Raw genomic sequence first — 111823 nt, forward strand, 5'->3', positions numbered from 1 at the left:
GGGACGATCACGGTGACTGGCTTATGGGGCCATGGGTCCTCCGCCGCCTGGACGGACGAGGTGAGACTGCAGGCCGCACCAAAGGCAAAAGCAGCGAAAGCGGTGGTGAATCGCTTGAGGCGATTTCCGAGGGAACAGTGAGTGTGGCGWTYGAATTTCATGGTTCCTCCTGAATGCTTTCCCGGAGTATCGGCTGCAGGCTGGTCGGGGCACGGAATGCGCGCCTGGTCAGGCGCCAAGCACTCTGTCACCCTGTCGCGGCGTCAGCGCGCGGTGATGTGATACCGGTGCGCTAGTAGCCACTGTAGTCAGCCAAGTCGTCTCCATGGTTAAATGTCTGGAAATCAATTGTTAAGCTGAATTGAATGATCCGCATCGAGGACCTGCAACTTGTGGCCGCGCTGGCGCGGGCGCCATCGCTCAGCGCCGCGGCGCGCGCGCTCGACGTCACCCCGCCCGCGCTGTCCATGCGCCTGCGCAAACTTGAGACAACGCTCGGACTTGCACTTGCCACGCGAACCGCGCATCGCCTCAGCCTGACCCCGGAAGGCGAGCGCTTCGCACACGAAGCCGAACTGCTGCTACGGCAGTTGGAGTCGCTGCCCGAGTCCTTCCAGCGCGATGACCGGCAACTGACTGGAATCCTCCGAATCTCCGCCCCCTTTGGCTATGGCCGCCAGCGCATCGCACCGCTGCTCGCGCGCTTCGCGCGACTCCATCCTGGGCTACGGCTGCAACTTGACCTGCGGGAGACGCCATGGCCGGACCGCCACGACGCGGATGCGGTAGTCCACGTCGGCACAGTCAAGGAATCATCCTGGATTGCCCGGACGCTGGCATCCAATGAGCGCTGGCTGTGCGCCAGCCCAGGCTACCTGAGCACGCACGGGGTGCCCCGGGTGCCGCGCGATCTGCTGACGCACGCTTGCATCTGCATCCGCGAAAACGATGAGGACGTGACCCTGTGGCATTTCCGCAAGGCATCGGCCAAGGCCGACCGGGGCCCGAACCCCGGTGAGACGCTTCGCGTCGCACCGGCCTATACCACCAACGATGGAAGCGTCGCACGCCACTGGGCGGAAAAAGGCATGGGATTGGTTCTGCGGTCGGAATGGGATGCCGCTGACGCGATCGCTAGCGGCGCACTGGTGCGCGTGCTGGCGGACTGGCAATTCGACAGTGCGCCCGTCACGCTTCTTGTTCCGACGCGCAAGGGCCGCACCGCCCGCGTGCAGGCCCTGCTGCATTTTTTTGAGCAGGCGGTGGGCCAGCGGACCGGGAGCGCTGCCGACTGAGTATTGATCTTGTCGCTCACCCCAACTTGACCGGCATTGCGCGCGAGGAAGTCGGACTGGCCCAGTCAGGTACGGCAGGCTACGGACGGCCGTGGGGTGGATGTATTGCTGGAGTCAATCGGCGGGGACGTGTTCGAACAGAATTTCGAATGCCTGGCCGACTTCGGACGTTGCGTCGTCTTTGGATCGGCCCGTGGCCCCGGAAAACCTGTCGAACCACGTCGCCTGATGACCAGATGCCAAAGTCTCACTGGCTTCTACCTTCCTGTCCTCTACCCTGATGCCAGGAGAACACACGAAGGCCTTCGTTTCCTGGTCGACCACGTGGCAGCCGGAAACATCAGCATCCGGATCGCCGAACAGATCCCGCTCGTCGAAGCAAGCCGCGCACACCGCATGCTTGAAAGCCGTGGGGTGATCGGCGCCGTCGTCCTCAGGCCATAGATGCAGGCGGGAGCGCGCGAGGCAGGATTAACGCATGGTGCGCTCTACGCTCGCTTCGGCTCCAGGGATGCGTTGGCAGCCTAGTCTCGACGCCTCTGGGTGTCGCTCGGCAGTTCATTGAAGCGTGCCGCGTAGTAGGCTGCGAAGCGACCCAGATGCCCGAACCCATACGCCATCGCGGTCTCCGTGATGCTGGCGCCGGGATCGAGTAGCAGCCGCGTGCGCACGGCGTCCAGGCGCGCGTTGCGCAACAGTTCCATCGGTGCGATGCCGGTGTGGCGATGGCATAGGGTATTCAACGTGCGGCAACTCACTCTGGCAATGCTGGCCAGATCCTCGAGCGAAACCGGCGCGCAGAGGTGGGACTCGATGTATGCCATGACGGCATCCATCTGGCGCGTACCCCGGCTCGCGTGGGCATCGACTGTCTCGCCTGGCAGCCCGGCGTGGTCACGAGAGGCAGTCAACGGGGCAACTTCGGCGGGCTGGTGCAGCAGCAGGAACAACGCCAGGTGCCGCTCGAAGTGGTCTACCCACTTGGCATGGGCGGCTGCGTCGCCGGCGGGCGGGAGCAGGTTCAGCATCGAATGCGCGAGCAGTTCCCAGTGCGCTTCGAGCGCGCGCGGCAGCAGGTAGCCCGGCACCAGGTCAATGCCTTTGTCTTCTTCGCATGCCATGGCCTCGCGCAGCAGGCTGTGCGGAACCCTCACGATCATCTGCTGGTTGCCAGGGCTCCAGCGCAGGCGAATGCGTTCCTTCGGCGCGAGCACGGCAGTGCGTCCTTCCGCAACCCAGAGGCGATGCCCATCGCATTCGATCTCGGCGCCGCCCTGCAGGGAGGTATGGACCAGCGCAAAATTATCGAACGGGCGTGCCGAGACTTCGACTTCGGCGCCATAGCGTAGCGCGTAGGTTTTCAGGCGGTCGAGTTCGCCCTTGAACATCGCGGCATCCGGCGTGCCGGGTTTCCAGCGCAGGACATGGTCGGCGAGCTCGCGGGCGACCTGCTCGTGCGCTTCGACGTGCACATCCGAGCGGAAGAGCGGATTCCTGTACAAGGCCGACAGGGCGGGGGTCCGCGGCGAGAGTGGCATCTTTTGTCCCCATTCTGACTTTACGTCAGTTTCCATGCGCCGCATAAGGCGCTAGCGCCGCAGCGCTGCCTTGTCGCATTCGCTGTAGCGCCGAATAGCGTACACGAGGACCGGAGCGCCTTTCATCCTGGAACCGCTACATCAGACCCGGATTCATTAACCAGGGGTCGGTCGTCCCTCCAATGCGCCCTATCTTGCCACAGCGCCCGCAACAGCAGTAGTGCCCGTGCGAAGCTGCAACGCAGCGCTGCCGGAATGGGATAGGCGCCGGCAGCATCGCTGCCGTTTTCGGATAATCCCGCCGCGAACTGCAAGAAGCGGACTTTCCCGCGCCACAAGTTCACCATTTCCGGATAGTCCGCGGCACGGCGGATTTCTACACTGTCTCCATCCGATCACACACATAACTTCACGGAGACAGCGATGTCAGACTCGCCACAGCTCGCCGCGAGCGCCGCCAGCCGGCAGGTGTTCTTCCCCCAGACGGACGGCTCCTGCGTCCCTTACAGCGTCTTCAGTTCGCAGGAGGTCTACGACCGGGAGCAGGAGCGCATCTATCGCGGGCCGTACTGGAGCTTCGTTGCCCTGGCCTGCGAGATTCCCGCCCTCAATGATTTCAAGAGTACCTTTGTCGGCGATACGCCGGTGGTGGTAACGCGCACCGCCAACGGGTTCGCTTGCTGGGTCAATCGCTGCGCGCATCGCGGCGCCATGGTCTGCCGCGAGAAATATGGGAATGCGCAGTCGCATACCTGCGTCTATCACCAGTGGAACTACTCTTGCGAGGGCGACCTGCAGGGGGTGCCGTTCCGCCGCGGCCAGAAGCAAGGCGAGGTCACGCTCGTCGGCATGGCAAAGGCCTTCGACACCAAGGCACACGGCCTGCAGAAGCTGCGCGTCGAAGAGTACAAGGGCCTGCTTTTTGCCACCTTCAGCGAAGAGACGCCGCCACTGCCCGAATACCTGGGTGCCGAGATGCGTCCCTGGGTGGACCGCGTCTTCCACAAGCCCATCGTGTATCTGGGTTGCACGCGCCAGTATTCAAAGTCGAACTGGAAGCTCTATCTGGAAAACGTAAAGGATCCATATCACGCGAGCCTGCTGCATCTGTTCCACACCACGTTCAACATTTTCCGTGTCGGCATGAGCGCGCGCTCCATTCCGGATGCAACGCACGGCCTGCACAGCCTCATCACGGTGACCAAGCCGAAGGTCGACACCAATACCGCGGCGGCATACAACGACCAGAAGATCCGCTCCATGCAGGACGGCTTCGCGCTCGAGGATCCCTACGTGCTGGGGCAGATCTCCGAGTTCGAAGAGGACTGCACCAACCATATCCAGCCGCTCTTCCCGCAACTGGTCATCCAGCAGATTCACAACACGCTGGTTGCCCGCCAGTTGCTGCCGAAGGGTCCGGGTAACTTCGAGCTGGTGTTTCACTACTTCGGCTACGAGGACGACACCCCGGAGATGCGCGACCTGCGGCTTCTGCAGGCCAACCTCGTCGGGCCGGCGGGCTTTATCTCGATGGAGGATACCGAAGCCACCGAACTGGTGCAGCGTGGCACCGTCCGGGATGGCGACAAGACTTCCTATATGGGCATGGGCCTGGATGCGCCCGAGCAGACCAACAGCAATATCACCGAAAACCTGATTCGCCGCTTCTGGGCGGGATATCAGCGGGCGATGGGGTACTGAGATGGAAAAGAACCTGCAGATCTGGTGGGAGCTGAGCGAGCTGCAAAGCCGCTACGTTCACGCGATCGACAACAACCTGCTCGAGGCCTGGCCGGGCTTCTTCACGGAGGATGGCACGTACACGATCATCTCGCGCGAGAACGCCGACCGCGGCCTGCCGGCGCCGGTGATCCACTGCCGCAACCAGATGATGATGCGCGACCGCATCGTCGCGCTGCGCCACGCAAACATCTTTGAAGCACATGCCTATCGCCACGCGCTCGGCGGCCTGGTGATCGAGTCGATGAGCGACCAGGAAATTCGCACGCAGTCGAGCTATATCGTCGTCAATACCGGCGCGGCCGGCGAGAGCGTCGTGTACCAGGCGGGCTGCTATCGCGACACCGTCGTCAGGCAGGACGGCGCGTGGCGCTACAAGGAAAAGCGGGTCATCTATGACACCTCGCGTGTCCAGACCCTTCTCGCTACACCGATCTAGGAGCAGTTCCCATGAGTACATGGCATGACGTCGGCACGGCCGACGAATTCATCGAGGACGAGCCGCGCGCGGTCATGGCGGCAGGCTTGCCGGTCGCGGTGTTCCGAGTGGGCGAGGAGCTTTTCGCGCTGCACGACCTGTGCACGCACGAGCGCGTGCCATTGTCGGAAGGCTTTGTCGAAGACGGCTGCGTCGAGTGCCCGCTTCATCAGGGCTTGTTCGACCTCCGTACCGGCGAAGCGCGCAAGGCGCCGTGCGTGAAGCCGGTCCAGACCTTTCCCCTGCGCGTGGCGGACGGCCGGGTGCAGATCCAGGTCCTGCCGCAACTCGTAGCGTCCGCCTGAGCGCCTGGAGTGCCATGAATACTAACCTCACCACCATCGTCGTCATCGGTGCCGGCCAGGCTGGAAGCTGGGCGGCGCGCACGCTGCGCGACGAAGGCTTCACGGGCAGGATCGTGCTGATCGGCGACGAGGCGCATCCTCCCTATGAGCGCCCGCCGCTGTCCAAGGCGGTACTTTCGGGCGAGGCAACGCCGGAAAGCGTGCATTTGCTGAGCGCCGAGACGATGGCCACGCTATCGATCGAATGGCTGGGGAGCACGCGCGTCGCCCGGCTGGACCGCGCGGCAAAGCTGATCACACTCTCGGACGGGCGCTCCATTGGCTACAGCAGGCTTGTGCTGTGTACCGGCGGCCGTGCCCGCGCGCTCGACGTTCCCGGTGCGGATCTGCCGGGCGTGCATGCGCTGCGCACGATTGACGATGCCCTGCGCCTGGCGCCCGCGCTGCGCCCCGGCGCCCGCGTTGCCGTTGTCGGCGGTGGCTGGATCGGCCTGGAAGTGGCCGCTACCGCGCGTACGCGCGGCGCGCAAGCGACCGTGATCGAGGCGATGCACCGGCTATGCGAGCGTAGCGTACCGGCCGCGCTGTCGGAGCGGCTGCTTGACCTGCACACGGCACACGGCACCAAGGTGCTGTTGGCGGCCAATGTCGCCAGCTTCGCGCGCATGGCAGACGGCGCCCTCATGGTCATGTTGACCGATGGCCGCGAGATCGTCTGCGACGTCGCGGTGGTGGGCATCGGCCTGGTTCCCAACGACGATCTGGCCCGCGCGGCCGGACTGCAATGCGACGGCGGCGTGTTGGTCGACGCACAGTGCCAGACCAGCGATCCCGATGTGTTCGCCGCCGGAGATCTCGCGGTCGCGCGCAACGGCTGGGCCGCGCGCAACATGCGGCTCGAGTCGTGGCAGAACGCCCAGGAACAGGGGATCGCGGCGGCAAAGTCGGTGCTCGGCCTTGGCGTGCACTACGACCCCTTGCCGTGGTTCTGGTCCGATCAATACGGCGTGAACCTGCAGATCTACGGGGTGCCATCGCCATCCCATCGACTGGTCGTACGCGGCCTGCCGGCGGCGGGGAGCTTCATCTTCTTCTACCTGGAAGGCGAACGGGTGGTGGCCGCACTGGGCGGCAACGCAGCCCGCGACCTGCGCTTTGCACGCCGCCTGATCGAGAGACGCACGCTTGTCAGTGCGGACAGCCTGGCTGATGAAAGCGTGCCACTGGCCAAGCTCTGACAACGATAAAAAGACCGAACGATAGAAAGACAGGACCACAGAACCACAGAGAGGAGACTATGCGACAAATCGATATACAGAAACTGGCCAGCGGCGCCAGGCTCAATACCTTCCATTACGGCGTGCTGATCTGGTGCGCATTGATCATCGTTTTCGACGGCTATGATCTGGCCGTGGTCGGCATTGCCTTGCCGTCGATCATGAAGCAGATGGCGATCGATCCGACGCAGGCCGGCCTGCTGGTCAGCTCGGCGCTGTTCGGCATGATGTTCGGCAACATCTTCCTCGGCACCATCGCCGACAAGATCGGCAGGCGTTGGGCGATCACGATCTGCATCGCGCTGTTCAGCGTCTTCACCGCCGTCGCGGGGCTGTGTACAGACCCGCTCTCGTTCGGCGCGGCGCGCTTCCTGGCCGGCCTTGGCATCGGCGGCGTCATGCCAAACGTGATCGCGCAGATGACTGAGTATGCACCGCAGCGCGTGCGCAGCACGATGGTGACGTTGATGTTCAGCGGCTACTCGATCGGGGGCATGCTCGCGGCCCTGCTAGGCAAGGGTCTGATCGAGACCTATGGATGGCAGTCCGTATTCATCGCCGCCGGACTTCCCGTGCTGCTGATCCCCCTTATCCTCAAGTCGATGCCGGAATCGGTGGCGTTCCTGATACGGCGCAACCGCAGTGACGAGTTGAGGCGGCTGGCCGGGCGGATCGACCCTGACTACGTCCCGCGCACCGACGACCGCTTCGTGGTTACAGGCGCGGACGTAGCCGCAGGGGCACCCATCCGCCAGCTCTTCAGGGAGGGGCGCGGCCTGAGCACACTGATGTTCTGGCTGTCGTGCTTCATGTGCCTTTTCATGGTCTACGCGCTCAGTTCGTGGCTGGCCAAGCTCATGGCGAGCGCGGGCTACAGCCTTGGCTCCGCCTTGACCTTCGTGCTGGTGCTCAACCTCGGCGGCATGATCGGCGCGATTGGCGGCGGATGGCTGGCCGACAAGTTCCACATCAAGTATGTCCTGGCGGGCATGTACCTGCTGGCCGCCGTATCGATCACCATGCTGGGCCACCAGGTACCGACCGGCCTGCTGTATGTACTAGTCGGACTTGCAGGCGCGTCGACCATTGGTACGCAGATCGTCGGCTGCGCCTATGCGGGCCAGTTCTATCCCATTGCCATCCGCGCCACGGGGATTGGCTGGACCCTGGGCGTCGGCCGTGGCGGCGCCATCCTGGCGCCGATCGTGATTGGCATGCTGGTCGGCTTCGGGCTGCCGCTGGAGCAGAACTTCATGTCCATCGCGGTGCCCGGCGTCGTCGCGGCAGCCGCCGTGCTGATGATCAACCACGCACGATCGGCGTCGGCGGCCACGGAGAAAGGCAATGCCGCCGGCACCGACGCGATTCTCAATATTTCTCACCCCCCCGCAAATTCCAAAGTCTAAGGAGACCGTACATCATGGCCGAGTACACCACTTCCCAGCTTCTGGCGCTGGTAAATTCCAGCCAGGTCAGCGCTGGCGACGAGCGCGTCCGCGCTGTCACCGCGCGCATCGTCACCGATCTGTTCCATACCATCGAGGACTTCAAGGTCACCCCCACCGAGTTCTGGTCGGCCATGAAATGGCTGACCCGCCTGGGCGAATCCAATTTGGTCGGGCTAGTCACGGCAGGCCTGGGCTTCGACCGGCTGCTGGATATCCTGGCAGAAGAAGCCGACCAGGCCGAAGCGCGTGAGAATGGCACGCCGCGCGCCATCGAAGGGCCGCTGTACGTGGCCGGCGCGCCGCTGGCCGTGCGCGAAGTCCGCCTGGATGAAGGCCACGAAGGAAAAGGCGAAGTGCTGGTGATGGAAGGCCGCGTGCTGGGCCTCGACGGCAAGCCGGTGCCGCACGCCATTGTCGACGTGTGGCATTGCAACGAACTCGGACGCTACTCGCATTTCGATCCCGACCAGCCCGACTACAACCTGCGCCGCCGGATCGAGACCGACGCCGAGGGCAATTATCGCTTCCGCAGCTTCCTGCCGCCAGGCTACGCGATTCCGCCGGCCAGCCCGGTTTCCGAGTTGTTCGACCTGCTTGGACGGCACGGCAACCGGCCCGCCCACATTCACTTCCTGGTCTCGGGTAGCGGCAAGCGCGCGCTGACCACGCAGGTCAACATCCCCGGAGACACCTTCCTGGATGACGACTTCGCCTTCGCCACCCGCGACGGCCTCGTGGTGTCGCTCGCCAAGGTGGAAAGCTCGACGGAGTTTGCGTCGCTTGGCGTAACAGGCCCGTTCACGCATGTGCGTTTCGACTTTGCGCTACAGGACGCGCTGCGCGAAGACGAAATGATTGCCGCGAGCCGATACGATACGACAGCGCTCTGATCGCTGATCGCGCGAATCGCCGTGGCGGGGCGGCATCGTCATGATGCCGCGGGCGCAGCCCCCTGCGCCCCGCCGCGCATGGCGCAACCTGCTCCTGCTGATGCATGGCGCGCACTCAATAAACCGCAAGGTCACGCGATACCGCGGAAAAGCGCTCCAACAGGAAATCGAGTAGCGCCCGGACGCGCGGCGCCATGTACCGGCTACGGTGATACAGCGCATGCACCGGAACATCCGGGGACCGCCACTCCGGCATCAGAATCTTCAATGTTCCCGCGCGCAGATCAGTGCCGATGTCCCATACGGATTTCATCGCTATGCCGTAACCCGCCACCGCCCACTCGCGGGCGAGCGCACCGTCATTCGTCTCCCGGGAATCTGCAAGGGGCACGGTGTAGGTCTCGACCTTGCCGCCGCGCGTGAACCGCCAATCGTTCGCAAGCCCGGCTGCCGTTCCCAGTACGATGCAGTCGAATCGCGCCAGATCCCGTGGTTGCTCGGGCGCCCCATGCGCCGCCACATACCCAGGCGACGCACAGAGCACGCGCCGATTGGGCGCGAGGCGCCGCGCGATGAGCGAGCTATCCGGGGGCACGCCAAAGCGGATGGCAAGGTCGATATCGTCGAGCAGCAAGTTCGACAACGAATCGGACAACACCAGGGCGAATGTCACATCCGGATATTGCGCGTTGAACTCGTCAAGCCAGTTCTTGAGGACGTGACGACCGAAATCCGATGTCGCCGAGATCCGCACCTTCCCGCGCACGGCGCTCCGGCCGGCCTGTAGCGCTGCATGGCCATCCTCCAGGGCCTGAAGCGCCTGCTGGCAATGGAGCAGATACGTTTGTCCCTCGTCCGTGAGCCGCAACTGGCGCGTCGTGCGCTCGAAGAGCCGCGTATTCAGGGTCGCCTCCAGTTTGACAAGACGTGCGCTCGCCGCCGCAGGAGAAAGTCCCAGCTTGCGTCCCGCGGCCGACAGCCCGCCCAGGCTTGCCGCCTCGACAAAAAGGCGGATGTCACCGAGGTTCTCCACGATATTTCCGTTTCTTTTGAAGATGATTCAAATCATAGGCCAATTATCAAAACGCACCGGAGTTTGCACAATGTGCCACATCAGCAATCGGCGATCGAATCCCTATCGCCAACCAAGCCCGGAGATCCGCCATCATGTCGACAACCGCCTCGCCACTTTTCACGCCGGCCGTCATTGCCGGGCACACCCTTGCTCACCGCGTCGTCATGGCGCCCATGACGCGTGCGCGCAGCACCCAGCCCGGTGACGTACCCAACGCGATGAACGCCCGCTACTACGCCCAGCGTGCCGGCGCCGCGCTGATCGTAACCGAGGCCACCCAGATCTCGCCCCAAGGCAAGGGCTATTCATTCACCCCCGGCATCTACAGCCCCGAGCAGGTCGCCGGATGGCGACTGGTGACAGACGCGGTCCATGCCGCCGGCGGCCGGATCTTCCTGCAGCTCTGGCACGTGGGCCGCATGTCCCACCCGGACTTTCACAACGGCGAGCTGCCGGTGGCGCCCTCCGCAGTCCCGTTCGAAGGCCAGATCTGGAAGGTCGACCCGGCCACGGGCGTCGGCGCCATGGTCGCCAGCCCGACCCCGCGTGCACTGACGCGCGACGAGATCAGCGGCGTGGTGGCGGATTTCCGCCAGGCCGCCCGCAATGCCATGGATGCGGGCTTCGACGGTGTCGAGATCCACGGCGCCAACGGCTACCTTATCGACCAGTTCCTGCGTACGACGTCGAACGTCCGCTCCGACGAGTACGGCGGTACGCGGGAGAACCGCCTGCGCTTTCTCAAGGAAGTCGTCAACGCCGTAGCGGACGAGGCCGGAGCCGATCGCACCGCCATCCGCCTCGCCCCGTTCCTGACCGCGCGTGGCATGGCCTGTCCCGACATCCTGCCGACCATTCTCGAAGCCGCCGAATTTCTGCAGGCACGCGGCATTGCCTATCTGCATCTGGTCGAGGCGGACTGGGACGATGCGCCGCAATTCACCGAGGCATTTCGCCAGGCCATCCGCGCACGGTTCACGCGGCCGATCATCGTGGCCGGCAACTACGACGAGGCGCGCGCCCAATGGGTCCTGTCCAGGGGCTACGCCGACCTGGTTGCCTTCGGCCGCCCGTTTGTGGCCAACCCGGACTTACCGCGCCGCCTTGCCGATGGCCTGCCGCTGGCTACCTTCGACGGCAGCACGCTGTTCGGCGGGGGCGAGCGAGGCTATACCGACCATCCCGCTTCGCCGGGAGGGGTTATTGCCGCCAGGGCCGTGGACGCCGTCAGCCTTTCGTGAGTGCCGCCGGCCGCAACGTGACCAGGCCATCCAGGGTGGGTCGCCAATGCAGGTTCATCTCGACACAAGGAAGAGAAAATGTTTGTTTATCGTGGCTCGACCGCCCTGATTACAGGCGCATCAAAAGGACTAGGGAAGGTCTTCGCGGCGACACTTGCCGCACGAGGCATGAACCTGGTGCTGGTGGCCCGGTCTGGTGACGCCTTGCGTGCCTTGGCGGAAGCACTTACCGACAAATACGGTGTGCAGTGCCTTCCGCTCAACGCCGACCTGGCCGATCCCGACGCCGCCAACCGGATCGGTGAGGAACTCCAGCGCAGCGGCATCCAGGTAGACCTGCTGGTCAACAATGCGGGGCTTGGACTGACCGGCAGCTTCCTCTCGCAGGATTTCGCGAAGGTACAGTCGGAGATCCAGGTGAACGTTCAAGCGCTGGTCGCGCTTACCCACCTGCTTGGCAGCGGAATGACGAAGCGAGGCAGAGGCGGCATCATCAACCTGGCGTCCAACGCAAGCTTTCAACCGCTCCCCTATATGGCCACCTACGCTGCAACCAAGGCGTTTGTCCTTTTCTTCAGCGAGGCGCTGCAGTATGAACTCGCTGGCACGGGCGTTCATGTGACGGCAGCTTGCCCGGGGCCAACGGCAACGAGCTTCTTTGACGGCGTGTCGACCGACGTGTCGCCCAAGGACATGGACAGCTCGGAATCGGTCGTTCAAAAAACACTCAAGGCCTTCGATCGAAGGAAAGCGGTCGCCTACCCGGGGCGGACAAGCGTGCGAGCGGCCACCTGGTTGTCGCGATTGTTTCCGCGAACGCTCGTTGTACGCCTCGCAGCGATGGCCACTGGAAAAATGGGGCTGCAACGCTGAAGGCTGAATGCACTCGGCGATTTGCGCAACCGCGGGCATTCAATCTCAAAGCAACTGGATATGGATATGGATATGGATATGGATATGGATATGAAACATCAGGAAAGAACGCCGACACGTCAAGGAGAAACGCAATGAAGATTCTCGTGACCGGAGCGACCGGCTATATCGGTGGCGCCGCCGCCAAGGCGCTCGTCGAACGCGGACACGAGGTCTTCGGCCTCGCGCGATCGGAAGACTCCGCCGGGCGGCTGCGCCTGGCCGGAATCACCCCTGTTGCCGGCGACTTTACCGACAACGCGAGCCTGATCAGAGCGGCCAGCGGATTCGATACGATCGTCAGTACGGCAAGCATCGGCTCACTGGCCGGCAGCGCTGAAACGTTCGCGCAGGATCGGGATGCGATTCGGGCCATGATTGGCGCTGCCAAGGGATCGGGCAAGACCCTGATCTTCACCAGCGGCTCGGCGGTCCTTGGCATCGTCAATGGCGGCGAGGCGACGCGAGACGTATTCGATGAAGATGTGAGCCTGCCGTTGCCGCCCGCGGTCTTCGCCCCCGCATCGGCAGATGTGCCGCCTGAGCTGACCGAAGTGTTCAGTGCGGCCATGGGCGCACGCGTCGAGACGGAGAAGGAAGTCGCGAACGCCTCGGGTATCCGCGGCATCGTGATGCGTCCGGGCCTCGTCTATGGAAACGGCGGCAGCTACGACTTGCCCGCCCTCATCCGGATGGCCCGCGCTCAAGGCGTTGCTCCCCACCTCGGGTCCGGCGGCACGCTGCAGGGATACGTTCATGTCGATGATCTCGCCGAACTGTATTGTCTCGCGGTCGAACGCGCGCCTGCGGGCGCGGTGCTGCACGGCGTGGCCGGTGAAGTGAGCCAGCGGGATCTCGCCGCGGCCGTCAGCCGCATGATCGGAGGCGGTGATCAAACGGCAAGTTTCCGGCTCGATGAAATGTACGCCGCTGGCGGACCGGTCGGCGTCAGTCTTTCGTTGAACAAGCGCATGTCATCGAAAAAAACACAAAGTCTGCTGGGCTGGTCGCCGACGCGCAGGGACATCCTGCACGACGTCGCGTTCGGCTCGTATGCCGCCTGAGTTCGTTGCGGCCGCGCCAGGACGGAGCGATGCATGGGGCGCATCAGCACGAATTCGGCATGTCTTTTTCGCGAGCCTGGCGCCGCAGGTGCGCTTCGCCGCCGTCCTGCCAACGCCGATCGCGGGTTACGATCGGCGCCGCCGATCCGAGCGCCCGATTCCGGCCGGCTCGACACCCTTGGGGGACTTGGGGGACTTGGGGGACTTGGGGGACTTGGGCGCCAACGCAGGAACGATCATCCCGCGTTTGAGCATTGTCGCCATCGCGAACTCGGTGAAGGCGCTCACTGCACGAGGCACTTGTCTTCGACTGAGGTAGACAAAATACACACCCATATCTTCCACGCCGTGGCCGGGCAATACTTCCTGCAACTGGCCTTGCTGAACATGAGCGGCCGTGGCCAATGCCGGAAGCAGAGCGATGCCCAGCCCTGCGACGGCCGCGCCGAGTTGTGCCTGGATCGTGTTGGCCTGGAAACGGCCGCTGACCGGGAACTCCGCACTTCCATCCGGACCATCGAGCCGCCAGGTGACCGACGCCCCGCCACGGGCCGGCTGTGTGATGCAGACATGCCCGGCAAGCGCTTCCGGCGATCCTGGCGTGCCGTGCGCCGCGAGATACGCCGGGCTCGCTATCATCGTCGATCGGCTCGAGCCGATCTGCCGCGCAACCAGCGTCGGCTCGTCCATCCTGCCTGCCCGGATCGCCACGTCGATGGCGTCGCCGAGCAGATCGGCCCGCGCGTCGTTCAGCTCGAATTCCAGGCGCACTCCCGGATGCTCCGCCAGAAAACTGGCGACCAGGTCGATCGGGAACCAGTTGAAGAAATCTACGGGCGCGGCGACCCGGACCCTGCCCGTGGGCGACTCGCTGGCGTCGACCAGTTGCTGTGCTGACTGCGTCAGCGCGTCGACCTGTTCGGCGCACTGCGCGAAGAACGATTGCCCGGCATCCGTGAGCGCCAGCCGCCGTGTCGAACGTTGCATCAGTCGGACGCCGAGCCTGCGCTCGAGCTGCTGGATTCGTCGACTGCCGGTGCTGGGCGGTATGCCGAGGCGTCGGCCGGCCTCGGCGAAGCTTCCCGCGCGCACGACGTGCACGAAGAGCGCGATGTCATTCAGATCCATCATCGATTACATCCAAATCTGCACGAGTGCATCCCATTCTACCGTCTGGTAATCGAATCCGTCGCTGCTTACTATTCCAGCCATGTTTTCGTCCTGGCGCGGCAAGCCTTGTGACGCATTGACACGCTACCGCCTGAACGAGCCCGATCTGGAACCCTCCTTCGTCAACCAATCAGGAGCACTACATGACCATCATTTCCGTCATCGTCGGAAGTACCCGCGAAGGCCGCTTCTCGGAAAAGCCGGCGCGCTGGATTCTTCGTCACCTCGAGCAGCGTGACGTCAATGCGCGGCTGCTCGACCTGCGCGACTTCCCGATGCCATTCTTCGACCAGCCCGTTCCGCCAGCCATGCCGGGACGTCCTCCTTACGAGAACGAGATCGTCCGGCGCTGGACGGAGGCGATCGCACAGTCGGACGGCTTCGTCTTCGTCACCGCCGAATACAACTTCGGCCCTGCGGCCGTGCTCAAGAACGCGATCGACTGGGTGTACCCGGAGTGGAACCGCAAAGCGGCTGCGTTCGTGAGCTATGGCGGTGCCGGCGGCGTCCGCAGCGTTCAGCAGCTACGCGAGAACGCGATCGAGCTGCAGCTCGCCCCGGTTCGCTCGTCGGTGCACATTCCCGCCGCGACGCTCTGGGCGCACTTCCAGGGTGGCGATGTCGATGCAGGATTGGCCGGGCTTGATGGCCCTGCGGGGGTGCTGATTGACGATCTGTTGTGGTGGACCGAAGCGCTCAGGACGGCGCGCGATCGGTCGTGACATCGGTCAATGGCAGGCGATCTCCGCTAGCCATGTAACGGTCGTCCGGGGCGTGGCGCAACTGGCGCCATGGCTCGGCAACAACCCGGCCCGACCGGTCGCGGCCAGCTAGCGCGGCGACCCGGCGGCCTCCTGCAGGCCTTGCTCCACCATATCCAGCAGCCGCTGCCCGATCGCGTCCGCCTGCCCCGGCACCATCGCCACCATGCGCAGCGGCCCGTCGATGATCAGCATGGACAAGCCATGCACGGCGGACCACGCCAGGTATTCGGCACCGGGCCGACGCGCGGCTGGCAGCACCCCGGCAGCCGTCATCCGGTCAAGTGCCGCGCCCAGCAACTGATACGGGTTCAGGCCGCTTTCGCCTGCTTTGTCGGGCACCGGCACGCCTTCCTGCTCATCCGGCACCGAGAACGCCGTACGGAACAGGCCCGGCTCGGACAGGGCGAAACGCAGATAGCCGGTGCCGACCGCACGCAAGCTGGCGCGCGCAAAGTCCGCGGCCGGGGCGGTGGTGTCCAGCGCGGTGAATTCCGTCTCGATGGCCACGGCCAGCGCCGCCAGCGCGGCGGAGCGCACCGCTTGCAACAGGGCCTGCCGGCTGGCGAAGTGACGGTACGCGGCATTGGGCACGACCCCGGCGCGCCGGGTGGCCTCGCGCAGCACCACCGCATCCGGCCCGCCGTCGCGCGCCAGTTCCATGCCCGCATCCAGCAGCGCGCGCCGCAGATCGCCGTGCCGATAGGTGCTGCGCGCCGGCGGGCCGGCGGACGGCGCGGACGCCTGCGATCCTTCGGTGCCGCCGGCATCACCGCCTTGCGCGGCACTCGCGATGCGCGAAGTGCCCTTTGCGCTAGTCATTTCTTCTCCATGTGGACAGCATCCATTTTCTTTACTATGTTAGTGGACAGTGTACACAAGGATTTGCGGAATCAAAGCCGCGCCCGCGTGGCCGCTTCGGTTCCCCATGTCCAAAGGAGCAAAGATGGTGAATTCCTCTCCACCCATGTCTCACCAGGGCAGCGAAATGGAAGTCCGCGCCCTGGTCGACGCCTGGGTGAACGCCGTGCGCGCAAAAGACGCCGTTGCCATGTTGCGCAACTATGCTGAAGACGCGGTCATCTTCGACGTCGTACCGCCCGTGCAATCCTGCGGCGTGGCGCCGTACCGCCAGCGCTGGCAGCAGTGGTTCGACAGCCTAGAAGGCCCGCCCGGCTTCGAGATGACCGGGATGCACCTGAGCGCGGGCGACGACCTCGCCTTTTGCCATAGCGTCAGCCGGGTCACCAGCACCCCCAAGGGCGGCGCTCCCCTGGAAGCCTGGGTGCGCGCCACCGTCTGTTTTCGCAAGATCGGCGGCCGATGGCTGGTAGTGCATGAGCACGCATCGGTGCCGATGCGTTTCAACCCCTAACGTGAAAGCGTTGAAAGGAGACAAGATGCTAGTCCAACCCTATCTGTTCTTCGAAGGCCGCTGCGAGGAAGCGGCCGAGTTCTACAAGCGCACGCTGGGTGCCGAAGTGCTGATGATGATGCGCTTCAAGGAAGCGCCCCCGCCGGAGTCGGCTCCGCCCGAGGGCGCCTGCGCACCTGCGGCCGGCAGCGAAGAAAAGATCATGCATATGTCCATGCGCATTGGCGAGACCACGGTGATGCTTTCCGATGGCCGCTGCACGGGCAAGCCCGACTTCCAGGGCTTCTCGCTGTCGATCACCGTACCCGATATCCCCACCGCCGACCGCGTGTTCAACGCCCTGGCCGAGGGCGGCCAGGTGCTGATGCCGCTTGCCAAGACGTTCTACTCGCCGCGCTTCGGCATGACGACCGACCGCTTCGGCTTGTCGTGGATGGTCATCGTCATGGAGTCCTGAGCGCCGCGCCGCCCGTTTCAGCAACGGCACGCTTCCCGCCTGACGGCTTTGCCGCCGGGCGGGCTTCCCCTCCCGGCATATCCCTTCTCGCCGACACGCCCGGCGTCGACTCGCGCGCTCACATGTTGCATTTTGTGTTTTTTATTAGCAAACTGAGGCAAACAAACCCAGCGCCTTCCGGGGCGCCTTCTCCTCAGGTGCCCCTATGTCCCCGTCTTCCCGCCGCCCGATCCCGGAGCACGCCCGCGTCGTCATCATCGGCGGCGGCATCATTGGCTGCAGCGTGGCCTATCACCTCACCAGGCTGGGCTGGAAAGACGTGGTGCTCCTTGAACAGGGCCAGCTCTCGTGCGGCACCACCTGGCATGCGGCCGGGCTGGTGGGGCAGTTGCGCGCGCAGGAGAGCATGACCAGGCTGATCCGTTATTCGACGCGCCTGTACAGCGAACTCGAGGCCGAGACCGGCCTGGGCACCGGCTGGAAGCAGTGCGGCTCGCTGTCGGTGGCACGCACCGCCGAGCGCATGACCCAGCTCAAGCGCACGGCGGCGGTGGCACGCGCCTATGGCGTGGATTGCGAGGTGATCTCGCCACGCCAGGCCGGCGAACTGTGGCCGGTGATGCGCACCGACGACCTGCACGGCGCGGTGTGGCTGCCGGGTGACGGCAAGGCCAATCCCACCGATCTCACCCAGGCGCTGGCGCGCGGCGCCCGCAGCCGCGGTGCGCTCATCGTGCAGGACACCAAGGTCACGGCGATCCATACGCAGGACGGCCGCGCCAGCGGCGTGAGCTGGCAGGACAAGGCAGGCGCGGCCGGCACCATCGGCGCGGAGATCGTGGTGAATTGCGCGGGTCAGTGGGCCAGGCAGGTGGGCCGCTTGTGCGGCGTGACCGTGCCACTGCATTCGGCCGAGCATTACTACATCGTTACCGACCGCATTGCCGGCGTGCACCCCGACCTGCCGGTGATGCGCGACCCGGACGGCTTTATCTACTTCAAGGAAGAAGTGGGCGGACTGGTGATGGGCGGCTTCGAGCCCAACGCCAAGCCATGGGGCATGCAAGGCATTCCCGAGCCCTTCGAGTTCCAGCTCCTGCCCGACGACTGGGACCAGTTCGAGATCCTGATGCAGAACGCGCTGCAGCGCGTGCCGGCGCTGGAAACGGCCCAGGTCAAGCAGTTCTACAACGGCCCCGAGTCGTTCACGCCGGACAACAACTTCATGCTGGGCGAAGCGCCCGGGCTGCGCAACTTCTACGTCGGCGCGGGCTTCAATTCCATGGGCATCGCCTCGGCCGGCGGCGCCGGCATGGCGCTGGCCGAATGGATCGTGGCGGGCGAGCCCACCATGGACCTGTGGCCGGTCGACATCCGCCGCTTTGCGGGCTTCAACGGCAACGACAGCTGGCTGCACGACCGCGTCAAGGAGACCCTGGGCCTGCACTATGCCATGCCCTGGCCGAATCGCGAACTCGATACCGCCCGGCCCTTCCGCCGCTCGCCGCTGTACGCCCACCTGCGCGAGGCCCGCGCCAACTTCGGCAGCAAGATGGGCTGGGAGCGGCCGAACTTCTTCGCGCCCGCCGGGGAGAAGCCCGAAATCCAGTATTCGTTCGGCCAGCAGAACTGGCTGCCATGGAGCGGCGCCGAGCATCGCGCCTGCCGCGAGGGCGTGGCGCTGTTCGACATGAGCTCCTTTTCCAAGTACATCGTCAAGGGCGCCGATGCCGAAGCCGTGCTGCAGCAGTTGATGAGCAACGACGTGGCCGTGCCGTCGGGGCAGACGGTCTACACGGCGATGCTCAACGAACGCGGCACCTATGAATCGGATCTCACCGTGACGCGGCTGGCACACGACCAGTACCTGCTGGTGACTGGCTCGGCCCAGACCACGCGCGATTTCAACTACATCGAACGGTTGATTCCCGCCGCCCGGCGCTGCGCCATTGTCGACGTCACCGGGCAGTACGCGGTGCTGGCGGTAATGGGCCCGCGCTCGCGCGAGCTGCTGCGCAGCGTGTCGCGCGCGGACTTCTCCAACGAGGCCTTCCCCTTCGGCAGCTCGCGCGAGATCGACCTGGGCTATGCCACCGCGCGCGCGACGCGGCTGACGTATGTGGGCGAACTGGGCTGGGAGCTGTATGTGCCGGTGGAATTCGCCGTGGGCGTCTACGAGACCTTGCACGCGGCGGGCAAACCCTTCGGCCTGGCCAACGCCGGCTACTACGCCATCGAATCGCTGCGCCTCGAAAAAGGCTACCGCGCCTGGAGCCGCGAGCTGACCACCGATATCAACCCGTTCGAGGCCGGGCTGTCCTTCACCTGCAAGCTGGACAAGCCTATCCCGTTCCGTGGCCGCGAAGCGCTGCTGAAGCTGCGCGCGGCGGGCGGCGCGGGCCAGGTAAAGCGCCGCGTGGCCGTGGTGACGCTGGACGGTGCCAGCCACGCCATGCTGTGGGGCGGCGAGGCGGTGCTGCGCACGGATCCGGACGGCACGGTGCGCCCGGCCGGATTCATCGCCTCGGCAGCCTTCGGCCATACGCTGGGTTGCCCGGTGGGCATGGCGCTGCTGCAGCGCGAAGATGGCGAGGCCAATGCGGATTGGATCACCGCCGGCATGTACCACGTCGACCTGGCCGGCGAACTGCTGCCTGCCAGCGTGCATTTGCGCGCGCCCTACGACCCGTCCAGCGCCAAGGTCAAGGCGTGAGGCATGGCAAACGCGCTCCCCGGTGAACCGCTGGCGATGCCGGCACCCGGGGCAATACTCAGCTTGCCTTGCCGTCGGCGGCGGGAGCAGCCGCCGCTTGATTGGACTGCAGCGCGCAGGCGATCTGCGCTTGTTGCTTCGCTTGCGCCTGCTTCTGGGCGCGCGCGCGCTCGATGACGGTCCAGTCCGGACCGGCGAAGGCCGGCAGCGAGCAAGCGAGGGCGGTGACGCTAAGCAGCGCCAGCATGATGGGTTTCATGATTTGTGTTGAGATAGGAAAAATGCAATGGGAGGATCTTGGTATTTGCCGGTCCGCGCCCGGGCGAGGGAACCCGGGGACGGACCGGCCAGCGCTTTATCAGGCGCTGGCCTGGCTGTCGGCTGCCGCGTTGCGCGCCGGCGAAGCCGAGACACCGGTCAGGTCGCGGCCTGCGAGTTCCAGCGTGGCGGATGCCCCGCCATGCGCGCCGTCGGTGAACGCGTCGCGGCGGTCGATGGCGCGCGCACCGTCGATGAACGGGTCGCGGCGGTCGTTGACGCGTGCGCCGTCGGTGAACGGGTCGCGCTTGCCGTTGTGCAGTACGTAGCCGTGCTTGTCGCTGGCGCTGGTGTTATCGTTCGGACCCGCCGCGCTGGCTTGCGTCGATGCCAGTATGCAGAAGCCAAGGGCTGCTGCGGAAACGAGGTTCGTGAAGAGCTTCTTGTTCATGATGCTGCCTGATTCCAGGATTTGGCGGCACTTTCCACCTGTGGTGGAGCGGGATAGGCGGATCTGCGTCCCGCATGTCGTCTGTTTCGCCTTTTTTGATCTGCACCGGCGCGATCAACAGCGCGGTACAGACCACAGTGTAGCCACGGCGAATCATTCCTGTGATGAATTAAATTTCTAGTTTCCAGTCGGAAATTTCACACGAAGCCTGCCCCTCAAGGCGAATCTCCGGCCCGGCGTCAGTCCTCGCGATCCCAGGCCTGCAACTGTTCGGCAGTCGCACCGGCGCCCCCGCAAACGACGACCAGGACATCCGTGGCCGCCATCAACGCGGCCGGCCTTTGCTCCAGGGCGGCCAGGGCAGCGCCGCAGCCCGCTCCACCACGATCCGGTGCTCCGCAAGGAAGCGCAGGCATGCGCTGGCCGCGGCCTTGTCCGCGACCACCTGGCTGATGATGGGATGCCGCCTGGGCCACGCGACCGCCTGGTCGCAAGGGCGCTTTGCACCCAGCGAGGTCGCGATGCTGGAGATCGCGGGCAGGTCCACCGGCGCGCCATGGGATGCTCCCTGGTACCCGCCAGTTCACAGCTGCATGCGCCTGCGACGGTCGCGTTCATCGCGCTGGCCGACCTGCCCGAGCGCGTCGACATCGAATTTGTGTACTCGGCGGCGCGCAGGTCGCCACGCGTCCAGCGTTTTATCGAGTCGGTCAGGCACGTCAGCGGCAAGAAGCCAAAGGCGGCGCGCGCCCGATAATCCGTGCGGCGCCTCAATGCTCTGCGTTTATCTTTTGTTCCGCCACCTTCGGGCTGTTCTGCCAGCCGCCGCCCAGCGCCAGGAAGAGATTGACCTGATCAAGGGCAACCCGGCCATCCGATTCAGCCAGCGCGGCTTCGGCGCCGGCCAGCGTGCGGTCGGCATCCAGGCTGGACAAGTACGGCACGCGGCCCGCCTGGTACAGCATCCGGTGCTGCCGCGCGGCTTCATTGGCATCGTCGCGCGCCACGCGCAATGACTGGTTGCGTTCCAGTTCACGCGTATAGGCGCTGAGCGCGCTCTGGGTTTCCTGCAATGCCTTGAGCACCACCCCGTCGAAGCGAGCCAGCGCGGCGTCCGCGCCGGCTTCCATGCCGTGGATGCGCGGACGCACGCCATTGGTGGGCAGGTTCCAGGTCACCAGCGGCCCCATGCTCCAGCGGGCGGTCGGGCCCGTTCCCAGATCGCCGAGCAGGCCGCTCAGGCCGGCCGACGCGCCGATACGGATCGATGGGTAGAGATCGGCCGTGGCCACGCCGATCCTGGCCGTGGCGGACGCCAGTTCGCGCTCGGCCTGCCGCACATCGGGCCGGCGCTTGAGCAGTGCGGCGCCGTCTCCCACCGGAAGCGCCTGGCGCAGCCGCGGCTCCTCCTTGCACTCGGACTCCGCCTCGGGCAGCGCGGCCGGGGGCTTGCCCAACATGACTGCAAGCCGGTATGCCGCGCTTTCCTTTTCCGCCTTGAAACCCGGCAATGCCGCGCGCAGGGTCTCGGCTTGCGAGCGCGCGCGCAGCAGGTCGGTGGGCTGGCTGCGGCCGGCGGCCACCATCTTGCCGGCGATCTCCACGCCGCGCGATTGCAAGTCAAGCTGGTGCGCCGCCACTTCCAGCTCATGCGTGGCCGCGCAGCCCTGTACGTAAGCCCGCACGGTTTGCGCCACCACGCTGACGCGCGCCGCGTCCAGCGCGGCCTGGCTCGCCTGCGCACTGGCCAGCGCGGCCTCGTCGGCACGGGCCAGCTTGCCGAAGAAGTCCACCAGGTAGGACACCGAGAAGCCGAAGTCGCCCAGATTGAAGACCGGTATCTTCTCCTTGATCAGGAAGCTCTCGCCGGCGATCTGCGCGCGCTCGGTCTTGGCGGACAACGCTGCCTGCGGCAGGTTCTCCGCCTCGACCTCGTGGTAGATCGCAATGGCGCGCCGCAGGTTGGCGGCAGCCACGCGCAGATCGGTATTGGCGCTCAGCGCCTGCCGGACCAGCTGGTCGAGCCTGGGGTCGTCATACAGGCGCCACCAGTCGTCGGGCACCGGCGCGACGGAGACGGCCGGGTCCGCGGTGCCGAGCAAGGGGCCATTGGCCTCTGGCGCGCGCACCGCGGCTTGCTCCGGCACGTGGTAGTCGGGGCCCACCGTGGTGCATGCAAACAGCAATGGCGCCAGGGCGGGCAGCAAGGCCAGGTGGAGCTTGCTCATTGCGCACCCTCCTCGTCACGCAAGACGGGAATGCCCTTGCGCGAATCCGCCACGGACACCGTCGCCGTGCGGCCCGACACGAGCCGCACGCCGGCCGGTACGTCATCGAGCACGACGCGCACCGGCACGCGCTGCGCCAGCCGTACCCAGTTGAAGGTGGGGTTCACGTTCGGCAGCAGGTTGGAGCCGTTGCTGCGGTCGCGGTCCTCGATGCCGGCAGCGATGCTTTGCACATGGCCGTGCAGGATGGTGGGCTCGCCCATGATGTGCACCGTGACGGGATTGCCGACGCGGATGCCGTGCAGCTTGGTTTCCTCGAAATAGCCTTCGACATGGAATGAGTCCACATCGACCATGGACAGCACCGGCTTGCCCGTGGCGACGTAATCGCCCAGCCGCGGCAGGCGGTCGTTGAGAAAGCCATCCACCGGACTGACCACGCTGGTGCGGGCAAGGTTGAGCCGCGCAAGCGCGACCGCCGCCTCGGCTTGCGCAAGCGCCGCCTCGCCCTGCTGCACCCTGGCCTGCCCCTCTTCCACGACTTCCGTGGCGACCAATTCGGACAGGTTGCGATTGCGGGCGGCTTCCCGGCGCGCCTGCGCCAGCGTCGCGCGCTGCGCGGCGGCCGTCGCCATGGCTTGCTGCAGCGCCAGCTGATAGCGGTCCTGGTCGATCACGAACAGCACCTGCCCGCGCCGCACGCGCTGGTTGTCCTTGACCAGGATGCGGGTCACCAGGCCGGAGACATCGGGGGCGACCTGCACCACGTCGGCGCGCACGTGGCCGTCACGCGTCCATGGCGCGATGGTGTAGTAGTCCCATAGATGCCTGGCGGCGAACAGGGCGGCAACCGTGGCGAGCAAGGTCAGCGCAACGGGGCCCGACATACGAAGTTTGCGTGTCATGATTGCAGCAGGCGCGCCATGGCGACCACGCCACCCAGCACCAGGACGTAAAGGGCGAGATTGAACAGCGACCGGTGCCAGACCAGGCGGTAGAAGCCCACGCGCGCGAGCACCGCGCGCATGCAGGCGGTGATGGCAAAGGTCAGCAGCATCAGCGCCAGCAGGCTGGGCACGAACACGCCGTACAGGTCGATTTCAGCGTTCAGCATTCGTGTCCCGCCGGCAAGGGAGGCGGCAAGTCCGGCAAGGGGCCGGCGGGCCGCGCCACGGCCTGCGCCACCTGCTCCGCCGGATAGAGGGTGACCCGCAGGGCGATCAGCGCGCAGAGCGCATTGCGGGCGCCCCTCCCCAGGGTTCCCGCGCGGTCGGACTGCATGGCGAGCGCCTGGATGGCCTTGTCGATCCGCTCCGACAGCGCATCCGGCGGTGCCATCGCATGCCCGGCTTTCAACCGCGCGCGGAAATGCAGCGCGACCGCATTCAGCACCCGGGTCACGCCCCGGCGCGCGGCCGGGCCCAAGGCTGGCAGGTTGCGCTGCAGGACCAGCGCGCCAAACCCGACCTGCAGCTCGGCAAAACCATCCGACGACATCTTGTCGTCGCTTGCCGCGAGCCGGGGCACGAGCTGGCTGAGCCGGTCAAGCATGCGGCTGCCCAGTTTGGCCTGCTCGCCGGCCTCGCGCCGGGTCGCGGCCTGCGCCAGGTCCTTCCAGCTGGCGCGGATCAGCCGGTGCGCGGCCACGCGGGCACCGAACGGCCGCGTGGCCATCGCCCACAGCGGCGCGAACAGCATGCCGCCGATGCTGGCAAGACTGGTATTGAAGGTGCCAAGGAAGTTGGCGTCGAAGACGCTCTGCACGTCGACAAAGGATGCGGTATTGACCGACAGCAGCATGGCGATCAGGTTGAAGCCCGGCCGCGAGATCAGCATGCCGATGCCCAGGTAGGGCAATGCCAGCATGCCCACCAGGGTTTCGAAATTGTGCGCGTACGGCACCACCAGGAAGAGGTAGAAGCAAGAGACGGCGAAACAGAAACAGCTCCAGCGCAAAAAGGAATGCGCCACCGGCCGGGGCTCCTCGATGGTGGCAAAGAAGCAGCATGTGATCGACGCCACCGCGACCGATCCCGCCCCGTCTTCCCATCCCGAGACGATCCACAGCAGTCCCGCGCAGAACACGGCGAGGCTGGTCGAGCAGGCATAGAACAGCAGCATGGCGTGATCGTGGTGATGCGCCCTGTCCGCGGGCTCGGCCCGATTGGCCCGATTGGCCCGATTGGCCCGATTGGCCCGATTGGCCCGATTGGCATGAAGGCTGCGGTGGTCCGCAACCGCAGCCGCGCCCTCGGCCCGGTCGCCTATGCCCCGCTGCAGGGCATGGCATTCTTCGCACAGCGCAGCCAGCGTGCGCAGGTGATCGTTGGCGGTGGCCACCAGGCCGGCGTGCCAGCCCGGTGCCTTCCCGTAGCCGGCCCAGGGGCCTGCCGCCGGCTCCAGCGCGGGCGGCAATCCATCGAAACCAGCGCGCATCCAGCCGGACATGTCAGCCATATGGCGCGCCAGGTGTTCGGGGATGCCGGCTGCGTGGCGCCGCAGGGCTTGCAGGACGCCAGCCAGCGAAGACAGCACCGGCAGCAGCATGGTCATCCGCTCGCGCAAGGCACATGCACGGCGCAGCGTGTCCGTGCTTTCCGCGTCGTATGACAGCTGGGCGATCAACTGGTCCAGCGCGAGGATATCGGTGGCCAGCCGGTGACGGCTGCCATGCCGCGTGGCATTGGCGTCCGGGTCGGCGGACAACATGTCGGTAGCCCAGAGCGCCGCGTCCGCCAGCCAGGTGGCAGACGCGGCGCGCAGCGCCGGCGCCACCTTGGCCGGGAAGACGATGGCGCCCACCATGGCGGCGCAGACGATGCCGATGACGATCTCCTCGATACGCGCAATGGCAATATCGAAGACCTGCGAGGGATCGCTGACCGAGGGCAGCGCCACGATCGGCAGCGTGTAGGCCGCCAGCATGAACACATAGCTGCGAGGCGTGCGCTGGAGCAGCGAGAGATAGAGCAAGGCCCCGGTCCAGAGTGCGATCGCACCCATCAGCATCACGGGCTCGTTGACCAGCAGGGGCACCGTGGCCACCGCGGCGGTCGCGCCGAGCAGCGTGCCCAGCACGCGATAAGCCGCCTTGGAACGGGTGGCGCCCGTCAGCGGATGCGAGACCAGATAGACGGTTGCCATGGCCCAGTATGGGCGGGGCAAGCCCAGTGTCAGCGCGATATAGAGCGCCAGCATCGAAGCGGCAAATGCTTTCAGCGAAAAGAGCCACTGCCGTGCGCTCGGCCAGCTAGGCATGAAGCGAACCTGTTGTATTTTTGGGGAGGGCGCTCGATGTATTCACGCCGGCGTGGCACGCCGGTGGACAGGGGCGATGAACCGGGACAAGCGGAAGGGGTTGCTAGGTGTTCCGCCCGCAAAGGCGTGCATCCAGACGCAGGCGCATCGCCCGGGGGGCGGCAATGGCATTGGGGCGCGTGTGCGCACGGGCATTCATTTGGTCTTCCTTGACTTCCAGATCCGGCGCCGGCGTCATGCAACGACAGCCCGGAGCCGTGTGGAAAGGAAGTGTAGCCAACTGGCGTCCATTCTGAACATGATTTAAAATTGCACATCCTATTCGCTTTTTTCATGGCAAAGGAAGTGCCCCATGCCCATCGATATCCGTGCCCTGCGCTACTTTGTGGAAACCGTGCGCCTGAAGAGCTTTACCCAGGCGGCAAACTCCCTGTTTGTCACGCAGTCCACCATCAGCAAGATGGTGCGGCAACTGGAAGACGAGATCGGGCAGCCGCTGCTGATCCGCGAAGGCAAGCACGTACAACTGACCGACGTGGGGCGCGTGGTCTACGAACGCGGGCAGGAAGCGCTGGGCGTGGTGCACCGGCTTACGCTGGAAGTGGCCGACCTCTCCTCGCTGGGCCGCGGCCAGCTCACGGTGGGGATCCCGCCCATGGCCAACCTGTTCTTCTCGCCCGCGGTGAGCGCCTTCCGCCAGCGCTATCCCAACCTGGAACTGACCCTGGCCGAGCATGGCGGGCATCTGGTGGAACAGCAGGTGGCGAATGGGGAACTTGAGGTTGGCGCCACGATACTGCCGCGCGACAGCGACCTGGAGTTGGCGACGCGCGAGTTTGCCAAGTATCCGATCTGGGTGGCGGGCCCGCGCAAGGCGAGTTGGGCCAAGGGCAAGACGGTCACGCTGGCGGCGCTGCGCGACGAGCCGCTGCTGCTGCTGACGGAGGACTTCTCCCTGACCCGGAAACTGCGGCTAGCCTTCCACGACGCGCGCATCGAGCCGCGCGTGGTGGCGCAAAGCGGGCACTGGGATTTCCTCGCCGCGATGGCGGCGGCCGGGCTGGGCACCACCTTCCTGCCGCAGCCGCTGCTGGCCAGGGTCCAACTCGAAGACAAGCTCGCGGTGGCGCGGCTGACGGAGCCTGCGATGGAATGGGCGCTGGCGCATATCTGGGCCCAGGGGCGGTATCTTTCGCATGCTGCGCGGGCCTGGTTGACGGTATGCGAGGAGGTGTTGGGGGCGTGAAGCCTCGGCCGAGGCATGGGTTTGGATCGCATCTACTTCGAAAACTCCTCAAACACCAGTTGCCGCAACCATTGGTTAGCCGGTTCCCGATTATTCCTGGCATGCCAAAGCACATTGATCACGATATCGGGAATCTTCACCGGACACGCCGCCGTCTCCAGCCCGAAGGGCTTCAGCGTTCGCTCGGCATACGCCTGCGGCACCACCGCGATCATGTCCGTCGTCTGCAGGATATGGCCCACCGCCACGAAGTGCGGCACCCGCAGCCGCACCTGACGCGGCACCCCCGCCCGCTGAATCACCTCATCCACCATGCTGTGCCCGGTTCCGGCGGCGACAATCGCCACATGCTCGGCGCCGCTGAACGATTCGATCGTCATCCCCTGGCGCGCCAGCGGATGGCCTTTCCTGAAGATGCAGACGTAGCGCTGCCGGAACAGCCGCCGCTGGAAAAAGCCGGCCTTGAGATCCGGCATGAAGCCGATCGCCAGGTCGACGCGCCCGCTTTCCATTTCCTCGCGCAGGTTCACCGTATGGTTGCGCACCGTGCTGATGGCCACGCCGGGCGCCACCTTCGATAGCCGCTTCATCAAGTCTGGCAGGAAATAGATCTCGCCGATGTCCGTCATCGCGATGGTGAAGCTGCGCGTGCTCGCCGCCGGCTCGAAGGCCGATTGCGCATTGAGCGTGTTGTGGATGGCGCCAAGCGCGTAGCCGATCGGCTCCGCGAGATTCTCCGCGAACGGCGTGGGCACCATGCCCTTGGAGGTCCGCAGGAACAGTTCGTCGCCAAGCAGCTTGCGCAGGCGGTTGAGCGCGTTGCTGATGGCGGGCTGGGATATGCCTAGCGCCGCCGCCACCGCGGAAACGCGGCGCAGGCGCAGCAACTCGTTGAACACCACCAGCAGGTTCAGGTCGATTTCCCGCAGTTCCATCTCGCCCCTTTATCACTCTGAGTGATATGTCGTATCACCTTCCTTCTATTTATTAATTCTACCCGCAGCGCCAATATGCGGACAACGAGAGCAAGCATCGCTGGAGACAAACGCCATGGAAGTATCCATTCAGCCGCTCGGGCGCACGCTCCACGTGCAAGCCGGCGACAATCTGCTGGACGTGCTGCGGGCCGGCCAGGTTCCCATTTCATACAGCTGCATGGCAGGACGATGCGGCACCTGCCGCTGCAAGCTGGTGGGCGGCCGCGCAATGGTTGCCGGCCCCGAGGATTCGCGCGCGCCGATGGCCGCGGGGGAAACCGTCCTGGCGTGCCAGACCACGCTGGTCGAAAGCTGCGCGATCGAGATTCCCGCACTCGACGAAGTCGTGGTCCACCCGGCCAGGATCCTCAAGGGCACGGTGACCAGCCTGGAGGGCCTCACGCATGACATCAAGCGCGTGCGCGTGGCGATCCCCAAACCGCTCGATTTCTCGCCGGGCCAGTATGCGACGCTGCAGTTCACGCCGCGCCATATCCGCCCTTACTCGATGGCGGTCGCGCATGGCGCCGATGAACTCGAGTTTCACATCCGGCTGGTGCCCGACGGGCGCGTCACGTCCTATGTCGCCTCGGAACTCAAGGTCGGCGATGCCATCCGCGTCAGCGGCCCGCTGGGCACGGCCTACCTGCGGCGCAAATGCGATGGCCCGGTGGTCTGCATCGCGGGCGGCACCGGCCTCGCGCCGATCCTGTCGATCCTGCGCGGCATGCTCGATGCCGGCATGCGCAACCCCGTGCACCTCTATTTTGGCGTGCGCACCCGTGCCGACCTGTATGGCCTGGAATGGCTGCGCGAACTACAGGCGCGCCATGCCGGGCTGCACGTGCATGTGGTGGTGGCGGCAGCCAGCGACGCCGACGGCTACCGGGGCGGCGTGGTGACCAAGGCGGTCGCCGACGACTGGGCGCACCTGCGCGGCTGGCGCGCCTATCTCGCCGGCGCCCCGGTCATGGTCGACGCCGCTTCCATGCTGCTCAGGCAGAAAGGCATCGATCCCGCGCGCATCCACGCCGACGCATTCCATGCCAGCGGCGTTTGACGCCCCGATCCAATAACCACACGGAGACAACCATGCACGAACAGGCTGTTGCATTCAGCAAGAAGGAATGGAAGGACGAAGGCTCGAGCCGGATTCCGTTCTGGGCCTATACCGACGACGACATCTACCGCAAGGAGCTGGAGCGCTTCTTCTACTCGGGCCACTGGTGCTATATCGGCCTGGAAGCGGAAATCCCGAACCCGGGCGACTTCAAGCGCACGGTGGTGGGCGAGCGCTCGGTGATCGCCAGCCGTGCGGCGGACGGCGAGATCCATGTGGTGGAAAACGTCTGCGCGCACCGCGGCGTGCAGTTCTGCCGAGAGCGCTCGGGCAACCGCAAGGACTTCACCTGCCCCTACCACCAGTGGAACTACGATCTCAAGGGCAACCTGGTCGGCGTGCCGTTCCGGCGCGGCGTCAAGCTCGACGGCAAGGTCAATGGCGGCATGCCTGCCGATTTCGACCCGAAGGCGCACGGGCTGACCAAGCTGAAGGTAGCGCGGCGCAACGGCGTGATCTTCGCCTCCTTCGACCATGCGGTGCCCGAACTGGAGGACTATCTCGGCCCGACCATCCTGGCTTACTTCGACCGGGTATTCGACGGCCGCAAGCTGACCATCCTCGGCTACAGCCGCCAGCGGATTCCCGGCAACTGGAAGCTGATGCAGGAGAACATCAAGGACCCTTACCACCCCGGGCTGCTGCACACCTGGTTCGTGACGTTCGGCCTCTGGCGCGCCGACAACAAGTCGGAGCTCAAGATGGACGAGCACTTCCGGCATGCGGCCATGATCTCCACGCGCGGCCAGGGCGGCAAGGGCGAAGTCACCAGCGGGGTGTCCAGCTTCAAGGAGCAGATGAGCCTGCACGACGACCGCTTCCTCGACGTGGTGCAGGAAGACTGGTGGGGCGCGCCCACGGCGGTGATGATGACGCTGTTCCCCAGCGTCATCATCCAGCAGCAGGTGAACTCGGTGTCGACACGGCATATCCAGCCGGCCGGCCACGGCACGTTCCACTTCGTGTGGACGCACTTCGGCTTCGAGGACGACGATGCCGCGATGACCCGGCGCCGCCTGCGCCAGGCCAACCTGTTCGGGCCGGCCGGCTTTGTCTCGGCCGACGACGGCGAGGTGATCGAGTTTTCCCAGCAGGGCTTCGAGCAGAAGCCATTCCACCGGACGCTGGCGGAACTGGGCGGGCGCGAGATCGGCGATACGGACCACATGGTGACCGAGACGCTGATCCGCGGCATGTACGACTACTGGCGCCGCGTGATGGAGGCTTGAGACATGCTCGACTTTGAAACCTACTCGCGAGTGCTGGCGCTTTACGCGGACTACGCCGCCGCGCTCGACAACAACGAATGGGAGAAGTGGCCGGACTTCTTTACCGAGGCGTGCACCTACAAGCTGCAGCCACGCGAGAACCACGAAGGCGGCTTCCCGCTTGCCACGCTCTCCTTCGAGAGCCGCGGCATGCTCAAGGACCGCATCTACGGCGCGACCGAAACCATCTTCCACGACCCGTACTATCAGCGGCACGTGGTCGGCATCCCGCGCATCCTGAAGGCCGATCCGGAGCGCATCGACGCCGAGGCCAGCTACGCCGTCTTTCGCACCAAGCCGGATGGCCAGTCCACGGTGTACAACGTCGGCCGCTATATCGACGTGATCCGGCGCACCGGCGACGGCTTGAAGTTCGAGTCCAGGCTTTGCGTATTCGACAGCGAAATGATCGCCAATTCCATCATTTACCCGATTTGAGGTGTGCCATGTCAAAGCAATGGACCCAGGTGATACAACTGGTCGCCATCCCGAAGGACGATGTCGTGGCGGTCAACGCAGGCGGGCGGGAGATCGCGCTCTATAGCGTGGGCGATGAGATCTACGCCACGGACAACGCTTGCAGCCACGGCAACGCGCGCTTGTGCGACGGCTTTCTCGACGGACACGAGATCGAATGCCCGCTGCACCAGGGCAAGTTCGATGTGCGCACCGGACGAGCGATGTGCGAGCCGCTGACCAGCGATATCCAGGCGTATGGCGTGAAAGTCGAGGACGGGGCGGTGTTCGTCGAGGTGTAGGAACGATTGGAACGATTGGAACGATTGCACTTTGCGCTCGCGGCGATGCCGGGAACGCTGGTGCAATCGCAGCCTTGCATCCTCATTCCACGGCAATCGACGCGCTCTTGATCAGCGCCTGGCTCCTGCCCAGTTCGTCGCGAATGATACGGGCCGTTTCTTCGCCATTGCCGCCCTTGACCACAAAACCCTGCGCGGCAAAGAGGTCCCGCGCCTTGGGCGCGGCCAGCGCCTTGCCCATCGCCTGCTGCAGGCGCGCAGTGACATCCTTCGGCAGACCACTTGGCCCGATCAGTGCGATCCAGGCATCGTAGGCGTAATCCCTGACACCGGATTCAGCCAGGGTCGGCACCGTCGGCAAGCTGTCGAGGCGCGCCGCCGTACTGACCGCCAGCGCCCGCAGCTTGCCGGCCTTGATCTGCGGCAAGGCGGACGGCGTGGCCAGGAAGGCGGCGTTGATCTGTCCGCCGAGGACATCCGTCATCAGCGTGTTCACGCCCTTGTAGGGTACGTGCAGCATATCGATGCCGGCCTTCGATTTGAGCAGTTCGCCCGCCAGATGAAGCACGCTGCCTTTGCCGGAGGAGCCGTAGGTCAGGCTGCCCGGATGCGCTCGCGCCGCCGCGATCAGCGCCTGCGCTGTCATGTACGGCGAGCCCGCGCCCACCACCAGCACCAGCGGCGTGGTGCCGATCAGCCCCACGGCCGTGATGTCCTTCACGCTGTCGTAGGGGATATTGCGGTACAAGCCGGGATTGATGGCATGGTTGGACGACACCACGGCCAACGTGTAGCCATCGGCGGCGGCGGATACCAGTTGCCGCGTGCCGGGGATGCCAGCCGCCCCTGGCATGTTCTCCACGTAGAACGGCTGGCCGAGGTCCTGGCCCAGGCCCTCGGCCAGCACGCGCGCGACCGCGTCGGCGGTGGAGCCCGGCGAGTTCGGCACGATCAGGCGCACCGTCCTGGCTGGATAGTTGCCGGCGGCGTGTGCCGCGCAGGCGCCGATAGCGGGCAATGCCACTGCCGTCAACGTCGTGGCGGCGACGGCAAGAAGCCGCCCCGCCGCGCGCAGGGCGCGCGAAGTGATGGGGTACATGTCTGTCTCCTGTGGATGGCGGCGGGATCTGTCGCCCGGCTTTCGGTGCCGCGATGCCCCCGGTGCTGCGGGGGATTGGGTGGTGAACGACTAAGAGACGGGCGCGAGAGCGCCAGCCTGCAATTGCCCGAAGGTGCTGATCTGCCCGGCCAGCGCGCTCGCGGCCACCGTGTAGGGGCTGGCCAGCCAGACCTGGCCCGGCCCCGAGCGGCCGGGGAAATTGCGGTTGATGGCGCTGATGGTGACCTGCTCGCTGGCGGTGGAGGCGCCCGGCCCGCAGTTGGCGCAAGCGCCGCAGCCCGGCATGACCATCGTGGCGCCGGCCTCGTCGAAGGTGTCCAGGTAGCCGCGCGCTTCGCAGTAGTCCTTTACCCCGAGGGTGCCGAACTGCAGGAAAAGCCGGGTGCGCGGCGACACCTTCAAGCCATGCTCCAGGCCCCAGCGCAGTACCTCGTGGTAATAGTCGAAATCCTCCCGCTTGCCGGCCGTGCAGGATCCGCCGTAGGCGATGTCCACCGGCACCGGCTGGTCCAGCGTGTCCGCCGCGATGCCATTGCCGGGATCGCCCGGGCGCGCAACCATGGGCGCGATGGCGGCAGCGTCGATACGGATGACGTCGCGGTAGGTTGCGCCGGCATCGCTGTGCATCCAGTCCTCGACGGCGAACTCGACACCACGCCGCGCCGTCAGGAAGGCCACGGTCTTGTCGTCGGGCTCGACGATGCCGGTGAAGCCGCCCAGTTCCGCGACCATATTGGTCAGCGTGGCGCGCTCGTCGATGGACAAGGCGCGCACCGTGCTGCCGGCATATTCGAACACCACGCCAATGGCGCCGCCGGCGCGGATCGCATCCATCTGCAGCAGGTAGAGCACGATGTCCTTGGCGGTGACGCCCGCGGCCAGTTCGCCCTCGACCTCCACGCGCAGCGTCTCCGGCACCTTGCAACGCACGTAGCCTGTGACCCAGCTATTGGCAAGATCGGTGGCGCCGGCCCCGAAGGCCAGGCAGCCGAGCGCGCCCGCATGCGGCGTGTGCGAATCGGTGCCCACCACTACCTGCCCCGGCAGCGCGTATTGCTCGGCCATCAGCGCATGGCAGATACCCTCCGAACCCGGTACCGCGCCCGCAAGCGCATTGTGCGAGCGCACCGGATAATCGTGCGCAAAACTGCCATGGCCCTGCATCAGGTTGGCCACGCCGGGCAGCAGGCCGTCGCGGACATGCGGATAGCTCTGGGCCGCCAGAACCAGGTGATCCTGGAAGGCAATGATGTGGTCAGGCTGGTGCAACGCCACGGGCTTGCCGAAGGCGCGATGCATCAGGTGCGCGCACATGCCGGTGAAATAGTCGTGCGAGAAGCGCCAATCGGCCACAACGAACACGCCCTGGCCTCGTTCGGCGCTTGCCGTGCCCGGCAGCAGATGGCGGGCGATGATCTTTTCCACCAGGGTGCGCGGTGCGGTATTCCCGCTCGCCTCGGCTCCCTGCGCGCCCTCGCTCGCTGCCGGCCAGTTCGCAGCGCGGCTATAAGCCAGCAGGCCACCGGCGCGGATTACCTGCTGCGTCAGCGCGTCGCGCCCGTTCAAGAACGCCTCGATGGGAATTGCCTCTCCCGCCAGCACCCGGTCGAGCACAGTGAAATCGGTGGTGGTAAGGATGCCGATGTTGTCGCAGTTCTGCTGGTAGATGCGCTCGAAGCTCTCCGCCACGATCAGGCGGATGCCCGCTGACAGTTCGGCCAGCGGACTGGACTCGCGCGAGGAACCCTTGCCGTAGCGCTTGCCCGCCACCGTGACCGCAAAGCCGCCGCTGCGGATCGCATCGCGGCCGATCGGCTGCTCGCCGCCGGCCTGGAAGCCCACGTACGGATACTGGCCCAGGCGCTCGTCATAGGCCAACATGATGGTGACGGGCGTGATCTCATCGGTGGAGATGTTGTCGCGCAGCGGCCCCGCTCCGGCCAGGGTCATGGGCTTGCCTTCCAGTTGGGCGCGCACGCAGGCAGGGTCTTGCGACAGGTACAGCACGCGGCCGCTGAAGCGAATGGTGTCTTCCATGGTGGGGTTCTCGTTCGGGTCGTCCCACTATAAGTTCTGGCGCCGGCCGGGCAAAGTGCGGAGTCGGCATGGCAGCCCTCTCGATTCGAGACGGCCGGCCAGGCGCCTCGCTATTGCTATTGCCGGCAAAGAAATCCCACCAAGGCCGCGGCGCTGGCCGAAAGGTGCTCGCGCGAATGGAACACCACCAGTAGTTGCCGCGTGGCCCACGCGTCCGCCAGGGGCCGCGCGGCCACGTCAAGCGTGTTCAGGTAAAGCTCACCCACCTGGCGCGGCACGATGGCAATGCCCAGCCCGACATGCACCATACGGCACAGCGCATCCAGGCTGGCCACCCGGATCTTGATCCTCAACGCCGTGTTCAGGCGCGCGGCCTGGTCCGACAACAACCGGCTCAGGGCGCTTTCATCCCGCAGCGCAACAAAGGTCTCGCCCACCAGTTCGGCAAATCGGACCGTGTGCGCCGACGCCAGTGGATGGCCGCCCGGCACCAGTACGCATAGCTGGTCTTCACGGTAAGGCAGCGAGACGAACTGCTCCACACCCTGGATCGCGTTGCAGATGCCGAAATCCGCACTGCGCTCGCCCACCATGCGCAGCACCTCGGGACTGTGCTGCTCCTCCAGTTCGATGCTCACATCGGGATACACGCGCCCAAAGGCGGCCAGGTCCTCCGGCAGGAACTGCACGATGGCGCCAAGGTTGCACACCAGCCGCACGTTGCCGCGCGCGCCGGATGTGAAGCGCGACAGGTCCGCACCGAGCGCCTCGATGTTGCCGATGATGGCCTGCGCATGGCGCAGCACCGTTTCGCCTACCGGCGTCACGGTGATGCCGCGCGGATGACGCCCGATCACCGGCAGGCCGATCAGCGCCTCGATCTCGGCAATGCGGCGGCTGACAGCGGACGGCGCAATGAATTCGCGCTCGGCCGCGCGGGCGATGTTCTGTTCCTGGCAAACGGCAACGAACAGCCGCAGGGAGGTCAGGTCGAGTTTTCTGAGCAGGTTGTCCATGGGGGAATGCTACAACGATGGGCTGGGTTGCAGCCATGGCAAGCGGCTTCCTCACGTGTTTGTGCCTTGCACCATCGCTGCGACAACGTCCCCCGACAAGCGTGGAATCCGCGCCCCGGCGTGCACTTCCGCGCCTAGAATAAACCCAGCCGTTGCCCCACCGTTCATCAGCCCAGTCTTGCGTAGTAATCCGCGCCGGTGCCGCACATCGTGCCCGCGCCCCCATGCACGGAGACCTTGATTGCCGCTGCCCCTCGCCTTCCGGTTCTCCCTGTCTCTTCCGCCCGGCTGCCCTGGCCGGACGCGTCTGGCCGTGTATCGCACCGGAGCGCCACTGCGGCATCAACGCATTCCCAAGGAAACGCCATGGCCAACTTCAGCCCAACGCGCCGCACTTTCCTGAAAGCCAGCGTCGTGGCCGGGGTGTCGGTGTATATCGCACCGATCGGCGGCAAGGCCTTCGCGGCCTTGTTCGAAGAGAAATTCCTGACCCCGGTCCAGTGGGACCCCAGGACCGGCGCCCCCAGATTCCGCATCGACGGCATCGCCAAGGTCACCGGCGACAAGGTCTTCGCGCGGGATATCCGCTCGCGCGACATGCCGCACTGGCCCAAGGAACAGTCGCACGCCTTTATCCTGCGCACCACCAGGGCGGACCGCAGCTATGCGGGCTTCGACCTGGCGCTGCTGGGCGACGACCTCAAGCCCGATCGCGTGGTGACCGCCGCCGACCTGGCCCGCGACGGCCTGGCCTTTCCCGCCTTCTACGGCGAGGATATGCTGCTGCCGGAAGGCAAGACGCCGGCCTATCTCGGCCACGCCGTGGCAATCCTGATCTATCACGACTTCGCCCGTTTCCGCTTTGCCAAGGACAAGCTCAAGTTCCGCGACGAGATCATCCGCTACGGCGCCGAAACCGGCCCGCTGGAACGCGATCCCTGGGGGACCTTCCGCTTCGTGCGGGTGGGCGGCGACACGCCGTTCGACGACGATGTGTTCTCCAGCCTGAAAAACGCGCCGCTGTTCCCCAGCATGATGCGCAAGCACGAACCGGTCTGGCCCGATGGCACGGATCACGGCCAGCTTGGCGAGCAGGGCATGTTCCACGCCGGCCAGATCCGCCAGCAACTGGACCAGCCGCCGGCGGACTGGCTGGTGCTGGAGCGCGAGTACAACACGCAGTCCATCGACACCGCCGCGCTGGAACCGGATAACGCCAACTGCTGGTACGACGCCGAGGCCCAGGCGCTGCATATGGTGGTGCCGACCCAGTCGCCCGTCGAAGTCGGCGAAAGCACGGCGGAGATGCTGGCCAAGGCCAAGGGCGTGTTCCCGGTGGAGCAGGTGTTCGTCCACCCTTGCTACACCGTGGGCTACGGCTCCAAGGATCATTACAACTTCCCCTTCTACGGTCTGGTGACGGCGCTGTACGCCGACGGCAAGCCGGTGCGCCTGGCCAACGACCGCTACGAGCAGTTCCAGACTGCGATCAAGCGGCACGCCTTCAAGATGCGCTACCGCATCGCGGTGGACAAGACCACCGGCCTGTTCCAGTCCTTCCAGGGCGATTTCGAGGCCAACGGCGGCGGCCGCGCCAACTTCTCGCCCTCGGTGGCGATGGTGGGCGCCACCGCCGCGCAGTCGATCTATTACTTCCCGAAGAACGACCTGACCGCCGTGGCCATCGCCTCGCGCGCCATCGACGCGGGCTCGGCGCGCGGCTATGGCACGCTGCAGAGCATGGCGGCGACCGAGATGATGGTCGATGAGTTCGCCGAGCAGCTCAAGCTGGACCCGATCGCGTTCCGCCTGAAGAACGCGCTGCGCTCGGGCATGAAGAACACGCAGGGCGCGATTCCCGCCGGCGCCATCCGCGTGGATGAGGTGCTGGAGGCGGCCAGGGTGCATCCGCTGTGGATCGATCGCGCGAAGAAGAAGGCCGACTTCGAGGCGAGCAATCCCGGCCGGCGCTACGGCGTGGGCTTCGCCTGCGTGCAGAAGGATTTCGGCACCGGCGCGGAAGCCTCGTTCGCCAAGGTGGAGATGCGCGCGGACGGCACTATCGCCCTGCACCACTGCGGCGCCGAGATCGGCACCGGCATGTCGACCTCGCAGGCGGTGGCCGTGAAGCGCTGGCTGGGCAAGCCGGCCACCGAGGTGCGCGTGGCGATCACCGACTGGCCCGACCTTCCCGTCACTGCCACCGGCAATCCGTACCTGATGAGCCAGGCCGAGCAGGACAACCTGTCGGCAAACCCGCGCTGGTCGCCCTCCTACGCCTCGCCATCGAGCGCGACCAACTCGGCCTACTACTTCACCCACAGCACGCGCGAGGCCGCGCGCGTGATCTTCATGCATGGGCTGTGGCCGGCTGCCATCGCGATCTGGAGCCAGGGCCTCGGCGGCGGCCAGGCGGCCTCGCTGGTAGTGCGGGTGGAGGATGCGCGCTGGGTGGAGGGCAAGCTCACCGCCGGCGGCCTGCAAGCCCTGCCCTATGAGCAACTGGCGAAGAAGGCGCACGAGCTCGGCCTGGTCACGGGCGCGACGGTGCACGTGTTCAATCGCTGGCAATGGACCGAGGCCGACTTCGAAGTGGATGGCAGCGCTGCCCGGCTGCCCATCGACGGGCTCTCGGTGCGCTATGGCGACGGCGCCGATGCCGCGCGCAAGGCCCGCATGACCACCAACGGCGGCTACCAGGTGCTGGACCGCAAGAAGGTCTATATCGCGCCAACCCAGCGCAACAACGCCACCGTGACCTACTACAGCGCGGTGGGCACGCTGGTGGAATTGTCGGTGCACGAAGCCAGCGGCAAGGTCGAGATCCTCAGCCACCACTCCATCATGGAATGCGGCTCGCAGCTGTCTCCGGAACTGGTTTCCGGGCAACTCCAGGGCGGCATCGCCATGGGCATCGGCCACGCGCTGCACGAGTTCCTGCCGCTCTACGAGGATGGCCCCGGCAACGGCACGTGGAACTTCAACCGCTACCAGCTGCCGCGCGCCAGCGATGTGGCGGTGTGGTCGCAGACCGGGATCGTGTTGCCGCCCGTATCCGAAACCGATCCGCCCAAGGGCATCGCCGAAGTGGTGATGATTCCGGTGGTGGGCGCCATCGTCAACGCCATCGCGCATGCCATCGGCCATCGCTTTACCACCCTGCCGGTCAGCGCCGAAAAGATTCAGGAGATCCTGGCATGAGCATCGCCACCCAACCGCTTTCCCTGAACGTCAACGGCAAGGACGTTGGCCCCATCGAGGTGCCGGAAGGCCTGATGATGATCGACTTCCTGCACGAATATCTCGCGCTCACCGGCTCGCGCCTGGGCTGCGGCCAGGGTATCTGCCACGCCTGCGTGGTGATCCACGACAAGGCCGACGGTACCAGCGAGGAAGTCCGCGCCTGCATCACCGGCGCGCACTACTTCCAGGGCAAGAAGGTGCGCACGGTGGAAGGCCACGCCAGGCGCAACGACAAGGGCGAGGTAGTGGAGCTCTCGCCCGTGCAGCAGAAGTTCCTGGAGCACTTCAGCTTCCAGTGCGGCTACTGTACGCCGGGCTTTGTCAACGGCGCGACCATCCTGGTGGAGCGCCTGAAGCGCCAGCCGGTGCCCCGGGGCAAGGTGGACGAAACCATCATCGCGGCACTCGACGACCATATCTGCCGCTGCACAGGCTATGTGCGCTACTTCGAAGCCGTCAAGGACGTGGTGGTCAACACCCCGGGCCTGGTAAAGGAAGACAAGTGATGACCACCAGGTCCACCAGGTCCACTACGTCCTTGCGCCAGGCCGGACGCCTCCGACACGCGCGCGCCACGCTGGCGGTCCTGGCCGCCCTGGGCGCCGCCCTGCCGGCCGGCTGCGGCGACCGCGCCGCCCCGATCGACACCGCCGCCGACCAGCAGCCCGCGAGCAAGCTGTCGCCCGCCGAACAGGTCGCGCGCGGGCGCTACCTGGTGCGCGCCGCGGATTGCGCCGCCTGCCACACCAGCGCCCAGGGCGCGCCGTTTGCCGGCGGGGTCGAACTGGCCTCGCCGTTCGGCACCTTCTACGGCACCAATATCACGCCGGACAAGGAGCACGGCATCGGCCAGTGGAGCGCCGACGATTTCTACAAGGCGCTGCATGACGGGATTGCGCCGGACAAGCATCTCTATCCGGCCATGCCTTACACCTCGTATCGCGGCCTGTCGCGCGGCGATGCCGACGCGATGTATGCCTACCTGATGCAGATCAGGCCGGCCGCGGTGGCCAACCGGCCGCACGACCTCAGCTTCCCGTACAACATGCGCGCCGCGCTGGTCGGCTGGAACCTGCTGTTCCTGAAAGACCGGTTGCCCGATGCATCCACCGGGCAGACGCCCGCCTGGCAGCGCGGGCGCTACCTGTCGAACGCCTTGGGCCATTGTGCCGAGTGCCATACGCCGCGCGCCATGTTCGGCCGGCTGGATTCGGCCCGGCCCCTGGCCGGCGCCGCGCTGGGCCGCGTCGGCGCGCCGGATATCACGCCGGGCGGCATGGCCGCGCGCGGCTGGACGGGCGCCGGCCTGCAGACCTTCTTCGCCACCGGCATGGCGCCGCAGGGCTCGGCTTACGGCGAGATGTTCCCGGTGGTCCATCTGAGCAGCCAGTACCTGAACAAGGCCGACCTCGCCGCGATGTCGGCCTACCTGCTGGGCGACCAGCCGCCGCAGCCCCAACCGCTGAAGGCCGTCAGCGCGGATGTGGCCCGGCTCAAACCCGGCCGCCAGCACTACCTGGCCGTTTGCGCCGGCTGCCATGGCCGCGAGGGCGAGGGCAAGCCGCATGTGGCGGTGGCGATGCTGGGCAACTCCACCGTGCGCAACGTCGATCCGCATAACCTGATCGTGTCGATGCTGGACGGCATCGAGGCGCAGAAATTCCCGGGGCTGGAGAGCATGCAGGATATGCCGGGCTTTGCCTCGCGCATGAGCGATGCGGAACTGGCCGACCTGGCGAACTACTTGCGGGCCAGCTATGGCGGGCAGCGGGCGGATGTGAGCGCGGACAGGGTGAAGGCGCTGCGGGCGGAGGCGGGCAAGGGGCCTTGAGGGGCGGCGGGCCGTTCTGCCCGCGTTCGTCTGCCCTTATACTTCGGCATGGCCTACGATCTCACCGACAAACTCGTCATCGGCATCTCGTCGCGAGCGCTATTCGACCTTGAACACGAGAACGGCATCTATCAATCCGATGGCGTAGCCGCCTATTGCGCTTACCAGCGCGCGCATGAGGACGAGCCCCTGCTGCCGGGCACGGCCTTCCCGCTGGTGCAGGCGCTGCTTGGCCTCAATCACCTGATTCCCGGCCGCAGGCTGGTGGAAGTGGTGGTGATCTCGCGCAATTCGCCGGACACCGGACTGCGCGCATTCAACGCCATCGAGAGCCACCGGCTGGACATTACCCGCGCGGCCTTCACGGGCGGCGAGCCGATCGCGCCCTACCTGAAGGCCTTCAAGGTCGACCTGTTCCTCTCGCGCGACGCCTCCGACGTGCAGGCTGCCATCGACGGCGGCGTGGCCGCCGCCCAGCTTTATGCCGCGCCCGCCGACTTCCATGCGCCTGCCGGCCAGATCCGCATCGCCTTCGACGGCGACGCCGTGCTGTTCTCGCCCGAGTCCGAGCGGATCTTCAAGCAAAAAGGGCTGGAAGCCTTCACCCGGCATGAGCAGAAGCACCGCCACAAGGCCATGGCCGAAGGGCCGTTCGCCAAGCTGCTGCTGCGGCTGGCCGAGATCCAGTCGCATTTCCAGCCTGGGCCGTGTCCGGTGCGCATCGCCATCGTGACTGCGCGCAACAGCCCGGCGCACACGCGGGTGGTGCATACCCTGCGCGCGTGGAGTGTCAGTATCGACGAGGCCTTCTTCCTGGGCGGGCTGCCCAAGGACCAGGTGCTGCAGGCCTTTGGCGCGCACATGTTCTTCGATGACCAGGAGGGGCATGTGGAGCTGGCTTCGGCGGTGGTGCCGTCGGGGCGTGTGCCCTACAAGGGCGGTGAGCTGGGCGGGGGCAAGGGACGGACGGCTGCGCGCAAGCGGGGCGGGAAGGCGGCGGCGCGCACGGATGCCGTTGCCGGCCCGTCCGGCGCATCCCCTGCTGACTCCGCTTGCGCAACCGCCGAATGAAGACGATCGCGCTCTACCTCATTACCGCCTGCGCGGAAATCCTGGGCTGCTACCTGCCTTACCTGTGGCTGCGCCAGGGTGCCGGCGCCTGGGTGCTGATCCCCGGCGCGCTGGCGCTGGCGATGTTTGCCTGGCTGCTGTCGCTGCATCCGGATGCGTCCGGGCGGGTCTACGCGGCTTACGGCGGGATCTATATTGCGGTGGCGATCGCGTGGCTGTGGCTGGTGGATGGGGTGCGGCCCAGCCATTGGGATCTGGCCGGGGTGGCGGTGGCGATCACGGGCATGGCGGTGATCGTGTTCCAGCCGCGATGAGAGCGCGCAGGAACACGCAGGCATGAACAGTGGCGGGGCTGCTGGCGGCGCCTCGCTATAATGTGGCACGAAACGCTGAAGCGGCGCGTTTGCGTGCCGAATACGGCACCACGCTGCGTGTCCGCCCCCAATTCAGAGGCCCCTCACCATCGCTCCCGGCGGAGTCCGTATTGCTCTGCCGGGCTCACTTTCGCCCCATCCACATGATGAACTTGATTCAAGCGTTCGTTCACGTCGAGCATCTGCCCGCCAGGGAACGCCTGTTAGTCGGCCGCCCCGACGAGATGCGCACCCGCTGGTCCTCCGGTCACATTGACGATATGGACCTGGTGCAAGACCTTGAATCTGGTGTTGTTCAGGCCGTCGAGGAATTCCGCGCCGGCAATGGCAATCTGAGAGTGCTCATCCAGAGGAATGGAGAGGCCATCGAACATATAGTGGGCATGGGCGTCGACGCCATCGACGCCATCGCGGACGCGCTTGCGATTGCCGCTCAAGACCGGGCGCGCCGCGCCCCGCGTTAAGCGGCGCGGCGCGGCGCATCCGGGCCGGCGCTCACCATTGCTGCCGCGCGCCAGCCCATCGGACACTCCCTCCGGGATCTCTCAGGCAGCCACCCGAGCGGCCTCACCGCGATACTGCGCCAGCAGTGCAGCGCGCCGCGCCGCCGCCTTCTCCATATTCGCTTCCTTGACATGCCCGAAGCCGCGGATGTCGTCGGGCAGGCTGGCCAGCGCCACCGCCGTATCCAGGCGATCCGCGCTCAGCGTGGCGCTGAACTCCTGCACCATGGCGATGTAATCCTCGATCAGCCTGCGTTCCGCGCGCCGCTCGGCGGTCTTGCCGAACACGTCGAAGGCGGTGCCGCGCAGGCCCTTGGCCCGCGCCAGCAAGCGGAAGGCCGTCAGCATGGCCGGGCCGAATCGCCGCTTGACCAGATGGCCATGCGAGTCCCGCTTTGCCAGCAACGGCGGCGCCAGGTGGAAGCTGAGCTGGTAGTCGCGGCCGGGTTCGCCTTCGAACTGCGCGCGCAGCTTGTCGAGGAAGGCGGGGTCGGCATACAGGCGGGCGACCTCGTACTCGTCCTTGTAGGCCATCAGCCTGGCCAGGTTGCGCGCCACGGCTTCGGCCAGCGGCAGGCGGGCGTCGGCGCCCACGCGCTTCTCGGCAGCGCGCATGCTGTCGACCACGGCGCGGTACCTGGCGGCGTATGCCGGGTTCTGGTAGGCCGTGAGCAGGGCTTCGCGCTGGCGGATCACGCCATCGAGCGTTTCCGGCATGGCCACCACCTGGGCGCGCGGTGCCGGTTGCAATTGCGCGCGCAGTGCTGCCTCGCCATGGTGCGCCAGATAGCGGCCCCAGTCGAAGGCCAGCAGGTTCTTCTCGACCGACACGCCGTTCAGTTCGATGGCCCGCACCAGGCTGTCGCGCTGCAGCGGCACCCAGCCCTTTTGCCAGGCGAAGCCCAGCAGCAGCGGGTTGGAGTAGATCGAATCGGCCAGCAGCTTGACTGCCCACGCATTGGCGTCGATGAAGGCGCAGGCCTCGCCTACGCTGGCGCGCAGGTCCTGCTCGGCCGAAGCGCCCGGGAATTTCCAGTTCGGGTTCTTGATGAAGTCGGCGGTCGGCGTGCTGGCGCTGTTGATGGCAGCCGCCGTCACATCGATGCGGGTCTTGGACAGGACCTCCGGCGAGGCGGATACGATCGCATCGCAGCCGATCACCAGCCGCGCTTCGCCGGTCGCGATGCGCGTGGCATGCAGGGCTGCGGGAGTCGGCGCGATCTGCACATGGCTGATCACCGCACCGCCCTTTTGCGCCAGGCCGGCCATGTCGAGCACGGTCACGCCCTTTTGCTCCAGGTGCGCGGCCATGCCGAGCAAGCCGCCAATGGTGACCACGCCAGTGCCGCCGACGCCCGTTACCAGTACGCCATAGGGCCGATCCAGCGCGGGTAGCACCGGTTGCGGCAGCGCGCCGAAATCGGCGCCCGCGCCCTTGCCGCCGGCCGCGGCGGGCTTGCGCACCTGCGCGCCTTGCGCCGTGACAAAGCTCGGGCAAAAGCCGTTGACGCAGGAGAAGTCCTTGTTGCACGAGGATTGGTTGATCTTGCGCTTGGTGCCCAGCGGGGTTTCCAGCGGCTCCACCGACAGGCAGTTGGACTTGACCGAGCAGTCGCCGCAACCTTCGCAGACCGCGTCGTTGATAAAGGCGCGCCTGGCCGGATCGGCCATGGTGCCGCGCTTGCGGCGGCGGCGTTTCTCGGTGGCGCAGGTCTGGTCGTAGATCAGGATGGTGACGCCGGCGGTATCGCGCAACTGGACCTGGATGTCGTCAAGCTGGTCGCGGTGATGCACCGTGACGCCGCCGGGCAGCATGCCGCCATCGCCGTACTTCTCCGGCTCGTCGGTCACCACCACGATCTTGCTGGCGCCTTCGGCCAGCACCTGGTGCGCAATCTGCGGCACGGTCAGCACGCCGTCCACGGGCTGGCCGCCGGTCATCGCCACGGCGTCGTTGAACAGGATCTTGTAGGTGATGCAGGCCTTGGACGCGATGGCCGCACGGATCGCCAGCAGCCCCGAGTGGAAGTACGTGCCATCGCCAAGGTTGACGAACACATGCTTCTCGCCGGTGAAATGCATCTGTCCGGTCCACGCCACGCCCTCGCCGCCCATCTGGCTGAAGGTGTCGGTATTGCGGTCCATCCACATCGCCATATAGTGGCAGCCGATGCCGGCCAGCGCGCGCGAGCCTGCGGGCACGCGCGTCGAGGTGTTATGCGGGCAGCCCGAGCAGAACCAGGGCTTGCGCTCCACCGAGATGCGCGGGCGCGCGGCTTCGCGCTCCTTGGCCTCGATCAGCGCGACGCGCGCGGCGATGCGCTCGCGCACGTCGGATGGCAGGTCGCTCTTTTCCAGCCGGGTGGCGATGGCCTTGGCGATCAGCGCCGGCGACAGCTCGTAGTGCGCGGGCAGCAGCCAGTTGCCGCGCGGCAGCGACCATTCGCCGCCGTGGTTGCCGCGTTCGTCGAACTTGCCGTAGACCTTGGGGCGCACGTCGTCACGCCAGTTGTAGAGCTCTTCCTTGAGCGCGTATTCGAGGATCTGGCGCTTTTCTTCCACCACCAGGATCTCTTCCAGGCCGGTGGCGAAGTCGCGCGCGTCGTGCGCGTCCAGCGGCCATACGCAGCCCACCTTGAATACGCGGATGCCGATGCGGCGGCAGGTGTCATCGTCCAGGCCGAGGTCCGACAGCGCCTGGCGCACATCGAGATAGGCCTTGCCGGCGGTCATGATGCCGAAGCGCGCGTTGGGCGAGTCCAGCACCACGCGGTTGAGCTTGTTGGCGCGGACATAGGCCAGCGCCGCATACCATTTGTGGTCGAGCAGGCGAGCTTCCTGCGCCAGCGGCGGGTCGGGCCAGCGGATATTGAGGCCACCGTCGGGCATGGCGAAGTCCTCCGGCAGCACGATCCTGACGCGTTCGGGATCGACCTCGACCGAGGCGGTGGATTCCACCACGTCGGTCACGCATTTCATCGACACCCACAGGCCGGAGTAGCGGCTCATGGCCCAGCCATGCAGGCCGTAGTCGAGATATTCCTGCACATTGGACGGATACAGCACCGGGATGCCGGAGGCCAGCAGCACGTGCTCGGACTGGTGCGCCACCGAGGACGACTTGGCGGCATGATCGTCGCCGGCCAGCACCAGCACGCCGCCATGCTTCGACGAGCCGGCCGAGTTCGCATGCTTGAGCACGTCGATGGAGCGGTCCACCCCCGGGCCCTTGCCGTACCACATCGAGAACACGCCGTCGCGGGTGGCATCCGGGAACAGGTTGACCTGCTGGGTACCCCACACGGCGGTGGCCGCCAGGTCCTCGTTGACCCCGGGCTGGAACACCACGTCGCTGGCGGCCAGGTGCTTCTTGGCCTTCCATAGCGCCTGGTCCACCCCGCCCAGCGGGGAGCCGCGATAGCCGGAGATGAAGCCTGCGGTATTCAGCCCGGCGGCACGGTCGCGCGCCTTTTGCAGCATCGGCAGGCGCACCAGCGCCTGGGTGCCGCTCAGGTAGACGCGGCCTTTCTCAAGGGTGTACTTGTCGTCCAGGGAAACCGACGCTAGCGCATCTTGCTGGGCTTGGGATAGGGGGGCATTCATCGATGCTGTCTCCGTACGCTCTTCTGGCTGTGGTGGGCTGTGGCTGTGCTGAGTGTAGGAAGTCGCGTCGATATCGTAAAATCATGAATTCAGAGATCAGGTATCTGGAAAACGCATATCTGGAGCGCCCATGGCGAAAGAGCGGCACGGAAAGGAAGACGGCGGGCAGCGCATTGCCAAGGAAATCACCCTGCGGCAATTCCGCTACTTCGCCGCGGCGGCGGAAACCGGCCAGTTCTCGATGGCGGCCACGGCCGAGCATGTGTCGCAATCGGCTATTACCAATGCCGTGCTGATGCTGGAGCAGCAACTCGGCGTACGCCTCTTCGACCGCCTGCCGCATGGCGTGGCGTTGACGGCCGAGGGCCACCGGCTGCACCAGCGCGCCCGCCAGATCCTGGAGGCCGTGCAGGACACGTTGCGCGAACCGCGCTTCCAGGCACACAACCTGCGTGGCAAGGTCAGCCTGGCGGCCTCCTACACCGTGCTGGGCTACCTGCTGCCAGGGCTGCTGGCGCGCTTTCGCACCAACTATCCGGATGTGGACTTCGACCTGCACGATATGGACCGCCCAGGCATCGAGCAGGCCGTGCTGTCGGGCGAGATCGAGCTTGGCATCGGCCTGCTGTCCAATATCGAGAAGCTGCAGCGCTTTGCCCACCACACGCTGATCCGCTCGCGGCGGCAGCTCTGGGCATCGCCATCGCACCCCTTGCTGGCGCTGCCGCGGCTGACGCTGAAAGACATCGCGGCGCATCCCTACATCCTGCTCACGGTGGACGAAGGCGAGCGCTCCACGCTGCGCTACTGGCGCAGCAAGCGGCTGGCTCCGTCGATTGCGTTTCGCACCAGCGCGATGGAGGCGCTGCGCGGGCTGGTGGCGCACGGTTTCGGCGTGACCGTGCTGTCCGACATGGTGTACCGCCCGTGGTCGCTGGAAGGCAAGCAGATCGAGGCACGGGCGATTGCCGACGGCGTGCCGGACATGGAGGTCGGGCTGTTATGGCAGCCCGGACGCAAGCTGGAGAAGGCGGCGGACGCCATGCGCGAGTTCCTGATCCATGCCAGCGGCAGCTAGACTGAAGCTAGAGGGGCAGTGCGCAGCGCAACCGATGCGCCGCTGCGCCAAATCGCCACGCAATTACCGAGCCGCCTCCCACTCCACGTCCACCGGCTCTGTTGGGTTGTCATAGCGGACAACCGTCCCCCGCAACACGTCCAACGGATTCCGGTCAGTGCCACGGAAGCGCCGCACCTCAAGTGCCGGCCTGCCGTGATCTGTCACGATCACGCTCTCACCCGACGCCTCGACCTGCCGGAAGAACTCAAGCGCCTTCGCCTTGACTCGGTTTTCGATATTTGATTTCGCTGCACGATAGCCCCTGGTCATCAGACATAGTGATCATGCCACTGCAAATGACTATCCAAGCAAGTCATTTTCGCGAGAGTCGCAAGCGCGAGCTGCTCAAAGTTGAGGATGGACGGCTGCTTCGAGCCATCCCGGTCATTGGCACACCACTCAACGAACGACTGAAGTTCCGCCACTTCCGCCATTGGGCCGATTCTTGCGCCAGTTTCATGGCAGCACTCATTGAGGTTGCGACGCCCGAGAACGGCTGCTGAGGGGATCCACCTGCGCACGGATCGTGCCCCACGAGGCGCCTGGCTCAAGTTCGAGAGCAAGGTGGCGGCTCCAAAAAGACTGCACGAAGCCACCACCAACTGCAGGAGGAAACAAGGCGTGTTGTTATCGTTGGCTTGATGGGGCTCTCGTCAAGGACGAAATCGCCCGTAGACTGGACAAAAGCCCACGCTCAAGCCATGCCGGATAAGAACGGTCCGCTGGAATGGACGCCATATTGCACCGTTACGGTACTCCGTGCGTGCTGCCGGGTCCACGGCCAACTCTTCATAAATAGCCTCGATCACTACTCGCGCCCTCGACCTCGGTCGCATGTGACCAATGGGCGAAGGACAGCCACTGTGCAAGCAGATGCGGCTTCAAGTCGGCAGCGAATGCATCAAGCGCTTTCGATCAAGCGCAGTACCGCTTCGGCAAGGACGCCATTGCCGTCACCAAGCAGGTCGACAGCGTCGAAATGGTGGCCTCGCCTCTGTTCGACCACCTGCACGTCGAAGCCATTTGCTTCCAGTAGCGTCTGGTATTCGCGCTGGAGCCGGTGGTATTCTGGCGACTCATCGCCGCCCACAGTGAGAATCATCGGCAGCCTCACCTTCGGCAGATGAGAGACGGGGCTGTAGGCGGCGACGTCCGTCTCGGTCAGTTGCACCACCTTGTTGAGATAGCAAAGCCGGATCGGTTCGAGGTCGTACAGCCCACTGATCGCGCAACCGCCCTTGAGCAGATCAGCCGGAACGCCGAAGTTCACCCAGTTGGTGCCCGCCAGGATTGCTGTGAGATGTCCGCCAGCGGAGTGCCCCGAGACATAGATCCTGTTGGCATCGAAGCCGCCGAGTTCCCCAGCGTTGCGATAGAGCCATATCACCGCGTCGCGATTGTCGCGGACAATCTCCGACATCCCCACTTCCGGCGCCAGCCGGTAGTTGACCACCGCAACATTGATGTCGCGCTTCAGGTAAGGCGAGGCAATGTAGCTGAAGTCGGATTTGTCCAGAGACTGCCAGTATCCCCCGTGAATGAAGACCAGCAGCGGACGGCCCTTGTTGGCGGCCGGGAAAAAATCGAGCGTCTGCTTGGCGTCGGGCCCGTACGCACGACTCTCCATGACGCGGTGGGTCAGGCGGAAGTTCTCGCTGACCTTCGCCCAAGTCTGAAAGATATCCTGGAAGCCGGGAATACCCGCCCTAACGTTGTACTGCTTGTCCAGCTCTTCCTGCTTGAAGTTTCGATACACTGACATTACTTTGGCTCCAGACTGTTGGAATCGATCGGCCGATTCCTTTTGCAAGTTGCGACGCTCGTTGGCGTCCGACCAAAGATACTTGCCTGCGCCAGATCCTCGCGCGCCAGCAGATGACAGTGACTATCGCGGAGAGGCCATGTTTGGAAAGAGCGAGAACCGGGACGACTATCAGGCCATAGGCCGGCCGATCGGCGGGATGGCGCGGACCCTTGCGGACGGCTTCTATATCGACACGCACTCACATCCGCGCGGCCAACTCATCTACGCTTACGTCGGCGCCATCTCGGTATCGACCGACTATGGCTCATGGGTCGTGCCTCCCCAGCGCGCCGTCTGGGTGCCGTGCAATGTCCGGCACGCCATGCAGGCTTGCGGCGACGTCGAGATGCGCACCGTCTACATTCGCGAGGACGCCATCCCGGCGGAATTGCAGACTTGCTGCGTCGTTGCGGTGCCGCCGCTGCTCCGAGAACTGATTTCCGCCGTCGTGCGCATGCCGGTCGAGTACGAGCAGGACGGACGCGACGGCGTAGTAGTCCAGCTTCTGCTGCATGAGCTGCGGCCCCTTTCCGTGGTCCCCCTTCACTTGCCCATGCCCAAGGACAACCGGCTAAGCAAGATCTGCGCAAGGATCCTCGACGATCCTTCCGACGAAACGTCGGTACAGGAGTGGAGCCAGTTCGTCGGCGCCAGCGAGCGCACCATCATCCGTCTCTTTCCCGAAGAAACCGGACTGACCTATAGCCGGTGGAAACAGCAGGCGCGACTGATGGCTGCCGTTCGCCTCCTGGCCGAAGGATGCCACGTGACCGACATCGCACTGCAGCTCGGATACGAGAGTCCCAGCGCCTTCAGCGCCATGTTTCGCCGGGCGCTCGGGATGACGCCCACCGAGTATTTCCGGGATGCCGCAGGTGGCTAACGCCGCCCCGCAGGATGGATTGGCATCTGCGCGACAGTAACTGGCGTCGGGACGCCGGTCACTATCTCGGCCGTGCGGCACAGTCAAGCGGCCGACGGTTGCGGCAGCGTGCTTTCTCCGTCGGTACTTGTCCAAATCGAGGAGTCAGCATGTCAGTCATCGAGCGTATCGAGGCGGCCGGGATCGTCCTGCCCGCCACCGAAATTCCCAGGGCTCTGTACGCACCATACACAGTACACAACGGCCTCCTGACGGTGTCAGGGCAGTTGCCGCTGAAAGGCGGCAAGCCCGAATTCGTCGGCAAGGTACCTGGAGAAGTCACCGTGGAAGATGCCCGCGCGGCGGCGCGGCTTTGCTTGGCCAATCTGCTCGGCTGGGCCGCAGCCGCAACGGACGGTAATCTCGAGCGGATCCGGGGCATCGTTCGAGTGGGTGGCTACGTGGCGGCGCAGCCGGGGTTTCATGACGCGCCTGCGGTGATCAACGCCGCTTCAGAGCTTCTCAACGAGATTTTTGGCGAGAGAGGGCGTCATGCCCGCGTGGCCATGGGGGTCGCGAGCCTGCCCTTCGACGCGCCAGTCGAGATCGAAGCCACGTTTGTCCTGGATGCCTGAGCAATGGAAACACAGACAAAAACCGGGTACGCCGACGTCCTGGTCGGCTTGCAATATGGCGACGAAGGAAAGGCGCGGGTGGTGGATCATCTCGCCGACGCCTACGACGTGATCGCGCGCTTCAACGGCGGTGCCAATGCGGGTCATACGATTGTCACTGCCAGCGGGGAATTGCGCTTGCGGCAGATCCCGTCCGGGGTATTGCATAGGCGGGTCGCACTCTATATCGGATCTGGCTGCGTCATCGGCTTGCAGCAACTGGCGAGCGAGCTCGAGATGCTCGCCGCATACGGGATCGATCTCGCCGGTCGACTGACGATCAGCGACCGATGCGCACTTGTCCAGCCGGTCCACGTGCTGCGCGATCGCAATGAAGGCGGACAAATCGGCACGACGGGAAACGGCATTGGGCCCTGCTACGCGGACCTCGCAGTCCGGATGCACGACGGCGAGAGATCCTCCTTCCAACTTCGGGACCTGTTGCGGGACGCCGACGAGGTATTCGAAAAGCTGAATCGGGCTGCCGCAATGCGCAAGGAAGGCGAACTCGCCAATGCCGTGAACCGGATGCGCGAAGCGTGGGACGTCGTGCGGCCGTTCGTGACGGACGATCCACTCTGGCTGCCGCGTCGGGTGGAACAGGGGGAAAGGGTTCTCTTCGAAGGCGCGCAGTCCGTGATGCTCGACGTCGTACATGGCGAACAGCCGTGGGTCACTTCCAGCCATACCTTGCCCTCGTATGCCTACGTGGGTGGCGATTTGCCGTGCAAGTACCACCGCAAGACGATCGGCGTGGCCAAGGCGATCGTCTCGCGCGTCGGCAGTGGACCTTTGCCGACCGAACTTGGAGGAGAACGATCCGAGCGCTATTGTGCCGACGCCGCGCGCTCGGGACGCGGCAAGGCCGACGAAGCCGCTGGGGCCAACGCCCTCGCGCTGCTCGCTGGGGACGACGATTTCGGCATCGGCATGGCACTCCGCATGCTGTCGAACGAGTACGGGACCGGAACCGGCAGGCCGCGCCGCGTCGGAGTGTTAGATCTCGCGCAACTCCGGCTCGCCGTGCACCAGTTCGGCATCGACGAGGTCTTCCTGAACAAATGCGACAGTCTGGCGGCATTCGCCCGCTGCGCGGACCAAGGCATTCCGGTCATGGTCGGTCAAGGCTATGCCGGTGGTCGCCATACCATCCGCTTCCCCGCCTTCGGTGAAGCGGCGATTCCGCTGGATCCCGCCGCTCCGCTCCCTCCGCAGTTGGTGGCTCTGCTCGCGCGCGCCGAAGAGGTCATCGGCCGGCCTCTGCGGGAGATCGGACTGGGCCCCGGGCGAGAGCAGATGCGCATGTTTGAAGAACAGCAGGAGGATATGAAATGACCGCTACAACACCATCCTATCTCGACAGCGCCATGCGTCGGACTGACCTCGCATGGACCGACTGGGAAGCGATTGAAGCGTTTCTGAAGGACGAACTGATCTGCAGGGTCGCCGTCCACGATGCGCCGTACCCCTACGTCACGGCGCAGAGCTTCACCTTTACCGGCGACGCGTTCCTGATACACAGTTCGCGCTTCGGCAAGCTCGCCGCCGCGATCCGCGCCAATCCGCTGGTCACGATCGAAATCGACCGGCCCGTCGCGCTGCTTAAGGCACCCAAGGGCCAGAATACGAGCCTGGAGTACTACAGCGTCATCGCCCGCTGCATGGTCGTACTGCGCGATAGTACGGACGAGGTGCGCGCGCACCAGTATCAGGCACTCGACAAGTTCCGCCCTGAGAAGGATTACTCGCCGATCGAGGATGGCGCGGCCAATCAGATCGTGGCGTATCGATGCGAGATTCGCGAGATGACTGCAAAGAAACGCATCCTCGCCGACGGACAGTACTCTCCGCCCGGACAGCTGAAGGCGCCGTATCTTCGCTATCCCTTCCAGGCGGGCGCCACACTATCCGGATTGGCACCGGAGGCGTTCGACCCTCACAGGTTCGCCCGGGAAGGAAGATAGCTATCGCTCCAAGTTTCGCTTTGCAAATCGCATGACAGGAGGGGTGCTCAGGCACCTCTTTTTTTTATCTTCAAGCCATTCTGCTTCGGCAATATTCCATGGCATCTGCGAGCTAGAGCTTGGCGTTCCGGCACGCGCTTCGGAAACGCATCCACGCGACAGTAGCAAGCGATATCGCGGCATCGCGCTATCGCTTTCGGCCGGCACTCCCGGTGCCGGCACAAGAACTACTGGAGACAATATGAAGCTCACCCATCTCGAGTTGATGCGCGTGCGCACCGGAGACCGTTTGGAACGGTTGCCGGTGTGTGGGTATCACCGATCGCTCTTCGCCATCATTGCGCTGGCGTTCTTCTTCGATAATCTCGACCTGGCTATGATGACGTATCTGCTGGGGTCTATTCGCACCGAGTTCGGGTTGACGTCCGCGCAGGCCGGCATGCTCGGGAGCGCCAGTTTCGTAGGGATGGGAATCGGTGCGCTAAGTTCCGGCGTGCTGGCGGACACGTTCGGCCGCAAACCGGTGTTCCAGGTCAGCATGATCATCTGGGGCGTAGGCAGCTATCTCTGCTCGACCGCCGACAGCCCGCAAGTGCTAGCCGCGTATCGATTGCTTCTCGGGCTCGGTATGGGCATGGAGCTGCCGTTGGCGCAGACCCTGATGTCGGAGTTCATCCCGGCGCGCCAGCGCGGCAAGTATCTGGCATTGATGGACGGCAACTGGCCGATCGCCTTTATCTGTGCGGGCCTGATGTCCTATTACGTGCTCAGTGCCTATACATGGCGAACGATGTTCCTGTTGGGGGCAATTCCCGCCCTCTTTCTGTTCGTCGTACGGCGCTATGTCCCCGAATCGCCGCGCTGGCTCGAATCGAAAGGCCGTCACGAGGAGGCCTCCGGCATCGTGGATCGTATCGAGAAAGTGGTCATGCGGAAATTGAAGCTGTCGTCGCTGCCGGAGATCATGCCTGCGCTGTCGGCTGCCGAGCCGGAGACCTCCGGTCTGCGCGTGCTCTGGTCGCGCGAGTACAGGAGCCGGACATTAACGGTCTGGGGACTGTGGTTCTTCGCACTGTTGGGCTTCTACGGGCTGAACACGTGGATCGGCGCATTGCTGCAGCAGTCGGGGCTCGGCGTGAGCCAATCTGTGCTCTACACGATCTACATTTCCATCGGCGGCATTCCGGGCTTCCTCTGGGCGGCGTTCGCCGTCGAGCGTTGGGGACGCAAGCCTGCATGCGTGACCACGCTCGTGGGCGGAGCTTGCATGGTATTCCTCTACGGAAAGGTCGCGGGCTCCAATCCGGACGCCATGACGCTCTTGATTTCAGGCGGCATGATGCAGTTTTTCATGTTCGGCATGTGGGCGGTGCTCTATACCTATACGCCCGAGCTCTATCCGACGCGGGCGCGGGCGTCCGGCTGCGGTATGGCGTCGACCGTCGGGCGGATCGGCTCGTTGCTCGGGCCGACGCTGGTCGGGCTGGTATTGCCGATCGCCGGTCAGGCTGGCGTGTTCTGTCTCGGTGCGATGTGCTTCCTTGCCGCGGCAATGATCGTCTACAGGTTCGGCATTGAAACGCGAGGGAAAGCGCTGGAGACCATTGCCGAATGACGAGGCCGGCGGCGCGCTGTCTGTTGGACACCACCTCAGGTGGCGGCTGCTAGTGCCCGAGATCGTGCTATCGACTGTAGTGTCGTTGCAACGAGCATCCAATTCGCCAGGTTCCCACCTCGCTGACCTGCAAGAGCTACTACGAGGCATGGGGCATATCCGAGGCCGCGTTCGCTCGACTTCAAAATGTGGTCGGCAAGGATCTGCACCTGGCGATGAACCTGGCGGAATCGGCTGGCATCACTCTATGGTTGCTGGATCGGGTGGTCCAGTATCTCGCTGCCACCGACAGCCACGCGATGCAACGATGGGGGCGGCACGGCAGCGTGGTGGCTTGAAGCCGGTCATCCGAGGTTGTCGGGACAGGGCATGCGACATGGCGAGTGTCGGCTTCGGCCTGCGGATTCGACCGGTCGATACGCCGGCTGTACGAATCCATCAATCCGTTGCATCGACCGGTTGAATCCGCAGCCCCATTGCTGCTTGCAGCATAGGCCTGCCAACGGCCGAATTGGGTTGTGAACCGCCCTCCGGCCTTCCGAGCCTGGAGGCCGCTTTTCGGCCGTTGCGGATGTTCGGCAGTTCCGGATGAAAGCAGCGCTGTACCGTCATGCAAACGTGTGCTTGCGGCCCGCAGGCGATGAATGTGGGCACTACTGTAGCTGACTTAAGCTAGCCCTCCCGCTGCTGCCTCTGCCATCAGGTTGACCAGCCCCTCCCGAATCAACATCACGCTGGGCGAATCCGCCATATCCCCTCGCGTGATAAACACAGTGCGGCCCGCCGGGAACGAGATAGCGTGGCGTACCGTACGCACCATGCCTAGCTGCGCGTAGTGCCGTACCGCGCTTTCCGGGGCCACGGTAAGCAGCCTGCTTTTCGCCACCACACACAGATTGGTGTGGAAGGAGAACGATTCGACCGTGGGACGTGGTGGCACGATGCCGATCGACAGGAAAGGCTCCTCAAACACCTGGCGCGTGTGCGCGCCGCGTGGCGTCACTACCCAGTCCAGCTCGCGTAGTTCAGCCAATCCGACCATACGCTTGCGCCCCACCGGGTGGTCCAGTGCGCAGGCTATGGCAAGACGCTCTTCCCACAGCGGCGTCACCAACAACTCGCTCGCCGCAGGCTCTTCCAGATCGGACCCTACGCGGCCGACCACGCAGTCGAGGTCACCGCTGCGGAGCATCCCGAGCAGCCCGGCCACGGTGGACTCGTGCACGACAAGCCTTGGGCAGTTGGGCCGCGCGGCGATAGCCGCCAGCAGCCTCGGCAGGGCAACCACGCCGACGAGCGGCAGCACGCCCAGCCGTACCACCGGTATCGGCGGCGCTTCTTCCATCGATTGTGCCGCTGCCGCAAGCGCACTGAGTGCGATGCGCAGGCGGTCCAGCACCAACAGACCCGCGGGGGCCAGCGCCGCGCCACGCGTGGTGCGTGCTACCAGTTCCGCACCGAAGGCGGCCTCCAGTTCATGCAGCATCTTGGTGGCTGCCGGCTGGCTGAGTGCCAGTTGTTCGGCCGCCGCCGACAGCGACCCGTGCTCCGCCACCAGTTCGAGGAAGCGCAAATGCCGGATGCGCAAGCGATCCAGCCGGGGCGCGCGCGCAGCATTCCGCTGGGCCAGGTTGCTGGCGTGAGGCGATATCTTGCTCATAACTAAACGTGATGACTGGATTATGAACTAATAATTTACAGGAAATTATCCAGCTCCGACAATGTTGGCACAAGAATCCATTCCGGATTGAGGAGACAAGCAATGCGCCTGATAGGCAAACTTCTGGCATGCCTGCCCGGCTTGGGCATGGCGATCGCCGCAGCAGGTACCGTGAGCCCTGCAGCGGCCGCCGCTGAAGCCAGTTTTCCCAACCGGCCGCTACATCTGATCGTGCCTTACGCTGCCGGCGGCGGGCCTGATATCCAGGCACGCAAGCTGGCTGAAGCCGCCTCGCGCGAACTGGGGCAGCCGGTGGTCGTGGAGAACAAGGTCGGCGCTGGCGGCATCCTCGCCGCCGAACTTATGGCCCAGCAACCGGCTGACGGCTATACCCTGATGCTAGGCGCCTCCACGCATGTGACGCAGAAGCTGCTGCAGCCCTCGGTCAGATTCGACCCCGTCGCTAGCTTCACTCACATCATCCGTTCCGGCTACAGTCCCTGCTCGTGAAGACCACCTCGCCCTACCGCACGGTGGCGGAACTGGTGGCGGCGGCGCGCAAGGCACCGGGCACGCTCAACTATGCATCTGGCGGCATTGGCAGTGCCGCCCATTTATCGGGCGCCGCCCTCGCCAACGCCGCCGCGATTGACTTGGTCCATGTGCCCTACAAGGGTTCGGTCGAGATCGTGCCTGCGCTGATCAGAGGCGATGCGGCACTCGGCTTCCCGGTAGCCTCGACCGCCGTGCCGCAGATCGAGAACGGCAAGGTACGCGCACTGGCGGTCACCTCCGCGCATCGCTTGCCCGGCCTGCAGCAAGTGCCAACCTTGAACGAGGCGCTGGGCCGAACCGATCTCGCACTCGATTCGTGGAGCGGAATCTGGGCGCCCGCCGGGCTCCCAAAGCCTGTGGTCGCGCGCCTGCATGCTGCCTTTCTCAAAGCGCTGAATGACCCGGCCACGCGCGACTTCTACCAGAAAGCGGGTTCGGTGATTGACCCCACGCCGAGCCCGGAAGCCTTTGATCGCTTCGTCGCCGATGAAATGACCAAGTATCGTCAAATCGTCGAGCGGAACCACATTTCGCTTCAGTGAGCTACACATGACCGCCACAGATATCTCGTTCTCTCCCCTCGCCGGCGTGCGCGTGCTGGATTTTTCGCATGTCATTGCAGGCCCCCTGGCAACGTTCTATCTGTCGCAGCTCGGCGCCGAGGTGCTGAAGATGGAAAACGCCAATGGCGGCGATGTGATGCGCCGGACTGAGAAAGGCCGACAGGGCTTTCTCGCTCTCAACGCTGGCAAGGACTGTCGTGACATCGACCTGGGCAGTGCATCGGGCCGGGCCGACGCACTGGCTCTCGCCGCCACCTGCGACGTGGTCGTCGACAACCTTCGCCCCGGCGTGCTCGAGCGCTTTGGCCTCGGCGTCGAGGCGGTCCGCGCGGTGAATCCGCGCGTGGTGTATTGCTCCATCTCGGGCTATGGCCGCGCAGGCGCCGACTGGTCCGGCCGGCCGGCTTACGACCACGTGATCCAGGCAGCCACCGGCATGGCCTTCCTGGCTGGCAATGAAAACGATCCGCCGATCAAGACCGGCTTCCCGGTGGTCGACGCAGCCACTGGCATGCAGGCCGCGCTGGCGATCCTGGCCGGTCTGCGCGAACGCGATCGCAGCGGCTGCGCCATCCAGCTCGATGTCTCCATGACTGGCGCGGCCATGCAGTTGATGTACTCCTTTGCCTGCGAAGCGCTGACCAATGGCACCTCGCCCGCGCGGGTGGGCAACCAGGGCTATTCGGGCAGCCCGACGGCAGACTTCTTTGCTACCAGCGACGGCTGGATCTCGCTCGGTGCCAATACGCCGCGCCAGTTGCTGCGGCTTCTCGAAGTACTCGAACTGTCCCACCTGGCCACCGACCCGGCCTATTTCGCCGAACCGCTAAATGCGGAATCGCCTGTCGCCTTCGTGCGCTCCCGCGATCCGGCTGCGCTCAAGACGGCCCTCGCGCAGCGCTTGCAGACGCTTCGCGCCGATGAACTCGAGGAGCGCCTGGCTACATGCGGGGTGCCTGCGGCGAAGGTGCGCAAGCTGGGCGAGTTCGCGGAGCAGGCGCTCCGCCATGGCCGCTTGTCCACCGTAGCGCTGCACGGTGACGATGCCGCGGTGGTTTCGCCTGGCCTGGGCTTCGGCGCTCGGCGACATCCGGGACAGTCTGGCTAATCCACGCAAAAGCGCGGCTCGACTCCCAAGCCGCCACCACAATCACAGCAAGGAGACTCAGATGCTAGCGGCAGCACCGACACGCTGGGCTGGATCCTGCGCCGGGTTAGCGGCAAGAGCGTGGCGCAATTGGTGGCCGAGCACTTCTGGGAGCCTCTCGGCGCCGAGCAAGATGCCGAGATGATGCTGGACGCGAGCAAGACCGAATGGGCGGCGGGTGGCCTCAATACCAACCTGCGTGACCTCGCTCGCTTTGGTGAAATGATGCGGCTGAACGGGCGCTTCAATGGCCGCACCATCGTGCCGGCGGAGGTGGTGACGAGCATACGCAAGGGCGGAGACCGCGCCGCCTTTACGGTCAAGAGTCTCCCTGGCGGCTCCTACCATGACCAGTGGTGGTTCGCCCACGACGAATACGATTCGTACAACTGCAGAGGGCAGTTTGGCCAGCGGGTCTGGATCGCACCGCGAGGTGAAACCGTCATCGTGCAGTTGTCGACAGACCCGGATACCAGCGGCTCGCTCGAACCGTTGCGCCTGCGCACCTATCGCGCCATTGTGAAGGCACTGCAGGCGCGCCAACAAGGCTAGCTAGCTGGAGCGAGGAAGCCGGCGCCGTTGGCGCCGCTTCAGTCTCCCGCTCAGCGCTTGCCGTCGAGCAGGTCGTTGAGGACCTCGTCGAATGCTGCTTGCGCATCTTCCAGCGCCTGCAGCGCAGCGTCGAAGGTCTGCAGCGCCATGTTCGACGGCTTGCCGCTGCCCTGCGGCGCGAACTGTCCCTGCAGCGCGGTAAAGGCCACCTGGACCTGGCGCGTTGCGTTGACCACGCGGTCCATCGCCTGCGTTTCTTCCGCGCGTTTTTGTTCGTCGTTCTGCTGGTTCTGGTCGGTCATGCCCTTGGCTCCGTACGCGGCCGCACTGGCCGCCGTTGATGTGGAGCGTATCGTACAAGAACTTGCAGGTGGCAAGCGCGGTCGAATGCGGTAATCCTGGAAAATGCTCCGGGAACCACAAACACCCCGCATAGCGCCGTAGCAAAGCAGAACAACCGTCAGAACCCAGCATGCAATCCCACACACGCAAGGCGCTCGCCGCCGCACTGCTGACCGCAGGCGGCTTTACCTGTTACTGGACCTATCTCACGCTGAACCAGGGCCGGCTGCTGTTCGACGCACGCCGCCGTCCCCCGCGGGCGCTGCCGGATGGCATTACCGCCTATTCGCACGAGGTGCCGGGCGGCCTACTGCGCGGCTACGTCTATGGCACGCAGGGCGTGCTGGACGAACAAAGCGGGGAAACCGTGCGCAGCGCGCGGACCGCGCGCGACCTGCTGTTCTACCTCCCCGGCCGTGGCGAAGACGTGCTGGACACCATGCGGCACCTGGAATGGCTGCCGCCTAGCGTGGGCTTTGCCACCATGGACTACCGCGGCCTGGGCCATTCGGACGGCCAGCCGTCCGAAGCGGCCGCCGTGGCGGACGCCAGCCAGTTCCTGCTGCACCTGCGCCGCAGGTTCCCGGGCACGCGCGTGCACGTGGTCGGCCGCAGCCTGGGCACGGGCGTGGCCATCCAGTTGGCGGACCTGCAGGATTTCGAGAGCCTGCAGCTGATCACGCCTTACGACTCCCTGCTGGAGATCGTGCGCAAGCGTTTCCCGCTGGTGCCGCTGCGGCAATTGATGCGCCATCACTTCGACTCGATTTCGCACTGCAAGAAGGTGGTCCAGAGCACCAAGGTGCTGCTTGCCGAGACCGACGAGGTCGTGCCCCACGAATGCTCGGAGCGCCTGATCGCGGCATGGCCCGGCCAAGTGGCACGGCAGGTGATACCGGGCACCGACCATTCCAACATCATCGAACACCGCGAGACCTGGCAGGCACTGGCTGAATTCGCGCTGCAGGTCGGCAAACCCGGCGCCCGGCCGATCGCGCCGGAGGCACCGCACGAAGAGTCGGGCGGTTTGACCGCGCCGGAAGCCCCGGAAGCCCCGGATGGCGTGAACGGTTTCCCGGTGTTTGCCCCAAGGTAGAATGCACGGATGAAAAGAGTCGCTGCAAAGGCAGCCAGCGCCGCTTTGGCGCTGGCTGCGGCCACCATATTGCTAGTTGGGTTCGCCGCCGTGGTGAGCCTTCGTCAACTTCCCGACGTCGATGCGCTGCGGGATTACCATCCCGACGTCCCGCTGCGCATCTTCACCAGCGACAACGTGCTGATTGGCGAGTTCGGCAACGAGCACCGCGAGTTCATCCCGCTGGAGCGCATGCCGAAGCAGATGTCGAACGCCCTGCTGGCCGCGGAAGACGATCAGTTCTACCAGCACGCCGGCGTCGATATCCCGGGCATCTTCCGGGCCGCGCTCGCCAACATCGGCGAGGGCTACGCCCAGGGTGCCTCCACGATCACCATGCAGGTGGCGCGCAACTTCTACCTGTCGCGCGAGAAGACGCTGTCGCGCAAATGGTATGAAATCCTGCTGGCATGGAAGATCGACCGTTCCCTGTCCAAGGACCGCATCCTCGAGCTGTATATGAACCAGGTCTACCTGGGCGAGCATGCCTACGGCTTCGGCAGCGCGGCCCAGGCGTACTTCGGCAAGCCGCTGGACGCGCTCTCGCTGGCGGAAACGGCGATGCTGGCCGGCCTGCCCAAGGCGCCGTCGACGATGAATCCGGTGGTCAACTTCCCCCGCGCCAAGCTGCGCCAGCAATATGTGCTGGGGCGAATGCAGGCGCTGGGCATGATCTCGCACGATCAGTACCAGGCGGCCCGCGCCGAACGGCTGCGGGTGGCGGGATCCGCCAACGGCCGTGTCGGCGGCCACGCCGAGTACGTGGCGGAGCTGGCCCGCCAGCTCGCCTACGACCGCTTTGGCGATGCGGCCTATACCCGCGGCATCAATGTGTACACCACGGTGTCCTCGGCCAGGCAAGGCCTGGCCTATGAGGCCGTGCAGGCGGGCCTGGACCAGTATGGCAAGCGCCATGGCAATGCCCCGGCGCCCGAGGCCGCGCTGGTCTCGCTGGATAGCAAGTCGGGCGCCATCGAGGCGCTGATCGGCGGCGCCGACTTTGCCACCAGCCGCTTCAACCATGCCACGCAGGCGCTGCGCCAGCCGGGCTCGACCTTCAAGCCTTTCATCTATTCCGCCGCGCTGGAACGCGGCGTGTCCGCCACCACGATGATCAACGACGCGCCGCTGGATGCCTCGTCGCGGTGGCAGCCCGGCAATGACGATGGCCGCTTCCTGGGTGCCGTCAGCGTGCGCCAGGCGCTGGCCGAGTCGCGCAACCTGCCGGCCATCCGCACCCTGCAGGCGATCGGCATTCCCTACGCGGTGGATTACGCCGGCAAGTTCGGTTTCTCGGAGCAGCGCCTGCCGCGCTACCTGCCGATGGCGCTGGGCACCGGCACCACCACGCCGCTGCGGCTCGCCGCCGCCTATGGCGTCTTCGCCAGCAAGGGCTACCGTAGCGAGCCTTACCTGATCGATCGCATCACCGACGGCACCGGCAATGTCCTGTTCACGGCGGACAGCGAGCCCCAGCCGCACCGCGTGATTCCCGAGCGCAACGCCTATGTGATGAACAGCCTGCTGCACAGCGTGGTAACCAGCGGCACCGGCGCGGGCCTGCAACGCTACCTGCGCCGCGCGGATGTGGCCGGCAAGACCGGCACCACCAACGACTCGGTCGATGGCTGGTTTGCCGGCTATGCCTCGGGCATCGTCACGGTGGCGTGGATGGGATTCGACGACAACCGCAGCCTGGGCCGGCGCGAATTCGGCGCCACCACGGCCCTGCCGATCTGGGCCAACTATATGGAAGGCCGGCTGGCCGGCCAGCCCGAGGAGGAATTCGCGGCGCCTGCGAACCTGGTGCGCAGCGGCGACGACTGGATCTATCCCGAGTACGCCGACGGCAGCCACGGCATCGCGGCACTTGGCTTCCCGCCGCCGGCGCAACCCGATCCGGCGGCCGACCCGGCCCAGGGTGGCACCGGCGAGCCTGTCGGCATGGCCGCTCCGCCAGCCGCGGACGGACCCGCGGCACCCGTCAGGGCATCCGTGCTCCCGCCGCCGCCGCTGGCCACGCCCCGTCCATCGCAGCCCAGTACCTGACCAGCGTGGAACGGCAGCGGATTTCCCTGCCTGAATGTGCGTGACGGATCGCATGCATCGGCCGCGAGCCTGGCGGCACAAAACCCTTTGCTATCGGGAATTCCACACGATAGCGGATCGGTGTAATCCCGCACGCCACGCGGACCGGATGCCGCTTTTCGGTACGAAACCGAAGGTGGAAACGTCCTGTACGCGAATCTACTTAAGAACTATCCCTAGGCACCGTGAAGGCTGTCAGAACTTAAGATACAGGGAACAGCCCGAAGGGCAGGAGGGCATCATGCGCCCGCACTATGCAAACGAAAATGACAGCAAGGATGTACAGGATCTGCTAGCGGCTTGTGGCTTGGCGGTTGACGGCGTGACCGAGCAGATCGGCAATTTCCTGGTTGTACGCGACAACGGTGGCCTGCTCGGCTGCGCCGGGGTGGAGAACTATGGACAAGTGGCCGTGCTGCGCTCGGTTGCGGTCGCCGAACGCGGGCGCTCGGCAGGCCTTGGCGAGTTTCTGGTAGCGGCCATGCTGGCCGAGGCACGCACGCGCGGCGTGCAATCGGTGGTGCTGCAAACCACCACGGCGGCCGATTATTTTGCGCGGCTGGGTTTCGAGCGCGTGGAGCGCGCCTGCGTGCCACCGGAATTGTTGAAGACGGCATTGTCCCGCGAGACCTGCCCGGTAACCGCCACGGTGATGCAGGCCGCGCTGTAGCGGTCCCGACGCTTCATCTTGCCGCCCTCCTCCCGCGTATCCATTGCGCTGTTGCGTGCAATGCACCCAGGTTGGCCGGCGCTGGCGTAGGATGCGGTTGTAGAATAAGTGCGAGTGTCTGGCGCAGGCCTGCAGGCCTCGCAAGGCCAATCGCCCATAATAATCAACGATCCCTTACAAAAGCCACGAAGCGCACGATATGGAATCCGACCACCACGCACCCCACCCGGACAAGGCGGCGGGTAGTGTGTCGTCCCGCATACGATCGCGTTTGCAGGACGCGCACGAGCGCTTTCACGCCAACGACAACATCTCCGCCTACGTCGAGCCCGGCGAGATCGACGAATTGCTCCAGGAAGTGCAGTCGCGCATGGAAGAAGTGCTGCGCAGCCTGGTCATCGATATCGACCGCGACCACAACACCCGCGAGACCGCGCGCCGCGTCGCCAAGATGTACCTGAAGGAAATCTTCGCGGGCCGCTACATCAAGCCGCCCAACGTGACGGAATTCCCGAACGCGGAGCGCATCAATGAACTGATGATCGTGGGCCCGCTGCGTGTGCGCAGTGCCTGCTCGCATCACCTGTGCCCGATCATCGGCAAGCTCTGGGTGGGCGTGATGCCCAACCAGCATTCCAACCTGATCGGCTTGTCCAAGTACGCGCGACTGGCCGAATGGATCATGTGCCGCCCGCAGATCCAGGAAGAAGCCGTGACCCAGGTGGCCGACCTGCTGCAGGAGAAGATGAGCCCGGACGGGCTGGCCATCGTCATGGAAGCCGAGCATTTCTGCATGCACTGGCGCGGCGTGCGCGATACCGATGCCAAGATGACCAACAGCGTGATGCGCGGCTCCTTCCTCAAGGACGGCAGCCTGCGCCGCGAGTTCCTGACCTTGCTGAACCGGCACCGCGACTAAGCCGCTGCGCGCGCCGCATGCAAACCCAGCCTTTCTCGTGGAGACAACATGCTAGTACGCCTGCTCTATGCCAGCCGCGCATGCCAGCCGGCCGATGCCGGGCTGGTAGACGCGATCGTCGCGACCAGCATTGCGAACAACCCCAAGCACGGCATCACCGGTGTGCTGTGCTACGGCAACGGCGTCTTCATGCAGGCGCTGGAAGGCGGCCGCAATGAAGTCTCGCACCTGTACCGGCAAATCGTCCGGGACGAGCGCCACGAAGACGTCGTGCTGCTGCACTACGAGGAAATCCTGGAGCGCGAATTCGCCGGCTGGGCGATGGGCCTGGTCAATACCTGCAAGGTCAATATGGCCACCATCCTGAAGTATTCCGCCCACGGCGAGCTCGATCCGTACCGCACCAGCGGCCTGGCCTCGCAGGCACTGCTCAAGGAACTGATCGCGGGCGCATCGATCATGGCGCGCACCTCGGAGCGCCATCGCTTCTGAGAGATGCCCTGCGCCGGGTTAAGCTATCGGCCTCGCGGCTAGATCGCACCCATGACCGAAATCCAGGAGAACTTGTGAGCGCAACCTTCAACCCCGGCGCCGCGGCAACGCTGCTGACGGATGCCTTGCGCAGCGGCGTGCCATTCCGCGACCTGCCTGCCGATGCCAAGCCAGCCACGCTGGCCAACGGCTATGACGTGCAGGACCGCTTCATGGCGGCCCTGGGCGATCCGGTGGTGGGCTGGAAGCTCGGGGTCGGCAGCGCCAATGCCATGCGGCGTGCGCAGCTGGCGCGCCCGCTGGTGGGCCAGGTGGGCGCATCGCGCTGCTTTGCCTCTGGCGATACGGTGACGGTGCCGCCGGGCGCGATGGTCACCATCGAATTCGAGATCGCGGTGCGGCTGGCGCGCGATGTGGCGCCCCTGCAAGCCGAGCTGGCACCGGCGGACGTGGCCGGACTCGTGCAAAGCGCGCAGGTCGCCGTCGAAGTGGTTCTGTCCCGGTATGAAGACCGGGCCGCGGTCGGCATGCCAGCATTTGCCGGCGACAACGTCGGCTTCCACGCGCTGGTGCTGGGCGCGCGGATCGATCCCGCCAGCATGGAAGACGTCCGCGACAGCGCCAGGGTAGCGCTCGATGGCGAGATACGCGCGCTGCCGCTCGCCGGCGACGACGCCATTTATCCGCTGGAAGCGCTGCAAGCCTTGCTGGCGCACGCTGCTGAACGCGGCGTTACCTTGCGCAAGGGCACCGTGGTCACCACTGGCACCTTGACCCGCCCGTTCGATGTCCCTGTCGTGGCGGGCCCCCATACCGTGCGCGCCACCTTTGGCGGCGGCGAACTCGTGCTGCAACTCGCACCGCAGCCGGCCTCCTGAGGCAGGTTGCCGGGCAGGTGACGGCGCGAGAGAAGGAGTCCAGAATGCGAAGACGCGCAGCCGTTCTGTCGATCCTGCTGCTGCTCATGCCGCAAGCCGGGCTCCATGCGGCCCGCAAGGAGAGCGCCATGCCCCTCACGCTGACATCCGAAGCCTTCCCTCACGGCAGTGAAATCCCCGCCAGCCATACCTGCGAGGGCGCGGATACTTCGCCGCCGCTCGCCTGGACCGGTTTGCCCGCTGGCGCCAAAAGCCTGGCCCTGATTGTGGACGACCCGGATGCGCCCCAGATGACATGGGTGCACTGGGTGCTCTACAACATCCCGCCCGCCACCACCGGCCTCGCCGGCGGCGTATCCCCGGCCGCTTTGCCCGCGGGCACCCGCCAGGGCGCGAATGACTGGCACAAGACGGGCTACGGCGGCCCCTGCCCGCCAGTCGGGCGTCATCGCTATCTCTTCAAGCTCTATGCGCTGGACGTGGTGTTGCCCGATCTGGGCAAGGCCTCCAAGGCCACGCTGGAGAAGGCAATGCATGGCCACGTGCTGGCGCAGGCGGAGTTGGCAGGCACGTACAAGAAGCGTTCCTGACGCCGGCGGGGAGCGCCGCCAGCGGCAATGCCCGGCCGACTTCCACGGCGTGATAATTGCACCACATGGAGATGCCACGCAGGCGACACTCGCCGTGCGCGTGAGGGCTTGGCATTTCCTGTCAATGGGCTAGAACTATCACAAGGGCCTGATTTTCGGGCCGCTTGCCAGAAGGAGCCTCTCATGGAACTCCATTTGCATATGCAGCCGCACCATTTCGCGCGCCGTGCGCCGGACTGGCGCGCGGCCGCGATTGCGGGCCTGGTCGCCGGTACCCTGTACGTGGTGCTGGAACTGCTGACGGCGCGCTTCGTGCTGTACCAGGGGGCATGGGGTACGGTGAAGATGGTGGCGGCCATCATGCTTGGCAGAGAAGCGCTGGCCTCCGCAGATGCGTTCAGCTGGACCATCGTGCTGGCCGCGGGCGTGGTGCACTTCGCGTTGTCGGTATTGCTGGCCACGATCCTGGCCATGATCATCGCGTCGTTCCGCTTCGATTCCAGCATCGGCATGGCGACCCTGGCCGGCGCGGTGTTCGGGCTGCTGGTCTACCTGGTGAATTTCTACGTCCTGGGCCGGTACTTCAACTGGTTCGACGAGGCGCGCGGGTGGGAAAGCGTGTTCGCGCATGTCCTGTTCGGACTGATTGCGGCCGATGCCTATATGAACCTGGAGCGGCGAGCGCCAGATTCACCGGATAGCGTCCAGGCCACCTGACAGGGCTCGCGAGCCGGCGCGGCACTCTGCGCCGGCCATGCCGTCGCGCGCATCGGCGATCAGGCGCTGCACAGCCTGCGCATCGCCGATGCTGTCGATTGCCAGCATGGCAAAGCGGGCCAGGAACAAGGGCGAGTTGGCCTCGCCCAGTTCCGTCATGGTATTGCACAGCTGCGTATAGACGCTATCGAGTTGAGTTTCGGTCATGATGTTCTCCTTGTCTGCGTGGCTGGTCGGTTGATGCTTACCGCTTAAGGGTGCAGGGCGCGGTCGATGGCAGCCGCGATCTGCGCGGCGCTTGCCGCGCGCCAGCGACCCAGCACATGCCCATCCGGGCGGACCAGGTACACGGTGCCGGGCCCGGCGCCATACATGGCGAAGAGCCGGCCGGTGTGATCCCAGCCGTGGACGTGCGGCAGGTCCGGATTCAGGTGCGTGGTCAGGGCGACGAGCCTGAACGGCATATCCCTGTCTGCCATCGCCCGCTCCAGCGTGGCAAGTTCAGCCGGGAAGGCGCCTTGGTCACTGAAGTAGAAGGCGGAGAACCGCGGCCCTACCAGATCGGTCAGATAGGCTTCCCTGGAGTTGCCGCGCTCGACGATAGTCAACGGGCACTCGGGCAGGACCGTGCCGGGCGCGGGCCCGGCCTCGAACGCGCCGGGCGAGCCCGGCGCGTGATCCGCGACATTCAGCGGCGATTCGGCATAGGCGATGGCTGAAGTCTGGCGCGGATTGATCAGGGAACGCACGCTCGCATGCTTGACCGCCAGGCTCAGCACGGCCTTACGCATCAGTTCGAAGGCGAAGGACGGCGGCGCCATGAACTCGGTGCTCTTGGTGCCGTAGCTCAGGTTCTCGTGCGCGGCAAAGACGCGCTCGCTGGAGTAGCTGTCAAGCAAGGACGCCGATGCCCTGCCCTTGACCACGTAGCCCAGCTTCCAGGCGAGGTTGTCCGCGTCATCGATGCCCGAGTTCGCGCCGCGCACGCCAAAGATGGGAACCAGGTGGGCCGCGTCGCCGGCAAACAGCACGCGCCCGTGCCGGTAGCGCTCCAGCGTGAGGGCATTGGCCTTGTAGATGGTGATCCAGACCGGCGACCAGTCGCCTTTCTCCCCCATCATCTCCAGCAGGCTGCGCACGCGCGGGATCACGTTTTCCGGCATGACTGCCTGTTCCGGGTCTTCATCGTCGCGCAATTGATAATCGATGCGCCAGATGTTATCCGGCTGCTTGTGAACCAGTACCGTGGAGCCAGGGTTGGACGAGGGATCGAAGAAGGCCAGGCGCTCGGTCGGCCGCTCGCTCTTGAGTTCGATATCGACGATCACATAGCGGCCCTCGTAGCTCGTGCCCTGCAGTTGCAGGCCCAGCGCCTCGCGGATCGTGCTGCGGCCACCGTCGCAGGCGACGACCCAGTCTGTGTCGAGCGCGTAGCTGCCGTCCGGCGTGGCCAGCTTGAGGGTGGCGCCGTCCGCGCGGGCGTCGACGGCGGTCACCTTGGTCTGCCAGCGGATGTCGATCAGGTCCGATCGCTTCTGGGCGGCGTCGAGCAGGAACTGCTCGATATGGTATTGCGCCAGGTTCACCATCGGCGGCAGCTTCTGGTTTTCGTCCTGGGGCATGGTGAAGTGCAAGACTTCGGCATCCCGGTAGTAGCTGCGCCCACCAGTCCAGGGCAAGCCGGTTTGCAAGAAGCCGTCCACCGCGCCCAGCCGTTCGATAATCTCCAGGCTGCGCCGCGAAATGCAGATGGCGCGGCTGCCCTGGCACACCGAGTCATCGGCCTCGATCAGCACCGAGGGCACGCCTTGGTTGGCCAGCCCGAGCGCCACGGCGAGGCCCACCGGACCGCCGCCGACGATGGCAACCGCGTGGTGCCGGGCTTGCCTGCCGCTGGCCAGTGCCGGCAGCCTTGCCGCATAGTGTTTCGCCGTGAACGGATACGGCTTGAATTCGATACCCATTGTTTGCTCCTGTAAGGCCACGCGCGGCCTTCTCATGGCCTGCGTGGCTTCTTTACCTTCCGTGGTTTCTAGGATTGCCGCGATGTCCGTGCTTCAGCTCCGTTTCTCCCGTACCGCCTGGATCGGCAGCATCGCCACCACGGCGGCGCCGGCCACCAGCAGGACGGCGGCATACAACAAGCCTGCCGAGAAGCTATGCGTGACGTCCTTCAGCCAGCCCACCACGACCGGGTTCAAGGCCGAGCCGATATTGCCGGTGGCATTGATCACCGCAATGCCGACCGCCCTGGCCTGGAAGCTGAGCGCGTGGTCCGGCGTGGTCCAGAAGATGGACATGGCTGTGTACGATCCTGCCGAGGCAAGGCAGATACCCAGCATCTGCACGACGGGATTGGCCGACCACGCCGTGCACAGCCAGCCGGCCGCGGAGCACAACATGGGCAGCAGCAAATGCCATTTGCGCTCACGCTTGCGATCGGAACGGCGCCCCCACCAGATCATGGCGGCAATGGTGCAGATCTGCGGAATCGCCGCGAGCAAGCCGATGGTCCGGTTGCTCGCATCGGCGCTGAAGCTCTTCACGATCAGCGGGGTCCAGACCGCCACCATGGCCAGGGTGTTGACCAGGCAGAAATAGGCCACCGCGAACTTCACCACGGTTGGCGAAGTCAGCTCGCCAAGCAGGCTGGGCCGGGTGCCGGCGGGCGCGGGATCGTCGCGATGCTCCGCGGCCAGCGTGCGCGCCAGGGTGGCTTTGTCATCGGCTGTCAGCCAGCGGGCCTTCTGCGGCGTGTCGTCCAGGTAGAAGTAGACCGCCAGCCCCAGCACCGCCGAAGGCAGCCCCTCCAGCAGGAACAGCCATTGCCAGCCTTTCAGCCCGAAGGTGCCGTCCAGGCCCAGGATATAGCCGGAGAGCGCGGAGCCGACGGCGGCGGTCACGGGCATGGCGATCATGAACAAGGCGTTGGCGCGGGCGCGATACGCGGCGGGGAACCAGTAGGTCAGGTAGAGCAGCATGCCCGGCAGGAAGCCGGCCTCGGTGATGCCGACTACGATGCGCAGCAGGTACAGCGTGCCCGGGCTGGTCGCGAACATTGTCGCGGTCGACGCCAGGCCCCAGGCGATCATGATGGCGCAGATCCACCGCCGCGCGCCGATGCGCGCCAGCGCCACATTGCTCGGAATGCCGAACGCGATATAGGCGATATAGAACAGCGTCGTGGCAAAGCCGAACTGTGTGCCGCTCAGCCCCAGGTCCTTCATCATGGTCAGCCCGGCAAAGCCGATATTGATGCGGTCCAGGAAGGAAAAGAAGAACAACAGGAAGAGAAACCACAGAAGGTGTCGCGAGACCTTGCCGATCACTTGCTGCTCGGTGGCGGCCGGCGCCAGGATGGGGGCGTCAGGCTCGCCGGCGGCTTGGCCCTGGCGAGCCGATGGGGTCGGGTGCATCTTGCATTGTCTCCATGATTGACTCTATGCCGGCCCCGGTGGCGGGTCTCGGTGCAATCGCATCCTCGCGCTCCGGCAAGGGACGCAGGGCGATGGAGGCAGTATGGCGTGCAGGGAGTCGCCCGCTGTCCCCAATTTGGGTACAGGAGGCACGGGGGATCGGGCGCGCTACAGCGGCTCAGGCCGCTGCTGGAGACAGGCAGAGCGCGAACAACTGGCGCTGGCTGGAGATGCCAAGCCGGCGGTACGCGCGCTTTTGGTAAGTCACGACACTGGCGGGCTTCACACCCATCAACTCCGCGATGTCATGCGCGGTCCGGCCCTCCAGCACGCCGCGGAGCACGTCCATTTCGCGCTTGGAGAAGTCCGGGCACAGGCCCCGGAGGCGGGCCAGCATCATCTGCGGAATGCCCATCTGGCTCTGTCCGCAGAGCGCGTAGTGGTGCCGCGCTGCATGGCCGATCAAGGGCGCGATGGCCTCGACCAGTTCGATTTCCCCGGGCCGGAAGCTCCCCCGGCCGCGATCCCGGTAGAGATTGACCGACAACCAGATATCTTCGGCCGGCTGCAACAGCAGCGCGAGCCGGTCGGACACGTTCGGATGCTGGTAGCAGGCTGCCCGGTAGCCCTCGTGCTCGATGTCTTCGCTGGTCTGCAGGTGCAGCAGGAGGCTGGAACCAGGCTTCCCGGGACGCGGCGCGGAAACGATCTTCTGGTTCCCATCGAGGACGTAGTAGTGCCTGGCATACGTATCCGCCACATCGCGCAAGTACCGTCCGCCGCGGTGATCCGCCACCGATACCGTGCGCGGCCGATTGCCGAATTCGTAGGCGAAGACGGTGCACTGCGAGATGGAAGCGACGTCGCCCAGCGTTTTCAGCACTTCCGAGGCAAGCGCGTTCGCATCGTCATGCCCGATGGCCGCAACCAGGCCCGTTACCTTGGAAAGGTCAAGCTGGCCGGCCAGCGGGGGACGATCGAGACGCCAGTAGCGCATGATGGCTTGATTCGGAAATCCTTGGAAGGCACCTGATTCTAGACCCGCGCTGCTTGCAAAGCGCCGGATTTTTGGCACGTTCGTTCACGCTGGCCAGCGCCCACCGCCGTGAACGGATCGGCATCGATGAATTGCTGCACCGCATCAAGGCTGTCGACATCCTCGATATAGAAACCGCAGCCAACGTCGCTGCGCGCTTCCAAGCCCCGGAAAAGCTGGAATTCAGGCTTGACAAAAGACCCGGATTTTGTGCGCCACCGTCTCCTGCCGCACAGTGTTATCCACACTTTGTGTGGATAACACTGTCGACAAGCTCCGCAAATGGCTCTGGCATGCGGACCCCATCGGACTGCCCACAAAACGGGCAACTATGCGGCGCCGGCGCGCCGGGCGATTTGCCGGCGCGGGCTACATCGGAATTACGCCGCAGTCAACGGAGAAATTAGAGGGAGTTGTCCAGCACTTCGCGGGCAGCCAGCTTGGCCGCGGCGTCGCGCAGTGCGGTGCGCAGGCCTTCTTCCACCACCGGGTGGTAGTACGGCATGGCCAGCATCTGGTCGATGGTGAGCGATTGCTGGTAAGCCCAGGCCAGCAAGTGCGCGATGTTCTCGGCGCGCGGGCCGGTCCATTCCGCGCCGAGGAAGCGTCCGCTTTCCTTGTCGGCATAGACGTGCATCAGGCCCCGGTTCTTGAGCATCACGCGGCTGCGGCCCTGGTCCTCGAAGCTGACCTCGCCCGTGACAAAGCGTTCCGGAGCCAGGTCGGCATGGCGCTGGCCCACCATGGCGATCTGCGGATCGCTGAACACCACGCCAATCGGCGCGCGGCGCGCCAGCGGCCGCACTTCCGGGTAGGCCGCCGCGTTCTCGCCGGCCGACTTGCCTTCGTCTGCCGCCTCGTGCAGCAACGGCAGGATGTCGTTGGCGTCGCCGGCGATAAAGACCGGCGCCGAGCCGCATTGCAGGGTGGCCGGATCGAATACCGGCACGCCGCGCTGATCCAGTTCCAGCCCGGCATGCTCCAGGCCCAGGCCGCGCACATTGGGCTGGCGGCCGGTGGCGGCAAGCACGTAGTCGAAGCGCTCGGTGACGATGCTCCCCGAGAGATCGGTAAAGCTGATCACCGCCTCGTCGCCTTCGCGGCGCATCTCGCCAAGGTTCGCGTCCGGATCCAGGTAGAACTCCTCGCGGAAGTTCGCCACGGCATTGGCCTTGATGGCCGGATCGGTGAGCGGCCCCACGCCACCGCGCAGGCCGAACACGCGCACCTGCACACCCAGGCGGGACAGCGCCTGGCCAAGCTCCAGCCCGATCACGCCGGGCCCGAACACGGCCACGCGGCGCGGCAGGTCGTCCCAGGCGAAGACATCGTCGTTGACCACGAGGCGGTCGCCGAACACCTTGAACGGCGGCGGCACCATGGGGCTGGAGCCGGTCGCGATCACTACGCGGCTGGCGCGCACGGTGGTGTGCTCGCCAACCTGCAGCAGGGTGTTGTCGATGAAACGGGCATAGCCGCTCACCTTGTCCTCGGCGGGAATGCCATCCACGCCACGCACCACGAAACCGACAAAGCGGTCGCGCTCGCGCTTGACCCGCGCCATGACTTCTCGCCCGTCAACGCGGATTTCGCCGTCCACGTGCACGCCGAATGATGCCGTGTGGCGCAGTTCGTGAGCGGCATCGGCCGCGGCGATCAGCAGCTTGGAAGGCATGCAGCCGACGCGGGCGCAGGTGGTGCCATAGGGGCCGCCCTCGATGATGACGGCGCGCTTGCCGGCGGCGCGGGCCGCGCGGTACGCGGCCAGGCCAGCCGTGCCGGCGCCGATCACGGCAACGTCGGTTTGAATGGTTTGAATGGTCTGCACGGTCTGCGCGGTTTGCGCGGTTTGCGCGGTTTGCGCGGTTTGCGCGGTTTGCCTGGAGCTCATGTCAGTGTCCCTGGTGAAGCGTGTCAATCAACGGACCCGATGGCACCGGGCGGCACTGCCATCGGGTCCGCCGACTGGGGCGCGGCTGCCGCTCCTGGCGGCGCCGCGCCTTGCGGCGGTATTGCGTGTTGCGTATTGCCTGTTGCGTGTTGCGTGACTGGCGCAGGCTTAGCGAGCGAGGTACGTCCCAAGCGCCTCGGCTCCGCCAATCAGCTTGCCGTTGATAAAGATCTGCGGCGCGGTCATGTCGCCCGACAAGGCGCCCAGCACCTTGCCGCGGATCTTGTGCTCCAGCGGTACGTCGATGTACTCGAAGCCGTTATCCGACAGCATCTGCTTGGCCTTGGCGCAGAACGAACAGCCCACCTTGGAGAACACGACCACCTGGTCGGGCCTGTTGGCGTTGGGGGCGATGTAATTGAGCATGGTGTCCGCGTCCGACACCTTGAACGGGTCGCCCGGCTCTTCCGGCTCGATGAACATCTTTTCGACCACGCCGTCCTTGACCAGCATCGAATAGCGCCAGCTGCGCTTGCCGAAGCCCAGGTCGGCCTTGTCGACCAGCATGCCCATGCCTTCGGTGAATTCGCCGTTGCCGTCGGGAATCATCACGATGTTTTCCGATTCCTGGTCCTTGGCCCATTCGTTCATCACGAAGGTGTCGTTGACCGAGACGCACAGGATCGCGTCCACGCCGTGCCTGGCGAACACCGGTGCCAGCTCGTTGTAGCGCGGCAGGTGGGTGGATGAGCAGGTCGGGGTGAACGCACCGGGCAGCGAGAACAGCGCGATGGTCTTGCCTTCGAACAGGTCGGCGGTGGTCACGGTCTTCCACTCATCGTTCTCGCGGACGCGGAACGTGACATTGGGGACGCGTTGACCTTCACGGGATTGCAGCATGGGTAAGCTCCTGGATGCGTTGGACTTGGGGGGATGGCCGCGGGATGCAGCGAAGACCCGATTTTCCGCGTCGCAACACGATTTGTATAATTCATCGTTACAAACACAATCATTGTTTTTTGCTATCAAAAGATGATAGTTTCCCCCTATGCGGGTGCAGGCACCGCCCTATATGAGCCTGATAGGGCACTCTGCTGTGCCGGCTCCGCCCGAGACGGGACGCGACGCGGGCACCTCCACCAAGGTCGGAAATTCCTGCAGGGCTATTCGGATATTTCCCAAATCTGCCCGCGGTCACGACGCTTACATTTGGGCCAGGTCATCCCGCATGCGCGCCAGTTGTGGCGCGTGCCGGCTCTCAAAGCAGCGAAATCGCGCGTGGGCAGATACGGCTCGCGGCAGCGCGCGCCCTCCATGAAAAGCCCCTTATGTGCATCTGCACTTTCCCGCATCCGGCGGACGGCTCGGCTACCCCGAGCCGGAGCCTGCCGGGCAACTGGTGGCACCGCCAGGTGCTTTTATTCCTGCTGGCGCTTTGCCACGGCATGCCGGCGCTGGCTGCGCCGCCGGCCGAGCCGCTGCGCACGCTGCAACTGACCTCCCAGTTGCATCGGACTTCGTCCGATGGGCTCCCCAGGGGCGAACCCATCGGGCAGGCCAGTGCATGGCATGGCGACGACGAGGAATTGGACGCATGGCGCCGCACCCGCAAGGTCTTGCGGGTCGCCGTGGTTGGCAACTACCTGCCGCCATTCGACCTGGTCGACCTGAAGGGGGACTACCGCGGGATCTCCGCCGACTACCTCGCCGTGGTGGTCGCCCGGCTTGGCGTGCCGGCGCAGATCCTCCGGTACCGCTCGCACGAACAGGCGCACAGCCAGCTGGCCAACGGCTCCGTCGACCTGATCACCACGTCGCTGGACAACCCTGCCGCCGGCCTGCGTACCGCTCCCTACCATGACCATCGCCTGGTCGAGGTGGTGTCTCGCCGGGACACTGCGCGTAACCAGACCAACCGCACCATTGGCTACCTGGCGGGCGAAGTCTCGCCGACCGCGCTGCAGCGGGCCTATCCGGGCGCGCCGCTGCAACCCTTCGGCAATCTGCTGGGCGCGCTCGACCAGCTCTCCCGCGATGCCGACTTCGTCGTGGTCACCAACGCCATCGCGGCGGGCTACCTCGTCGAGCAATACCGATACCACGAACTGACCGCGCGCAACTTCGTGCCCCTGGCGCAAGACGGCGTTGCCTTCGCCGTGGCGGATCCCGCCCTGGGCAGGATCATCGACCGGACGCTCGCGGCCATGCCCGCCGCGCTCAAGCGCGAGATCGTAACCGCCTGGATCCCCARCTCGCACGAGTTCGGCAGCACCGGCAAGCTCAATCTCTCCCTCGACGAACGCGCCTGGATCGCCGCCCATCCGGAGGTGCGCTACCTGGTGTCGCGCGACTTCGTCCCATTCCAGTTCGTCGACACCAGGCAGCGCCTGGGCGGACTCACCGAACAGGTGCTGCAACTGATCGCGCAGCGCACCGGGTTGCGCTTCGTGCCTTATTGGCCCGCCAGCGGCGCGGACGTCAACGCCGCCATCGGGAACGGTACCGTGGATATCGTGCCGATCCTGCCGCTGCACCATGTGGGCCTCGGCACCGTCCACCTCTCGGTGAGCGCACCCTATTTCTCGGGCAACTGGGTGGTCGTCACGCGCGCCGGCAACGACAGCATCAAGAGCCTGCCCGACCTCGCCGACAAGGTCATCGCCGGGCCGCCGTTCAATGGCATCTACGACCTCGTGCGCGCCAACTATGCGGTGAACCAGCGCGAGACGGACTCCCACGAGGAAGCGTTCCGCCTGGTCGCCACCGGACGCGCCGATGCCACGATCGCCAGCGCCTTCATGGCCGACCACATGCTCAAGCGGACCTATGCGGGCCGCCTCAAGGTGGCGGCTCCCACGGGGGGCGTGCCGCTGGAGGTCGGCCTGGGCGTCAGCAACAACCATCCTGAATTGCTTGGCATCATCAACAAGGCCATCCTGAGCATTTCACGCGACGATCTCGGCGCCATGCGCGCGCACTGGACGGATGTCAGGCCGCCAACCTTCACCTGGCGCCAGATCCCGTCCTGGCTGATGGCCGCCGCGGCCGCCCTGCTGCTGGCAAGCCTGCTGTTTCTCGCGTGGGTGACTGCGCTGCGGCGCCAGGTGACGCAGCGCACGGCAGCCGAACACGCCTTGCAGGACCAGGTCGCATTCCAGACCGCTGTGCTCGACGGCATCCCGCAGCCGATCTACCTGCGCGACAAGCAGCTCCGCATGATTACCTGCAATACCGCCTACGAGGCGGCGGTGGGCACGACGCGGCGCGCGCTGGCCGGCACGGATCCGGCGCTCGCAACCGCCGCCTTCTGTCCCGATATCAGCCACGATGAACTCATGGCCATCTACCGGCGCGTACTGCAGACCGGTCTGCCGTTCAGCGCCGACCGGCGCCTGGCCATCGGCAACGAGCAGCGCAGCGTGATCGGCTGGGTAGTGCCGCTGCGCCGCGCCAATGGCGGCACGGCTGGCATCGTCGGGGGCTGGATCGACGTGACGGAACGCCAGCAGATGCTGGCCGAACTGGCTGCGGCCAAGAACCGCGCCGAAGCGGCGAATCGCGCCAAGTCCACCTTCCTCGCCTCGATCAGCCACGAGATACGCACCCCGATGAACGCCATCCTCGGCATGCTGGAGCTGGTGCTGACGCGCCAGCACGACGCGCACCTGGATCGCGAGCAACTGGACGCCGCGCACGGCGCGGCCACGTCGCTGCTATCGCTGCTGGACGATATCCTGGACCTCTCCAAGATGGAAGCCGGCAAGTTCACGCTGCAGCCGCGCGCCGCCAGCCTGCGCCAGGCCCTGCACGAAGTCGCCCGGATGTTCGGGCCAGTGGCCTCGCAGAAAGGCCTGGCCCTGAACCTCAGCGTGGGCGAGTCCGTGGCGCAGGCGCACAGCGTGGATATCCTGCGCTTCAAACAGGTCATCAGCAACTTCGTCTCCAACAGCATCCGCTTCACCGAGCGGGGCAGCGTGGATATCCGGCTGGACGGATCGACCATTCGAGAGTCCCGGCAAGCCCTGCACCTCGCCATCGAGGACACCGGCATCGGTATTCCCCCGGAGGCGGTCGGCAAACTGTTTCGTCCCTTCTCGCAGGTGGAGTCGGCCGAACGCGCGAGTACCGGCGGCACCGGGCTGGGCCTTTCGATCGCGCAAAACCTGGTGCGCAAGATGGGGGGCGAGATCGCGCTCGAGAGCGAGCCGGGCCGTGGCACGCAAGTGGTGGTGCGCCTGAACCTGGAGGTTTCGGCCTCGCTGCCCCAGGACAGCGCCCCGATTGCCGGCACTGCCGGCGTTGCCCGGTTTCCCGCGGGCAGCCAGGTGTTGATCGTGGACGACCACGCACCCAACCGGCTGCTGCTGGAGCGTCAGCTGGAACGGCTGGGCATTGCGGTGGATACGGCGGAGAGCGGCGCCCTCGCCCTGGAGGCGCTGTCGCGCCGCCCGCCGCACCTGATCATCTGCGACTGCATGATGCCGGTGATGGACGGCTTCAGCCTGGCCCAGGCCATTCGCGCGCGCAAGGACGCCCTGGCCGGAATCCCGATCATCGGCTGTACCGCCAGTGCCCAGAGCGAGGATCACCAGCGCGCGCTCGCGGCGGGAATGAATGAGGTGCTGGTCAAGCCGATGGGACTGGCGGCACTGGAACGCGCCCTGCGACGGCATCTGCGCGCAAGCCATGGCGCGGCGCAGGGAGCCGCCGCGCCGGCCTGATGGGGGGGCGATGCGCGGAATGGCTTTCTGCGGCACGACGGCATCGTGAGCAAGTAGAAGCAGTGGCGCCGGATCATGGCGCGGTGTGGCCGTATTCAAGCCTTTGAGATTGCAGTCAGGCCCCCCCTCATGCCGTCCGAAGCGGCGGCCGCAACGCCATCAGCGAAGCCTCCAGATGCGCCACCGTAGTCGCAAGAATCGGCAGCAACGCCTGCGCCGTAGCCAGGTCGCCAAACTGCGCAACCGATTCCAGCCGCCCACACAGCGCCACCAGTGCCGCGCACTCCAGCATCCTCGCCGACCCCTTGATCCGGTGAGCCCCACTGCCAAACCGCTGCCAGGCGCCATCCGCCAGCGCGGCATGCATCATGTCGAGATCGATGCGGTTGATATCAACCAGGCTATCCACCAGGTCCCTGACGATATCCGCGTCACCGCCGACCAGGGTATTCAGCAAGGTGCCGAGCGCCGCGCATTCGTCCGTCGACACCGCAACAAACCCGTTTCCGGCCAGCGCGCGTGCCAGCGAACTGGCATCGACCGGCGCTGTCAGCGTGGCATCGAAGGTCCCGGCAAGGGCCGCATCGACTACGCTCACGCCGGCGCCAGCCGGCACCACCGCAAACAACAGGCTATCCGTCGGCAGGCCGAAGTCAGCGCGGGCCGGCTTGCCGGCATGGTCATGCGCGAGCCAGACAAGTGCCAGCCGGGGACGCTCGCCTGGCGCCGGACCAACGCCCGGACTAACGCCCGGACTCGCCGGATCCCTGAGTTCGACGGAAAAACCCAGGCCAGCGAGCACGTTCGCCAGCCCGCTGATTTGCAGCGCTTGCGCACCACTATCAGTCGTGCTGAATAATAGTGCGCGGATCATGAATTTACCTTTGAAAACATTCGCATCGTGTTGAACCACTACCGGTGACTCGCCACAGCGGCGTCATTGCGCCGGTGTGAGGCGGCATCGCCGGGCAAAATCCACCATATCCACCAGCGAGTTGACCTGCAGCTTGCCCATGATGCGGGTCTTGTGGCTGCTCACCGTCTTGTTGCTGATAAATAACAGTTCGCCTATCGCTTTATTCGACAATCCCCTCACCAGCAATTGCAGCACGACGATCTCCTTGTCCGACAGCAGCGCGAGCCGCTCATCGTCCGCCCGCAGGGTAACCTGCGGCAGTTCTCGCTCGTAGCGCATCTCGGGAAACACCGTGTAGCCGGCCATGACCGCTTCGACGCAGCGCACGATCCGCTTCATATCCTGCACCTTGCTGACGAAACCCTGGGCACCCGCCTGCCTCACCCGATGCGCGAACGTGGCCTGGTCCTGCCCGGAGATCACCAGGATGCGAATCGGCGCATAGATCAGCTTCAGGCGCGGGATCACGTCAAGGCCGCTGATGCGTGGAATATCCAGATCCAGGATGGCGAGATCCGGCTCGAACTGCCTCGCGGCTTCGATTGCAGCCTGGCCATTGTCAGCCTCCACAATATTGCTGACGCCCAGCACTTGCGACAACTGGGTCTTGATCACCAGGCGCAGTGCGGGGTGATCGTCGACGATCAGGATAGTTGCCACTCGCGTACCTCCCTAATTTGCCAACAACGAACTCACCCGTCCCGGAACACGCCGGCAATCAAAAGGTGAAGCGCGGATTATGTGGCGAAATTACGCTACGGCTGGAGAGAAATTTCCGAACGAACCATCAGAAATTTCCCAAAAAATGGCACGTTCCCCCTCGGAATTACGCCTTGACAGTCGGGATGTAAAATAAAATGTCCTCGCTTAAATATTTTGAAATATCACATTCATCGAATGCAGATCGAATGTAGATCATTGGCCAATCGCAGCACAAGTCAAGCTGCCATAGGATATCCAAAAGATGCGGTCGAAAAACAATGGTTTCGTGAGGACAAAAGGGAGAGACGTCAGAGCAGACCTGCGGCAGGCTGGCACAAGGGATGCGGCGATAGCTATGTCAAGGGTACGTGCATCCGCTCGAACGCCGACAGCTTTTCCCGGTATTGCGAGATGAAGGCGCCTAGCATAGCGGCCTGGTCGCTATCGAACGGCGTCAGGAAATCATATTGCGCGCCATCGTGCAGGCGCCGCAGGCTGCCAAGCAGTTCCGCCAGCATCCGGGCCTCGACGGAGCGATGCCGGCGCAGCCGCCAGACCAGGGATTCGTGCCGGTTCATCAGATGATTCGACGACGCCGGCGACATCAGGTCCAGCACACGATGTGTCTCCTGGTAGGCACCGATATAAGCGCACGAGGCGGCCAGGCGCCAGTCGATCTCGTTGCCGCCATGCATCAGCCGGACCGCCTCGCGCGTCAGCCCCTCGGCGACCTCGCCGTAGCCCTGCTGCGGCCGGCCGAGCGAAAAGGAGGACAGGGGTTTCAGTGCGAGCGTCAGGGCGGGGGGCAACACGCTGGCATTGTGCAGGGCCAGTTCCTCATGGATATGCACGGCGAGGCGGGTGCAGTCATCCAGGCTGGCATCGACAAAGAGATCGAGAAAAATTCCCTCCTCGGTTCCCGCATAAGCCGCAGCCTTGATGACAGGCAGGTTGCGCCGGTCAAGGACCGCGATGCCGAGCCGCAGGCGGCGCAAGGCATCGGCATCCGGGCCGCAGATCTCATCGAATACGTCCGTGCTCAATCCTTCTTCAAAATATCTTCTGCTTACCTTGGTCACGTTCCCTCTCTTCTACGGGCTCCGGGGGCCGGGTCAACCGGCTGGGTCCGGAGCCTGCTTGTTCCCGCCAGTCGGCACAGCCGCTCGGCAGTGGTCTTCGTAGTGTGCCGTACAGGATCTTTCCCGTAGCAGCGAAGACTCTGAATCGAAGTGCCGAAGATTCTGCATGGGACACACTTTGCATGCGAAGGCATGTCGGGGCCGGGGCGAAACGATGGCAGCCTATCGAAGCGCGGTGGACCCAAGGAGAGCCTGCGCTGGCTCGAGGGTTACGAGCGCATTGCGGAGATGACGGCACCGATGCGCTCATGCATCTCGTCGACTGCCGCATCAGTCTCGTCGTAGCTTATAGCTTCTCCAATCAGTCCAGAATCGTTTGCAGACGGGCCAGCGCGTCGTCTACCACTTCGGCGGGCGCACGCTCAATCTTCCTTGCACCACGCGCTTCAAGATCCAGCGTGCGAACCATGTTCACCAGTGCGACCTCCTGGGTCTCGGTACCAGAACCGGGCAGCGGCACGGCGAAGCCAGCGAAACGGGCGAAGTCACCACCCTGCGTGATCGGCGCAACCAGCGCAACGCCGAGCGCGTTGAATGCGGCGGGTGACAGCACAAGGGCAGGCCGGAAATCGCCCTGCTGTTCGCGGCCCGCAGTCGGGTTCAGGTTCACCCGCACAATGTCGCCCCGATCAAACTTGCCGCGCCTCACCATGCTTCACGTCCGACCGGCACGAAGTTGTGCCACGAGGCCAGATCTGCGGGCATCGGCGCGTTGGGATCGCACTTCGCGACTAGCTCTTCGAGCGCATATTTGTGCCGCGCAGGCTTGAGCATGATGCCCTCTGGGCGCACGTCGACGGCGAGCTTGTCGCCCAGTGCAACCTTGAGTTGTTCGAGCAACGCAGTGGGCAAACGCACAGCCGCACTGTTGCCCCACTTCTGAATCGACAGTTCCATAACAAGCTCCATTAACGGATATCCATTGTAGATACGCTAGCCGCGGCTAGTCAAATTTTGTATCTACATCGTAGACACGGCGCACGCCCTTTGGAGATAGTTTGGCTATCGGCTGGGCGCTCGACTTCCACAGGGTAGAGAGTCTTATGCATCACCCAATCTGTCGCCAAGGGCAGTCATCGTGCCCGGCCCATGATCTCATTGAGAGCCTGGTCGCAGCGGCGCTGCTGGCCGGCACGGGGTAAGCGCCGGATGTCGCCGAAGGTTCGAAAGCCAAGACCGAGACCATCGTCATGGCGAGATGGCGGGACTGCCAATTGAGGAAATTTCGCAACCCGGCATCGTACGGCGGGCGATAAAGTCTTCGATCACAAAGCCGTACTTTTCACCGGCGCGCCGCGCCGCCATTTTCCATCGTTGGCCGCAATGCCGCTAGCGCAGCGCGGCCTGGACGCGAGAGCAAGGAAATATGCAGGCCGTCCCGCCCCTGAAATCCCGCATCGTCATCGCCGACGACCATCCCGTCATGCTGATCGGCCTGCGCGGCTTGCTGGCGCAGTTCAAGCGCGTTGAAGTCACCGGCATCGCGAAGAACTCGACCGAGATCCTCGCGCTGCTCAGCAGTCAGCCCTGCGAGATACTGCTGACCGACTACGCGATGCCCGGCGGCACCCATGGCGACGGCCTGCGCATGATCGGCTTCGTGCGCCGCCACTACCCAAGGCTGTCGATCCTGGTGGTCACCATGCTGGACAACCCCTCCCAGATCAGCAAGCTGGTCAGGTTCGATCGCTTGTCCGTGGTCAGCAAGCTTGACGATGCCTCTCACATCGGGAACGCCCTGGCGCAGGTGCTCGATGGCGCGCGCTACCTGTCGCCGACGATACAGCAGTTGCTGGACAGCCTCGGCCCGCCCGTGGAAGTGCGGGCCCGGCTCGGGCCGCTCAGCCCGCGCGAGGCCGATGTGATCCGGCTCTACCTCTCGGGCATGTCCGTCAGCCAGATCGCGGTCAAGCTCGGGCGCAGCGTCAAGACCATCAGCACGCAAAAAATGTCGGCGATGCGCAAGCTTGGGCTTCGCGGCAACCTGGCTCTCTACAGCTACGCCTCCTCCGCAGGCTTGCTCGGGGAGCACCGCGCCCGTGCCGGAAAGGCGCATCCGAAGAAAAAAGGCGCGCAATAGCGGCATGCGCGCACTGCCGGCCCACCATCGGCGGCGGGCTACCCCGCCGGAACGCGCACTGCCGCGCCGCCGTCAGGACGGCGGCTGCGGTCCACCTGCTCTTTGTGCGCCTGCGCGGCAACCGGCACGTGCATCTCGCACCTCGTTTTGGGCGGTGGCACCGTGATTGTGCCCAGCAAGGACAGCGGACACCACCAAAGCGCTTTCAAGAGATTCACTGGACTGGACGGTAAGTGGGCACGATTCACCTCTTAACGGCTGGAATCGGCGACCGTTGAGCCTTGCCACAATCTTTTCTTCAAGCGAGGCACCTGCGGTGCGTCGGGAGAAAGGGAACGCAAAGGGAGCATCACCGCAAGCGCGCCGGCTCCCGTCAGCGACAATAGGTCTTGGTGTTCTCGTGCACATCCTCACGGCCTAGCAGCTCGGCCGGGGCCATCCAGCAATACGCGCTGTGCTGGCCGGGCTGACCCGGCGACTTCTCCCCCGGCTCGTTGTCCGCCATGGTCCATGCATAGGCCAGCACCACATAGTGGGTGGTAACGCCCGGCTTTCCGGCGAAGTTATCCGGGTAGTGATGTTCGAACACGCCGCGCGGGGTGGCATCGCCACGCTCGACCCCGGTGACGCCCAACTCGTCCGCCACGATGCGGCGGAATGCGGCATCCAGGCTTTCGTCCTTGTGAATGCGCCCGCCCGGCACGAACCACGAACCTCGCGCCGGCCGGTTGCGGCGGCGGCCAAGCAACACGCGGCCTTGCGCATCGGCGACAAGCAGATCGATCGCGACCAACGGTGCATGGCGTACCACGAAGAAGAAGTCCTTTTCGACAAGCATTGCCAGTGGCTCCGAAATCGATCGGCAACATCCTGCCCCGCGCTGCCTTGGCTGGCGGGCGCGCCCCCTGAAAAGACAGCGCCGGCATGGGTGCCGCCCAGGGCAGCGTGACTTGCTGATCCGCCGCGGGACAGCAGCGAAAGCCGTCGGCACAACCCTGCCGGCGCAGAAAGACGCCTCGCCCACCGGGGGATAGGCGAGGCGCAAAACACGGGCAAGTGGGTCAGACCTGCCCGAGCCGTATGGAGCCTACGCGCGGCTGCGTGATTTGAACGTGTGCTAGCGCACCAGGTGTTGCCGGCGGGCGCAGCCATGGAGAATGACGGCAGACGCAAATTCGTTGCCACGAAACAACGCCTGGTTTGTGGTCGCGCCGCATGGCTTCGCGCAGCGCCTATGGAAAAGCATAGGCAAAGCAGGCTCGGAGAGGCACAGCCGATGGCCTAAAATTTTGCGCGCCATTGCCGTTATGTGCTTAGCGGCATGCTCTGCCATGCCGCATGTTGGCGCTGCGCGCGCCCGACAGCGCCATTGCGCCCACGGAAGCTCCGAATATCCCTATGCAATACAACCTCCTGCAGCTTGCCGCACCATGCGGCGCCCTTGCCGCCGTACTTTGCGCGGCACTCGCGATCCGGCGTGCCCGGAAGCAAACCCGCGTCGATCACCGCATCACCGAGCTGGAACGGCAACTCCGCGAGCATCTGCTAAACCGCCAGGACGCAGCGGCCCCGACAAGGCGCTTCAGCCAGGGCCGGTTGACAATCAGCAGATCCAGATGAATGCGGAGGCGAGCGCAACGAACGATGAGAAACGTTCGGAGAGCTTGTCGTAGCGCGTGGCAACGCGGCGGAATTGCCTGATGCAGCAGAAGAAGCGTTCGACCAAGTTTCGTGAGGCATGCAGATGCTCGTCAGGGCGCGTTGTTCAGGATGGTTGGCACGACTGGCGATGACCGCTTGAATACCCGCGGACTGCAGGTGTTGCAGGATCGCGTTCGAATCATAGGCAGGCGATAGCGCGCGACCCGGATCCCGCCGGGCGTGGCCAAGTTCGTCACCACCAACCCGCCGCACGGGTCCGGCCCGTCAATCCCTGCTGCTTGTAGGACGTACTCCCATGGCGACGCCTTCGTTCCTGACCTAAAACCGAGGCATCAGCATGGCGTCCATCGTGCAACCAGGCGTAGCGCTCACGCGCAGCATAAAGGAAGAGTTAGAAGACCTGGACGAAACGGACAGGGCCATCGAGCGCTCAGGGAAACGCATGGAGGCGCAGGAACAGCGCATTGCGCACTTGAAGAGGGACCGTCGCAGAGATCCCTGAGCTGGGAGGTACAAGATGCAACTCGGCGTGGTTGGATTAGGGCGCATGGGCGCCAGCATGGTGCGTCGCTTGGCGCAGCACGGCCACGAATGCGTGGTCTATGATTTGCGGGCGGAGGCCGTTGCCGCCGCGCTGCAGCCCGGTGTCACCGGAGTATCTTCCCTGAAAGACTTGGCAGTAGCGCTGCGCAAGCCGCGTGCGATCTGGCTGATGGTACCTGCAGCCGTTGTTGACGAAGATCTGACGGACCTGATGCCGCTGCTCGACGCCGATGACACCATCATTGATGGAGGCAACTCCTATTATCGCGACGACATCCGGCGCGGTGCCGCGATGGGTTCACGCCGGATTCATTACGTGGACGTCGGCACCAGCGGCGGCGTTGCCGGGTTGGAGCGTGGCTATTGCCTGATGATTGGCGGCGAAGAGACCGTTGTCCGGCACCTCGCCCCGATCTTTGCTGCGCTCGCCCCAGGCAGGGATGCGGCGCCGCCCACCCCCGGGCGGCAAAAACCTGACAGCACCGCCGAGCAGGGCTATCTGTACTGCGGCCCGCACGGGGCGGGACACTTCGTCAAAATGGTTCACAACGGCATCGAGTACGGCATCATGGGAGCGTATGCGGAAGGCTTGAACATTCTGCGCAACGCCAGCATCGGAAAGCGGAAACGCGATACGGATGCGGAAACGACCCCATTGCGAGATCCTGAATACTATCAATACGAGCTGGATCTCCCGGAGATCGCGGAGCTGTGGCGTCGCGGCAGCGTGATTGGCTCGTGGTTACTCGATCTCACCGCCAGCGCCTTCCTGAAGGAGCCAAACCTGGAGAGCTTCACCGGCCGCGTGTCGGATTCCGGAGAAGGCCGGTGGACGATGATCGCCGCCATCGACGAAGCCATCCCGGCTCCCATCCTGAGTGCCGCGCTCTTTGAACGCTTCAGTTCGCGCGGCGACGCCGAATTTGCCAACAAGGTATTGTCGGCCATGCGCCACGGATTCGGCGGCCACGTGGAAAAAACTACCGAGGCACCGAGGAAATGACGATGATGGCGTCCCATTCCGACGCCTTGGTCTTCTTCGGCGCCACCGGCGATCTGGCCTATAAGCAGATATTTCCGGCGCTGCAGGCGATGATCAGGCGTGGCCACCTCGATCTGCCGATTATCGGTGTGGCGAAATCCGGCAGGTCTCTCGCTGTATTCCGGGACCGCGCGCGCGATAGCCTGGAGAAACATGGCGGCCTGGATACCGCGGCGTTTGCCCGGCTCGCGGCCAGTCTTCAGTACATCGGCGGCGACTACCGTGACAGCGCGACCTATGCACAACTACGTCGGGCACTGGGCAACGCGGTGCGGCCGCTGCATTATCTTGCCATTCCGCCCAGCATGTTCGAGCCCGTCATCGAAGGTCTGGCAAGGTCTGGCTGTGCCCGAAACGCCCGGGTGATCGTCGAGAAACCGTTTGGCCGCAGTCTTGCTTCGGCGCAGGCACTCAACCGGACATTGCACACCTGCTTTCCCGAGGCGGCGATTTTCCGTATCGACCATTATCTCGGCAAGGAAGCCGTAGAGAACCTGCTGTATTTTCGCTTCTCCAATACATTCCTGCCGCCGATCTGGCACCGCGGCTATGTGGCAAGTGTGCAGATAACCATGGCCGAGCAATTCGGCGTGCAGGGGCGTGGCGCCTTCTACGAGGAAGTCGGGGCGATACGTGACGTGGTGCAAAATCACCTGCTGCAGGTGCTGGCGCTGCTCACGATGGACGTGCCCTTGGATGGCGGTCCCGATGCGATACGTGACGAAAAGCTGCGCGTTCTGAACGCGATGCGTCCGTGTTCCGCGAACGAGGTGGTCCGTGGCCAGTTCCGCGGATATCGCGACGCGACAGGCGTTCTGCCCGACTCGCAAGTCGAAACGTTCGCGGCGCTTCGGCTGGATATCGACAATATGCGATGGGCGGGCGTGCCCTTCTATGTCCGGGCCGGCAAGCGATTGCCGGTCACTTGCACCGAAGTCACGATCAATCTCAAGCCGCCGTCGCCCGCCATATTTGACACCAGCGTCCCGGGCCAGGCGAACTATTTCCGCTTCAGGCTCAGCCCGGATGTGGTGACCACCATTGGCGCGCGGACCAAGGTGCCGGGCGAACCCATGGTTGGCGCGGCAACGGAACTGCTCGCGCGACACGCGCCTCGCGACGAAATGACACCGTACGAACGCCTGCTGGGAGACGCTCTGCGAGGGGATGCTGCGTTGTTCACCCGCGGCGACATGGTCGAAGCGGCCTGGCGTGTAGTAGACCCGATCCTCGGCAACGCCGTGCCAGTTTTCGACTACGAGCCGGATACGTGGGGGCCACCAGCGGCCAGCCGGATCCTGATTGGCGACGACCGATGGCACAACCCCGCCCCGGAGCACAGTTCGCCATGACTTCGCGGTGCCTTATCGTCCACTGCTTGCGACGGGCTGTTTCACTGGAGGTTGGTTGGCTATGTGGTTGGCTATGCGCAGAGGAGGCGAGCCAGACCAAAGCAGCTTATGGGGCTTATGGGTTAAGTACCGCATTCTGAGACAACGGCTATGGCCGGAGCAGGTCATTTGCGCGCTTGCAAACGTTCTCGACGGTAAAGCCATATTCGCGCATCACGACCTCGCCCGCAGCCGATGCGCCAAAGCGGTCCACTGCCAGCACGTCGCCGCGATCGCCGACATACCGATACCAGCCTTGCGAGACACCTGCCTCGACGGCCAATCGTGCGCCGACCGCAGGGGGAAAGACTTCCTCACGGTACGCCTGCGGCTGGGCCTCGAACAGTTCCCAGCTTGGCATCGAGACGATACGAGCCTGGACGTTCTGCTGCGCTAACCTGCTTTGTGCAGCGACGATCAGCGGGACTTCCGAGCCGCTGGCTACCAGGATCAAATCCGGGTTCCCGCCCGGGGCCTCGGCCAAGATGTAGGCGCCTCGCCGCAATCCGTCGGCGGCGGCGACTTGGGCACGGTCCAAAGTCGGAAGGTTCTGCCGTGTCAGCACCAGCGCGACTGGCCGGTCGCCAGTTTCCAGCGCGACGCGCCAGGCAATAGCGGTTTCGTTGGCATCCGCTGGACGAATCACGACCAGGGGTGGAATCGCACGCAGGCTGGCGAGTTGCTCGACCGGCTGATGCGTCGGACCGTCCTCGCCCAGCGCAATGCTGTCATGGGTAAACACATAGATAACATGCAGGCCCATCAGCGCGGCAAGGCGAATCGCCGGTCGCATATAGTCGGAAAAAATCAGGAATGTCGCGCCGAACGGCACCACGGCGCCATGCGCCGCCATCCCGTTCATGATCGCGCCCATGGCATGCTCACGGACGCCAAAATGCAGATTGCGTCCGGCGCGGCTCCAGCCGCCGCCATGGGAACCCTGTCTGTCACGCGCATGGAGGTTGGTCGGCTCGAAGTCTCCCAATTCTTTGAGCGCGGTATAAGTCGATGGGTCCAGGTCCGCCGAGCCGCCGATCAGCGCAGGAAACAGCGGCGCAATGGCATTCATGACCTTCCCCGAGGCGGAGCGCGTGGCCATGCCTTTGGCGTCCGCTGGAAACTGCGGGATGGCCGCCTGCCATCCGGCAACGTTGCCAGCGATTCCGTCACGCGTGGGTTGCCCGAGTTCCTGCGCAAGTTCCGGGAATTTTCTCTGATAGGCGGAGAATTTCTCGCACCATTCTTTCTCGGCCTGCGCTCCCCGGGTACCGGCCTCGAGAAAATGCGAGCGCGCCGGTTCTGGTATGTGGAACGGCGGATCTTCCGGCCAGCCCAGGTTCCGCTTGGTCAGACGGACTTCATCCACGCCGAGTGGCGAGCCGTGCGCTTCGAACGTATCCTGCTTATTGGGAGACCCGTATCCGAGATGCGTACGCACCAGGATGAGCGACGGTCGACTGGTGTCGCCGCGGGCGATATCGAGCGCCTGTTCAATGGATGGCAGGCTATTGCCGTCCTCCACCCAATGGGTATGCCAGCCATAGGCCTCGAAGCGCTGCGCCGTATCCTCGGTAAAGGTCATACCTGTGCTTGCGGAGAGCGTGACGCCATTGGCATCGTACAGGTAGATCAGCTTGCCCAAATGCAAGTGGCCAGCCAGGGAAGCGGCTTCAGACGCTACGCCTTCCATCAGGTCGCCGTCGCTCACGATGCCGTAGGTAAAGTGATTGATAATTTCGAAGCCGTCGCGGTTGTAACGCGCGGCCAGATTTGCTTCTGCCATCGCCATGCCCACGCCATTGCCAAAGCCTTGGCCGAGCGGTCCGGTTGTCACTTCGACGCCCGGCGTCAGGCCGCGCTCCGGGTGGCCTGGCGTCATGCTGCCCCACTGCCGGAATCGTCGAAGCTGTTCGAGCGTCAGATCATATCCAACGAGATGAAGAAGGCTGTATAGCAGTGCCGAGCCGTGGCCTGCGGACAGCACGAAACGATCCCGGTCGAACCAATCAGGATTGGCCGGATGATGCTTGAGAAAGCGGGTCCACAGCACATAGGCCATCGGCGCCGCACCCAACGGCATGCCCGGATGACCGCTGTTGGCGTTCTGCACTGTGTCAATCGACAGGCATCGCAGCGTGTTGACACAAAGGTCATCCAATGCGGCCGTCACGCGTTCGGAGGAAAGCATTGCATTCAAAGGCTAGCCGGTAACGCAGATACACCCAGGTCAAAGCGGCTGCTGAACAGCATATTCTGCCGCTTGCACAAGACTAGTACGTCTGGCGCGCCATTCCAAGAACGGCCCATTTTGCCGTCTCCGTTCGGATTGCGAATTCCGAAAGTGGCGCCTCCGCGGCAAATATCGGGACTATTCTCCGGGGCCGCGCTCAGGCGGCAGGCCGGACGCCGTCGAACGCATCCTGCAGCAACTGCCGGATCGCCTTTTCTTCCAGCGGGCGCGGGTTCGGGTACTGGTTCTGCATGGCCAGCCCGCAAGCGCGGTCGAGATCCGCGGCCTGCATGCCGATGTCCCGCAGCGCGACCGGCGCGCCGTTGTCGCGGGCCAGATCGAACAGCGCCTGCGGCGCACTGCCCGCGCCCAGGGCCGACGCCACCGCGGCGAGCGCTTGGGGCGCGGCGAGCGCGTTGTAGGCCAGCGCATGCGGCAACACGATGGTGTGCACTTCGGCATGAGGCAGATTGAAGCTGCCGCCCAGCGTGTGGCACAACTTGTGATGCAGCGACATGCCGACGTTCGCCAGCACGCTGCCGCACAGCCACGCGCCGTACAGCGCATCGCCACGGGCTTGCAGCATGTCCGCCGCGCTGCCGCTGGCATGCGCCTGGCGGATCGCCGGCAGCGCCCGGCCCAGCGCCGCTATGCCTTCGCGCGCCATCAGGCTGGTGACAGGATTGGCATCGCTGGCGTAGAGCCCTTCCGCGGCGTGGGCGATGGCATTGATGCCGCTGGTGATGCTGAGCATCAGCGGCAGGCCCAGCGTCAGTTGCGGGTCGTACAGCACGGTGCGCGGCAGGACGCGCGCGTCCTTGCCGGTGCGCTTGATGCCACCTTCGGTCAGGCCGTAGATCGGCGTCATCTCGGAGCCGGAATACGTGGTGGGCACCGCCACGATCGGCAAAGCCGACTCCAGTGCGATGGCCTTGCCCAGGCCGATCGTGGATCCGCCGCCGAGCGCCACGGCGCAATCCGCGCCCAGGCGCGTGGCCAGCTCGCGGGCGGCGCGCGCGGACTCGATCGGCACATGCATCACCGCGCCGTCGAAGACGCCGGCGGCGCGGCTGCCGAGCAGGCCGGCCACTTGCTCTGCCTGGGCGCGCTGGCCGGGTGTGGACAGCACCAGCACCTTGCGCACGCCCAGCGCTTCGATCTCCGCGCCAAGCTGGTCGAGCGCGCCGGCGCCGAACACCACGCGTTGCGGATGGCTCTGATAGACGAAGGATTGCATGACAGGTCCGTGGGCAAGGGTTCAGTCGGCGGCGATATTGCGGGTCTTGATCACACGCGCCCAGCGCTGGGACTCGCTTTTGACAAGCGCATTCATCTGCTGCCTGCCGCCGGCCACCACTTCGAAGCCGCCGTCGGCAAGGCGCTGCGCAACCTTGGGATCCTTCAGGGTGGCGCTCATGTCCGCCGCCAGCCGGTTCAGGATCGCCTCTGGCGTCTTGGCCGGCGCGATCATGCCTACCCAGGAATAGACTTCAAAGCCCTTGTAGGACTCCGCAATCGCAGGCACCGCAGGCAGATGGGCGTCGCGCCGGGGCGAGGTCACCGCCAGCGCGCGCAACTTGCCGGCCTGGATATGCGGAAGCACCAGCGGCAGGCTGGCGATCATCGAATCGACATGGCCGCCAAGCAGGTCCGAGATGGCCGGGCCACCGCCCTTATACGGCGTATGGATGCCGCTCGTGCCCGCGGTCTCGTGGAACAGCTCGGCAGCCAGCTGGTTGGAGCTGCCAGCGCCTACCGACGCATAGGAAACGGTAGCGGGCTTCCTGGCCGCAGCCACATAGTCCTGCAGTGTCTTGAACGGCGAACTGGCCGGCACCACCAGCACCATGGGCGAACGCACCATGTACGACACGCCGGTCAGGTCGCGTTCCGCCACATAGGGCAGCTTCGGATACATCGAGGCTTCCGTGGCGAAGGAGTCGAAGATCATGCCGACGGTATAGCCGTCCGGCGTGCTCCGGGCGATTGCGCCGGTGCCGATGGTGCCGCCCGCGCCGGCGCGGTTCTCGATGACCACCGTCTGGCCCAGGCGGCTGCGGAAGTCCTCCTGGATCATGCGGCCCACCTTGTCGACCGTGCCACCGGCGGCGAACGGGATGATCAGCGTCACCGGCTTGGCCGGATAGCCTTGCGCGCTCGCAGCGCTGGCGAAACCCAGCCCCAGCGCCGCGATGGCAGCCGCGCGCCGCAGCAGTGCCTTGCCGCGTGCGGCGTGGCGTTGATCGGACATGTTTGCCTCCAGTCTTGTAGTAGTCATATGCTGTCCTGCTCCGATGATCGCGCCGGAGGCCGCGGAGTCAGGAGCACGATGATGTGCTTTTGCCAAATTCGCCAAAATACCCGCAGCCGGAAGCGTGCATTCGATGCTAACCTTTCACACCTGCCGGGACAATCGGGTCCGGCCGCGAAATGCCTTTGCACAGGACGCACAAATGGAATCGGCAAAATTTGCGGAGAACCTTTCGATTTTTGTCGAGGTGGCACAGGCGCGGAGCTTCTCCGCGGTGGCGCGCCGCAAGGGCATGGTAGCGTCATCGGTGGCCCGCCAGATCGATGCGCTGGAAAACGAGTTGCAGGTGGCGCTGTTTACCCGCTCCACCCGCGCGCTGGTCAGGACCGACGCCGGCAACCTGCTGTTCGAGCGGGCGGTCAAGATCCTGCACGACATGACCGACGCCCGCAGCGAGGTCACCTCGCTGGAACAAGGTGTCAGCGGCTTGCTGCGCGTAAGCTGCCTGCCCGCCTTCGGCCGGCGGCACGTGGTGCCGCACCTGGCGGCCTTTTACGAGAAGTACCCGCGCCTGGCCATCGAACTGGACCTGACCGAGCGCGTGGTCGACCCGGTGGTGGAACGGATCGACCTGGTGATCCGCGTGGGACAGCAGGCGGACAGCAGCCTGATCGCCCAGCGCATGGCCAGCCAGCGCTACGTGATCTGCGCCTCGCCGGCCTACCTGGCGTGCCACGGCCGGCCGCGCCACGCCAGCGAACTGGACGGCCACCGACTGATCGACCGCCGCCACAGCACCAGCATGCGAGGCTGGCGCGAGCTGCTGGGCAATGAGATGGCGCAGCAAGCGCTGTTCGCCTTCGAATGCGACGACTGCGACGCGCGGCGGCTTGCGGTGCTTCAGGGACTTGGCGTCGCGCTGATGCCGGACTGGTCGATCGGCGTGGATATCGGCGAAGGCCGGCTGGTCGAGCTGAACCTGGACGGACTGGCGCCGCAAGCGGATACCGGCATCTACCTGCTGCGCCCGCTGCCGCGGGCGAGCGCAAAGGTGCGCGCTTTTTGCGAGCATCTGAGCGCCAGCGTCGGCAGCCCGCCGCAGTGGCAGGTAGCCATGACGCCGATTGGGGAGTAGCGCCGGGAAACCAGCCCGGCAGCAGGGCTTCCAGCCGTTCCTGGCGTTCCCGCAAGCGCCGATGGCTTGGGGCCTGGGGTCTTCCCGACGCGCACTGCCACGTGTCCTATAGTTCAAAGCCAGTGGTATCCGGCAAGATGCACGGCTAACAATGTGGAGGCGCATCATGGCAACCTGGAAGCCCGACCCCAGCTTCTACCCATCGCCCCGCCTCGCTGCAAAGGCGCCGCCCGAGGCACTCGCCTATGTGGCGATGTTCGATCCCACGCGCACCCAGCCCGATGGCATCGCGGTGGTCGACGTCGACCCCGCATCCAGGACCTACGCCACCATCGTCGGGCAGCTGGCCATGCCGAATACGGGCGACGAGCTGCATCACTTCGGCTGGAACGCCTGCTCGTCCTGTCTCTGCCCGAACGCCCCGCACCCGCATATGGAGCGGCGCTACCTGGTGGTGCCGGGCTTGCGCTCGTCGCGCATCCATATCATCGACACCCAGCCCGATCCGCGGCGCCCGGCCATGGCCAAGATCATCGAGCCGGCCGTGCTGGCCGAGTGCACCGGCTACACGCGCCCGCATACCGTGCATTGCGGCCCCGCCGGCATCTACGTGACGGCGCTGGGCAATGCCGAGGGCAAAGGGCCGGGCGGCATCATGCTGCTCGACCAGCAAAGCTTCGAGCCGCTCGGGCAGTGGGAGGTGGAGCGCGGCCCGCAGCATCTTGCCTACGACGGCTGGTGGCACCTTGGCTACGACACGATGGTGACGAGCGAATGGGGCACGCCCGACATGGTCGAGGACGGCCTGGTGCCCGAGATCCTGCTCGGCTCGCGCTATGGGCGCCGCCTGCATTTCTGGGATCTCACCAAGCGCAAGCATCTGCAGGAGATCGACTTCGGCGAAGAGCATCAACTGGTGTTCGAGCTGCGCCCCGCGCACGATCCCACCAAGGCGTACGGCTTCGTCAATTGCGTGATCAGCCTGAAGGACTTGTCGTCGTCGATCTGGACCTGGTATCGGGACGGCGACAAGTGGGCGGTGCGCAAGGTGATCGACATCCCCGCCGAGCCGGCGGACCCGGACCTGCTGCCGCCCATCCTCAAGGGCTTCAAGGCGGTGCCGCCGCTGGTCAGCGATATCGACCTGTCGATGGACGACCGCTTCCTTTATATCTCGTGTTGGGGCACGGGCGACTTCCTGCAGTACGACGTCTCAGACCCGTTCGCACCGAAGCAGACCGGCCGCGTGCGCATTGGCGGCATCGTCTCGCGCGCCACGCATCCCGCGGCCGGCGGCGCCGCGCTCAACGGCGGCCCGCAAATGGTGGAAGTCAGCCGCGACGGGCGGCGCGTCTACTTCACCAACTCGCTCTACGGCGCGGTCGACGCGCAGTTCTACCCGGAGGGGATCGACGGCTGGATGGTCAAGCTGGACGCCGCCCCCGAAGGCGGCATGGCCTTCGACCCGCGCTTCTTCCTGCGCTGGCCGGCTGGCCATCGTCCGCACCAGGTCAGGCTGCAAGGCGGCGACTGCTCGTCGGATTCGTACTGCTACCCGTAGCGGCCCCGCCTGCCATGCCTGTCACCTCCGGCGTGCCGCTGGGCACGCACATCGACACGCTGTGGCCGCTCTGGTGGCCGTGGCTGGCCATCGCCGCGCTGGGCCTGTTCCACGGCATCAATCCAGCGATGGGATGGCTATTCGCGGTGGCGCTCGGGCTGCATCGCGGCCGGCGCAAGGTAGTGCTGCTGGCACTGCTGCCGATTGCACTCGGCCACGCCCTGGCGGTGGCCCTGGTACTGGCCGCCACGCTCGCGCTCGGCAGCCTGCTGGACCCCCAATGGCTGGCACGCGCCGGCGGCGCGGTGCTGATCGGATGGGCCGCCTGGCACGCCGTGCGCGGCCACCGCCAGCATCCGCGCGTGGGCATGCAGGCCGGCATGGCCGGGCTGGCGCTGTGGTCATTCCTGATGGCGGGCACGCACGGTGCGGGATTGATGCTGGTGCCGGCGCTGCTGCCGCTGTGCAGTGCGGTGGCCGGCGGGCCGGGCGCCAGCGGCCTGCTGATGCCGGCGCTGCTGGCGCTGGGAGTGCACACGCTGGCCATGCTGCTTGCCATCGGCACCGTAGCGCTGCTGGTGTATGACCACATCGGCGTGGCCTTCCTGCGCACGGGGTGGATCAACCTCGACCGGATCTGGACGGTGGCGCTGACGGGCTGCGGCGCGGTGTTGCTGTTGGGGTAGGCAGGGCGTTTGCGCCAAGACTGGCTGTCCAGGGCTTGATCCCGGGACCGCTTTGTTCGCGCAGCAACGCCGTCATCCGCTGCGCGAGCGGCGAAAGGTAAGCCCCGGCCCGCGAGATCACACCCACGCGCCGGCGCAGATCCAGTTCTTCCAACCCCAGGTTCAGCGCACGCAGGCCCATCTGCATGCTCTGTGCATCGCCGCCCGACACGCTGAGCATCTGCGTGCCCCGCACCAGGTGGAACAGCGAGGCGCTGCCAAAGTCCGTTTCGACCCGCAAATTCGGCTCTGCCAGCCCCTGCCTGCGAAAGGCCGCGTCGACTTGCTGCCGCAGGACGATATGGTGCGCGGGCAGCAACCATTCCTGTCCCACCAGATCCGCCAGGCTGACCTTGCGCCGGCGCTGCAGTGGGTGCGATTCATCCGCCACGACGACAAGACGGTCGTCGAACAATTCCTCCACCGCGAACTCGCTCGCGCGCTGCTTTTGCCTCGGCGCGACCGCAAGGTCCAGTTCGCCAGCCAGCAGAAGATCGATCAGTTCCCGCGCCATCCGCCTGCGCAGGCGAAGCCTGGCGACCGGCCGCTCTTTCAGGAGCTGGCGGCAGGCGCCCATGACAAGCGCGTTGGGTATGGAGGGCGAATAGCCCAGGCGCAAGACGCCCTGCTCACCGGTCCGGATGCCCTGCATCTCCTTGAGCGCATCCTCATACTCCAGCCGGATTCGCCGGGCTCGTTCGATAAACTGCGCGCCGGCTTGCGTTGGGGTCATCCCATGGACCGAGCGCTCGAACAAGGGCAGGCCGATCTGCCCTTCCACCCGCTGCACCGCCTTGGTCAGGGCCGGCTGGCTGATGCCCAGCGACTCCGCGGCGCGGCCTATGCCGCCGTGGGCAGCCACGGCCAGCACGTATTCCAGATCCCTTGTCTCCATCGCAACATTCCCGTTAGTTATGCCTTTATAGCCAGTGCAGCATTGTGGTGATGTCACGCATCTTACAGACTACGGCAAAGAACCACCACGGAGACATCAAATGGGTTTCGCTTTCTTCCTGCGCCGCGCCGCGCGCTACTGGGGGGATCACGCCGCGGTTCTCTATCAGGACCAGGTGCTGACCTACCGCCAGCTGGACGAGCGCTCGAACCGCCTGGCCAACGCGCTGCTGGGCCTCGGCCTGGCCAAAGGCGACCGCGTGGCGATTCAGTCCCGCAATCGTACGGAACTGGTCGAGATCGAGTGTGCCCTGTACAAGGCCGGCCTCGTCAAGGCCGCGCTGAATCCGCGCTTCACTGCGGCGGAAGCCTCGGATGTCGCGCAGAACTGCACGCCCCGCGTCATGATCTCGGGTCCGGGCTATACCGGCTATTCCCCGGCAACCGCCGGCTTCGCGTCGGTGGAGACCTTCATTGCCATCGGCAAAGCTGCGGCAGGTTATGCCGACTACGAGACCTTGCTGGCAAGCGCGAGCGATGCGCCCGTCGATGCCGCCGCCCCGCTCCCCGGCGACCTCGCGGTACTGCATTTCTCATCGGGCTCCACCGGCAAGATCAAGGCGGCCATGCAGAGCTACGGCAACCGCCTGGCAGCGCTGCGCAAGATGCTGCTCAACATGGACAAGCCCGCCCGGCCCGGTGATCGCCTGGCGTTGATCGGGCCGGTCACCCATGCCTCCGGCATGCTGATGCAGCCCTATCTGTACACCGGCGCGACCCTGGTCCTGTTCGACAAGTTCGAGCCCGCGCATTTCCTGGCGGAGGTGGCCAGGCTGCGCATCACCCATGTGTTCATGGTGCCGGCCATGATCAATATGCTGCTGGCGGAACCCGCCCTGGCCAGCGCGGACCTGAGCAGCCTCAAAACGCTGGCCTACGGCGCCGCGCCGATGGCACCGGCCCGTATCCGCGAGGCGTGGGAGCGCATCGGCCCCATCCTGTCGCAAGGCTATGGGGCGAGCGAGTCCACCTCCGGCGTGACCCGCCTGTCCACCGCCGACCATGCCGAGGCCATGGCGCACCGGCCAGAGCGGCTGGCGTCCTGCGGCCGGGCCCTCGGGGAAACGCAGGTGTGCGTGGTGGACGAGCAGGGGCGTGAAGTGAGCGGCGACGACATCGGCGAACTGGTGATCCGCGGCGAGGATGTGTTTCAGGGTTACTGGGGTGAGCCCGCGCTGACGCGCGAGGCGCTTGTCGATGGCTGGCTGCGCACGGGCGACCTGGCCCGTGTCGATGAGCAAGGCTATATCTACCTGGTCGACCGCAAGAGGGACATGATCATTTCCGGCGGCTTCAATGTGTATCCGACCGAGGTCGAAGCCACCCTGTACCTGCACCCCGATGTGATGGAAGCCTGCGTGATCAGCGTGCCGGACGACACCTGGGGCGAAAGCGTCAAGGCGGTGGTCGCGCTCAGGCCCGGCCGGCAAGCCAGCGCCGAGGACCTCATCGCGCATTGCCGCGCCCGGATCGCCGACTACAAGTCGCCGCGATCGGTCGATTTCGTTGCCGACCTGCCCAAGAACGCCAGCGGGAAACTCGCCCGCAAACTGGTGCGCGAGCCCTATTGGCAGGGTGTATCCCGCCGCGTGAATTAAGGAAAAGCACCATGTTCGAAGATCTGACCAACCCCGTGCTCATCGAGACCCGCGCCGCGATCCGCCGCTATATCGACGAGGAACTGCTGCCGCTGGAGCGGGAGCTCGGCCTCGGCTCGGAAGACGCCTGGCCCAGGGACGTGCTGCGCGGCGTCTGGCGCCGCTCCAGCGAACTGGGACTCTATGCCGCCTGCCTGCCTGTCGAACTCGGCGGCAAGGGCCTGAATATCGCCGAGCAATGCGCGCTGAAAGCGGACCTCGCCGGCAGCGGCGCCGTGCTGGCGCCGCACGTGCTGGGCGACCTGGGCGGGCCGCCGCGCGTGGGCAATATGCTCAAGTACGCGACCCCCGAGCAGCTTGCGCGCTATTTCCAGCCGGTGATCCAGGGCGAGAAGTCGACCTGCTTTGCCCTCACCGAGCCGCATTCCGGCTCGGATGCCCAAAGCATCTCGACCACGGCCGTGGTGGACGGCGACGATCTGGTCGTCAATGGCCGCAAGCACTACATCAGCGGCGCGCCGTTTGCCGATTTCGCCATCGTCATGTGCGTGACCGACGCAGCCGCCTCGCCGCCGGCCATCACTGCGGTGCTGATCGACCTGGACCTGCCGGGCGTCAAGGTCAGTACCGAGTATGTGCCGATGTCGGGCCAGCATATCGATGCGGATGTCGAGTTCACCAATGTGCGGGTGCCGCGCGCCAATATCTTTGGCGGAGAAGGCAACGGCTTCAAGCTCGGCATGTCGCGCATCAACGTCAACCGGCTGCTGCACTGCCCCACCATGCTCGGGCTGGCCACTACGGCCTATCGAGCCTCGCTGGAGTACGCGGGCAAGCGGCGCCAGTTCGGCGGCCCCATTGCACGCTTCCAGGCCATCCAGCACATGCTCGCGGACATGGCCGCGGCGCTGTGGGCCTGCGAGTGCATGATCGCGCAGACCGCCGCGCTGGCCGATAGCGGTGCTGACCTGCGCATGAAGGCCGCGGCGTGCAAGCTCTTTATCTCGGAGCGCTGCTTCGAAGTGGCCGACAAGGCGGTACAGATCCACGGCAATGTCGGCGTCACCCGAGGCCACCCGGTAGAGCAGGCGTTCCGCAAGCTGCGCATGTTCCGGATCTTCACCGGCACCAGCGAGATCCAACGCAATACCATCGCCCGGGCCATTCTCGAACCCATGCAGGCGAAGGCTTGAACCGCTGCGCCTTTAGCAGACCGCGCCGCCAGGCTGCGCGGCTCGACAAACAGGAGACATCCCGATGAACCGCCGAACCTGGCTTGCCACGGCAAGCGCGGCTGCCTTGAGCAGCATGCTGGCCCCGGCGCGCGCCGCCGCGACCTATCCCAATCGCCCCATCCGCCTGATCGTCCCATTCCTGGCGGGCAGCGCCCCGGACAATCTGGCGCGGACCCTGTCGGCCGAGCTAGGCCGGCAGCTGGGCCAGCCGCTGGTTGTCGAGAACATGCCGGGCGCCGGCGGCATCATCGGCGCGAGCGCCCTGAAGCGCGCCGCGGCGGACGGCTATACCCTCGGCATTCTCGCGAATACGCATGTCATCAACGTGCATATGTATCGCAACATGCCCTACGATCCCGCGCACGATTTCACGTCCATCGCGGCGATCTCCGGCGGGCCGACCGCGCTTGTCGTCCCCGTGGATGCACCGTACAAAACCGCGGCCGACCTCATCGCGGCAATGAAACGCGCCCCCGGCAAGCTCAACTACGGCTCGGGCGGCAAAGGCAGCATCGCGCATCTGGCCGTCGAAGCGTTGCTGCACCAGACCGGCACCGACGCCGTCCATATCCCATACAAGGGCGCAACCGAGATCATCACCTCGATGCTGAGCGGCCAGACCCAGTTCGGCATGCCCGTGCTGAGCACGGCCACGCAATACCTGCGCAACGGCCAGGTCCGGGCGCTGGCGGTGTCGTCGGCCGCGCGCTCCGTCTATTTCCCGGACGTACCGACGTTTGCCGAGGCCATGCCGCCCGGCTTCGTCCTCGATAACTGGACCGGCCTGTTTGCCCCCGCGCGCTTTCCCTCCGAGCTCACCCAGCGGCTCTTTGCCGCCGTCACCGGGCTGCAGGCCGGCGGGCGCCTCGACGCCCAGATCAAGGCCAACGCGGGCGAGTTGCGCCGCAGCGCCTCCCCGGCCCAGTTCAACGCCGCGGTAGCCGCCGACAGCGCCCGCTACGGCACGCTGATCCGCTCCATCGGCATGAACGGCGACGTCAGCTGAATCGCTGTATCCAACCCATCCGGGACGCATCATGAAACCAGCGTGGTCCTGCCTCAAAGACGTCAAGATCATCGATCTCAGCCAGTTGCTGCCTGGCCCCCATGCGACCACCCTGCTGCTGCAACTCGGCGCGGACGTCGTCAAGGTGGAGCAGCCGGGTACGGGGGACACCTCCCGCCAGCTCGGCCCCGCGGTGTTCGCCCAGTTCAACCGTGGCAAGCGCTCCATCGCGCTCGACCTGAAATCCCCGCAAGGACGTACCGCATTTCTTGGCCTGGTGCGGGATGCGGACGCCGTTGTCGAAGGGTTCCGGCCCGGCGTGATGCAGCGCCTCGGTCTGGGCTATGTCACGCTCGCGGAGGTGAACCCGGCCATCGTGCTGTGCTCCATCTCCGGCTTCGGTCAAACCGGACCCTATGCCGACCACGCTGGCCACGATCTGAACTATCTCGCGCTGGCAGGCTACTGGGCCGTGCCAGTGCAGGTGGAGGACAAGGTCTCCCGGCCGCGTGCCCGCGTCTCCGACTACGCGGCCTCCGGCTACGCGGCGCTCTCGCTGGCCGTGGCCATCATGAGCGCGCGCCAGAACGGCCGTGGCCAGCATCTCGATGTGTCGATCCATGACGCCATCCTGTCCTGGACCGCCCATGGCGCTTGGGCCGCGCGCGGGTACGAAGATCGCCCGCACGAATCGCCGACCGTGATGCCGGACAACGACATCTTCGAAACGAGCGATGGCAGATACCTCGCCATGGGCATTCTCGAGAACAAGTTCTGGCTGAACCTGTGCGATGCGCTTGGCAAGGCGTTTCCCGCGCTTCTCGATGCCCGTTTCACTGCGCGGGCCGGCCGCCAGCAGCACAAGCCGGAGGTGAACGGGTTGCTCGCCGGCATCTTCCTGACGCGCACCCTGGCGGAGTGGGCTGATGCCTTCGCAGCACTGGATCTTCCGTTCTCCCCTTCGCTGAGCGCGCAGGAGTTGTTTGCCGACCCGCATGTGAAGGCGCGGGACATGATCCGCGAGGTGCCTGGGGAGCAAACCATAGCGCTCGGCTTTCCCGTCAAGTTCTCCCTTGGCTTGCCGCGGAGCGACGATCACGTTCCGGGTTTAGGCGAGCATGGAGAGTCGTAAGGTCGTAAGCCGGATGGGTTCATGGCTGCGCCCGCCATACGGAGGGTGCCATCGTCTCCTCCTGCCGCCGGCCGCGCGGAAGGCCTGCGGACTGCCAACGATAGCGCGGCGCCGTGGCCGCTCGCCGTAATCCCTGTAAACTCTTCCTCCTCAGGCAATGTACGAGAGCAACTAATGAGCAGCGAACTACAGATTGAAGACATTCAACCCGGCGACGGCAAAGCGGTGGTCAAGGGCGCCTTGATCACCACCCAGTACACCGGCTACCTGGAGGACGGCACCAGGTTCGACTCCTCCCATGATCGCGGCAAGCCCTTCCAGTGCGTCATCGGGACCGGGCGCGTCTTGACATCCTCCCCACCCTAATGGACGAGGACTCCTACTGCACCCAAGCCGCGATGGCTTGGACTGCTTCGGCGGGTTCCTGCTTCATTGAGCGGCCCGACTGCACCGGCTCTCCACAGGCTAACAAGCGCTGTCCGCGCTCTAAAACATTGATCGCACCGACGTGATCGGCGTTGGCCGTATGGGCACAGCGTACGCAGGCGAACAGCGCTTGCGTACGGCGATTATCGGCAGAGATATGGCCGCAGCACGGGCAGGTGCGGCTCGTGTTCTGCGCTGGAACGGCGACGAAGAAGCCGCCACGCCAATCCGTCTTGTACGCAAGCTGGCGACGGAATTCGAACCATCCCTGATCCAGAATGGCCTTGTTGAGGCCGCTTTTTGCGCGGACGTTGCGCCCCGGCGCATCGGCGGTGCCGCTCGCCGATTTGCTCATGTTGCGCACCTGTAAGTCCTCGACAGCGATCATTGCGTGGTTTTTGCTGATCGTAGTGGAGGCTTTGTGCAGGAAGTCGTTGCGGGCATTCGCGATGCGCGCGTGGATACGCTGCACGCGGGACTTCGCCCTCTTCCAGTTCGAGCTACCTTTCTGCTTGCGGGCCATGCGGCGCTGATACTGCGAAAGCCGCTGCTCGTGCTTTTTGAAGGCCGCGAGCGGCGCGACAAACGTGCCGTCGCTCAGGGTGGCGAAGCGAGCGATTCCCATGTCGATGCCGACAGCAGGACCGCTCGGAACCGGCACAGCGACTTCTCGCCGGGTCTGGATACTAACGAACCACTTGCCAGCGCGCAGCGATACCGTGACGTTGCGCAGCTCACCAAGCGCATCCCGGCTGTTTCGGTAGCGCAGCCAGCCCAGCTTGGGCAGGAATATGCGGCAGTTGGCCTGATCGAGTCTGATCTGTTTGGGATCTGGGTAGCGGAAGCTATCGCGCTGCCCCTTCTTCTTGAAGCGCGGGAAGTCAGCTTGCCCGGCGAAGAAATTCTTGTAAGCCTTCTCCAAATCCTTCAGCGCATGCTGCAAGGGGTGAACCGGCGCACCTTTCAGCCACGCCGTCTCTGCGCTATTTCGCCAAGCCGTCAGCTGCTTCGCCATCGCCACATAGCCGATGAATTTGCCGCCCGTCTCGTGGTTGGCTTTTTGCAATGCCAGAGCCTGATTAAATACGAACCGGCACGATCTGGGGTTACCCCGCCTCATCGGACAGTTCTGCATTTGAATGTTAGATCGATCTGTTGTCTCCTTGTGATGGGGCGGTGTAATCCTGGTGTGGCGTCAGATCTTTGTCATGGGCGGTCAACCTTTCAAACTCAGCCGGGGATCGGTAGCCCAAGGCGCTGTGAAGACGGCGCGGGTTGTACCAGCCCTCGATCCAGGTGAACAGGGCACGCCGCGCCTCATCGTGTGTGACGAAGTGGGTGCGCATCAGCAGCTCGCATTCGAGCGTGGCGAAGAAGCTTTCGCACATGGCGTTGTCGTACGCGTCGCCCACCGATCCCATCGAAGGTTGGACACGGGCGTCGCGACAGCGCTGGCCAAACGCCACAGACGTGTATTGGCAGCCTTGGTCCGAATGATGAATTACCGCGTCCGGACGGCGCTGTGCCAAGGCCATATCCAGGGCCTGCACCATCAGCGCGGTGCGTAAATGACTGTCCATGGCCCAGCCCACGATACGCCGGCTGTACACGTCGAGCACCACCGCCAGGTAGTAAAAGCCGCTGGCAGTAGGCACGAAGGTAGCATCGGCCACCCACAGCTGATTGGGTGCATCGGCACAGAAGTGTCGCTGCACCAGATCGGGCGCAGGCCTCGCCCGCAGGTCGCGGTGGGTGGTGCAAATGAAGCGTGGCCGGCAAACGCCACGCAGGCCTGCCTCCCGCATCAGACGTGCCACGCGTTTGCGTCCGACATGAATGCCCTGGCGCAGTAGGCACGCATGGACCCGCGGCATTCCGTAGGTGCCGTGGGATTGGGTGTGAATCGTGCGGATTTGTGCTGTCAACAATTTATCGCACACCGCATGGGCGCTCGGCCCCCGTTCGTTCCACGCATGGAAGCCGCTGCGCGAGACCTTGAGCAGCCGCGCCATGGTGCAAAGTGGATATTGGGCCTGGTTTGCCTTCATGAACTCGAACCCTTGTCTGGCAGCGAGCCGGTCTCCCGGGCAAACCAGGCCGCGGCTTTTGCCAGTATCTCTTTCTCCATTTTGAGCTGGCGGTTCTCGCGGCGTAAGCGCGTGAGCTCCAGGCGTTCGACGGTAGTCAGGCCGTCCTGACGCGTACCGGCGTCACGCTCAGCCTGAGCGACCCAGTTATAGATCGTCTGCGCCGTCGGTTCGAACTCCTTGGCCAGTTCTTCAGGGCGTCGACCCGCATGGACCAGGTCGATCATTTGCTGCCGGAAGACAGCGGTGTAAGGTGGGCGCGTTTTCGGCATGGTGGCACCTCCTGTTTCTCAAGATAGGTGCTGTCCGAAAAAGCGGGTCACCTCCAATCCGGCGAAGCGACGCATGTCGCGCGTCTGCTCGCCGTTCGGCATGAGTTCGAATTTAAAGGCTTGGAGTCGTTCCATAGAGCAAATTATAATTTGGTCTCGGCATTGGTGAACAGCCTGAAGGGCGTTTCGAGCCGGATGATCCGCACAAAGAACGATCCGAACATCCGGCGTAAGCTGTGGGGCGGTGCGCTTTGGTCGCCGAGCTACTTCGCCGGAAGCTGCGGCGGCGCACCGATCATCGTGATCCGCCAGTGCATCGAGCAGCAGCGAACGCCGCACTAAGGGCTCAAAGAACGGCTACGCCGTCCGCGCTATCCTTCCTCGCCCTGAACGGCGAGGTTTGCCGCGCAAACCGATCAAAGGCTGGGATATCGGCCTGATTGGCATGAAAGTGGGCGGCAAGCGCAAGCTCCATGTGCCGGCCCATCTCGCTTATGGCGAAAGACAGGTCGGGGCTCACATCAAGCCGAACTCGAACCTGGTCGTCGAGATCGAGTTGCTGGAAGTGTTGACCAGGGACGATTGATCGTGGTGGACCCCATGAAAAGAGCCGCACTATTGACACTGGCCCTGGCCGTCCATGCATCGGCGCATGCTGCCGGCGACGTAACGGCCGGCAGAGCGCTATTCGCCACACGATGCGCGTCCTGCCACCGCATCGGACCATCGGCACGCGGTGCGTTTGGCCCCCAGCTCAATGCCATCTATGGCCGGCCCGCCGGGGGAACCAATGACTACGCATACTCTGCGGCCATGAAGAAATCGGGCATTGTGTGGTCTGAGAAGACACTGAAAGCGTTTATCGCATCGCCGGGCAAGGTCGTGCCGGGAACCAGGATGCGTTTTTCGGGCCTCGGCAATGAGCAGCAGATCGAGGACTTGCTGGCTTACCTGCATACTTACCAGTCACCGTAGGTTGGGGACTGCCTGGATTTCAGAAGGAGCGCAGATGCAAGACAATGCACATGCTACCGACGCGACCCTTGTGTCGGTGCGCCCGGATCGGGAAATTGCCACCGGCCAGCGCCTGCCTTACTTCGTGGGCATTTCCGCCATCACCGCCGGCGCGAAGGGCTTATCGATGTACCTCGTCGTCGTCCCGCCGGGCGGACACGCCGAACCACACGTGCACCGCGGCCATGAGACTGCCATCTACGTGCTGGAGGGGCGTGTCGAGACGCGCTACGGACCCGGACTGCGACAGTCGGTCATCACCGAAGCAGGCGACTTCCTGTTCATCCCTCCCGGCGTGCCACATCAGCCATTCAACCTGAGTGCATCGATACCCGCGAGAGCGATCGTCGCGCGCAACCAGCCGGACGAACAAGAGCAGGTAATACCGTACGATCCGTCCGGCGAAGAATAGCGCTGCGGGTACAAGCTGAGCTTGTCAGGCCGGATACAGGCAGCCGGGCCGGCTCGCCAGCGAACGTGCGCTAAAATACCCGCCGACGCCGTATGGCGTGTACGCAGACCTGATCCGGAACCGGCATGGAACCCCTCTCATTCGAATTTGTCACCATCGAGGAAGCAAAGCAGATCCTGGATGGCACAGCCCTCGCGCAAGGCGAGCCCGACTGGGCCGGCATGCGCACCCCCGACTCGCCGGATGCGCAGTCCCTCTCGGTTGCCGCGCTCAAATGGCTGGCTTCGCTGCCCCCGGAGGCACGACCGCTGGAAGTGTGCCGCGCCTATCCGCGCATCGGCAACCAGTTGGCCGCACTCGGAGGCAACCCGGCCGCCCTTTCGGCCTACCTGGGCGACTTGCTGATCGACACGCGCGGCGGGCGCCAGGGTTTTCCCGGCGGCATTGCGCTTGAACTGTCGCAACTGCAGGAACACCTCTTGCGCACGATGCCGTAGCCACGGCCGGCGATCAAGGCCGTGGCTACGGCCCTGATCGCCAGCGAATCGCGGAGCCGCGATTCAGTTCAACGCGCCTTTCCCGGTACGCAGTCTTCCACCATGCCGCTTATCCGGCTCGTGCTCAACCAGGGATGCCATTCTCCCGAACTCCGGATCTCGACATCCGAACCTTCCTGCGCACGACGCAAACTGATCAGGTGAAAGTACCGGTAATCGGAATCCTGGGCGCGCCCGACGCGGATATCGACTCTTCCCGGCTCCGCATACGCGATCACGCTGGCGTCGTCCCCCAGCCGGCCTTTCAGGCACAACACCAGGTCGCTGACGCTGGCATTGGAATGCACGCGCTTCGGCTCCGACGCCTCGATAACGTTCGTGCTGACGCCACCACCCATACAGCCTGAAAGCAAAAGCAATTGCGCCGTCATCGCGGCAGCCAGCAACACCAGACCCTTGGACATCCCCCCTCCTTTGTCAGATTGGGAAGACATGTTACATCAGGTGCATTTGGATGCCGCTTCGCGTACGGTTACGTGCATGCCCGGCGCCACGGCTGAGCCATGCGGCTTGAGACCGCAGTGGCTCCCGCCGCGAATCGCCTGCGGGAATCGATCGGTATCGCAACGCACTGAGGAAAATGAGCATGCTGCACAATGCCGCCGAGTCTGTTCTGGTGCTGGTGGATTTCCAGGCACGCCTGATGCCGGCGATACACGAAGGCGATCGCGTCGTCAAAGAAGCCGTGCGACTCGCCAACATCGCGCGCGTACTTGGGGTGCCCGTGATCGGCACCGAACAAAGCCCCGGAAGCCTGGGCGGGAATATCGAGGAGATCAAGCGCCTGTGCGATCAAACCCTGGCCAAGGATGACTTCGATGGCTGCCGGGACGGTTTGCTCGACTTGCTTCCCGATGCCCGGAAGAACGTGGTGGTAGCCGGCTGCGAAGCCCACGTCTGCGTGCTCCAGACCGTCGCCGGACTACTTGGCAACGGTTTTAACGTGACCGTCGTGCTGGATGCCATCGGCTCGCGGAAAGCCGCCAGCCGGGGGGCGGCGGTGGACAGGATGCGCAGCGGCGGGGCAACCGCGGCCACGGTCGAGATGGTTGCGTTTGAGTGGCTGCGCACAAGCCGGCATGAACGATTCCGTGAGGTACTTGGTTTTGTGAAGTAGCGCCTGGCAGGGGCCGTGTCGCCCCGATCCATATTCAAAAAAACTGAATAATATAACCGGATTCATCCCGCCTTGGGTCTCGATGCCTCCCCTATAGTTCGTTACATGGACGGCGCAATGCAAACAAAGCAACGTTCTGGCAGATGCAGCGAACAATCAACGAAATTCAACGAATTTTATGAAACTGGAGAACATCATGACCAAGACCTTCGCCCTCAAGCTCGCTTCCACCCTCGTGCTGTCGTTCGCCGCCATCGGCGCCGCCCACGCCGCCTCCGCCAAGGATCTGCTCCCGGGTGACAAGTACGGTTATGAATTCCGCACCTACGACGCCTTCACCGACGGCGCGCGCAGCGGCAAGCTGGATACCTTCACGGAAGGCACCCGCAGCGGCAAGCTCGATACCTTCACGGAAGGCGCCCGTATCGCCGGCCTGGATCGGTCGGGTGTGTCGGCCTCGCCGGCTCGCAGCTTCGACAGCTACACCGATGGCGCACGTACCGGCAAGGTCGACGTGTTCACCGAAGGCGCCAACGCCTGATGCAGTACCCGCGGTTGGCATCCCGCCGCGACGCCGTCTGAACACGGTGCCGCGGCATCGCGATGCCACCGCGCACGAACAGCGCCTGGCGTCCCTCCCCGTCCCTCCCCCTCCCCGCCTCACACCTGCGCGCCAGCACGTCAGCGATTCTCGCGAGCCTCGGCTTCCCTCCGCGCCCTCTCATCCGCAATCACCATGATTCCATTTTCTGGAATTATGAAATCCCGAAGCCGCCATTCCGTGAACCGGCCACCGGGATCACAATGCGCCTTGCGCAACGCTGCCGCGGCAGCATGATGCCCGGCCAGCGGCCCAGCCCCAGCATCGCACGGACCGCTACCCGGCTTCCCGCACAAGCGGCAGCGCAGCACCGCGCTGGCACCTGGCTCGTCCGCCAGCCCCTTTCCCCGTTGGACCATCCCACAGAAACATGAGAACAATCACGATCAACGGTAAGCCGCAAAGGATCGACCTGCCCGACGATGCCCCCTTGCTGTGGGCCGTGCGCGATCACATCGGCCTGACCGGCACCAAGTTCGGCTGCGGCATGGCGCTGTGCGGCGCCTGCACCATGCATATGGATGGACAGCCGATCCGCTCCTGCGTGACGCCGATCTCGGCGGTCGCCGGCAAGAAGATCACCACCATCGAAGGCTTGTCCGCCGACAAGACCGGGCAAGCCTTGCAGGCGGCCTGGGAGGAATTCGGCGTGCCGCAGTGCGGCTACTGCCAGGCGGGGCAGTTGATGTCGGCCACGGCGCTGCTGCATGCAAACCCGCATCCGACCGAGGAAGACATCGACGGCGCCATGAGCGGCAACATCTGCCGCTGCGGCACCTATACGCGCATACGCGCTGCCATCCAGCACGTGGCCAAATCGAATGTGGCCGGGAAGCCGGCTGCGCCTTCGACTGGCAAGAGGAGTGCCAAATGAGCGCGCGACACGGTCTCACCACGCCCCGGGCGCAACCGGACAACGCCGGCAATCCGCCATCCGCCGGGCGCCGCCGCTGGCTCCAGAGCATGGGCGCCCTTGCCGGACTGACGCTGACGGTCGGCCTGGACGGCATTGTGCTGGCCGCCGGGGAGCCCGGGAAATACGGCCGCGACGGCATGCCCGGCGGCGCCGTGGACAGCCCGCTGGTCTTTGTCTCCATCGATGAACACGGCAAGGTAAGCATCGTCTGCCACCGCTCCGAGATGGGACAGGGCGTGCGCACCAGCCTGCCGATGGTTGTCGCCGATGAACTCGAAGCCGACTGGGCGCAGGTGCTGGTGGTGCAGGCTCCCGGCGACGAGATCCGCTACGGCAACCAGAACACCGACGGCTCGCGCAGCGTGCGGCATTTCTTCGATCCCATGCGGCGCGTCGGCGCCAGCGCGCGGATGATGCTGGAAGCCGCCGCCGCCGCGCGCTGGAGCGTGCCGGTGAGCGAGGTACAGGCCCACAACCATGCCGTGGTCCACGTGCCGAGCGGCAAGCGCCTCGGCTACGGGGCGCTGGCGAAGGACGCCGCGCGCCTGCCGGTGCCGGCGCCCGCCAGCCTCAAGCTGAAGGATCCCTCGCAGTTCCGCTATATCGGCAAGGACAGCACGCGCAATATCGATGGCCACAATATCGTCACCGGCCGCGCGCAATACGGCATCGACGTGCGGCTGGACGGCATGCTGTACGCGGTGATCGCGCGCCCGCCGGTGTTTGGCGGCAAGCTTGCCGGCGTCGATTCCACGCAGGCGTTGAAGGTGCCCGGCGTGATCAAGGTGGTCGAGCTGGCTGGCAGCCCCGCGCCCGCCATGTTCCACCCGCTGGGGGGCGTGGCGGTGATTGCCACCAATACCTGGTCGGCCATCAAGGGCCGCGAGGCGCTGAAGCTGCGCTGGGACGATGGTCCCAACGCCAGCTACGAGTCCGGCGCGTTCCGGGCCACCATGGAGAAAGCCGCGAGCCAGCCCGGCAAGGTGGCAAGGAACCAGGGCGACGCCATGGCCGCGCTGGCCGGTCCCGGCAAGCGGGTCACCGCGCAGTATTACCTGCCGCATCTCGCGCACGCCACGATGGAGCCGCCGGTTGCCACCGCGCGCATCGCCGGTGGCAAGTGCGAGGTCTGGACATCGGTACAGGCGCCCCAGGCCACGCGTGAAACGGTGGCCGGGCATCTTGGCCTGAAGCCCGAGGACGTGACGGTGCACGTGACGCTGCTGGGCGGCGGCTTTGGCCGCAAGTCCAAGCCGGACTTCGCCGCCGAGGCCGCGCTGCTGTCCAAGGCCATGGACGGCAAGCCGGTCAAGGTGACCTGGACGCGCGACGATGACCTGCATAACGACTATTTCCATACCGTGTCCGTGGAGCATATGGAAGCGATGCTGTCGCCCGATGGCAGGGCGCAAGCGTGGCTGCACCGCACGGCGGCCTCCACCATCACGTCGATCTTCGTGGCTGGCGCGAACAACGAAGCCGCCTTCGAGCTGGGCATGTCCGCGGTGAATATGCCGTTCGACATCCCCAACGTACGCGTGGAAAACCCGGAGGTGGAAGCGCACACCCGCATCGGCTGGTTCCGCTCGGTGTCCAATATCCCCCACGCCTTTGCGGTCCAGTCGTTCGCGGCCGAGCTGGCCGCGGCTGCCGGGCGCGACCAGCGCGACTACCTGCTCGCGCTGCTGGGCCCGGACCGCCGCATCGACCCGGCCAGCTTGGCCGACTCCTGGAACTACGGCGAATCACCGCAGCAGTATCCGCTTGACACCGGCCGCCTGCGCGGCGTGATCGAGCTGGCTACGCGCGAGGCCGGCTGGGGCAGGAAGCTGCCGAAGGGCCGCGGGCTTGGACTGGCGGTCTGCTACAGCTTCGTGACCTATGTGGCGGCGGTGATCGAAGTGGCGGTGGGCGACGATGGCAGCATCCGCATCCCGCGCATCGACATGGCGGTGGACTGCGGCGCGCAGGTCAACCCGGACCGCATCCGCTCGCAGGTGGAAGGCGCCTGCATCATGGGCATCAGCCTGGCCACCACGGGTGAGATCACCTTCAAGGACGGGCGCGCCCAGCAGGACAACTTCCACCAGTACGAGGTGATGCGCGCAACGTCGGCGCCGCGCCAGATCCACGTGCACCTCGTGCCCGGCAAGTTCGACGCGCCGTTGGGCGGCGTCGGCGAGCCGGCAGTGCCGGCCATCGCACCTGCGCTGTGCAATGCGATCTTCGCGGCTACCGGCAAGCGGATTCGCGCGCTGCCGATCCGGGAGCAGTTGAAGAAGGCCTGACCGGGCCTGATGCATGAGCGCCGAGGGGCATTGCTCTTCGCTCTTCGCTCTCCGCGCTTCGTGCTTGGTCGCGGGCGGCTCCCCGCCGCCCGGCCGTTCACTTCGGCTGCCGATCCTTCCCCCTTCCCGCCCGGCACCGCTCGATCAGCCGCAGCACCGTGGGCGCGCGCTCGTTATTCCGGTGTATCACTGCCAGTTGCGACATCACCTCATTGCGCGCCAGCGGCCTGAATATCACGTCCGGCGGCGCGAACGCGCGCATCGACGCCGGAATCAACGCCACGCCGAAGCCGGCCGCCACCATGCTGATGATGGTGGCCATCTGGCTCGACAAGGCCTCCACGCGCGGCTGGAAGCCGGCGTTGCCGCAGATGGCGAGGGTGATGGCATAGAAGCCGGTGCCGTGCTCCGTATGCGTGCAGATAAAAGTCTCGTCGCGCAGCATGGCCACGTCGATGCGCGCACGGCCGGCCAGCGCATGCGTGGCGTGCAACGCCACCACGACCGCTTCCGACGCGATATCGAACAGGGCGATCCCTTCGGGCAAGGCTTGCAGCGGGGGCCGGATAAAGCCGATATCGAGCGCACCGCGCGCAACCGCATCCAGCTGCGCGGGCATGTCCATCTCGCGCATGGCGAGCCGCACCGCCGGATGATCCCGGCGAAAATGATAAATCAGCCTGGGCAGCAAACCCGAAAGCGCTGCGGAGGCCACGTAGCCGATGGAGGCGCTGCCGAGATCGCCCCGGCTCGCGCTGGCCGTGGCCAGCTCGGCGTGCTGTACCTGGCGGAGGATGCCCAGCGCTTCGTCGTAAAAGACCGCGCCGACCTCCGTCAGCGCAAGCTGGCGCTTGCTGCGCGACAGCAGCGCAGCGCCGGCCTCCTGTTCGATCCATCTGAACTGCTGGCTCAGCGCCGGTTGCGAAATACCCAGGCGCTCCGCCGCGCGGCCAAAGTGCAGTTCCTCGGCCAGCGCCGCGAAGTATCGGTAGTGTCGGAGTTCCAGGTTCATTGGGATGGCCAGCCTTGGAGATAAGTACAGCTTATCAAGATTTAAGCTCTTGATACTTGAACCTATTAAACAAGACAGCGCATGATACGAAAATTGGCGGCGGCGGCGCTGCGCGCATCGGGAGAGGGTCGGGCATGGAATTGGTCAACAAGCGGGTGGCAAGCTGCGGCGAAGCCATCGCCGGCCTGCGCGACGGCGCCATCGTGATGGTAGGCGGCTTCGGCAGCGCCGGCCTGCCCGGCGGCCTGGTCGCCGCGGTGCTGGCGCAGGGCGCCAGGGATCTCACGGTGATCTCCAACAACGCCGG

Annotated in this window: 105 protein-coding genes and 6 pseudogenes (1 of these 111 cut by a window edge); 68 read left to right on the forward strand and 43 right to left on the reverse strand. The window is 65.2% G+C overall.

Going from position 1 to position 111823, the window contains the following annotated elements; all coding sequences use genetic code 11:
- The first annotated feature begins 365 nt into the window (after positions 1-365).
- Genes AC1DQ3_RS18505 through AC1DQ3_RS18515 form a run of 3 tightly spaced genes read left to right on the forward strand, consistent with a single transcriptional unit; the run spans position 366 to position 1823 of the window.
- A complete protein-coding gene (locus AC1DQ3_RS18505) occupies positions 366-1295 on the forward strand; it encodes a LysR family transcriptional regulator (RefSeq protein ID WP_477121611.1) in 930 nt (309 codons plus the stop codon).
- Positions 1296-1331: 36 nt separating this feature from the next.
- Positions 1332-1739 carry a zinc-binding dehydrogenase gene (locus AC1DQ3_RS18510; protein WP_477121612.1) on the forward strand — a complete coding sequence of 136 codons (408 nt, stop codon included), beginning with the start codon at positions 1332-1334 and terminating at the stop codon, positions 1737-1739.
- Complete coding sequence (locus AC1DQ3_RS18515; RefSeq protein WP_477121722.1) at positions 1740-1823, forward strand: TetR family transcriptional regulator; 84 nt, start codon at positions 1740-1742, stop codon at positions 1821-1823.
- Here AC1DQ3_RS18515 and AC1DQ3_RS18520 read toward each other — a convergent pair.
- On the reverse strand, positions 1820-2833 hold the full coding sequence (locus tag AC1DQ3_RS18520; protein WP_477121613.1) for an AraC family transcriptional regulator: 1014 nt from the start codon (positions 2831-2833) through the stop codon (positions 1820-1822). The two genes, AC1DQ3_RS18515 and AC1DQ3_RS18520, sit on opposite strands and share 4 nt — an antisense overlap.
- A 423-nt stretch (positions 2834-3256) precedes the next feature.
- Here AC1DQ3_RS18520 and andAc point away from each other — a divergent pair, with 423 nt between their 5' ends.
- Genes andAc through AC1DQ3_RS18550 form a run of 6 tightly spaced genes read left to right on the forward strand, consistent with a single transcriptional unit; the run spans position 3257 to position 8971 of the window.
- Entirely contained in the window at positions 3257-4534 is a 1278-nt protein-coding gene (gene andAc, locus AC1DQ3_RS18525) for an anthranilate 1,2-dioxygenase large subunit AndAc (RefSeq protein WP_477121614.1), read from the forward strand.
- Between the two features lies 1 nt (position 4535).
- Positions 4536-5012, forward strand: coding sequence for an anthranilate 1,2-dioxygenase small subunit AndAd (andAd, locus tag AC1DQ3_RS18530; RefSeq protein ID WP_477121615.1), 477 nt, complete (start codon positions 4536-4538; stop codon positions 5010-5012).
- Between the two features lie 11 nt (positions 5013-5023).
- Positions 5024-5356: an anthranilate 1,2-dioxygenase ferredoxin subunit AndAb gene (gene andAb, locus AC1DQ3_RS18535; RefSeq protein ID WP_477121616.1), complete on the forward strand. Its 333-nt coding sequence runs from the start codon at positions 5024-5026 to the stop codon at positions 5354-5356.
- Positions 5357-5370: 14 nt separating this feature from the next.
- Positions 5371-6594: an NAD(P)/FAD-dependent oxidoreductase gene (locus AC1DQ3_RS18540; RefSeq protein ID WP_477121617.1), complete on the forward strand. Its 1224-nt coding sequence runs from the start codon at positions 5371-5373 to the stop codon at positions 6592-6594.
- 59 nt (positions 6595-6653) lie between these two features.
- Positions 6654-8039, forward strand: a complete 1386-nt coding sequence (locus AC1DQ3_RS18545) for an MFS transporter (protein WP_477121618.1) — start codon at positions 6654-6656, stop codon at positions 8037-8039.
- A gap of 14 nt (positions 8040-8053) precedes the next feature.
- The gene (locus tag AC1DQ3_RS18550) at positions 8054-8971 is read left to right on the forward strand and encodes a dioxygenase family protein (protein WP_477121619.1); all 918 of its coding nucleotides are present in this window, start codon (positions 8054-8056) and stop codon (positions 8969-8971) included.
- Between the two features lie 115 nt (positions 8972-9086).
- Here AC1DQ3_RS18550 and AC1DQ3_RS18555 read toward each other — a convergent pair whose 3' ends face one another.
- Positions 9087-10004, reverse strand: coding sequence for a LysR family transcriptional regulator (locus AC1DQ3_RS18555; RefSeq protein WP_477121620.1), 918 nt, complete (start codon positions 10002-10004; stop codon positions 9087-9089).
- A 134-nt stretch (positions 10005-10138) separates the two neighbouring features.
- On the opposite strand from AC1DQ3_RS18555, the gene AC1DQ3_RS18560 reads away from it, so the two are divergent.
- The 3 genes from AC1DQ3_RS18560 (at position 10139) to AC1DQ3_RS18570 (ending at position 13263) form a co-directional block, all read left to right on the forward strand.
- On the forward strand, positions 10139-11287 hold the full coding sequence (locus AC1DQ3_RS18560; protein ID WP_477121621.1) for an alkene reductase: 1149 nt from the start codon (positions 10139-10141) through the stop codon (positions 11285-11287).
- A gap of 78 nt (positions 11288-11365) precedes the next feature.
- Complete coding sequence (locus AC1DQ3_RS18565; protein ID WP_477121622.1) at positions 11366-12160, forward strand: SDR family NAD(P)-dependent oxidoreductase; 795 nt, start codon at positions 11366-11368, stop codon at positions 12158-12160.
- Positions 12161-12294: 134 nt separating this feature from the next.
- Complete coding sequence (locus AC1DQ3_RS18570; protein ID WP_477121623.1) at positions 12295-13263, forward strand: NAD-dependent epimerase/dehydratase family protein; 969 nt, start codon at positions 12295-12297, stop codon at positions 13261-13263.
- Positions 13264-13389: 126 nt separating this feature from the next.
- Here the strand turns inward: AC1DQ3_RS18570 and AC1DQ3_RS18575 are convergent, their stop codons facing one another.
- Positions 13390-14394, reverse strand: a complete 1005-nt coding sequence (locus tag AC1DQ3_RS18575; protein ID WP_477121624.1) for a LysR family transcriptional regulator — start codon at positions 14392-14394, stop codon at positions 13390-13392.
- A 182-nt stretch (positions 14395-14576) separates the two neighbouring features.
- Between AC1DQ3_RS18575 and AC1DQ3_RS18580 the strand changes: the two genes are divergently transcribed.
- Positions 14577-15155, forward strand: coding sequence for an NADPH-dependent FMN reductase (locus AC1DQ3_RS18580; protein ID WP_477121625.1), 579 nt, complete (start codon positions 14577-14579; stop codon positions 15153-15155).
- A 108-nt stretch (positions 15156-15263) separates the two neighbouring features.
- Here the strand turns inward: AC1DQ3_RS18580 and AC1DQ3_RS18585 are convergent, their stop codons facing one another.
- Positions 15264-16016, reverse strand: coding sequence for a TetR/AcrR family transcriptional regulator (locus AC1DQ3_RS18585; protein ID WP_477121626.1), 753 nt, complete (start codon positions 16014-16016; stop codon positions 15264-15266).
- Between the two features lie 124 nt (positions 16017-16140).
- Here AC1DQ3_RS18585 and AC1DQ3_RS18590 point away from each other — a divergent pair, with 124 nt between their 5' ends.
- The 3 genes from AC1DQ3_RS18590 to AC1DQ3_RS18600 all read left to right on the forward strand — a co-directional run bounded on the left by AC1DQ3_RS18590 (position 16141) and on the right by AC1DQ3_RS18600 (position 19739).
- Positions 16141-16569, forward strand: coding sequence for a YybH family protein (locus AC1DQ3_RS18590; RefSeq protein WP_477121627.1), 429 nt, complete (start codon positions 16141-16143; stop codon positions 16567-16569).
- A 25-nt stretch (positions 16570-16594) separates the two neighbouring features.
- A complete protein-coding gene (locus tag AC1DQ3_RS18595; protein WP_477121628.1) occupies positions 16595-17026 on the forward strand; it encodes a VOC family protein in 432 nt (143 codons plus the stop codon).
- Positions 17027-17231: 205 nt separating this feature from the next.
- A complete protein-coding gene (locus AC1DQ3_RS18600; protein WP_477121629.1) occupies positions 17232-19739 on the forward strand; it encodes a GcvT family protein in 2508 nt (835 codons plus the stop codon).
- 58 nt (positions 19740-19797) lie between these two features.
- Here the strand turns inward: AC1DQ3_RS18600 and AC1DQ3_RS18605 are convergent, their stop codons facing one another.
- From AC1DQ3_RS18605 to AC1DQ3_RS18615, 3 genes and pseudogenes are all read right to left on the reverse strand, one after another.
- The gene (locus tag AC1DQ3_RS18605; protein ID WP_477121630.1) at positions 19798-19998 is read right to left on the reverse strand and encodes a hypothetical protein; all 201 of its coding nucleotides are present in this window, start codon (positions 19996-19998) and stop codon (positions 19798-19800) included.
- A gap of 99 nt (positions 19999-20097) precedes the next feature.
- Positions 20098-20448 carry a hypothetical protein gene (locus tag AC1DQ3_RS18610; RefSeq protein ID WP_477121631.1) on the reverse strand — a complete coding sequence of 117 codons (351 nt, stop codon included), beginning with the start codon at positions 20446-20448 and terminating at the stop codon, positions 20098-20100.
- A 239-nt stretch (positions 20449-20687) separates the two neighbouring features.
- Positions 20688-21019, reverse strand: a pseudogene (locus tag AC1DQ3_RS18615) (pyridoxal-phosphate dependent enzyme); the annotation flags it as partial.
- Between AC1DQ3_RS18615 and AC1DQ3_RS18620 the strand changes: the two are divergent.
- Positions 21005-21205 carry a hypothetical protein gene (locus AC1DQ3_RS18620; RefSeq protein WP_477121632.1) on the forward strand — a complete coding sequence of 67 codons (201 nt, stop codon included), beginning with the start codon at positions 21005-21007 and terminating at the stop codon, positions 21203-21205. The pseudogene AC1DQ3_RS18615 and the gene AC1DQ3_RS18620 overlap by 15 nt on opposite strands.
- Before the next feature lie 13 nt (positions 21206-21218).
- Here AC1DQ3_RS18620 and AC1DQ3_RS18625 read toward each other — a convergent pair whose 3' ends face one another.
- Genes AC1DQ3_RS18625 through AC1DQ3_RS18640 form a run of 4 tightly spaced genes read right to left on the reverse strand, consistent with a single transcriptional unit; the run spans position 21219 to position 25934 of the window.
- On the reverse strand, positions 21219-22676 hold the full coding sequence (locus tag AC1DQ3_RS18625) for an efflux transporter outer membrane subunit (RefSeq protein WP_477121633.1): 1458 nt from the start codon (positions 22674-22676) through the stop codon (positions 21219-21221).
- Positions 22673-23581, reverse strand: a complete 909-nt coding sequence (locus tag AC1DQ3_RS18630; protein ID WP_477121634.1) for an efflux RND transporter periplasmic adaptor subunit — start codon at positions 23579-23581, stop codon at positions 22673-22675. The genes AC1DQ3_RS18625 and AC1DQ3_RS18630 overlap by 4 nt, the downstream gene beginning before the upstream one ends.
- Positions 23578-23790: a DUF1656 domain-containing protein gene (locus AC1DQ3_RS18635; RefSeq protein ID WP_477121635.1), complete on the reverse strand. Its 213-nt coding sequence runs from the start codon at positions 23788-23790 to the stop codon at positions 23578-23580. Before AC1DQ3_RS18635 ends, AC1DQ3_RS18630 begins: the two co-directional genes overlap by 4 nt.
- Positions 23784-25934 (reverse strand): FUSC family protein, encoded by a 2151-nt coding sequence (locus AC1DQ3_RS18640; RefSeq protein ID WP_477121636.1) that lies wholly within the window; start codon positions 25932-25934, stop codon positions 23784-23786. The genes AC1DQ3_RS18635 and AC1DQ3_RS18640 overlap by 7 nt, the downstream gene beginning before the upstream one ends.
- 352 nt (positions 25935-26286) lie before the next feature.
- Between AC1DQ3_RS18640 and AC1DQ3_RS18645 the strand changes: the two genes are divergently transcribed.
- Positions 26287-27180 carry a LysR substrate-binding domain-containing protein gene (locus tag AC1DQ3_RS18645; RefSeq protein ID WP_477121637.1) on the forward strand — a complete coding sequence of 298 codons (894 nt, stop codon included), beginning with the start codon at positions 26287-26289 and terminating at the stop codon, positions 27178-27180.
- Between the two features lie 32 nt (positions 27181-27212).
- Here the strand turns inward: AC1DQ3_RS18645 and AC1DQ3_RS18650 are convergent, their stop codons facing one another.
- Positions 27213-28115: a LysR family transcriptional regulator gene (locus tag AC1DQ3_RS18650; protein ID WP_477121638.1), complete on the reverse strand. Its 903-nt coding sequence runs from the start codon at positions 28113-28115 to the stop codon at positions 27213-27215.
- Between the two features lie 115 nt (positions 28116-28230).
- Here AC1DQ3_RS18650 and AC1DQ3_RS18655 point away from each other — a divergent pair, with 115 nt between their 5' ends.
- From AC1DQ3_RS18655 to AC1DQ3_RS18670, 4 genes are read left to right on the forward strand one after another with little or no spacing between them, the layout of a single operon-like run.
- The gene (locus tag AC1DQ3_RS18655; RefSeq protein ID WP_477121639.1) at positions 28231-29217 is read left to right on the forward strand and encodes a 2Fe-2S iron-sulfur cluster-binding protein; all 987 of its coding nucleotides are present in this window, start codon (positions 28231-28233) and stop codon (positions 29215-29217) included.
- Between the two features lie 32 nt (positions 29218-29249).
- A complete protein-coding gene (locus AC1DQ3_RS18660) occupies positions 29250-30506 on the forward strand; it encodes an aromatic ring-hydroxylating dioxygenase subunit alpha (protein WP_477121640.1) in 1257 nt (418 codons plus the stop codon).
- 3 nt (positions 30507-30509) lie between these two features.
- Positions 30510-30983, forward strand: coding sequence for an aromatic-ring-hydroxylating dioxygenase subunit beta (locus AC1DQ3_RS18665; protein WP_477121641.1), 474 nt, complete (start codon positions 30510-30512; stop codon positions 30981-30983).
- An 8-nt stretch (positions 30984-30991) separates the two neighbouring features.
- Entirely contained in the window at positions 30992-31303 is a 312-nt protein-coding gene (locus AC1DQ3_RS18670) for a non-heme iron oxygenase ferredoxin subunit (RefSeq protein ID WP_477121642.1), read from the forward strand.
- An 82-nt stretch (positions 31304-31385) separates the two neighbouring features.
- Here the strand turns inward: AC1DQ3_RS18670 and AC1DQ3_RS18675 are convergent, their stop codons facing one another.
- The 3 genes from AC1DQ3_RS18675 to AC1DQ3_RS18685 all read right to left on the reverse strand — a co-directional run bounded on the left by AC1DQ3_RS18675 (position 31386) and on the right by AC1DQ3_RS18685 (position 35476).
- Positions 31386-32402, reverse strand: a complete 1017-nt coding sequence (locus AC1DQ3_RS18675; RefSeq protein ID WP_477121643.1) for a Bug family tripartite tricarboxylate transporter substrate binding protein — start codon at positions 32400-32402, stop codon at positions 31386-31388.
- 90 nt (positions 32403-32492) lie between these two features.
- Positions 32493-34460: an aconitase family protein gene (locus tag AC1DQ3_RS18680; protein ID WP_477121644.1), complete on the reverse strand. Its 1968-nt coding sequence runs from the start codon at positions 34458-34460 to the stop codon at positions 32493-32495.
- Positions 34461-34576: 116 nt separating this feature from the next.
- Positions 34577-35476 (reverse strand): LysR family transcriptional regulator, encoded by a 900-nt coding sequence (locus tag AC1DQ3_RS18685; RefSeq protein ID WP_477121645.1) that lies wholly within the window; start codon positions 35474-35476, stop codon positions 34577-34579.
- A 366-nt stretch (positions 35477-35842) separates the two neighbouring features.
- Between AC1DQ3_RS18685 and AC1DQ3_RS18690 the strand changes: the two genes are divergently transcribed.
- The 6 genes from AC1DQ3_RS18690 to AC1DQ3_RS18715 all read left to right on the forward strand — a co-directional run bounded on the left by AC1DQ3_RS18690 (position 35843) and on the right by AC1DQ3_RS18715 (position 42459).
- Positions 35843-38677 carry a xanthine dehydrogenase family protein molybdopterin-binding subunit gene (locus AC1DQ3_RS18690; RefSeq protein WP_477121646.1) on the forward strand — a complete coding sequence of 945 codons (2835 nt, stop codon included), beginning with the start codon at positions 35843-35845 and terminating at the stop codon, positions 38675-38677.
- Positions 38674-39225, forward strand: a complete 552-nt coding sequence (locus AC1DQ3_RS18695; RefSeq protein WP_477121647.1) for a (2Fe-2S)-binding protein — start codon at positions 38674-38676, stop codon at positions 39223-39225. Before AC1DQ3_RS18690 ends, AC1DQ3_RS18695 begins: the two co-directional genes overlap by 4 nt.
- Positions 39225-40550 carry a c-type cytochrome gene (locus AC1DQ3_RS18700; RefSeq protein ID WP_477121648.1) on the forward strand — a complete coding sequence of 442 codons (1326 nt, stop codon included), beginning with the start codon at positions 39225-39227 and terminating at the stop codon, positions 40548-40550. The genes AC1DQ3_RS18695 and AC1DQ3_RS18700 overlap by 1 nt, the downstream gene beginning before the upstream one ends.
- A 48-nt stretch (positions 40551-40598) precedes the next feature.
- Positions 40599-41621 (forward strand): 5'-nucleotidase, encoded by a 1023-nt coding sequence (locus tag AC1DQ3_RS18705; RefSeq protein WP_477121649.1) that lies wholly within the window; start codon positions 40599-40601, stop codon positions 41619-41621.
- Entirely contained in the window at positions 41618-41935 is a 318-nt protein-coding gene (locus AC1DQ3_RS18710; protein ID WP_477121650.1) for a YnfA family protein, read from the forward strand. Before AC1DQ3_RS18705 ends, AC1DQ3_RS18710 begins: the two co-directional genes overlap by 4 nt.
- Positions 41936-42138: 203 nt before the next feature.
- Positions 42139-42459, forward strand: coding sequence for a hypothetical protein (locus tag AC1DQ3_RS18715; protein ID WP_477121651.1), 321 nt, complete (start codon positions 42139-42141; stop codon positions 42457-42459).
- An 81-nt stretch (positions 42460-42540) separates the two neighbouring features.
- Here AC1DQ3_RS18715 and AC1DQ3_RS18720 read toward each other — a convergent pair whose 3' ends face one another.
- On the reverse strand, positions 42541-46101 hold the full coding sequence (locus AC1DQ3_RS18720) for an indolepyruvate ferredoxin oxidoreductase family protein (protein WP_477121652.1): 3561 nt from the start codon (positions 46099-46101) through the stop codon (positions 42541-42543).
- Positions 46102-46231: 130 nt separating this feature from the next.
- Here AC1DQ3_RS18720 and AC1DQ3_RS18725 point away from each other — a divergent pair, with 130 nt between their 5' ends.
- Positions 46232-47179 (forward strand): LysR family transcriptional regulator, encoded by a 948-nt coding sequence (locus tag AC1DQ3_RS18725; RefSeq protein ID WP_477121653.1) that lies wholly within the window; start codon positions 46232-46234, stop codon positions 47177-47179.
- Positions 47180-47242: 63 nt separating this feature from the next.
- Here AC1DQ3_RS18725 and AC1DQ3_RS18730 read toward each other — a convergent pair whose 3' ends face one another.
- Positions 47243-47491: a type II toxin-antitoxin system Phd/YefM family antitoxin gene (locus tag AC1DQ3_RS18730; protein ID WP_477121654.1), complete on the reverse strand. Its 249-nt coding sequence runs from the start codon at positions 47489-47491 to the stop codon at positions 47243-47245.
- Positions 47492-47517: 26 nt separating this feature from the next.
- Between AC1DQ3_RS18730 and AC1DQ3_RS18735 the strand changes: the two genes are divergently transcribed.
- Complete coding sequence (locus tag AC1DQ3_RS18735; RefSeq protein WP_477121655.1) at positions 47518-47724, forward strand: hypothetical protein; 207 nt, start codon at positions 47518-47520, stop codon at positions 47722-47724.
- A 398-nt stretch (positions 47725-48122) separates the two neighbouring features.
- Here AC1DQ3_RS18735 and AC1DQ3_RS18740 read toward each other — a convergent pair whose 3' ends face one another.
- A complete protein-coding gene (locus AC1DQ3_RS18740) occupies positions 48123-48983 on the reverse strand; it encodes an alpha/beta hydrolase (protein ID WP_477121723.1) in 861 nt (286 codons plus the stop codon).
- Between the two features lie 139 nt (positions 48984-49122).
- Between AC1DQ3_RS18740 and AC1DQ3_RS18745 the strand changes: the two genes are divergently transcribed.
- The 5 genes from AC1DQ3_RS18745 to AC1DQ3_RS18765 all read left to right on the forward strand — a co-directional run bounded on the left by AC1DQ3_RS18745 (position 49123) and on the right by AC1DQ3_RS18765 (position 54140).
- Positions 49123-49908 carry an AraC family transcriptional regulator gene (locus AC1DQ3_RS18745; protein ID WP_477121656.1) on the forward strand — a complete coding sequence of 262 codons (786 nt, stop codon included), beginning with the start codon at positions 49123-49125 and terminating at the stop codon, positions 49906-49908.
- Between the two features lie 149 nt (positions 49909-50057).
- Positions 50058-50522, forward strand: coding sequence for a RidA family protein (locus AC1DQ3_RS18750; RefSeq protein WP_477121657.1), 465 nt, complete (start codon positions 50058-50060; stop codon positions 50520-50522).
- A gap of 3 nt (positions 50523-50525) precedes the next feature.
- A complete protein-coding gene (locus AC1DQ3_RS18755) occupies positions 50526-51896 on the forward strand; it encodes an adenylosuccinate synthetase (protein WP_477121658.1) in 1371 nt (456 codons plus the stop codon).
- Entirely contained in the window at positions 51893-52525 is a 633-nt protein-coding gene (locus tag AC1DQ3_RS18760) for a pyridoxamine 5'-phosphate oxidase family protein (RefSeq protein ID WP_477121659.1), read from the forward strand. Before AC1DQ3_RS18755 ends, AC1DQ3_RS18760 begins: the two co-directional genes overlap by 4 nt.
- 241 nt (positions 52526-52766) lie before the next feature.
- A complete protein-coding gene (locus tag AC1DQ3_RS18765) occupies positions 52767-54140 on the forward strand; it encodes an MFS transporter (RefSeq protein ID WP_477121660.1) in 1374 nt (457 codons plus the stop codon).
- A 667-nt stretch (positions 54141-54807) separates the two neighbouring features.
- On the opposite strand, the gene AC1DQ3_RS18770 is transcribed toward AC1DQ3_RS18765, so the two are convergent.
- The gene (locus tag AC1DQ3_RS18770) at positions 54808-55800 is read right to left on the reverse strand and encodes a LysR family transcriptional regulator (RefSeq protein WP_477121661.1); all 993 of its coding nucleotides are present in this window, start codon (positions 55798-55800) and stop codon (positions 54808-54810) included.
- Positions 55801-55902: 102 nt separating this feature from the next.
- Between AC1DQ3_RS18770 and AC1DQ3_RS18775 the strand changes: the two are divergent.
- The 3 genes and pseudogenes from AC1DQ3_RS18775 to AC1DQ3_RS18785 all read left to right on the forward strand — a co-directional run.
- Positions 55903-56897, forward strand: a pseudogene (locus tag AC1DQ3_RS18775) (Bug family tripartite tricarboxylate transporter substrate binding protein).
- Positions 56898-56904: 7 nt separating this feature from the next.
- Positions 56905-58026: a CaiB/BaiF CoA transferase family protein gene (locus tag AC1DQ3_RS18780; RefSeq protein WP_477121662.1), complete on the forward strand. Its 1122-nt coding sequence runs from the start codon at positions 56905-56907 to the stop codon at positions 58024-58026.
- 33 nt (positions 58027-58059) lie between these two features.
- Positions 58060-58617 (forward strand): annotated as a pseudogene (locus AC1DQ3_RS18785) (serine hydrolase); the annotation flags it as partial.
- Between the two features lie 50 nt (positions 58618-58667).
- On the opposite strand, the gene AC1DQ3_RS18790 reads toward AC1DQ3_RS18785, so the two are convergent.
- Positions 58668-58919 (reverse strand): hypothetical protein, encoded by a 252-nt coding sequence (locus tag AC1DQ3_RS18790; RefSeq protein WP_477121663.1) that lies wholly within the window; start codon positions 58917-58919, stop codon positions 58668-58670.
- A gap of 170 nt (positions 58920-59089) precedes the next feature.
- Here AC1DQ3_RS18790 and AC1DQ3_RS18795 point away from each other — a divergent pair, with 170 nt between their 5' ends.
- The 8 genes from AC1DQ3_RS18795 (at position 59090) to AC1DQ3_RS18830 (ending at position 66448) form a co-directional block, all read left to right on the forward strand.
- Positions 59090-60055 (forward strand): alpha/beta hydrolase, encoded by a 966-nt coding sequence (locus tag AC1DQ3_RS18795; protein WP_477121664.1) that lies wholly within the window; start codon positions 59090-59092, stop codon positions 60053-60055.
- Positions 60056-60064: 9 nt separating this feature from the next.
- Positions 60065-62143, forward strand: a complete 2079-nt coding sequence (locus tag AC1DQ3_RS18800) for a penicillin-binding protein 1A (RefSeq protein WP_477121665.1) — start codon at positions 60065-60067, stop codon at positions 62141-62143.
- A 280-nt stretch (positions 62144-62423) separates the two neighbouring features.
- Entirely contained in the window at positions 62424-62852 is a 429-nt protein-coding gene (arsN2, locus tag AC1DQ3_RS18805) for an arsenic resistance N-acetyltransferase ArsN2 (RefSeq protein WP_477121666.1), read from the forward strand.
- Positions 62853-63051: 199 nt separating this feature from the next.
- A complete protein-coding gene (folE, locus tag AC1DQ3_RS18810) occupies positions 63052-63771 on the forward strand; it encodes a GTP cyclohydrolase I (RefSeq protein WP_477121667.1) in 720 nt (239 codons plus the stop codon).
- Between the two features lie 48 nt (positions 63772-63819).
- Positions 63820-64263: a BLUF domain-containing protein gene (locus AC1DQ3_RS18815; RefSeq protein ID WP_477121668.1), complete on the forward strand. Its 444-nt coding sequence runs from the start codon at positions 63820-63822 to the stop codon at positions 64261-64263.
- Between the two features lie 74 nt (positions 64264-64337).
- Positions 64338-65141 (forward strand): fumarylacetoacetate hydrolase family protein, encoded by an 804-nt coding sequence (locus tag AC1DQ3_RS18820; protein ID WP_477121669.1) that lies wholly within the window; start codon positions 64338-64340, stop codon positions 65139-65141.
- A gap of 128 nt (positions 65142-65269) precedes the next feature.
- On the forward strand, positions 65270-65731 hold the full coding sequence (locus AC1DQ3_RS18825) for a YbhB/YbcL family Raf kinase inhibitor-like protein (protein WP_477121724.1): 462 nt from the start codon (positions 65270-65272) through the stop codon (positions 65729-65731).
- Positions 65732-65914: 183 nt separating this feature from the next.
- The gene (locus AC1DQ3_RS18830) at positions 65915-66448 is read left to right on the forward strand and encodes a hypothetical protein (protein WP_477121670.1); all 534 of its coding nucleotides are present in this window, start codon (positions 65915-65917) and stop codon (positions 66446-66448) included.
- Here AC1DQ3_RS18830 and AC1DQ3_RS18835 read toward each other — a convergent pair.
- The 7 genes from AC1DQ3_RS18835 to AC1DQ3_RS18865 form a co-directional block, all read right to left on the reverse strand.
- The gene (locus AC1DQ3_RS18835; RefSeq protein WP_477121671.1) at positions 66422-66655 is read right to left on the reverse strand and encodes a hypothetical protein; all 234 of its coding nucleotides are present in this window, start codon (positions 66653-66655) and stop codon (positions 66422-66424) included. The two genes, AC1DQ3_RS18830 and AC1DQ3_RS18835, sit on opposite strands and share 27 nt — an antisense overlap.
- Before the next feature lie 44 nt (positions 66656-66699).
- Positions 66700-68412, reverse strand: coding sequence for an FAD-dependent oxidoreductase (locus tag AC1DQ3_RS18840; protein ID WP_477121672.1), 1713 nt, complete (start codon positions 68410-68412; stop codon positions 66700-66702).
- Positions 68413-68505: 93 nt separating this feature from the next.
- On the reverse strand, positions 68506-69864 hold the full coding sequence (locus tag AC1DQ3_RS18845) for an MFS transporter (RefSeq protein WP_477121673.1): 1359 nt from the start codon (positions 69862-69864) through the stop codon (positions 68506-68508).
- A gap of 178 nt (positions 69865-70042) precedes the next feature.
- On the reverse strand, positions 70043-70861 hold the full coding sequence (locus AC1DQ3_RS18850) for a helix-turn-helix transcriptional regulator (protein WP_477121674.1): 819 nt from the start codon (positions 70859-70861) through the stop codon (positions 70043-70045).
- Positions 70862-70899: 38 nt separating this feature from the next.
- Entirely contained in the window at positions 70900-71064 is a 165-nt protein-coding gene (locus AC1DQ3_RS18855; RefSeq protein WP_477121675.1) for a YciI family protein, read from the reverse strand.
- Between the two features lie 239 nt (positions 71065-71303).
- Positions 71304-72719 carry a dihydrolipoyl dehydrogenase gene (locus tag AC1DQ3_RS18860; protein ID WP_477121725.1) on the reverse strand — a complete coding sequence of 472 codons (1416 nt, stop codon included), beginning with the start codon at positions 72717-72719 and terminating at the stop codon, positions 71304-71306.
- A 240-nt stretch (positions 72720-72959) separates the two neighbouring features.
- A complete protein-coding gene (locus AC1DQ3_RS18865; protein WP_477121676.1) occupies positions 72960-73691 on the reverse strand; it encodes a glutathione peroxidase in 732 nt (243 codons plus the stop codon).
- Between the two features lie 428 nt (positions 73692-74119).
- Between AC1DQ3_RS18865 and AC1DQ3_RS18870 the strand changes: the two genes are divergently transcribed.
- Complete coding sequence (locus AC1DQ3_RS18870) at positions 74120-77512, forward strand: ATP-binding protein (protein ID WP_477121677.1); 3393 nt, start codon at positions 74120-74122, stop codon at positions 77510-77512.
- Positions 77513-77639: 127 nt separating this feature from the next.
- Here AC1DQ3_RS18870 and AC1DQ3_RS18875 read toward each other — a convergent pair whose 3' ends face one another.
- From AC1DQ3_RS18875 to AC1DQ3_RS18895, 5 genes are all read right to left on the reverse strand, one after another.
- Positions 77640-78386, reverse strand: coding sequence for an Hpt domain-containing protein (locus tag AC1DQ3_RS18875; protein WP_477121678.1), 747 nt, complete (start codon positions 78384-78386; stop codon positions 77640-77642).
- Between the two features lie 63 nt (positions 78387-78449).
- Positions 78450-79088, reverse strand: coding sequence for a response regulator (locus AC1DQ3_RS18880; RefSeq protein WP_477121679.1), 639 nt, complete (start codon positions 79086-79088; stop codon positions 78450-78452).
- Positions 79089-79483: 395 nt separating this feature from the next.
- Positions 79484-80173, reverse strand: a complete 690-nt coding sequence (locus AC1DQ3_RS18885; RefSeq protein ID WP_477121680.1) for a hypothetical protein — start codon at positions 80171-80173, stop codon at positions 79484-79486.
- A gap of 397 nt (positions 80174-80570) precedes the next feature.
- Positions 80571-80921, reverse strand: coding sequence for a type II toxin-antitoxin system ChpB family toxin (locus AC1DQ3_RS18890; protein WP_477121681.1), 351 nt, complete (start codon positions 80919-80921; stop codon positions 80571-80573).
- Positions 80915-81166 carry an AbrB/MazE/SpoVT family DNA-binding domain-containing protein gene (locus AC1DQ3_RS18895; protein ID WP_477121682.1) on the reverse strand — a complete coding sequence of 84 codons (252 nt, stop codon included), beginning with the start codon at positions 81164-81166 and terminating at the stop codon, positions 80915-80917. The genes AC1DQ3_RS18890 and AC1DQ3_RS18895 overlap by 7 nt, the downstream gene beginning before the upstream one ends.
- A gap of 469 nt (positions 81167-81635) precedes the next feature.
- On the opposite strand from AC1DQ3_RS18895, the gene AC1DQ3_RS18900 reads away from it, so the two are divergent.
- Positions 81636-82349 (forward strand): response regulator, encoded by a 714-nt coding sequence (locus AC1DQ3_RS18900; RefSeq protein ID WP_477121683.1) that lies wholly within the window; start codon positions 81636-81638, stop codon positions 82347-82349.
- Between the two features lie 373 nt (positions 82350-82722).
- Here AC1DQ3_RS18900 and AC1DQ3_RS18905 read toward each other — a convergent pair whose 3' ends face one another.
- Together AC1DQ3_RS18905 and AC1DQ3_RS18910 are read right to left on the reverse strand one after the other, a co-directional pair.
- On the reverse strand, positions 82723-83187 hold the full coding sequence (locus AC1DQ3_RS18905; RefSeq protein WP_477121684.1) for a GDP-mannose mannosyl hydrolase: 465 nt from the start codon (positions 83185-83187) through the stop codon (positions 82723-82725).
- 467 nt (positions 83188-83654) lie between these two features.
- Complete coding sequence (locus AC1DQ3_RS18910) at positions 83655-83891, reverse strand: hypothetical protein (RefSeq protein WP_477121685.1); 237 nt, start codon at positions 83889-83891, stop codon at positions 83655-83657.
- 637 nt (positions 83892-84528) lie between these two features.
- Here AC1DQ3_RS18910 and gnd point away from each other — a divergent pair.
- Together gnd and zwf are read left to right on the forward strand one after the other, a co-directional pair.
- Positions 84529-85557, forward strand: a complete 1029-nt coding sequence (gene gnd / locus AC1DQ3_RS18915; RefSeq protein WP_477121686.1) for a phosphogluconate dehydrogenase (NAD(+)-dependent, decarboxylating) — start codon at positions 84529-84531, stop codon at positions 85555-85557.
- A 2-nt stretch (positions 85558-85559) separates the two neighbouring features.
- Positions 85560-86948: a glucose-6-phosphate dehydrogenase gene (gene zwf / locus AC1DQ3_RS18920; protein WP_477121687.1), complete on the forward strand. Its 1389-nt coding sequence runs from the start codon at positions 85560-85562 to the stop codon at positions 86946-86948.
- A gap of 148 nt (positions 86949-87096) precedes the next feature.
- On the opposite strand, the gene tkt is transcribed toward zwf, so the two are convergent.
- The 3 genes from tkt to AC1DQ3_RS18935 form a co-directional block, all read right to left on the reverse strand.
- Positions 87097-89175 carry a transketolase gene (tkt, locus tag AC1DQ3_RS18925; protein ID WP_477121688.1) on the reverse strand — a complete coding sequence of 693 codons (2079 nt, stop codon included), beginning with the start codon at positions 89173-89175 and terminating at the stop codon, positions 87097-87099.
- 199 nt (positions 89176-89374) lie between these two features.
- Positions 89375-90454, reverse strand: coding sequence for a maleylacetate reductase (locus AC1DQ3_RS18930; RefSeq protein ID WP_477121689.1), 1080 nt, complete (start codon positions 90452-90454; stop codon positions 89375-89377).
- 21 nt (positions 90455-90475) lie between these two features.
- Entirely contained in the window at positions 90476-91468 is a 993-nt protein-coding gene (locus AC1DQ3_RS18935) for a tripartite tricarboxylate transporter substrate binding protein (protein WP_477121690.1), read from the reverse strand.
- Positions 91469-91670: 202 nt separating this feature from the next.
- Here AC1DQ3_RS18935 and AC1DQ3_RS18940 point away from each other — a divergent pair, with 202 nt between their 5' ends.
- The 3 genes from AC1DQ3_RS18940 to AC1DQ3_RS18950 all read left to right on the forward strand — a co-directional run bounded on the left by AC1DQ3_RS18940 (position 91671) and on the right by AC1DQ3_RS18950 (position 94850).
- Positions 91671-92603: a LysR family transcriptional regulator gene (locus AC1DQ3_RS18940; RefSeq protein ID WP_477121691.1), complete on the forward strand. Its 933-nt coding sequence runs from the start codon at positions 91671-91673 to the stop codon at positions 92601-92603.
- Between the two features lie 166 nt (positions 92604-92769).
- Positions 92770-94164 carry a selenium-binding protein SBP56-related protein gene (locus AC1DQ3_RS18945; RefSeq protein ID WP_477121692.1) on the forward strand — a complete coding sequence of 465 codons (1395 nt, stop codon included), beginning with the start codon at positions 92770-92772 and terminating at the stop codon, positions 94162-94164.
- 14 nt (positions 94165-94178) lie between these two features.
- The gene (locus tag AC1DQ3_RS18950; RefSeq protein ID WP_477121693.1) at positions 94179-94850 is read left to right on the forward strand and encodes a hypothetical protein; all 672 of its coding nucleotides are present in this window, start codon (positions 94179-94181) and stop codon (positions 94848-94850) included.
- Here AC1DQ3_RS18950 and AC1DQ3_RS18955 read toward each other — a convergent pair.
- A complete protein-coding gene (locus AC1DQ3_RS18955) occupies positions 94786-95784 on the reverse strand; it encodes a LysR family transcriptional regulator (protein ID WP_477121694.1) in 999 nt (332 codons plus the stop codon). The two genes, AC1DQ3_RS18950 and AC1DQ3_RS18955, sit on opposite strands and share 65 nt — an antisense overlap.
- A 100-nt stretch (positions 95785-95884) precedes the next feature.
- On the opposite strand from AC1DQ3_RS18955, the gene AC1DQ3_RS18960 reads away from it, so the two are divergent.
- The 5 genes from AC1DQ3_RS18960 to AC1DQ3_RS18980 all read left to right on the forward strand — a co-directional run bounded on the left by AC1DQ3_RS18960 (position 95885) and on the right by AC1DQ3_RS18980 (position 101180).
- Positions 95885-97441 carry an AMP-binding protein gene (locus AC1DQ3_RS18960; protein WP_477121695.1) on the forward strand — a complete coding sequence of 519 codons (1557 nt, stop codon included), beginning with the start codon at positions 95885-95887 and terminating at the stop codon, positions 97439-97441.
- Positions 97442-97452: 11 nt separating this feature from the next.
- On the forward strand, positions 97453-98634 hold the full coding sequence (locus tag AC1DQ3_RS18965) for an acyl-CoA dehydrogenase family protein (RefSeq protein ID WP_477121696.1): 1182 nt from the start codon (positions 97453-97455) through the stop codon (positions 98632-98634).
- 64 nt (positions 98635-98698) lie between these two features.
- Positions 98699-99682, forward strand: a complete 984-nt coding sequence (locus AC1DQ3_RS18970; protein ID WP_477121697.1) for a tripartite tricarboxylate transporter substrate binding protein — start codon at positions 98699-98701, stop codon at positions 99680-99682.
- Positions 99683-99713: 31 nt separating this feature from the next.
- On the forward strand, positions 99714-100814 hold the full coding sequence (locus tag AC1DQ3_RS18975; protein ID WP_477121698.1) for a CaiB/BaiF CoA transferase family protein: 1101 nt from the start codon (positions 99714-99716) through the stop codon (positions 100812-100814).
- A gap of 174 nt (positions 100815-100988) precedes the next feature.
- On the forward strand, positions 100989-101180 hold the full coding sequence (locus AC1DQ3_RS18980) for an FKBP-type peptidyl-prolyl cis-trans isomerase (protein ID WP_477121699.1): 192 nt from the start codon (positions 100989-100991) through the stop codon (positions 101178-101180).
- 13 nt (positions 101181-101193) lie between these two features.
- Here the strand turns inward: AC1DQ3_RS18980 and AC1DQ3_RS18985 are convergent, their stop codons facing one another.
- The 3 genes and pseudogenes from AC1DQ3_RS18985 to AC1DQ3_RS18995 all read right to left on the reverse strand — a co-directional run.
- A complete protein-coding gene (locus AC1DQ3_RS18985; protein WP_477121700.1) occupies positions 101194-102375 on the reverse strand; it encodes an RNA-guided endonuclease InsQ/TnpB family protein in 1182 nt (393 codons plus the stop codon).
- Between the two features lie 7 nt (positions 102376-102382).
- Positions 102383-103599 (reverse strand): IS3 family transposase gene (locus AC1DQ3_RS18990; protein ID WP_477121701.1). Its coding sequence is split into 2 segments (ribosomal slippage): positions 102383-103350 and positions 103350-103599, totalling 1218 coding nucleotides; the frame shifts between segments, so codons are not numbered across the junction.
- 57 nt (positions 103600-103656) lie between these two features.
- Positions 103657-103734 (reverse strand): annotated as a pseudogene (locus AC1DQ3_RS18995) (helix-turn-helix domain-containing protein); the annotation flags it as partial.
- An 18-nt stretch (positions 103735-103752) separates the two neighbouring features.
- Between AC1DQ3_RS18995 and AC1DQ3_RS19000 the strand changes: the two are divergent.
- The 5 genes and pseudogenes from AC1DQ3_RS19000 to AC1DQ3_RS19020 all read left to right on the forward strand — a co-directional run.
- Positions 103753-103941, forward strand: a pseudogene (locus AC1DQ3_RS19000) (transposase); the annotation flags it as partial.
- Positions 103942-104014: 73 nt separating this feature from the next.
- Positions 104015-104185, forward strand: a pseudogene (locus AC1DQ3_RS19005) (FKBP-type peptidyl-prolyl cis-trans isomerase); the annotation flags it as partial.
- A 14-nt stretch (positions 104186-104199) separates the two neighbouring features.
- Positions 104200-104574 carry a c-type cytochrome gene (locus tag AC1DQ3_RS19010; RefSeq protein ID WP_477121726.1) on the forward strand — a complete coding sequence of 125 codons (375 nt, stop codon included), beginning with the start codon at positions 104200-104202 and terminating at the stop codon, positions 104572-104574.
- Between the two features lie 34 nt (positions 104575-104608).
- Positions 104609-105025: a cupin domain-containing protein gene (locus tag AC1DQ3_RS19015; protein WP_477121702.1), complete on the forward strand. Its 417-nt coding sequence runs from the start codon at positions 104609-104611 to the stop codon at positions 105023-105025.
- A gap of 125 nt (positions 105026-105150) precedes the next feature.
- Positions 105151-105522, forward strand: a complete 372-nt coding sequence (locus AC1DQ3_RS19020; RefSeq protein ID WP_477121703.1) for a hypothetical protein — start codon at positions 105151-105153, stop codon at positions 105520-105522.
- A 68-nt stretch (positions 105523-105590) separates the two neighbouring features.
- On the opposite strand, the gene AC1DQ3_RS19025 is transcribed toward AC1DQ3_RS19020, so the two are convergent.
- Entirely contained in the window at positions 105591-105986 is a 396-nt protein-coding gene (locus tag AC1DQ3_RS19025) for a hypothetical protein (RefSeq protein WP_477121704.1), read from the reverse strand.
- A 182-nt stretch (positions 105987-106168) separates the two neighbouring features.
- On the opposite strand from AC1DQ3_RS19025, the gene AC1DQ3_RS19030 reads away from it, so the two are divergent.
- The 4 genes from AC1DQ3_RS19030 (at position 106169) to AC1DQ3_RS19045 (ending at position 110504) form a co-directional block, all read left to right on the forward strand.
- Entirely contained in the window at positions 106169-106699 is a 531-nt protein-coding gene (locus AC1DQ3_RS19030; RefSeq protein ID WP_477121705.1) for an isochorismatase family protein, read from the forward strand.
- A 196-nt stretch (positions 106700-106895) separates the two neighbouring features.
- Complete coding sequence (locus AC1DQ3_RS19035; RefSeq protein ID WP_477121706.1) at positions 106896-107240, forward strand: hypothetical protein; 345 nt, start codon at positions 106896-106898, stop codon at positions 107238-107240.
- Positions 107241-107670: 430 nt separating this feature from the next.
- Positions 107671-108174, forward strand: coding sequence for a (2Fe-2S)-binding protein (locus AC1DQ3_RS19040; RefSeq protein ID WP_477121707.1), 504 nt, complete (start codon positions 107671-107673; stop codon positions 108172-108174).
- Positions 108171-110504: a xanthine dehydrogenase family protein molybdopterin-binding subunit gene (locus AC1DQ3_RS19045; RefSeq protein ID WP_477121708.1), complete on the forward strand. Its 2334-nt coding sequence runs from the start codon at positions 108171-108173 to the stop codon at positions 110502-110504. The genes AC1DQ3_RS19040 and AC1DQ3_RS19045 overlap by 4 nt, the downstream gene beginning before the upstream one ends.
- Positions 110505-110601: 97 nt before the next feature.
- On the opposite strand, the gene AC1DQ3_RS19050 is transcribed toward AC1DQ3_RS19045, so the two are convergent.
- Positions 110602-111516 carry a LysR family transcriptional regulator gene (locus AC1DQ3_RS19050; RefSeq protein ID WP_477121709.1) on the reverse strand — a complete coding sequence of 305 codons (915 nt, stop codon included), beginning with the start codon at positions 111514-111516 and terminating at the stop codon, positions 110602-110604.
- 140 nt (positions 111517-111656) lie between these two features.
- On the opposite strand from AC1DQ3_RS19050, the gene AC1DQ3_RS19055 reads away from it, so the two are divergent.
- Positions 111657-111823: the beginning of a CoA transferase subunit A gene (locus AC1DQ3_RS19055; protein ID WP_477121727.1), read on the forward strand. The gene runs 523 nt beyond the window's last position; only the first 167 of its 690 coding nucleotides appear in the window; the start codon lies at positions 111657-111659; the stop codon falls past the right edge of the window.

The sequence above is a fragment of the Cupriavidus sp. 01T418 genome, from assembly GCF_056398885.1.

Coding starts and splice junctions, on each gene's coding strand:
- andAc (WP_477121614.1), top strand. CDS start 3,257: ATGTCAGACTCGCCACAGCTCGCCGCGAGCGCCGCCAGCCGGCAGGTG.
- AC1DQ3_RS18515 (WP_477121722.1), top strand. CDS start 1,740: ATGCAGGCGGGAGCGCGCGAGGCAGGATTAACGCATGGTGCGCTCTAC.
- AC1DQ3_RS18520 (WP_477121613.1), bottom strand. CDS start 2,833: ATGCCACTCTCGCCGCGGACCCCCGCCCTGTCGGCCTTGTACAGGAAT.
- AC1DQ3_RS18650 (WP_477121638.1), bottom strand. CDS start 28,115: ATGGAACTGCGGGAAATCGACCTGAACCTGCTGGTGGTGTTCAACGAG.
- AC1DQ3_RS18930 (WP_477121689.1), bottom strand. CDS start 90,454: ATGCAATCCTTCGTCTATCAGAGCCATCCGCAACGCGTGGTGTTCGGC.
- AC1DQ3_RS18705 (WP_477121649.1), top strand. CDS start 40,599: ATGGCCTACGATCTCACCGACAAACTCGTCATCGGCATCTCGTCGCGA.
- AC1DQ3_RS18690 (WP_477121646.1), top strand. CDS start 35,843: ATGGCCAACTTCAGCCCAACGCGCCGCACTTTCCTGAAAGCCAGCGTC.
- AC1DQ3_RS18565 (WP_477121622.1), top strand. CDS start 11,366: ATGTTTGTTTATCGTGGCTCGACCGCCCTGATTACAGGCGCATCAAAA.
- AC1DQ3_RS18680 (WP_477121644.1), bottom strand. CDS start 34,460: ATGGAAGACACCATTCGCTTCAGCGGCCGCGTGCTGTACCTGTCGCAA.
- AC1DQ3_RS18975 (WP_477121698.1), top strand. CDS start 99,714: ATGAAACCAGCGTGGTCCTGCCTCAAAGACGTCAAGATCATCGATCTC.
- zwf (WP_477121687.1), top strand. CDS start 85,560: ATGATGGCGTCCCATTCCGACGCCTTGGTCTTCTTCGGCGCCACCGGC.
- AC1DQ3_RS19045 (WP_477121708.1), top strand. CDS start 108,171: ATGAGCGCGCGACACGGTCTCACCACGCCCCGGGCGCAACCGGACAAC.
- AC1DQ3_RS18590 (WP_477121627.1), top strand. CDS start 16,141: ATGGTGAATTCCTCTCCACCCATGTCTCACCAGGGCAGCGAAATGGAA.
- AC1DQ3_RS19015 (WP_477121702.1), top strand. CDS start 104,609: ATGCAAGACAATGCACATGCTACCGACGCGACCCTTGTGTCGGTGCGC.
- AC1DQ3_RS18575 (WP_477121624.1), bottom strand. CDS start 14,394: ATGATGGATCTGAATGACATCGCGCTCTTCGTGCACGTCGTGCGCGCG.
- folE (WP_477121667.1), top strand. CDS start 63,052: ATGGAATCCGACCACCACGCACCCCACCCGGACAAGGCGGCGGGTAGT.
- AC1DQ3_RS19030 (WP_477121705.1), top strand. CDS start 106,169: ATGCTGCACAATGCCGCCGAGTCTGTTCTGGTGCTGGTGGATTTCCAG.
- AC1DQ3_RS18595 (WP_477121628.1), top strand. CDS start 16,595: ATGCTAGTCCAACCCTATCTGTTCTTCGAAGGCCGCTGCGAGGAAGCG.
- AC1DQ3_RS18730 (WP_477121654.1), bottom strand. CDS start 47,491: ATGACCAGGGGCTATCGTGCAGCGAAATCAAATATCGAAAACCGAGTC.
- AC1DQ3_RS18760 (WP_477121659.1), top strand. CDS start 51,893: ATGACCGCTACAACACCATCCTATCTCGACAGCGCCATGCGTCGGACT.
- AC1DQ3_RS18840 (WP_477121672.1), bottom strand. CDS start 68,412: ATGGGTATCGAATTCAAGCCGTATCCGTTCACGGCGAAACACTATGCG.
- AC1DQ3_RS18950 (WP_477121693.1), top strand. CDS start 94,179: ATGCCTGTCACCTCCGGCGTGCCGCTGGGCACGCACATCGACACGCTG.
- AC1DQ3_RS18645 (WP_477121637.1), top strand. CDS start 26,287: ATGCCCATCGATATCCGTGCCCTGCGCTACTTTGTGGAAACCGTGCGC.
- AC1DQ3_RS18625 (WP_477121633.1), bottom strand. CDS start 22,676: ATGAGCAAGCTCCACCTGGCCTTGCTGCCCGCCCTGGCGCCATTGCTG.
- AC1DQ3_RS18700 (WP_477121648.1), top strand. CDS start 39,225: ATGACCACCAGGTCCACCAGGTCCACTACGTCCTTGCGCCAGGCCGGA.
- AC1DQ3_RS18970 (WP_477121697.1), top strand. CDS start 98,699: ATGAACCGCCGAACCTGGCTTGCCACGGCAAGCGCGGCTGCCTTGAGC.
- AC1DQ3_RS18545 (WP_477121618.1), top strand. CDS start 6,654: ATGCGACAAATCGATATACAGAAACTGGCCAGCGGCGCCAGGCTCAAT.
- AC1DQ3_RS18770 (WP_477121661.1), bottom strand. CDS start 55,800: ATGAGCAAGATATCGCCTCACGCCAGCAACCTGGCCCAGCGGAATGCT.
- AC1DQ3_RS18890 (WP_477121681.1), bottom strand. CDS start 80,921: ATGGTGAGGCGCGGCAAGTTTGATCGGGGCGACATTGTGCGGGTGAAC.
- AC1DQ3_RS18830 (WP_477121670.1), top strand. CDS start 65,915: ATGGAACTCCATTTGCATATGCAGCCGCACCATTTCGCGCGCCGTGCG.
- AC1DQ3_RS19025 (WP_477121704.1), bottom strand. CDS start 105,986: ATGTCCAAGGGTCTGGTGTTGCTGGCTGCCGCGATGACGGCGCAATTG.
- AC1DQ3_RS18580 (WP_477121625.1), top strand. CDS start 14,577: ATGACCATCATTTCCGTCATCGTCGGAAGTACCCGCGAAGGCCGCTTC.
- tkt (WP_477121688.1), bottom strand. CDS start 89,175: ATGCTTTCCTCCGAACGCGTGACGGCCGCATTGGATGACCTTTGTGTC.
- AC1DQ3_RS18790 (WP_477121663.1), bottom strand. CDS start 58,919: ATGACCGACCAGAACCAGCAGAACGACGAACAAAAACGCGCGGAAGAA.
- AC1DQ3_RS18895 (WP_477121682.1), bottom strand. CDS start 81,166: ATGGAACTGTCGATTCAGAAGTGGGGCAACAGTGCGGCTGTGCGTTTG.
- AC1DQ3_RS18955 (WP_477121694.1), bottom strand. CDS start 95,784: ATGGAGACAAGGGATCTGGAATACGTGCTGGCCGTGGCTGCCCACGGC.
- AC1DQ3_RS18765 (WP_477121660.1), top strand. CDS start 52,767: ATGAAGCTCACCCATCTCGAGTTGATGCGCGTGCGCACCGGAGACCGT.
- gnd (WP_477121686.1), top strand. CDS start 84,529: ATGCAACTCGGCGTGGTTGGATTAGGGCGCATGGGCGCCAGCATGGTG.
- AC1DQ3_RS18665 (WP_477121641.1), top strand. CDS start 30,510: ATGCTCGACTTTGAAACCTACTCGCGAGTGCTGGCGCTTTACGCGGAC.
- arsN2 (WP_477121666.1), top strand. CDS start 62,424: ATGCGCCCGCACTATGCAAACGAAAATGACAGCAAGGATGTACAGGAT.
- AC1DQ3_RS18695 (WP_477121647.1), top strand. CDS start 38,674: ATGAGCATCGCCACCCAACCGCTTTCCCTGAACGTCAACGGCAAGGAC.
- AC1DQ3_RS18585 (WP_477121626.1), bottom strand. CDS start 16,016: ATGACTAGCGCAAAGGGCACTTCGCGCATCGCGAGTGCCGCGCAAGGC.
- AC1DQ3_RS18550 (WP_477121619.1), top strand. CDS start 8,054: ATGGCCGAGTACACCACTTCCCAGCTTCTGGCGCTGGTAAATTCCAGC.
- AC1DQ3_RS18940 (WP_477121691.1), top strand. CDS start 91,671: ATGGAATCGGCAAAATTTGCGGAGAACCTTTCGATTTTTGTCGAGGTG.
- AC1DQ3_RS18745 (WP_477121656.1), top strand. CDS start 49,123: ATGTTTGGAAAGAGCGAGAACCGGGACGACTATCAGGCCATAGGCCGG.
- AC1DQ3_RS18965 (WP_477121696.1), top strand. CDS start 97,453: ATGTTCGAAGATCTGACCAACCCCGTGCTCATCGAGACCCGCGCCGCG.
- AC1DQ3_RS18725 (WP_477121653.1), top strand. CDS start 46,232: ATGGCGAAAGAGCGGCACGGAAAGGAAGACGGCGGGCAGCGCATTGCC.
- AC1DQ3_RS19050 (WP_477121709.1), bottom strand. CDS start 111,516: ATGAACCTGGAACTCCGACACTACCGATACTTCGCGGCGCTGGCCGAG.
- AC1DQ3_RS18720 (WP_477121652.1), bottom strand. CDS start 46,101: ATGAATGCCCCCCTATCCCAAGCCCAGCAAGATGCGCTAGCGTCGGTT.
- AC1DQ3_RS18750 (WP_477121657.1), top strand. CDS start 50,058: ATGTCAGTCATCGAGCGTATCGAGGCGGCCGGGATCGTCCTGCCCGCC.
- AC1DQ3_RS18670 (WP_477121642.1), top strand. CDS start 30,992: ATGTCAAAGCAATGGACCCAGGTGATACAACTGGTCGCCATCCCGAAG.
- AC1DQ3_RS18630 (WP_477121634.1), bottom strand. CDS start 23,581: ATGACACGCAAACTTCGTATGTCGGGCCCCGTTGCGCTGACCTTGCTC.
- AC1DQ3_RS18905 (WP_477121684.1), bottom strand. CDS start 83,187: ATGCTTGTCGAAAAGGACTTCTTCTTCGTGGTACGCCATGCACCGTTG.
- AC1DQ3_RS18620 (WP_477121632.1), top strand. CDS start 21,005: ATGGGATGCTCCCTGGTACCCGCCAGTTCACAGCTGCATGCGCCTGCG.
- AC1DQ3_RS18660 (WP_477121640.1), top strand. CDS start 29,250: ATGCACGAACAGGCTGTTGCATTCAGCAAGAAGGAATGGAAGGACGAA.
- AC1DQ3_RS18755 (WP_477121658.1), top strand. CDS start 50,526: ATGGAAACACAGACAAAAACCGGGTACGCCGACGTCCTGGTCGGCTTG.
- AC1DQ3_RS18560 (WP_477121621.1), top strand. CDS start 10,139: ATGTCGACAACCGCCTCGCCACTTTTCACGCCGGCCGTCATTGCCGGG.
- AC1DQ3_RS19040 (WP_477121707.1), top strand. CDS start 107,671: ATGAGAACAATCACGATCAACGGTAAGCCGCAAAGGATCGACCTGCCC.
- AC1DQ3_RS18740 (WP_477121723.1), bottom strand. CDS start 48,983: ATGTCAGTGTATCGAAACTTCAAGCAGGAAGAGCTGGACAAGCAGTAC.
- AC1DQ3_RS19035 (WP_477121706.1), top strand. CDS start 106,896: ATGACCAAGACCTTCGCCCTCAAGCTCGCTTCCACCCTCGTGCTGTCG.
- AC1DQ3_RS18960 (WP_477121695.1), top strand. CDS start 95,885: ATGGGTTTCGCTTTCTTCCTGCGCCGCGCCGCGCGCTACTGGGGGGAT.
- andAd (WP_477121615.1), top strand. CDS start 4,536: ATGGAAAAGAACCTGCAGATCTGGTGGGAGCTGAGCGAGCTGCAAAGC.
- AC1DQ3_RS18605 (WP_477121630.1), bottom strand. CDS start 19,998: ATGAAACCCATCATGCTGGCGCTGCTTAGCGTCACCGCCCTCGCTTGC.
- AC1DQ3_RS18640 (WP_477121636.1), bottom strand. CDS start 25,934: ATGCCTAGCTGGCCGAGCGCACGGCAGTGGCTCTTTTCGCTGAAAGCA.
- AC1DQ3_RS18780 (WP_477121662.1), top strand. CDS start 56,905: ATGACCGCCACAGATATCTCGTTCTCTCCCCTCGCCGGCGTGCGCGTG.
- AC1DQ3_RS18800 (WP_477121665.1), top strand. CDS start 60,065: ATGAAAAGAGTCGCTGCAAAGGCAGCCAGCGCCGCTTTGGCGCTGGCT.
- AC1DQ3_RS18980 (WP_477121699.1), top strand. CDS start 100,989: ATGAGCAGCGAACTACAGATTGAAGACATTCAACCCGGCGACGGCAAA.
- AC1DQ3_RS18850 (WP_477121674.1), bottom strand. CDS start 70,861: ATGCGCTACTGGCGTCTCGATCGTCCCCCGCTGGCCGGCCAGCTTGAC.
- AC1DQ3_RS18675 (WP_477121643.1), bottom strand. CDS start 32,402: ATGTACCCCATCACTTCGCGCGCCCTGCGCGCGGCGGGGCGGCTTCTT.
- AC1DQ3_RS18825 (WP_477121724.1), top strand. CDS start 65,270: ATGCCCCTCACGCTGACATCCGAAGCCTTCCCTCACGGCAGTGAAATC.
- AC1DQ3_RS18735 (WP_477121655.1), top strand. CDS start 47,518: ATGACTATCCAAGCAAGTCATTTTCGCGAGAGTCGCAAGCGCGAGCTG.
- AC1DQ3_RS18685 (WP_477121645.1), bottom strand. CDS start 35,476: ATGGACAACCTGCTCAGAAAACTCGACCTGACCTCCCTGCGGCTGTTC.
- AC1DQ3_RS18505 (WP_477121611.1), top strand. CDS start 366: ATGATCCGCATCGAGGACCTGCAACTTGTGGCCGCGCTGGCGCGGGCG.
- AC1DQ3_RS18900 (WP_477121683.1), top strand. CDS start 81,636: ATGCAGGCCGTCCCGCCCCTGAAATCCCGCATCGTCATCGCCGACGAC.
- AC1DQ3_RS19020 (WP_477121703.1), top strand. CDS start 105,151: ATGGAACCCCTCTCATTCGAATTTGTCACCATCGAGGAAGCAAAGCAG.
- AC1DQ3_RS18910 (WP_477121685.1), bottom strand. CDS start 83,891: ATGCTCGCGGAGTTGCCGTTCCAGCTCGGTGATGCGGTGATCGACGCG.
- AC1DQ3_RS18985 (WP_477121700.1), bottom strand. CDS start 102,375: ATGCAGAACTGTCCGATGAGGCGGGGTAACCCCAGATCGTGCCGGTTC.
- AC1DQ3_RS18935 (WP_477121690.1), bottom strand. CDS start 91,468: ATGTCCGATCAACGCCACGCCGCACGCGGCAAGGCACTGCTGCGGCGC.
- AC1DQ3_RS18865 (WP_477121676.1), bottom strand. CDS start 73,691: ATGCTGCAATCCCGTGAAGGTCAACGCGTCCCCAATGTCACGTTCCGC.
- AC1DQ3_RS18540 (WP_477121617.1), top strand. CDS start 5,371: ATGAATACTAACCTCACCACCATCGTCGTCATCGGTGCCGGCCAGGCT.
- AC1DQ3_RS18845 (WP_477121673.1), bottom strand. CDS start 69,864: ATGCACCCGACCCCATCGGCTCGCCAGGGCCAAGCCGCCGGCGAGCCT.
- AC1DQ3_RS18835 (WP_477121671.1), bottom strand. CDS start 66,655: ATGACCGAAACTCAACTCGATAGCGTCTATACGCAGCTGTGCAATACC.
- AC1DQ3_RS18715 (WP_477121651.1), top strand. CDS start 42,139: ATGATGAACTTGATTCAAGCGTTCGTTCACGTCGAGCATCTGCCCGCC.
- AC1DQ3_RS18815 (WP_477121668.1), top strand. CDS start 63,820: ATGCTAGTACGCCTGCTCTATGCCAGCCGCGCATGCCAGCCGGCCGAT.
- AC1DQ3_RS18600 (WP_477121629.1), top strand. CDS start 17,232: ATGTCCCCGTCTTCCCGCCGCCCGATCCCGGAGCACGCCCGCGTCGTC.
- AC1DQ3_RS18655 (WP_477121639.1), top strand. CDS start 28,231: ATGGAAGTATCCATTCAGCCGCTCGGGCGCACGCTCCACGTGCAAGCC.
- AC1DQ3_RS18945 (WP_477121692.1), top strand. CDS start 92,770: ATGGCAACCTGGAAGCCCGACCCCAGCTTCTACCCATCGCCCCGCCTC.
- andAb (WP_477121616.1), top strand. CDS start 5,024: ATGAGTACATGGCATGACGTCGGCACGGCCGACGAATTCATCGAGGAC.
- AC1DQ3_RS18610 (WP_477121631.1), bottom strand. CDS start 20,448: ATGAACAAGAAGCTCTTCACGAACCTCGTTTCCGCAGCAGCCCTTGGC.
- AC1DQ3_RS18710 (WP_477121650.1), top strand. CDS start 41,618: ATGAAGACGATCGCGCTCTACCTCATTACCGCCTGCGCGGAAATCCTG.
- AC1DQ3_RS18875 (WP_477121678.1), bottom strand. CDS start 78,386: ATGATCCGCGCACTATTATTCAGCACGACTGATAGTGGTGCGCAAGCG.
- AC1DQ3_RS18795 (WP_477121664.1), top strand. CDS start 59,090: ATGCAATCCCACACACGCAAGGCGCTCGCCGCCGCACTGCTGACCGCA.
- AC1DQ3_RS18635 (WP_477121635.1), bottom strand. CDS start 23,790: ATGCTGAACGCTGAAATCGACCTGTACGGCGTGTTCGTGCCCAGCCTG.
- AC1DQ3_RS19010 (WP_477121726.1), top strand. CDS start 104,200: ATGAAAAGAGCCGCACTATTGACACTGGCCCTGGCCGTCCATGCATCG.
- AC1DQ3_RS18570 (WP_477121623.1), top strand. CDS start 12,295: ATGAAGATTCTCGTGACCGGAGCGACCGGCTATATCGGTGGCGCCGCC.